This window comes from Nibribacter koreensis (assembly GCF_039541795.1).
Taxonomy (GTDB): domain Bacteria; phylum Bacteroidota; class Bacteroidia; order Cytophagales; family Hymenobacteraceae; genus Nibribacter; species Nibribacter koreensis.
The window spans coordinates 459,251-574,593 of the sequence record NZ_BAABGX010000001.1; the positions used below are offsets into that span (position 1 = coordinate 459,251).

Below are 115,343 nucleotides of genomic sequence, written 5' to 3' on the forward strand. Positions count from 1 at the left end.
TCAATGTGAAGCTGGCCGTGCCAATTAAGTAACCACCAGAGTACAACTCAATGGTGTGCTTGCCAGGCTTGTAGGCGGCTCCTTTTGAATACAAGAAAGTCACCTGCTGTTGAGAGTTGTCAAACACGATGTCTCTTTTTGAGGTGTAAAACACTTCTTTGCCTTCGTGCTCAAACGTGCCAGATCCCATGGCCAGGTTGTAGAGGGGAGACCCATCTGGCTCAATCAAGCGCATCTGAATCTCTTTGCTTTCTTTGGGAGCCACCTCGTTCTTGGCTAGGTTGAACATGATTTTGATTTTGTCCACCTGCTTTGCCCTGAACTCCATGTCATCGTCCTCCTTCTCTTTGCCTCTGTCATTTAAGATGGTCACGCGCACGTTCTGGGCCTCTAGCTTGGAGGCCAGGTTCACCTTGTCTACCAGTGCCTGGTTATCAGTGGCTAAGGTAGTGATGGAGTCAGAAAGTTTATTCTGGGTGGTTCTTAAGTCTGTGTTTTGAACGTGCAGTTCCTCGTTGGCTACCTGCAGTTTGGCTATTTCCTCGTCCTTACGTTTAAGAGCGGTTTCTAGGCCGGCGGCGCGGTCTCTAAAGCGCTTCTGGTCTGCTAAGGAGAAGCTGCCGTTTCTGAACGAGCGCAGCTGCGCCAAGTCTGCGTTGATAGCGGCAATGCGGGTTTCCAGAGAGTCATTGGTCAGACCCATGGCTTTCAACTCGCTGTTCTGGCGTTCAAAGTCTGCCTTTAGGGTTTCATATACCTTGATCTGATTCTCAAGCTCAGTGCTTTTTACCTCAATAATCTCTTTCTGCTCCTCATTCTCTTGCGTCTTCTGCTGTTGCATGTAAATCAAGATGCCGTTGATACTCAGGAGTACAATGATTAAACCTACTACTAACAGTTTACGGTTGCTATCCTTTTCAGGGGTCTCAGTGGCCATAGGATGGGTATATGGGTTGGTAAATAGTAATGCACGGCGTACCGTATCCTTACAAAAATACGGTTCTCTCTATCCTTTGCAAATCTCCATAGAAAATACTTCCTTACGGGTATGCAAACTAAACCAGAATTAGACGCCAGCTATTGGTCCAATAGGTACCAGCAAAAGGAGACCGGATGGGATGCAGGTTTTATCACTACTCCCTTAGAAGCGTACATTAACCAACTGGCCAGTAAAGACATGGCCATCTTGATACCAGGCTGTGGCCATGGCCATGAGGCCGAGTATCTGCACAAGCAGGGCTTTACCAACGTCTATATCATGGATTTCGCGCCAGAGCCGCTGGAGCGCTTTAAAAGCCGAAACCCTAACTTTGAGGCAGAGCATTTGTTGCAGCAAGACTTTTTTGCAGAGACTCACTTCACGTTTGACTTAATTTTGGAGCAGACCTTTTTCTGCGCCTTGCCTAAGGAGATGAGACCCGACTATGCCAGAAGGATGTTTGAGCTCCTCAAACCCGGTGGGAAATTAGTAGGTGTTTTGTTTTCTGAAGAGTTTGAGACCCAGGGACCGCCCTTTGGAGGAACACCCCCGGAGTACCAAGCTTATTTTGAACCCTATTTTACGTTTAAGGTCTTTGAGCCCTGCCATAACTCCATTCCGCCACGCCAAGGCCGGGAATGGTTTATGATTCTGGAACGCCGCTCAAAGCCTCAGTTTATCGCCTAGAATATGTACTTTTGTGCTTAAGACCTAACTCAGCTCAAGTGCATCGTTTTTGGCCTGTTTTCCAGAAAATGAGCCAAAATCGGGAGGCAAAATCGTAAAGGTTGGCTTGCACTGTTTCCTTCATTACTGTTCATTGATTACTGCCCAACATGACTATCTCCATTCCTAAATTACAACATACAGATTCTGGCAACTTCTTCTTGATGGCCGGCCCTTGCGCCATTGAGGGCGAAGAAATGGCCCTGCAGATTGCCGAAGAACTGGTGCGCATCACCAACCGTTTGCGTATTCCGTTAATCTTCAAGGGTTCTTACCGCAAGGCCAACCGATCTCGCCTGGATTCCTTTACAGGCATTGGCGATGAGAAGGCTCTTAAGATTCTGGCCAAGGTGAGCGAGACGTTTGGCGTACCTACGGTCACGGACATTCATGAGAGTCATGAAGCCGCTATGGCTGCTGCTTATGTAGACGTGTTACAGATCCCAGCCTTCTTGTGCCGGCAGACAGATTTATTAGTGGCCGCCGCCCAAACCGGGAAAGTGGTGAACATCAAAAAAGGCCAGTTTCTGTCTGGGGAGTCCATGCGCTTTGCCGTAGACAAGGTGAAGGAGTCTGGTAACGCTAATGTCATTTTAACGGACCGTGGCAATACGTTCGGGTACTCAGACATGGTCGTGGATTTCAGGAACATTCCCGCCATGCAAGAAAACCAGGTGCCGGTGGTGATGGATGTGACGCATTCTCTACAACAGCCCAACCAAGCCTCAGGTGTGACCGGTGGCAAGCCTGCCTTGATTGAGACTATTGCCAAAGCGGCCATTGCCGTGGGCGCAGATGGACTCTTCATTGAAACCCATCCAACACCCGCCACTGCTAAATCTGATGGCGCCAACATGCTTCAATTGTCTAATTTAGAAGGACTTCTGGAGAAGCTGGTGAGAATTAGAGAAGCAGTTAAATAATGATTAATGATTAATGATTAATTGGTAAGAATCCAGAATTATAAATTAATCACTTACAGCAAAGTCCCCGTTTTTGGCCTGATTTTAAGAAATCAGGCCAAAAACGGGGACTTTGCTTTTTGCCTATTAATCATTCGTCATTAATCACTAATCATTAGTAGCGTAGCGTAAAATTTTGCTTGGGTTGGTTTTTCCGGAAGAAGACGAGGCCCATGTAGAACAGGTCTACCGTGATCATTACCTGCGGGTGGGCTTTGATTTGTTTCCAGGCCTGGGACATTTCACTGGACCAATAGATGTCATCAAAAATAAACACGCTGTCTTCATGGGCTTTCTGCAGACATTGCTCAAAGTAGGCAAGGGTAGGGGCCAGACGGTGGTTGCCGTCAAAAAACACGAAGTCCACTTTCTCCAGCGTGTCCAAGGTCTCAGGAAGGGTAGCGTCTAGATTTCCTTCCACCAGCTGCACGTTTTTGAGTCTCAGTTTAGCAAAGTTTTGACGAGCTTGTGCGGCAATGGCTGGGCAACCTTCAAAGGTATATACGTTAGCCTTCTGTCTAGCCAAAGCCAGATAAGCCGTGGTCAAGCCCAAAGACGTACCCAGTTCCAGGATGGTGTCTGGCTTAAAATGGTTGGCCAGCCTAAACAACAATTGGCCTAAGCGCGGCGGTTTGGCGGAAGTTTTGGCAATGTCTGAGATGCGCTTTTTTTTGGTTCTGCCAGAATGGGAGCCGGCGCCAAAGTCAGTGACTTCTAGCAAGGTTTTGTCTTCCAGCAGTTCATCGCGCAGGCTTTCTACCAGGTCATAGGCAGTATAGTGGCCCGTATGGTGAATGATGAAACAGTAGAGATTGAATACAAACGGGGAGTGCAACCCATGCGCATTCCCTGACCGCCACCAAAAGGAGGCGTATCGTAAAACTATGCCAGCGTGCTGCAAGAAAGAGGAGCGGTTAGTTGAGCTTATAGGGAACAATCAAGGTGAATTCTGGGATGGTGGCGTAGAACTGTCTGCCGTCTACCAGGCGCTCCATCAAGAAGGTGCCCGCCATTTTGCCAATGCCTGTCTTTAAGTTACAGCCAGAAACATACTGGTGACTCTCGCCGGGTTCTAAGACTGGTTGTTGGCCTACCACACCTTCGCCCTCTACCTCGCGTATTTCATTGTTAGAATCAAAGATGTGCCAGTGGCGGCGTAACAACTTTACTGTAAATTCGCTGTTGTTCTCAATGGTGATCTTGTAGGCGAAAACAAAGTGCTGCTGCGCCGGACTAGAATAGTCTGGGAGGTAGTTGGTGGTGACCACTACGTTTACTCCTTGGTTTGTTTTCGTATCCATGCGTGCCGTTGATTGGTAAGAAAGAAACAGCTATCCTGGTGGATTAGTTTAGCCAGCCGGATTCATACCCTAAAAATACGTGAAAATCCTTTAAAGATATAGAAATCTATGCAGGTAAAGATAGAATCAAGTTGGCAAGCCGTTTTGCAGGACGAGTTTACTAAGCCTTACTTCCAGAAAGTAACCCAGTTTGTCAAGGAAGAATACACCCGCACCGAGGTTTATCCCCCCGGCAGACTCATCTTTCATGCCTTTCAGGAATGCCCCTTTGACCAGGTGCGCGTGGTGATACTGGGCCAGGACCCATACCACGGCAAGGGACAGGCTAATGGTCTGGCGTTCTCTGTGGCAGACGGTATGCGTACACCGCCTTCTTTGCAAAACATCTTCAAAGAGATTCAGGCAGACCTGGGTAAGCCTATTCCGGCATCGGGTAACCTGGAGCGCTGGGCCGAACAGGGCGTACTGTTGTTGAACGCTACCTTAACGGTACGGGCGCATGAGGCAGGTTCGCACCAGAAGAAAGGCTGGGAGGAGTTTACGGACGCGGTCATCAAGAAAGTATCTGACGAGAAGGAGCACGTGGTCTTCATGCTCTGGGGCGCCTATGCCCAAAAGAAGGGCATGATCATAGATGAGCGAAAGCATTTGGTGTTGAAAGCCGCGCACCCGTCACCCTTCGCCGCCGACAAAGGCTTCTTCGGCACCCGCCACTTCAGTAAGGCCAATGCCTATTTGAAGGAGCATGGTCTGCGGGAGATTGATTGGTAAAATTAAATGGCATCAATAAAGCAAAGGGCACCTTACTAAAAAGCTGACCTTTGCTTTATGTACAGATCTCATTTTTGGCTTATTTCTTGGAAAATAGACTGAAAACGGAAAGATTGTTCAATGCCCTTATAAATGCAGCTCCGGCAAATTTTCATGGGCGGGGGCTATTCTGCTTGTTGGTGATTACATCACCAAGTGCAAGTGATTTGGAATCTCATCTATTTAGCAATACCATCATAAAGAAGAAGGCCACCTCAAATAAGGTGGCCTTCTTCTTTATATTCCAATTCGTTTTTAGCCTCATTTTTGAAAAACAGGTCAAAAACGATTGTTCTTTATTCAATGCCCTTGAAAATGCGGCTCCAGCGGATTTTGTTTAACAGGCCTTCATTCGGGTCGGCAGACATCCAGACCAGGACGGCTTTGCCTACCACGTGATCTTCTGGCACGAAGCCCCAGTAGCGGGAGTCCAGGGAGTCATGGCGATTGTCGCCCATCATCCAGTAGTAGTCCTGTTTAAAGGTATATTCCTTGATTTCTTTTCCGTCAATCAGGATGTTGTCAGAATTAACGATTACGTTTTGGTTGCCTTCATATCTTCTGATGACCATCTCATACAAAGGAATGGTTTGGGCGTTTATCTGCACCGTCATGCCTTCTTTGGGTACCACAAAAGGCCCGAAGTTGTCTTTGTTGTACGGGTACATGGACGGCTTGAACGGGAACACCTTGGCGTCTACCATGCCGGCCGTGTCACTCTGTAACTGTATGCGCTGAATGAAATCATAGCCAGCCAATTTCTTGGCAGTTGCCGCAGACGTGTTGATCTGGTAGCCTTGTACGCCGTAGGTTGGGTAAATGTCTGTGATGTTATGCTCCTTGAAGAACTTAGGCGTGATAGGGTCCTTGCTTAACAGTAAATAAGAATACTGCACCTGCTCAGGCTCTGGTAACAGCTTGCCATTGATGTAGGTCTGCATGTTGCGCATCTCAATCTTGTCACCGGCAATTGCAATGCAGCGTTTGATGTAGTTGGTGCGTAAATCTGCAGGGTGTTGCTCTTCGGGTGGATAGTTGAACACCACCACGTCATTGTTCTTAACAGAGGTAAAGCCCGGCAGGCGGTGTGATTTTAGTTGGATGGCGCTAGAATATGACGGGATGTCCGTTCCCCAAATGGTCTGGTGCGTTAACGGTACCTGCAAGGGCGTCATGGGCGTGCGCGGACCATAGTGCAACTTGCTCACAAAAAGGTAATCACCCACCAGCAAAGACTTCTCCATAGACGGAGTGGGGATGGTGTAGGCCTCAAAAGTGGCCCATCTAATAAGAGTGGCGGCCACCACGGCAAAGAGAATAGCATCTCCCCATTCGCGCAAAAAACCTTTGCGTTGCTTTGGCTTTGATTCTTTCTTAGTCCAGAAACGGGTGCTCATGTATTCTTATTTAAAGTTGCAATAAATCATTCATGCCAAACACGCCCTGCTTGCCTGGCAACCACTCAGCGGCCAAAATGGCACCGGCGGCAAACCCATCTCTGCTATGCGCAATATGATTCAGTTCCAGCGTGTCATTGGCAGAGGTGTACTGTACCATGTGGGTGCCTACTACTTCGCCTTCGCGCTCAGATTCAATTCCTAACAAGTCCTCTGAGGTGGTTTTGTCGTTTACCCAGCCTTGTTTGGTTGGGTACTGCTTCAGGATGCCTTCGGCAATGGAGAGGGCGGTACCGCTGGGCTGGTCTAGTTTGTGTACGTGGTGGATTTCCTTTACCTGCACGCCGTACTCTGGGTATTGCTGCATCTTCTTGGCCACGTACTCATTAAAGTGGAAGAACAGATTTACGCCCACGCTAAAGTTAGAAGCATATAACAAGGCGCCGTTGAGTTCCTGACACTTGGCCTCCACTCTAGGTAGATCCTGTAACCATCCTGTAGTGCCACATACCACCGGTATGCCTAGTTCAAAGCAAGTGAGGATGTTGTTGACCGCGGCCGCCGGGCTGGTAAATTCAATGGCCACGTCTACCTGGTCTTTGGTGTAGGAAGAAAGCTGGTGCGCATCCTCTACCGTCAGGGCCGCTACAATTTGATGTCCTTTGGCTAGGGCAAGACGTTCAATGGTATGACCCATTTTTCCGTAGCCAATAAGCAGAATGCGCATTTGTTACTTTTTAAGATTGAGTTGCAAGGTGAACATGGGGGCGTAGCTGGTATTGGCCATCCTTTGAAGACCAGGAGTAAACTGCAAGGAGAGGTCATCGCTTACATCAAAGCCCTTTAAATGCGCATCTACGTGTGCTTCCATCACATTTAAGCCATACGCCACCACTGCCAAGATAATATCTAAATCTCTATATTTCCTGAAAAAGTCTCTGGATCTGCGTAAGTTGTTGGTGCCTTGGTCATTAGCAAGGTCAATTTTATAATTGCCGTTGTCTACGTAAGCATCTACCGTGGCGGGGTCTCCATCTGTGCGGTACCGGTAAGCCGTGGCAAAGGTCTGGTACTTGCGATTGTTGTCATAGATAAAATACCCGATCACCGCGCCGGTGGCATATACCAATGGAATCTTCCAATAACTCTTGTTGTACGCCTGACCCAGGCCTGGCAGTACGGCAGAGTAAAAGGCGGCCTTGGCAGGCTTGCTCCAGTCCGTCAAGAACCGTTTCTTAGCCGCGGTGGTATCAATGGCTGCCGCGGCCGGTACTAGTACAGAGTCAGGGGTTGCTGTAATGACTTGTGCCTTTGCCTCTGGTAGAAAACCAAAAGCAAAGGCACAGAAGAAGATAAATACGGCTATACTAGACCGCATATTAGGCGTAGTTTAAGATTTCTAAAATTCGGTTTAGGTCATCTACAGAAACAAACGGGATCTTGATTTCGCCTTTGCCCTCTGCCGTTGACTTGACCTGGATGCGGGTGCCAAAATAGGTAGACAACCTGGATTCTACCCGCTTCACTTCATTTTCTAACGGATGTAGGTTGAGTTTGGTCTGCGGATCTGGCTTTTTGTTTTCCTGGTTGATCTTTCTAACCAACTCCTCCACCTTTCTAACCGACAATTCCTCATTCACGATCTTGCGGTACACCTCCAACTGCATCTCCACGTCTTCCATGTTGATGATGGCGCGGGCGTGGCCCATAGAAATCAAGTTGTCCCTGATGCCAATCTGGATGTCTGGCGGAAGCTTTAACAAACGCAGGTAGTTGGTCACCGTGGTGCGCTTCTTACCTACGCGGTCGCCTAGTTCCTCCTGCTTTAAGCTACACTCCGTTAAAAGACGTTGGTAGCTGAGGGCAATTTCTATGGCGTTGAGGTTTTCGCGCTGGATGTTCTCAATCAAGGCCATTTCCAGCATCTGCTGGTCATCTGCCTTTCTGATGTACGCAGGGATTGCCTCCAAACCGGCCAGTTTAGCGGCCTGGAAACGACGCTCACCAGAAATCAACTGATAGGCGTCTGCACTCAGCTGACGTACCGTGATGGGTTGAATGATGCCTTGTACTCTTATGGACTCGGCTAATTCCTCTAACGCAGTTTGGTCAAAGTGCGTGCGGGGCTGAAACGGGTTGGTTTCAATCTGGGTTAAAGCAATGTCCGCGATGGTATTGACGGCGTTAGGGGTGGAGGGAGTTTCCTTGCGGTCATAACTCCCCGATATAAGGGCATTGAGGCCTCTTCCAAGGCCTCCTGGTTTTTTCTTGGCTGAATTATCAGTCATGTAGGTTCTCTTCTAAAATTATTGGGCCACGGCTACGCCGTTTTTCTCCACAATCTCTTTGGCCAGGTTCAGGTAACTGATGGCGCCTTTGCTTTCTGCGTCATGCAAAATGGCCGGCACCCCAAAAGAAGGGGACTCACTCAACTTCACGTTTCTAGGAATGATGGTGTCAAACACCATCTGCTGGAAGTGCATTTTCACTTCTTCCACCACTTGGTTGGACAAGCGCAGACGCACGTCATACATGGTCAACAGCAAGCCTTCAATCTCCAGGTCCGGGTTCAGGCGGGACTGGATGATCTTGATGGTGTTGAGCAATTTGCCCAAGCCTTCTAGGGCGAAGTACTCGCACTGCACCGGGATGATCACCGAGTCTGCGGCCGTCAAGGAGTTCACCGTGATGAGACCCAGAGAAGGCGAGCAGTCAATGATGATGAAGTCATACTTGTCCTTAAACGGCACCAGCACTTCCTTCATCTTTTCCTCGCGGTTGGGCAGGTTAATCATCTCAACCTCAGCGCCTACCAGATCTATATGCGACGGAATCAAATCCAGGAAATCTATAGGCGAGGTCATGATGATGCTGTTGGCGTCAATGCCATCTACCATGCACTCATAGATGCTGTTCTCAATATCTTTGGGGTCGAAACCGATCCCAGAGGTGGCATTGGCCTGCGGGTCTGCATCTACCAGCAAGGTCTTAAATTCTAAAGCGGCTAAGCTTGCTGCCAGGTTAATGGCCGAAGTAGTTTTACCTACTCCGCCTTTCTGGTTGGCAACGGCAATTATTTTTCCCATTCTAAAGATTACAGTTCTATGGTTTGACCAATCTCCATCAATATCAACTCCTTCTGCTGGCGTCTGGCTAGTTCCAGAGAGGCCACATGATCAATTTCTATGTAAGGGAAGGTATCATAATGCATCCCTATTATTTTTTTCGTGTTCACGTAATTGGCGGCTACCAGGGCATCCTCCACGTCCATGGTGAAGTTGTCCCCAATGGGTAGCATGGCAAAATCTACCTTATAACGCTCACCAATCAATTTCATGTCTAGCGTCAGGGCAGTGTCACCGGCAAAGTAGAACGTCTTCTCAGCGCCTTCTACCACAAAGCCAGCGGCCGTGCCAGCATAAGTCCCGTCTGGCAAGGAACTGGAGTGAATGGCGTTCACCATTTTCACGGTTCCAAACGGCAGATGCACCTTGCCTCCAATGTTCATGGGGTGCACCTTGTCAATGCCCTTCTTTTGGTACCAAGTTACAATCTCAAAGATGGCCACCAGGGTAGCACCTGTTTTCTTGAGCAGGTACTCAGCGTCTGCCACATGGTCTGCATGCCCGTGTGACAGCAGTATGTAATCACACTCAATCTGATCCAACTCAATCTCAGAGGCCAAGGGGTTGGCCGAGATGAAGGGGTCAAAAAGCACTTTGGTTCCGCCCACTTCAAGCAGGAAACAAGATTGGCCGTAGTAAGTGATGTTCATGGTAGGAGACTTTCTAAGTTCGCGCTATACTAAACATTTCATGCTTTCACAAAGATACGGGAATTAAAAGATACTTTTTAGTGCAACTTATTAACACTTAGCAGGTATTTATCCCCATTTTTAGAAGATCTCTACCTTAAGTGGAGGTAATGATTGGATTGTCTAACGATTTGACAGCTAAGGCAGAAAGGAAATTTTAAGGGCAAGTTGCAGGTAAAAGAATCACTTTAGCCAAGCAAGACGCCAAGAATCCCAATTGGTACGATTCATAGAATCCTTAACCCGGAAATAACTCTTAAAAATTCTTCTGATAAACGATAGTTTGAAAGGTCAAGGAGTATCCAGCTGGGCTTATTTTCACTATACGTAAGCAGGCGTTTTTGGCCTCTTTTCCGATAAATAGCCCAAAAACGACCAATGCTTTCTGCATCCTAACGCCGGTATATGAAAGGCCGTGTATACATGTAGGAACAATCCGCCAAGTCACCTTTAGGCGTTCCTTGGGACGAAAAAGCCGTGCTTAAGTTAGAATATCAGTAAGAGTAGGAGGTAGTTCAGTTGCTTTAAGCGCTGAAAGTTGCTGCCGTCAAAAGTGCAATGCCTTAGAGGTTAGCGCGGCCTGCTCAGGTTTATGGTAATCCTTCTTACTCGCTTAAGGTCGTTTTTGACCTGATTCCTGGAAAAAAGCCCAAAAACGGTTTGGTGGAACGGGTGTCTACACATACTGCTTCCTAACGTCCTTAACTTACCACAAACGAAAAGAGCCCGACCATGTGGCCGGGCTCTTCTTATCTCAATAAAGCAAGATTACTTGGTCTTCTTGCGCTGGGCTTCTTTTTCAGCGGCCGCTTTCATAGCATCCTGAATCTTCTTCTGGAAACCACCCTTCGGTTCTTTGCCTTTGTTCTTGGCTTGGTATTCCTCCAGGTTCTGACGGATTTTGGCGTCATCTACAAACTTTCTAATCAAGGCCTGCTGCCCGAAGGTCACAATGTTTGACACAAAGTAGTAGAAGCTCAAACCGGCCGGGAAGCTGTTCAACACAAACATGAAGATGATGGGCATCAGGTACGAGTAGAACTTCATGGGGCCCTGGATGGAGCTTACCTGGTTGTTAGACCACGTGTACAAGATGGTAGAGGCGGTCATCAACAAGGTGAACATACTCACGTGGCTGCCATAGAATGGTATGGTGAACGGCAACTTGGCAAACACGTCATAGGTGCTCAAGTCATGTGCCCATAAGAACGGCTCCTGACGCAACTCAATGGAGTTTGGAAAGAAGTTGTACATGGCAAACAAGATAGGAATCTGCAAGAGCATAGGAATACAACCGCTCATGGGGTTCACACCCATCTTGGAATAGAGCGACATGGTTTCTGCCTGCGTCTTCTGCATGTCACCTTCATACTTCTCTTTGATGGCGTCTACCTCAGGCTTTAACACCTTCATCTTAGCCATGGAGATGTAAGACTTATAGGTAAGCGGGCTCAAGATCAATTTGATGTATAACACCAACAAGATGATGATGATACCATAGTTACCGAAGAAATCCTCTAAGAAGTCAAAGGCCGGTAAGATGAGGAGCTTGTTCACATACTTGAAGATACCCCAGCCCAGCTCAATGTTCTCGTCAAAGCCCTCAGTAGTGTTCTCCAGGATGTCATGATCATTGGGCCCGAAGTAATAGGTAAAATGCGCTTTGTTGGACAAGGCGTCTTGCACCGGAATGCCCAGAGTAGAGCGCAAGGTTTTAATGCCAACCGTATCAGTATCCGGCAGCACCTCCACGCGCATCTCGGCGCTTTCAAAGGCATTCTGCGCAATGATGGCAGCCGTGAAGAAGTTCTGCTTGTTGGCTACCCATTTCACAGGCTCCTCCAGTTTGACAGTCTCATTCTCAGTGGCGCTGGCCGAAATATTGTCAAAGTCGCCCTCTGCGGTATAGAAGTTAACGGTAGAGTGGGCGCGGTTTTGCTTCACGTCCTTCTCCAGGCGCTTCAGGTTGTCGGTCCAAGTGAGCATGATGGGCTTTTGGGCCACCATCTGCTCCATGCCTCTAAAGTTTAGCTGGTAACCAACCTCATAGGACTGGTCCACCAAGGTGTAGACCTGCTCAATGGTTTGGCCGGGGGCCACTTGCGCCGAGAATGTAATCACCTTGGCTGGCAATTTGTTGACCGTGGTGTTTTTAACGGCAGACGGCTGGAAGAACAAGTCGTTCAGCCTTACGGTGCGGCCAGAATTGGTCTGGAACGCAAATACCTGCTCACTGCTTCCTTTGTCAAAAAGCAAAAGCGCCTTCTGGTTCCAGGTCTTGTAGTTCTTAAGTTCTACCTGCTCGACGGCGCCGCCCTGGCTGCCCAGCGTAAGCTTAAGCACTTGGTTCTCTAGGGTGATGGTTTGGTTTTGACCGGTGGCCAGGGCGCTAAACTCACCTAACTGGGCCACGCGCTGCGCTGCCACTAAAGAATCGTTTACTTGCGTAGCAGGCGCAGTTGAGGCTGCCACCTGTGTTTCTGTCTTTTTGGGAGCAGGGGTGGCCGGCGTGGGCTCCTGCATGAAGAACATGCTATAGACTAGCATGATTACGGCAATCAGGCCCAAGCCTATTGCGGAATTCCTATCCATAAATAATGTTAAAAGGGTTACTTGTTTTTGTTTTTGGTGTAGGTGATGGCGGCCTTGATAAAGCGCACAAACAAAGGATGTGGGGTAAGTACCGTGCTTTTCAGTTCTGGATGGTACTGCGCGCCCACAAACCAAGGATGGTTCTGTAATTCAATGACTTCCACTAATCCTGTGTCTGGGTTAATGCCTGAAGCCACCATGCCGGCGGCTTCAAACGCGGCAAGATACTCATTATTGAACTCATAACGATGACGGTGGCGCTCCTGAATGTGTGAGCGGCCGTAAGCCTGGTGCGCTTTAGAGCCTTTCTTAAGGTCACAGGCATAAGAACCCAGGCGCATGGTACCGCCTTTTTGAGTAATGCTTTTCTGCTCTTCCATCATGTCAATGATAGGATGCGGCGTGGCCGGGTCCATCTCAGCGGAGTTGGCGCCTTGCAGACTGAGCACGTTGCGGGCAAACTCTACAGAGGCACACTGCATGCCCAGGCAAATCCCGAAGAACGGAATGTTGTTCTCGCGCACGTACCGGATGGCCTCAATCTTACCCTCAAAGCCACGCTCGCCAAAGCCAGGGGCTACCAATACGCCGTCCACGCCGTGCAAATGATGGTCTACGTTTTCAAAAGAGATAAACTCAGACTGGATGGTTTTCAAATGCACCTTACACTCATTGAAGGCGCCCGCGTGGATGAACGACTCAATGATAGACTTGTAAGCATCTGGCAGCTCCACGTATTTTCCCACCAAAGCAATAGTCACTTCCTCGGTTGGGTTTTTTAAGCGACCCAGGAATTCCTTCCAGGAGTCCAGGTTAGGCTCATGGCCGCCAGAGAGACGTAGTTTTTTCATGACGCGCTCATCCAACTTCTCCTTCTTCATGTGCAGGGGCACATCATAGATGGTTTCGGCGTCCAAGGACTCAATCACTGAGTTGGTGGCCACGTTGCAGAAAAGGGCAATTTTCTTGCGCATCTCTGCTGGGATAGGGTATTCTGAGCGGCACACCAAGATGTCTGGCTGTACGCCGGCCTCCGAAAGGGCCTTCACCGAGTGCTGGGTAGGCTTGGTCTTCAGCTCACCGGCCGCTTTTAAGTAAGGCAGTAAGGTCAGGTGGATGACTACAGAGTCATTGGGGTTGAGGTCCCAGCGCAATTGGCGCACGGCTTCAATAAAGGGCAGGGACTCAATGTCCCCCACGCAACCACCAATCTCAGTAATGACTACGTCAAACTCACCAGACTGGCCCAGCATGAGCATGCGGCGCTTGATCTCGTCGGTGATATGAGGAACTACCTGCACGGTCTTGCCTAAATAAGCACCTTGGCGCTCTTGGGTAATGACGTGGTTATAGATGCGGCCAGTGGTGACGTTGTTGGCTTGCGAAGTAGGCGTGTCTAAGAAGCGTTCGTAGTGGCCCAGATCCAGGTCAGTCTCGGCGCCGTCTTCAGTGACAAAGCATTCGCCGTGCTCATAAGGGTTGAGCGTACCGGGGTCAATGTTGATGTAGGGGTCAAATTTTTGGATTGTTACCCTAAAGCCTCTGGCCTGTAAGAGCTTAGCCAGTGAAGCAGAGATGATGCCTTTTCCAAGAGAGGAGGTGACACCCCCGGTAACAAAAACGTATTTCGCTGAAGCCATAAGTAGTGGTTGTCTTATGGACTGCAAAGTTACTTGAAAATCTTAGACCGGCCTGATAAATATTGAGATTGCCCGTAGAAATACGGACCGAGTGGGTAAGGAGGCCCCATTTTTGGTCTGTTTTCTGGAAAACAGACCAAAAACGAATCAATGGGCGAGTTCTATCCAAATAATGGAGTTGCCGGTCTGGTGCTCATTCTGTTCCCATAGTCTGTTGCCCGGGTCCAGGATCCATTTGCCGTCCACCACAAACTTGTACCGGTTTTTGCCCGCAGGCAGTCTTACAGGTAATTGCCAGGCATTGCCCACCTTGCGCATGGGCCGTGAGCTAGGGTTCCAGTCATTGAAGTCGCCGGCCACAAACACTTCCCTGGCATTGGCGTGCCCTTGTAATGTGAACGTGTGGTTGGGCTGTAAGATTAAATAAGAATTCCCGTCACGTGAATTGCCTGGTGCAGGATTGGCCGGGTCCATCATCCACTTGCCGTCTACAATAAACTTGTACTCATGGGCGCCAGGTCCTAAGGTGTAGGGCAGTTCCCAGCCCGTAGCCGTTTTCTGCATAAACAATTCCTGCTCTCGCCAATCATTGAACGTACCGGCCAAGACCACTCTCTGGGCTTCTTGAAAACCGGCTAGCTTGAAAACATAGGGTATTCCCAGTCTCACTACTGAGTTAAAGTCGCCGTGCTCATTGGGGAGTCGTTCTGGGTTGGCCGCGTCAAGGTACCATTTACCATCAATGATGAATTTGTAAAGATGAGTGCCTTGGTTCAGGTACACGGGGAACTGCCAGCCGGTGGCGGTCTTCGTCATCAGCAAATCACGCTCTCGCCAATTATTGAAGCTTCCTGCCAGGTACACCCTCTTCGCGCTTGGGTGGCCGCTTATCTTGAAGACATGGTTGGGGGCAAAGAAGACCGAGTTGGTGTTGCCCTGCCCGTCATCCTCTCTGGCCAGGTTGTCAGGGTCCAAGCCCCAATTGCCGTCTGTGATGAACTTGTACCAATGCTTGCCAGGCAGTAGTTTAACCTGGGTCACCCAGCCGCTGTCCGTTTTCTGCATTGGCAGGGAGGTAGGCGACCAGTTGTTGAAGGTGCCCGCCAGAAACGCTTTTTTTACCTGATGGCTATTGCGTAGGTAAAAGGTAACCACCGAGTCACGCACCATAAAGGGTGCCTTGTTTTTAAAACGATTGTACCCAAACTGCACATTGGCATTGATGGCCTCAAAGGTTGAATGTGCCTCTGCCTGCCGGCCTGTCATGCGCATTCTATCTGCCGGGTTATTAATGCTCCCGAAGCCCGCCAATCCCTTGCTGATCAAGAATACCTGCTTAGTGGCGTCTCTTTCCACTTGCCATCCCTGGGCTTTTAGTGAATCATCCTGTTGAGAAATAAATAAGCGCTTAAGGGCTACATCTGAAAGGTTGTACTGCACCATGAAACTATCCAAAGTAGCCAGGGGCAGGTTTTGGCTTAGCTCCATCAGCATTTTACCATCCCGCACAGAATACTTCTTCACGTGGGTCTGGGCATGGGCGCCTTGTGGGACTAAAAGGAATCCCAACAGCAGACACGTACCCCAGCGCACCAGTCTCAATAGCAAGGCATGGGTGAGTGTCATTTCCATATGTACATCTTTCTTGTCACAAAATTAAAGCCTATTTTATTCTTGTTGAAGGACAGGAAGTCAAATCCCAGCACGCCTTGAATACAGCCATTGTAAGAAAAGCAGGTGTTCCCCAAATTAGTAATCAGGACGGGCATGGCCCCGATAGCCGTACCACCAAGGGTCAGCTTGTTGGCACTGCCAGAGAGCGCCTCTATCTTTCTGGTGCCCGTTCCATTCACCAAAACACGACCGGTGATGATAACGTTCTCAAAGACCTTGTTGGGCAGGCGGCTGTCCAATAGATTGGTCTCTGCGCCGCAGTCAATGATAAAGTCCAGGTTCTTTCCATCCATCTCCAGCCGGGCCACAATGCGATTGTCATTTAAGCTGATGGGCACGGTCTGATAAGCGCTGGTGTCTGCCAGCAAACTGCTTTTATAGGTCTGGGCCTGCTTTTTGGCAATCTGGTGCACGTACAACAGACTGTTCTCATAGTCTATGATCACCTCGCACTGCCTAAACAGCTCCATTCCCAGCAATCCCAGAATCTTGATGCCCTTGGTGTTTTCAATGTGACCCAGGTCAATTAAATCAGCCTTGGGGCGCACAAATTTCATTTCGCCAAAAACGAAACTTTTGACAATGGTTTTGATGACGGGCGCAGACACACCGGCCACACTGGTTCTTTCAGCGCCTTTGACGGGTATCTTGGGGTAGTCCCGAAAGTAGATGATGTTCAAAACCAGGTGCTGGGCACCAGTGTCTAGGATGAAATTGCCTGCCGTAGTGTCAGCCTTGCCTTGCAGGATGATGAGGTTGCCAGCCCTGGTGAACGGAATGACGCTGGTCACAGAATCAATCCCAGACACCCAAGACGACAGCGTCTTGAAGGATAGGTTGCCTAACGTTATGGCGCCCTCACCGCCACTCACCGGCATAGCATTAGTGCTACCACCCAAGAGGCAGAGCCACCAAACCATCACCAAACTTTTAAGGAGTTTCACTAAGGGTAGAGCAGTATTTGAAAATCTTTGCGCTAAGAAACAAGAATTTCAGGACTTCCCTAAATGTAAGAAGACAAGGAAAAGTAGTAGGGGCAATCCCGTTTTTGGCCTGGTTTGAGTAAAATAGCCTAAAAACGAGTTAGGAAAGTAATAGAAACAAAGCAGTTAAATGAGTACAGACAGAGAAACGACGTCTCCCACGCTAAAATCAGTCTCTGCTACTTTCACGGTCACCAGGCTATGTGGTGTTTGAACCTGCACGTCAAAGTAACTACCATAGAACAGTATCTCAACAATTTTTCCTGTAACACCAGCCAGTTTGGATGACCTAAGCGATATTTTTTCTGGCCGAATGGGATGAGTCTTTTTTTCAGGAGAATCTGTGTCCTGGGCATATAGCTGCTGTAATTCCTGGGTGGTGAAAACATTGTACTCGCCAAACAAACCCGCTACATATTCATCTGTTGGGGTTTGGTAGATTTCTACTGGAGCCCCCTCTTGTACCAGATGTCCATCCTTTAAAACCAAAATCTGATCAGCCCAGGAAAGCGTGTCCAAAGGGTCATGCGACACCAAAATGCAGGTAATTTCCAACTCTTCGCTGATGTTCTGGATGACGGTTTTGAGCGTGTTTTTGTGAATCTTGTCCAGGTTAGAGTAGGGCTCATCCAGCAACAATAGACCGGGTGAGGAGGTAAGCAGTCTGGCTAAGGCAATGCGCTGGCGCTCACCACCCGAGAGCTCATCTGTACGGCGGGCAAGTAAATGCTCAATCTGGCAGATTTCAAACAGCTTGCGGGCCTCTTGTTCACCAATTACGTTGGCGTACCTCAACACTTGCTCCACCCTCAGAAAAGCAGGCAGTTCATACTGCTGAGAGAGGTACGCGATGCCCTCATGACCGGCCACCAGTTTCTCATGCGGACCCAGCACGCGGTCTCCCTCAAAATGCACCATGCCCGTATCCGGTTGGATGAGCCCAGCAATGATTTTTAGCAGCGTGCTTTTTCCGGCGCCCGTCTCTCCGGCAATGGCTATCTTCTGTTTGGGCTGTTGGGTAAAGCTAATATCCCGCAACACCGTGCCCCGCGCATCTACTTTGCCTATGCCGGTTACTTTTAAAAAGGTCATGTAGTTAAATGAGATATTGATTTAGACCCAGTCAAAGCAGGGGCTAGGGTTTTTATTTGGTTACAGCCAGGTTGCTTTTCTGATTTGATTTCTTTTGTAAGGCTTCCAGCTTTTTAATCCTTGCTTTTGTGCTGGCTATGTACTTTTTGCTCTTGGCTAGGTGTTTCTTCTTCTTAGATTTTCTTAAATGGCTTAAGGAGGATGCGTAATAAGAATGAGCCAAGACAGTTCCGCTTAATTTAGCTTCTATGAAAGTGTAAGAGTTTGATAGGTTTAGGAAGTAGGTACCGTGGTTTAAATAGCCTAAGCCCATAGCTAAATGGTTTCTGTCGTTAAACCGAAAGGCATCTGTCGCCATTTTATAATTTCTATGGGCGTCACTCAGTTTAGAATCAGCTGAAATGCTGTCATTAAAAGATTGACAAAAGGTGTCTTTTTTAAGAAGGACTTTAATTTCTTCTTCTGGTTTTTTGAATTCTTTTAGAGAAATAGGGCAGGAGAGTAGTTGCCAGTAAGGCACTGCCGGTAAGTGGTCCAAAATAAACTCTTTGGGGTCTGTGAGGAAGTAGTTGTACCCAATGGTGGTTCCTTTTTGCCGCTTTTCTTTTCTTTCCCAAGTGGCATCTAGGGGGTACCAGACACTATCAATTTTAACAGCATTCCAGCCATGGTCAGACCAGGTAAAGCTTTTCCGTCTCTTAACCTTTTCATTATATTCTCTGGAATAGCCAATTACAATTTCACATTCTAAGCCTGCAATGTCGCACATGGCCTTAAAGAGAGCACTATAGCCTGAACAAATGGCCTTTCTAGTCCTTAGGATGTGTTTGATGGAAGGGCTTGGAATGTTTTTGCGTTTGGCCAGGGCATGGTCATAGCTAAGGTTCTTAACAATCCAGGCGTAAATGCTTCTGGCCTTTTCATGATCAGAAGCATAGGGCTTTACCAGATAATTAGTCAGGCTTATGATGGACTTTCGGTGACTGTCTGGCGTAGCTGCGGCATATTCATCAATATCATAATAGATGATTCTGTCTATGGATTGCGCTTTGCTCTCATGCGCAAAACACCATGCCAGCAAGAAAAGGAATAAGCCGAAAGCTAGTTTCAAAGGAAGTTCAATGGAGGATTGTTATAGAAATGTACTGCCAAATTATGACATCTGCTACCTGAAACTTCCGTTTTTGGCCTGTTTGCCAGAAAACAGGCCAAAAACGGAAGGTGGTATGTAAAAACTTATGCCTGAAAACCGTCCAACACCTCAAACAGCGTCTGCATCATGTCCTCAGAGATATCCAGGTGGGTGACAAACCTGATCAATTGCGGCCCGAAGGAGGTAGCCAGTACTCCGTTCTCCTTCAAATACTCCAGGTATTGGTCCATGTCCACCTCGTCTGCCAGCCTAAAGATGACAATGTTGGTTTCTACGGGAATTACTTCGGCCACGTAGCTGGAGAGAGCCAACTCCTGGGCAATCTGCTTGGCACGGGCATGGTCTTCCTGTAGGCGGTCAAGATTGTTTTGCAGGGCATACAGTCCGGCCGCGGCCAGGTAACCAGCCTGACGCCAGCCACCGCCCAAGGCCTTGCGCACGCGTTTGGCCTTTTCAATAAAGTTTTTCTTGCCTAACAAGACAGACCCTACCGGCGCGCCTAAGCCTTTAGAAAGACAAACTGAGATAGAGTCAAAGTACTTGCCATACTCCAAGGCGCTGTCACCAGAGGCGGCAAGGGCATTGAACACGCGGGCACCGTCCAGGTGCAGGGGAATCCCGTTTTGCTGGCAAACTTCAGCAATTGCCGCAATCTCAGCCAAGGTGTAGTAAGAGCCGCCGCCTTTGTTGCAGGTGTTCTCCAGAGAAACTAAGCTGGTAACCGGGTAGTGGACGTTGTCTGGGTTGATGCCCGCTAAAACCTGTTGCGGCGTAATTTTGCCGCGCACGCCGTCTACCAGATGCACCGAGGCCGCCGAGTGAAACGCAATGCCGCCCACTTCATAGAGGTAGATGTGGCTGGTTTTCTCGCAGATCACCTCAGACAAAGGTTGGGTGTGCATCTTGATGGCAATCTGGTTGGTCATGGTGCCGGTGGGGCAGAAGAGAGCGGCCTCCATGCCAAACAAGCTGGCGCAATAGTCCTGCAGTTCATGGACGGTAGGGTCTTCATTGTACACGTCATCACCCACGGGGGCGCTGAACATGGCCTGCAACATGCCGGGGCTAGGTTTGGTGACCGTGTCGCTTCTTAGGTCTATGGGGTTCATGCGTTTTAATTCAAGTAAGTATTGAGAATGTAAAATTAATGACTTACTTTTGCGATTCAATTTTAAATATTGACCGATGGCAGTTACTAGATTAAAAAGAAAAGACCGTAAGAATAAGGCAAGACAAAACAACAAGCAACGCGTGATCAAGCAGTTGTTGATGGTCCCTGTAATTAAGAATGTTGATATTGAGGAGCTGAAGTCTCGCTTTACCAACGCTCCAGCCCAAACGGCTGCTGCTGAGTAATTTCGCGTTTTTTCGTTCGCCTGCTGCCTTTCGGCAAACACCATAAACAACGCGATTTTTCTGTTCAAGAAATTTAAAGTGTAACCTACCCGGTTACACTTTTTTTATGCCCGCTTGCCCAGCTCTATGGCCTGTAGCTTCTGCACCTTGCCAGCCTCCACCTCAAACCGGAGCATGGTCCTGATTTTATGAAAGCCGTGCTTGCCTGCTGCGCCAGGGTTTAAATGCAACAGATTTCCGTGCTTGGGATCATGCATCACCTTGAGAATGTGCGAGTGCCCGCAGATAAAAAGCCCCGGCGGGTTGGTTTGAATCATAGCCCGTACCTCTGGCGCGTACCTTCCCGGATAACCACCTATATGGGTCATGAGCACGTCCAGTTCGTTGCAATCAAAACGAATATTTTTAGGATGCAAGTGCCTGATGTTTGGGTCGTCAATGTTCCCGTAGACGCCGCGCAAGGGCGCTACCTGAGCCAACCGCTCAGAAACGTCCACACTCCCAAAATCCCCCGCGTGCCAAATCTCATCACACCCTTCCAGCAAAGCAAGAATGCGGTCATCCAGGTAACTATGCGTGTCTGAGAGCAAACCAATCTTCATTGTAATTAATAATTAAGAATAGTGGAATACGCGGAAAGGCGAAGCAATAGCTAATAGGAGATCCGTTTTTGGCCTGTTTTCTAGAAAACAGGCCAAAAACGGCCTAGCATAAAGCTCCAATTATTAATTCTTAATTATTAATTACTTCCACATTTCCGGGGCTTGGCGCCATTGGTTCAAAGTCTCAATGGAGTCTGAGGAGATGTAGTCCTGCTCAGCGGCAATCTTCACCAGGGTGTTGTAGTCACTCAGGCAGAGGGTGGGGATGTTGGCTTGCTGAAAATTCTGCTCGGCTTGCGGAAAGCCGTAAGTAAAGATGGCGGCCATGCCAATGACCTCGCCACCGGCTGTTTGGACGGCTTTGGCGGCTTTTAAAGAGCTTCCGCCGGTAGAGATAAGGTCTTCAATGAGCACTATTTTTTGGCCTTGCTCTAATTTTCCTTCAATTTGATTGCCCATGCCATGGCTTTTTGGTTCGGGGCGTACGTATAAGTACGGCAACTCCAAAAGGTCTGCTACCAGGGCGCCCTGCGCAATACCGGCCGTAGCAACGCCGGCAATGGCCTGCACCTGCGGGAAGCGCTGCTGAATGGCTTGCGCCAAAGCATTTTTTATATAACTGCGTATATGCGGAAAGGAGAGCGTGACGCGATTGTCGCAGTAAATTGGCGAGTTCCAGCCGGAGCTCCACTTAAAAGGTTGCTCTGGGCGCAGGCGTACGGCCTGTGACTCTAGAAGATAGGTGGCTATCTGGGCGGCGGTGTCTGTATGTGGCATGGGCGAAAATAAGCAAAAGGCTTCAGCTTTTCCCCTTGAATGTGCCTTGTACAATGCAAATTTTCTTTCTTATTTTGTGAGCTATCACGCTCTGTCTATAAGCGAACTTACATGAATGTCTTTATCAACGACATCCCACTGATTATTAAAAAGACCAGTGAAAAAATATTTAAGCACCAGTATGATCTGGTGTTGGATAAGGACGATCAATTTACCTCCAAGGACTTGGTAGGCGACGTGCTCTTTAGAGACGTGGACGCTGTGCTCATTGACCGTTTGGTGCGCCTCATGGAGGTGAAGAAGCTCAAGAAGCTGGATTCTATCACGCTGGTCACAGACAAAAAGAAAAAGCTGATTGAGCACCTAAAGGACCAGTTCAAAATCATCAAAGCCGCGGGCGGCTTGGTGGTGAAGGACGGTAAGATTCTCATGATCCACCGCTTAGGCGTGTGGGACCTACCCAAAGGCAAGCTGGACAAAGGCGAGGAAGAGCAATTGGGCGCCCTGCGCGAAGTAGAAGAGGAGTGCAACATTAAAGTGGCCATCACCGGCGAGCTCCCCAATACCTGGCACTCTTACGCGTTCAAAGGCAAGAAAATCCTGAAGAAGACCAGTTGGTTCACCATGCAATGCCTGGACGACACGCTCATGCGTCCGCAAGCAGAAGAATCCATTGAAGAAGTGCGCTTTATGACTCCAGACGAAGTAAAAGCCTTACTCCCAGAGGCTTATACCTCAGTTGAGTTTGTGATCAGGCATTATTTGGCTTCAATGAAGAAAGCTGGAAAGGAATAAAATCCTGCACGTTGCCGCCAAAACGGTGGATCTCCCTGATAATGGAAGAGTTAATGGCCGCCAGGCTAGGCGAGGTGATTAAAAACACCGTCTCCAGTTCTGGGTTCACGTGCCGGTTGGCCTGCGCAATGGTATTCTCATACTCAAAGTCAGTGGTGTTGCGCAAGCCTCTTAACAGGAACTTAGCGCCCACTTCCTTAGCGAAGTCTGCCGTCAATCCTTTATAAGCCTGTACCCACACCTTCGGGTTATCTTTGAAGACGTCCTCAATGATCTGCACCATGTCCTCTACCGGAAAATAGCGGCTCTTGCTGCTGTTATTGCCAATGGAAATGATGATGTTGTCAAACAACTCACAGCCCCGCTGTACCACATCATAATGTCCGTTGGTGAATGGGTCAAAAGAACCAGGGAAGAGGGCGATGCGTTTCATAAAAGGTGCGTGAGTGTAAGTAGGATTGCGAAGATGGCAAATAATTTCTTTGCCGCTTTAGGTTAGAGTGCAGAATATTCTCTGAGATTCGTTTTTGGCTTGTTTTCTGGAAAATAGCCTAAAAATGGAAGCCGTCGCCTAGTTCAATAACTAAAAGCTTTTCACCCCTCTTTGTCATCCTGAAAGGATCTTGTGGGCAAGCTAGATAGACAGTTAATCATCAGTGAAAAGTGGTTAATTACTCTTGGAGAAAAAGAGCGCTATTAGCAATGCTGTTAATTATCTACTTTATACTTGGCCTCCTACACCTTTAAATTTTTCCACGAATGAAGCAATCTTTTGAAAAACGCTCTGCTTCTTTGTCAAATACTGTGGGTTTAAAGGACTCATTTTTGGTAAAAGAGCATTGAGCTCTGTACCATTTTCACTGGCAAATTCACGTTTTAGGGAGGCAGCTATATAGCGTTTGGCTTCCTGCTCATTTAAATTCTCATCTTCAATTAATTCTGTTGCCTCAGTCTTCAATTTGCCTTGTGCATACGCATAGAATGAGTCTAGAATATTCGCTTTATCGTTAATACTATCTAGATTTGTTTCATTGATAAAGTCAACCACTAGACTCTCTTTTGCCCGGTTGCCTATGCTCGCTCTAATAACCCGACGGACTTCTTCTACTAACTCAGCTTTATTCTTTGTCTTCTTATTGTGCTCAAATATTAGTTCAAGAATATAGTCTAGGTTTATTTCCTGTGACTTGAGAAGGTCTATCTCAAAGACTACGTCATCCCAATCAATCTTTGACTTTTCTAACTCTCCTCCTCTTTTCTCTTGTCTTAGCCATTCCCTGATGTCATTGTATGTGGAGCGGTAATCTTGTACGGTTCTCTCCGGTAGCAATTGTATCTCCAGCATAGCCGCTAGTTCGGCATCTGTTTTAAAAGTAGCCTTTTTAAAGACTTCAAGTGCGTTGGGATCTTCTAGTTTTGTCTCTTGAAGAGCTTTAAGCTGGGTAAACTCATCATAGTTCTGGAGGATGTTCTCTACCCGCAGGTACTCACCAAATAGCTTGGCAAACTCTTTCTTGTCTTTTTCCTTTTCAATCTCATCTGGGTTGGGGAATTTTTCCTTCAGTTCGTTTACCACCTCTATGTAGCCTCTGCGGGCTTCGCCGGTGGCCACGTCCGTAAAACCTTCTAGGTATTCTTTGTAGCTCTTTTCAAGGACTACATTCTTCGTGTTACTATCGCCAAAAAGGGTAATGGCTTCTATAGTGGCGGCTTCTAAATCTCTGAAGGTAACCACGTTGCCAAACGTTTTGGTGGCATCATAAATGCGGTTGGTGCGCGAGAAAGCCTGCATTAAACCGTGGTACCGCAGGTTCTTATCTACAAATAGCGTATTGAGGGTAGGGGCATCAAAGCCGGTTAGAAACATGCCCACCACAATTAAGAGGTCTACTTCTTTGCTCTTAACACGTTTGGCAAGGTCACGGTAGTAATTCTGAAACTCTTTGCTATCCACGCCATAGCTGGTTTTAAAATGGGCATTATAGTCGTTAATGGCATTAGTCAAAAATTCTTTGGCACTACTGTCAAGGGCAGATGGTTCAAAAGTTTCATCTAAAATCTCCCCTATTGCATTTTGCTCTTCATTGGCGGCAAAGGAGAAGATGGTTGCAATCTTTAAAGGGTTTTCATTACCTTTCTGTAACCGGTTTAATTCTTCATAATAACATTTGGCAGCATCTACACTGCTCACCGCAAACATGGCGTTAAACCCTTTATTACCGCTTTGGTTCCTATGCGTTTTAAACTTAAAGTTCTGTAAAATGTAGGTAGAAATTTCTTTAATACGAGCAGGGTGAAGCAAAGCGGTTTTATTTTCCGCTGCGCTTAACTTTTGTTCATCTTGCTCTGTTTCTATACCCTTGAACTGAGGCCGTACATCATTATAGTCTACTTTAAATTTTAGAACTTTCTCATCTCTAATTGCATCTGTAATGACATAGGAGTGCAATTCTCGGCCGAAAACACTTGCCGTAGTTTCTGCTCCTAAGGCATTTTGAGGGAATATAGGTGTACCAGTAAAACCGAATTGATAGAACTTTTTAAACTTCTTGTTCAGATTTTTCTGCGCCTCGCCAAACTGGGAACGGTGCGCCTCATCAAAAATGAAGACTACTTGCTTTTGATAAATGGAGAGGTCACTCTCCGTTTTCATGAGGTTATTGAGTTTCTGGATGGTGGTGACAATAATCTTATTATCATCTTTCTCAATATTACGCTTTAACCCCGCGGTGTTTTCTGAGCCGTTCACGCTGTCTGGCGTAAACCGTTGGTATTCTTTCATGGTTTGAAAGTCAAGGTCTTTACGATCTACTACAAAGAATACCTTGTCAATGAAACCAAGTTGGGTGGCTAAGCGGGCAGCCTTAAAACTAGTAAGCGTTTTACCGGACCCGGTGGTGTGCCAAATGAATCCGCCACTTTCTTGGCTTGACCATTTTTTTGATTGGTAAGAACTTTCAATTTTCCATAAGATTCTTTCAGTTGCGGCAATTTGATAGGGCCTCATGATGAGGAGTGTATCACTGATGTCAAATACCGAATAGGTAAGCAGTATTTGCAAGAGGGTGTTCTTCTGGAAAAAAGTGGCTGTAAAGTCTTTCAGGTCTTTGATCAACTTATTATCAGCCTTGGCCCAGTTCATTGTAAAGTCAAAGCTGTTTTTGTTTCGCTCAACGGTGTTGGCAAAATAACGGCTGTCTGTGCCGTTTGAGATAACAAAAATCTGTATGTATTTAAAAAGCGAATCAGAACTATTAAAACTCTCTTTGGTATAGCGGTGCACCTGATTAAACGCCTCTCTAATGGCAACGCCCCGTTTTTTTAGTTCTACCTGCACTAATGGCAAACCGTTTACTAAGATGGTGACATCATACCGGTTAGCGTGCGTGCCCTTTTGTTCAAACTGTGAGATAACTTGTACCTTGTTACGGGTAATGTTCTTCTTGTCAACTAAGTAGATGTTTTGGATATGCCCATCATCAAAGACAAAATCATAAATATAGTTGTCATGTATTTTCCTAGTTTTCTCTAACAGGTTATCACTAGGTTTGTCTAGGTACTCCTCCACATAACGCGCCCATTCACCGTCTGTAAAGGCTACATTATTAAGGTTTTGAAGCTGTGTTCTGGCATTAGCCAGCATGGCCTGGCCAGTAGTTAGGTTGGTTGGGTTTTCATACCCTTGGTTTATTAAATCCTGAATAAACTCCCGTTCCAATGCCGCCTCTGTCTGATAGACAGCCGGCGCCTCATTCACCATTGATTGCTTGGTATATTGGTCAAGAACAATAAAGTTATTTGATTCGGCTATGGGTTTATACAGCTTCATTTTGTTCTATTAATTCTGAGAATTTATAATAACTCTCTAAATAATTTACTAATTCAATTAGCTTATCTCTGTCGTTTTCTTGTACTTCACCATTTTCATCACCTGCATGTGCAGAATGACTTGAAAGGTTCAAAATACGATTAGCAAAAGGGTCTGGTTCACCATTTACAATTGGTAATAATTTTTCCCAATTAGAATACCCCAAAAAAGTAGCAGTTTTCTCTAAAATATTTCTAATAAAATTAAAATGATATTTTTTTATTAGAATAGGATTGTTTTTAGCTTTTTGAATTTCTCTAAAAAGTTGCAAATGATATGAAAAAGGTGTTTTTCTACCTAGCGGATCAAGGCTAAAATTACCATCCGCAAATTTAACAAAACGATACTTTATAGAATTGTCAGAGTGATAAATCCATTTTCCTATACCATTATTTTGTTCACCTCTTATATGTAAAGGATTTTGGATATTGTTATTGAGTTCATTTGAAATGACATTATAAAACAACGGGTTGTGCGTTGTTATTATAAATTTAAGTTCTGATTTGCTGTTTTTTATTAATCTTGAAATGTTAACAGCTAACTCAATAAGATGATTATCATCCAATGAACTTACTGGGTCATCTATGAAAATATATTCTAAATTGTTAAATTGGTTTGTTGCTCGATTAGTTAAATCTGTTTCGTTTAATGTTTCAATCGCCTCTTCTAATAAACTATAAAATACACACCAAATAAAATTACTTTCTTCTGCTTTAGAAATTTTAATATTTGGTAAGCCTTGGTCATCTCCGCTTGTTATTGAAAATGTTACCTCTGAAAATGCTTTAACAACAATATCATTCCCATTTCCATCTTGAAAAGCATACTCTTCATTAAAAACTGGAGTAATTGAATCGTTAGTATAATGCTGAAAATTGGTGACAATTCTATTGTCTAAACCTTGGTCTTTTAAATATTTTAAGGCAAACCCAGTAAAATTGTTAGGTCTTATGATTAACTTTCTAATAGTGTCAGCATCTAAATCATTGTCCCAGTAAAAAAGGTCTTCCGTAAATGCGTTGTAGTAAAGAACTTTTATTCCTGCTTCTTCTCCAACTTCTTCATCTTTTGGAGCAACTAAAAGTCTAAACTCTCGTGAAAGCCTAGTTTTACCAGTGCCATTAAAGGCATAGATTAGCTGTACTTTTTTATCAGTATCTTTAAGTGTTTGTGCTATTTCTGTTAACGACTGTCCCACTTTATGATTCTATATTATTCTTAGGAAAGGTTAGTAATAAGTCACGGTAATATTCATACTGCTTTTTTCGCAACTTTATCTCCTTAGGTATGCCTTCACTAATTGACTTAGTGAGAATACTAAATTTGTCTAAGATTGAAACAATACGTTCTTGTTCTTCAGGCAAAGGGATAGGAATTTTAATTTTTGCTAAATCATCTGCATTTACGCGTCTTACTTTTGAACCTGTTATAAAAGGCCTTTTTTGTTTTTGAAACTGCTCTGTTTGGAAGAAATAAGCGACGTATTTTGGATTTAGATTATGAGTATAAAAACAAGCATCACTGCTAACTGCTATTCCTTCCGCCCCTAACCACGCTACTGATTTACATACATCTTCATCATTTTCACTTGTGGTCGCTATGATTAAATCTCCATATTTAGCCATTCGTGCTTTCTTAGCAAATTCAGCAGAAACAAATGTTTTGGTTTTATCTGTATAAGTGCCATAGTAGGTGTAGATTTGACCGTAATGGATACATCCAACTCCTGTTTCGGTAAAGTCTTTTTTCTGTAATCCACCACCTCGAATAAACTTGCCTAGACTTTCATGCCCCATAGGTAAATACTCTACTTCACCTTCATTAAAGTTCAACAATTGTTCCCTATAGTAATTATACTGCTTTTTGCGAGCTGTAAGCTCTGCTGATAGCTCTGTTATCAGTAAAGCTGTAAGCTCTGTAAAAGCGCTTAGAATACGAACTATTTCTTTTTGTATATGGAGTGGTGGAATTGGGATTAGTTTGTTGCAGTAATTGCTGATCCATTGTCTTTTGTGATCACCATCAACTAATCCACTAGGCAAAGCACTTAACCAATAATAAATATATTTTAACAATGCTTTAGATTCATCTTTTGATGTAATCATTTTCATTGCCGATGATTTAGCTTTAAAGTCAAAGTCTACCCATTTATTGGCAGTAGTAAAATCATCAAAGATTATTACAGGTTTTTCCGATGCTTTATATATGCCATCCGTTTCATCTGTGTATCCGAGAATAAAAGTTTTACCAGCAGTCAAAACGGGAGTTTGGAAATCGGCATTATAGTTTTTTGATGTTACTAAATATTTAGTAGGTTGTTCATAATCGGTAATTTCTCCCAGTGGTTGCCAATCAACCTCAACTCCCTCTAACAATTTCTCTAAATACTTCATACCTCTATATCCTTTATTATCGCATCAATATCAGCACGAAGTACATTTATTTTTTCCACCGTTTTTAAAACCTCATCTTTCAATTCTCCAATATCAAACTTCTCACGGTTATCCTTCGGTTTCACATAGGAGCTAACAGAAAGGTTGTAATCGTTTTGTGCAATTTCATTATTTCCAATAGATTGAGCTACATGCGGCACCTCCGCCTTGCTGTCAAAAATTCCTATGATTTTTTCAATGTGCACATCAGTCAACACATTATTATTAGTGGCTTTTCTGAAAAAATCCTCCCCACTGGCATCAATAAATTGGGTTTTGTTATCAAGCTTATGTTTTGAGAGAACCAAAATTGTCACAGCTATAGAGGTGCCATAAAATAAATTGGGAGGTAAAGAAATGATGGTCTCTACAAAGTTGTTGTCTATCAGATATTTTCTAATTTTTTGTTCGGCACCACCCCGGTAAAAAATACCCGGAAAACATACAATTGCAGCCCGTCCTTTACCAGATAGGTAGCTCAAGGCGTGCAGTACAAAGGCAAAATCTGCTTTTGATTTAGGCGCTAAAACACCAGCAGGTGCAAAACGGTCATCATTGATCAGCGTAGGGTCATCAGAACCAATCCAGTTCACTGAATATGGAGGATTGGACACAATGGCGTCAAAAGGTTTATCATCACCAAAGTGCGGATCTGTAAGTGTATTCCCCAGCGCAATGTTAAACTTGTCATAGTTAATATTATGCAAGAACATGTTCATGCGGGCCAGGTTGTAGGTGGTATGGTTTATCTCCTGCCCAAAGAAACCTTCTTCAATAATATTGTTATCAAAATGCTTTTTGGCTTGCAATAGTAAAGAACCTGATCCTGCAGCTGGATCATAAATTTTGTTGACTGTGATCTGCTTATGCATAGCCAACTGGGCAATGAGCTTAGATACCTGTTGCGGGGTAAAAAACTCACCACCAGACTTGCCCGCATTTGCGGCATAGTTAGAGATAAGGAACTCATACGCATCACCAAAAAGGTCAATCTGGCTGTCTTCAAAATTTCCGAAACTCAATTCTGCCACCCCTTTTAAAACAGACGCTAAACGGCTGTTCTTATTTTCAACCGTATTGCCCAGACGTGTGCTTGTGGTGTCAAAATCTGCGAACAGTCCTTTTATATCTGGTTCAGAAGGATAACCGTTTGCGGAACTCTCAATGGCGTCAAAAATGGTTTTTAAATCTGTGTTAAGATTGGGATTATTATTAGCAGTTTTGGTGACGTTTACAAAGAGTTGGCTAGGGTAGATAAAATACCCTTTAGTTTTAATAGCATCCTCTTTTATTTCTGGAGTAACGACATTATCAGGTAGACTGGCGTAATCAATGCTGTCATCACCACCTTCAATGTAAATAGTAAAGTTTTCACTAATGAACCGGTAGAACAGGGTTCCCAATACAAATTGTTTAAAATCCCACCCGTCTACAGAGCCACGTACATCGTTGGCTATTTTCCATATTTTAGCTTGTAATTCAGCTCGTTGTTGTATGCTGGTCATGTAAAATCTTAATAGCAGTTATTGATTTAATTGTCTGGCAAAATTAGTGCTAGCCAATGGCAAAGGTTTAATTACGCCTATTTTGTAAACCGAGTAAATTGTTCCGGTTAATTGAACTATGGTTTGAAGTGGAGCTGACTGGTTTTTAATAAAAATTGACTTTACCTACTCACAAAAATGCAGGCTGTACATGTCAAAGTTGCGGTGCTCAAACAAGGCGTCAAAGCGGTAGCTGTAACCTACGCCCGTAGGTTTCTTCCCGAACTGCACATGGCGTATGTACTTGCGCAGCACATCAAACAATTCAGAGTGCACTAGCAGTTCTCCCCAGACATAGATGTTGTCTTGGTCAGGGTTCATCTTCTTTTCTTGCAAAACAAACAAAATGTAGTAGATGAAATCTTCCTGTGAGGAGAAGTAGAAGGAATTGCAAAACTCCAGACGGGATTCATGCAATACCACCAGCGTCACGTAGTTTTTATCTACGTACACATACAACTGCGGACGCGTATTGCGCTCGGCCACGTGCAGGAAACCTTCCATGAGGCTGGAGGTCTGGTGCACAAATTCCAGTTCTGAGGTTTGAAAATGACCTTCGGCCCATGCCTGTAGTTTGGTGGGTACGGTAAACACATTGATCAGCTCTAGTCTGGGGTGCGCGTAATCATGGACAATTTCTGTAGAGGTATCCAGTTCAGCGTTGAGTTGTAAGTATTCTTCGCGGGCGTTGACGTCAAAGAGGGTGGCGGGCAGAAGCGTGAACTGCTGGCTTTTGATGGCTATGCGCACCGCCTTCCAAGCCTTCTGTTGCAGAATGGGGCTGGTGGCCGTCAAGGACTCTAAATAGGAGATGGCGCCGTCTACGCTCACCGGTCTACTGGACTCGTAATCCTCCAATGCCACAAACTTGTTGCGTTCTGTGTCCAGCACGCCTAAACGCAGCCGGTGCGCCCCGAAGCAAAAATAAAGGTGGGCGTTGGCAGAGGCAGACACGTCAAAGGCGTCATCTACCACGCGTTGCGATTGCTTGAAAGCGGCGGCGAAGCTATCCAAAAGAAAGGGTGTAGAAGTAATACAAAATAGGAACCGTTCACCGGTTGCCCAAGAAGTACAATAATACAGATTTTACGCCAACCATGCACACCTCTTGGTCAGGGCTCCTCCAATTCTGGATAGCTTTGGAATTAGAGAAGCCTGATTTACAGAGTGAAATTTATGGAGAGACTATTTAGCAAATTCAAACCGAGGGATGTAGAGGTCGTCAATGTTGACCAAGCCGTGCAGGACGGGGTGCAGTTCTTCGGGGTGCATTTTGTACATGTCGCGCACGCTTATGAACCTCACCTCTTCCAACAACTGGGCATCCTGACCGTGCTCAGGGTCATGGCCCAGTTTTAATTCCCCCGAAACCTGTTTTACCTCAAAGAAGAGCTCAATGGCATGGAGGGGAGGTCTCAGGAATTCATGCAGGTATAGAAATCTGCCCACTTCAATGGCGAGACCGGTTTCCTCCTCAAACTCGCGCGTGAGACAGTCTTTCACCTTTTCGCCGTAGTCCAGACCTCCGCCCGGCGGAATCCAAAAGGAGCCCGCGCCAAAGGCGGCCGTATGACGGGCCAGCAATAAAGTGTTGTCTTGTACCAGCAGTCCGCAGACCCTTACGCGCGTTTTATGACTATATGATTCAGCAAGCGGATGAATGTTCTCCATAGGTTGTAGGGCAGTTCCTTTGGCCGTACTTTTGCCAAATGATACAGACGTATAATCCTCAGTACAGAGATACGGTAAAAGAAAAACTTCAGCGGCAATTTTACATGCATTTGTTGGGTTTTGAAATAGACGCTATTGAAGTGGGCAGGGTAGAAGGTACTTTAGCGCTGGAGGAGAAACATAAGCAACATAAAGGCTTTGCGCATGGCGGCGTCACAGCTACGCTGGCAGATATTGTGATGGGCTTTGCCGCGGTGACGCTAGTGCCGGCAGATAACCATGTGGTGACGGTAGACCTGCGCGTATCCTATTTAAACCCCGGTTTAGGCACCAAATTGATAGCCAAGGGATGGGTGATTAAACAAGGCCGCAAGTTGAACTTTTGTGAGGCCGAAATCTTTTCAGAAGGGGAGCAGGGCCAGCAGGTTCTCATTGCCAAAGCCTCGGCCACCATGGCTACCTTGCACCCCGAAGACGCCAAACCACAAAACCCCGCATGACCCCCGCAGAAGCCTTACGCAAGAGCTTTCCCTTTGAACCCACCGCTGACCAGGTGGCCCTATTCCAGAAGCTGGAGCAGTTCATTCTGCGCAAAACCGGCCTCAAGGAAGTCTTCATGCTCAAAGGATTTGCCGGTACGGGTAAAACCACCGTGGTAAGCGCCCTGGTTAAAATCCTGAACAAGTTTGGCTACAAGTACGTGCTGTTGGCGCCCACCGGTAGAGCCGCCAAAGTAATGGCTACTTACACGGGCAAACAGGCTTCCACCATCCACAAGAAGATATACAAGCAGACGGCTAACGCCTATTCAGACGGGTTGTCGTTCACCCGCCAACCCAACAAGCAGGAGAATGTGCTCTACATAGTAGATGAGGCTTCTATGATCTCAGATGAGAAAGCCTTCGGGGACAACGGCCTCTTGCAGGATTTGATGGCCTACATCTTTGAGCACACCAACAATAAACTGCTCTTGATAGGCGACACCGCCCAGTTACCGCCGGTGAACCAGACCATCAGCCCGTCGCTGGATCCTGCCTACCTGCAAAATAACTTCCAGGTACACGTGCACCAGATGGAAATGCGCCAGGTGATGCGCCAGGCTGAGGAATCTGGCATCTTAATGAACGCCACCCGAATGCGGAACGAGCTCATCAAGGAACAGCCCGAACTGAGCTTCAGGACCAAAGGCTACCGCGACATCTTTGCCATGACCGGCGAGAAGTTGGAGGACGGCTTGCGCTATGCTTATGAGAAGTTCGGGATTGAGAACACCACCGTCATCTGTCGTTCCAACAAAACCGCCAACCTTTACAACCAGCACATACGCCGTCAGATCTTCTTCCATGAAGACGAAATTAGCGCCGGCGACTACCTCATGATTGTGCGCAACAACTACGGCTGGTTGCCCAAAGACTCCAGCATAGGCTTCATGGCCAACGGCGATTTCGTGGAGATTACCAAAATCATCCGGTATGAGGAGATGTACAACATGCGCTTTGCCGATGTGCAGATAAAGTTTGTGGACTATCCGCAGGAAGAGGAGCTTGAAATAAAAATCATGCTAGACACCCTGCACTCAGAGACGCCCGCCCTTCCCGCCGACAAGAACAAGCAACTTTACGCCGAGGTTCTGCTTGATTACCAGCATATCAAAAGCAAACGCCAGCGCACGATAGAGATGAAGCAGGACAAGTATCTAAACGCTCTGCAGGTAAAGTTTGCCTACGCCTTGACCTGCCACAAAGCGCAGGGTGGCCAATGGCAGGCAGTATTTGTGGATCACGGGTACCTGAAAGAGGACTTGGTGAACCAGGAATTCGCGCGCTGGCTCTACACGGCCACCACCCGTGCCTCAGAGCAGTTGTTTCTGGTGAACTTTAACTCTAAATTGCTGGAAGGCGCTCCTATTGAGGTGGAGGAATAATAATTGCCGTTTTAGAGCAGTTTGTAAAAAGTAAAAAATGTACATATGAAAAAGATATTATTTGGGATTCTATTCTTGTTTTTAGGAAGCACTGCGGCCATGGCTCAGACTACGCAAGACAGTACATTCATAGAAGTTATTGCACCAGCTCCACCTATTCCTGCTGGGCCCTCCATCTTGTTTGCAGAGGAGAAGCATGATTTTGGGACCATCAAGCAAGGCGAAGTAGTGGAATACACCTTCAAGTTCACCAACAACGGGTCTAAGCCTTTGATGATTTCTAATGTGCGCACCACCTGTGGCTGTACCGTTCCTACCTGGCCAAAAGCGCCAATTCAGCCGGGTCAGTCCGCTGATATTACTGCGCGATTTAACAGCGCTGGTAAGATGGGCAAGCAAAATAAGGTCATCACCATTGACTCCAACGCTCTGCAGGGCACTACGCAGGTAATCATTGCTACCACTATTGTAGCCGCTCAGTAATCCGTTTTCGGGCTAATTCCCAGAAAATAACGTAAAAACGCCTCTCTTGCTCAAAGCAGGAGAGGCGTTTTTGCGTTGGTAAGGTTGATTACAGAAGTTTGATTGATTCTTTCCTTATGGCGCAAGCGTCCGCTTGTGTCCGCATGCATATGTGATTCCTTTTTTCCGCAAGTTTTTAATCTGCGGGTAGCATGATTGAGGATTATAACTTCCGGCTTTTTTGGTTTTAATTAAATCCTGGCCGGTGTATTATAGCTCTTTCTGATTAACTGGCTCTTTCGGATTTATCAATCCGAAAGTTATTTGTCGGGGATTTACCAATCCCCGGTTCCCTGTTTTCTCATACGTTCACAAAGGGGATTGATAAATCCCCGACAGAGAGATTCGGGATTGATAAATCCCGAATAGCAGGGTATTAGGTGGTAATTAAAAGTAGAAACCTTAATGGAATCGCGTGCTTCAAACCAACCCATTTTTTGGGGTAGAGACAATGGCACTGCCTTGTCTCCACGCGCATATAGGATCACCAACGCGGGCGGACACAAGCGGACGCTTGCGCCATGGTAGCCAGTTTTTACATTTATCACAACCTAGGATTAATGATTTGGCACACGTAGTTGGTCTGTAACGAGCCGTGCGTTTTTGGCTTGTTTTATGGAAATCAAGCCAAAAACGAAGTTCTTTCTAAGCTCAACAATCAACCATCACTATCAGCTACCTACACCAAGCCATCAGCAATCAACAACCAGCAATTATAGATTCTTTGCCAGAACCCACACTAGATTTACCCAGCCGATGATGAAAAACAGGCCACCGATGGGGGTGATGGCGCCCAGCCACGTGATGCCCGTGAGGCTGAGAACATACAGGCTGCCAGAGAAAATGAGGATGCCAACTAAAAAGCAGATGCCCGTCAATTTCAGACCCGTGATAGCTGGGAATTGCGCCATGAGAAGTCCAACCAGTAACAAGCCCAGGGCATGGTACATCTGGTACTTGACGGCGGTCTCAAAGGTATCGGCGCGGTTGGTGGCGGCTAGAACGGCTTTTAAACCGTGCGCGCCAAAGGCCCCAATCATGACGCCCAAGCCACTGATCAAAGCGCCCAGTATAAGGATGATTTTAGGTGACATAATTTATTGGTTAGAAGGAGATGGATAATTTCTTTGGCCAAAGATGGCACTGCCTACGCGTACCATGGTACTGCCTTCAGCAATAGCCAATTGGTAGTCAGAGCTCATGCCCATGGAGATTTCTTTGAAGTAGTCAGCATCTTTAAAAAACTCCTGATGCAAAGTGTCAAAGATGCGCTTAAGTAACCTGAATTCCTTCTGCAGTTCCTCGTCAGAATCTGTGTTGGTGGCCACGCCCATCACCCCGCAAATGCGCACATTCTGCAAGGCTTTAAATTCAGGGGACCGCAACATCTGCTGGGCTTCTTCTAAGGACAAGCCGTACTTGGTTTCCTCTTCGGCTATGTAAAACTGCAAAAGACAGTCTAACACGCGGTCATATTTGAGCGCCTGCTTGTTGATTTCCTGCAAGAGCTTAAAGCTGTCCACTGACTGTATCAAGTGCACGAAGGGCGCGATGTACTTGACCTTGTTGGTTTGCAGGTGACCAATCATGTGCCACTGGATATCTTCTGGCAAGGAAGGCTGCTTCTCCATCATTTCCTGTACCTTGTTCTCCCCAAAGGCCCGCTGCCCGGCGGCATAGGCCTCCCTGATCAAGGCTACCGGATGCGTCTTAGAAACGGCTATCAATTGACAGTTTGATCCGGTCAGTCTATTGTTAAATTCCTGAATGCTTTCTTGGATGGACATTTTTATGAGATGTTAGATATTAGACGTTAAATACTAGATTATAAAATCGAGTTATAAATCATTTTTTAGGCTAATTAGAAAAGTCTTATTTCTAATATCTAGCGTCTAATGTCTTATAAAACTAGTCTTCTAACGCGTTGGTGAAAAAGGTGTTTTTGAGCAGGAGCCAGACCAGAAAGAGTAGAATGGCCCAGCGCAAATATACCTGGTAAAAATCTTTGGTGTCTCTGTAGCGGGTTTCCTTTAATTCGGTCTTTTCTAGCGCGTTGATTTTCTTGAAAATGCTGGTGAGCGTGTTGGCGTCCTGCGCTCTGTAGAACTGCCCTTCAGACAAGGAAGCCAATTGCCGCAGGGTCTTCTCTTCTAGTCCAGTCTGCACGGTCACCACTTGCCCCGTAGAGTCTGGCGGTAGCTGGATGGTGCCTTCGCGGCCAATGCCTACGGTGTACAGTTTTACCTGGAAGGCATGCGCCAGTTGGGCGGCTAGCTCGGGGTCAAGGCTGCCGGCGGTGTTTTCACCGTCACTAATCAAGATGCAGACTTTAGACTTGGCAGTTGACTCGCGCAAGCGGTTGAGAGCCACGGCCAAGGCACTGCCAATGGCGGTACCATCTTCCGGAATCATGTTCAATTCTATCCCTTTGATGCTTTCCTGCACCAAAGAATAGTCAGTGGTGAGCGGAACGAGAGAGAAGGCTTGCCCGGCAAACACCACCACGCCAATGCGGTCTTGCACGCGGCCGTTCACAAACTGCAGGGCTACTTTTTTGGCGGCCTCCAGACGGTTGGGTTTAAAGTCGGTGAGCTCCATGGAGCCAGACACGTCCAGAACCAGGACAATGTCTATCCCTTCGGCAAACTGTTCAATGGTCTCATCTGTTTTCTGGGGTCTGGCCAAGGCCACCAACACCAGCATTAAAAATAAGCCAAACACCACGTCTGGCACGTACCGCAGGGTGCTGGTCCAATGCCATTTGGCTTTGCCCTCAAACAAGGCCACGTCCAGCTTCTTTCTAAACCTTAAGTGCAGCAGCCAGCGCAAGACAAACAACAGCGGCACGGCCAGCAGGCCATATAGAAACCCGGGGTTCTCCCAGTCAAAAGACTGCCAGGTGTGCCAGCTAAACCAGTTGACGTTGAGCCAGGTAAAATCAGAGGGTGTTTGCCACATTGCGCAGGGAGTCTCTAATGATGGTAAACCGATAAGCGGCGAAGTCTGAAAGCTGATGCAAGGCGTCTGTCACCTCAGAGATGTCGTCAGAGATGATGTTTCCGTAAATGGCCCGGTCACAGACCTTTAAGGCATTGCCCACCCGTTCATCTTCCTCATAAAAAGTAGTGATTTCTTTGGTGGTGAAAGAGCTGATCTCCTGTTCTTCTAGCCTGGTCAGGTAGTTTTTCCAGAGGGTAGTGCCGCGTTCCAACTGCTCCAGCGTTCTGGTTCTTTGAAAGCGGTCAATGGTGTTCTGGAACCTGCTCTGGAACTGGGTCTGGTATTTTTGCAGAACATATAGTCTGTAACGCGTGACGATGCTTCGGCCAAACAAGCCCCAGATGCCGCCAATCAAGATGAGGCCCGCTAGTATTCCCAAACCCCAGTACAGATAGTTGAACATCTCCGGTACCGGCGTGAGCTTAGTGTCAGACCGCAGAGGCAGAGGGTCTGTCACGGTGGTCACCAATTGCCGCAACACCACTGAGTCTGGCAGGGTGTTCAACTGGAGCGTGTCTCCCTGGAAAAAAAGGCGCGCATAGACCTGCAACTTCTGAACGGGACTTAGGCTGAAGGTGCGCAACACATAGATGGTGCTGTCAATGCTCTTGGTGCCTTGCGTACGGGTAGGGTAAAATTCTTTCTTGACCAGCTCAAAGGGCGTGAATTTGAAGGTGCTGTCCGGGAACACCAATTCGGCTTCTGGGGCATGGACAGAGCGCAATACGTACCGTACGGTCTGGCCTACTTCAACCGTGTCTTTTAAGAAATAGCCTTGCAACTGGACCGTAGGAATCTGGGCTAGCCCCGTAAAGGGAAGCAACCACAACAATACCCACCAGCCTTTTTTTAAATCAGACACAAGACGCAAGATACAAGACACAAGAGTTTTTTTTCTCGTTTTTGGGCTATTTTCCAGAAAACAACCCAAAAACGGACGGTATATCTTTTAATTAAATGGAAGTTACTTTAATTGAAATTCCTTCATACCTCCATCTCCAGATCTGCACATTTCCATATTTGCCCATCTCCACATTTTTAAATTAAAAAGAAGTAGCACATCAGCACATTAACTCATTAGCACATTGTTTAAGAACTGCGCTTCATGATTCTGTTACGGGCCCTGAAGAGGTTGACGAGTTGCGGCGCGTAGTCCTGGTCCACGTAAATGGGCAGGAAGTCTGCCTGGTACTTGCGGCAAATCTTGGTGAGCTTCTCCTGGTTCTCGGCATATGGCAGCAGATAGCGCTCCTTGAATGCTTTGGAGGACGTGTTGATCCAGATGGTTTTGCCAGATTCTTTATCCAGCAGCGGCACAATGCCCAGGCTGGGGAAGGCGGTCTCGCGGCGGTCCATAAGTTGGAGCACAATGAGGTCGTGTTTCTTGGCCAGCATGATAAGTTCACGCTCATAGCTCAGGTCAATAAAGTCTGAGATGAGGATCATGATGCTCTTGCGTTTGACCACGTTCAGGGCTAGCCGAATTCCCTCGCCGATGTTGGTTTTCTTGGAGGCCGGCTGCAGCTCTGCCAGGGTCTTGATGATGGAGTAGGCGTGCTCGTTGCCTTTGCCGGGCTTCAGGTATTTCTCCTTGGTGTCACTGAAACAAATCATGCCCAGCTGACTGCCCTGTTTGATGGCGGCCAGCGCCAGAATACCACTGATCTCCTTGCCGATATCCATTTTCTGCAGACCGGGCACGCCCAGCGCCTGTGAGCCAGACACGTCCAGGAGAATGAACACGTTCTGCTCTTTTTCTTCGCGGTAGGTCTTGACAAATGTACCATGGCCCTTGGCACTTACGTTCCAGTCTATGGAGCGCACGTCATCTCCGTACTGATAAGCCCGCACGTCGTCAAATTCCAGCCCAGAACTTTTGAACACAGATTTGAAGTCGCCCTGGAGTTGTGCGTCAATTGCCTTTCTTATCTGTATCTCGTACTTTCGTAGCTTCCTGACCAAGTCTTTCATGCCGAATGAGGTTTGTGCAGCGTCCTAAATTTACCGAATCTTACCGACAACCGCGTGAAAAAACGTCTGAGCCTATTCTTGCTGTCATTGGTTGTGTATGCCTGCGCGCCCAAGTCCACTGCCCCCGCAGACCTGGTCCCCGAAGACAAAATGACCAGCGTCCTCTTAGACATTCACCTAGCCGAGGCGCGCATTGGCCGAACCATCACGCAGTATGACACTTCCAAGATGGTGTTTAAGAACGTGCAGAAGGATATTTTTAAGAAGCATGGCATCACAGACAGCTCCTTCAGGCATAGTTATGACTACTATCTTATGAATCCTGCGCTGTTAGACAAAATCTACGAGAAAGTGCTGGACAGTCTAAGCCTGCAAGAAGCCAAGCTCACCCCCAAAACAGGCTAGGTCATTCAAGATCCTAAACCGGTAGTGGAGTCAGCTGGCGCGAAAGAAGAAGTGCCCGTCCAACAATAGCGCTCCTTCGTTTTTGGCCTGTTTTACAGAAAGCAAGCCAAAAACGGATCAATTTTCTGCATTAAATTTAGGTGCATACCATGGCGCAAGCGTCCGCTTTTGTCCGCACGTTTAGTAGAACTTACCATGGGCCTGAACGCAAATGGAGCTCCTTGTATAGTTTTGATTTTTCCAGTCAGATTTAGGGTTCAAACAAGTTAATCAAATCCATCTACTAAGGATTAACCTATCCTCAACAAGCACTTAAATCAACCTCTTGCCATTGGGTACGGCTTGCTGGGGTTGCGCCAGGACAATGTGCTTGTTCTCATCCTCAAATCCCGTCACCAAGACCTCAGACATCCAGGGGCCAATCTGCTTTGGCGCGAAATTGACCACGCACAGCACCTGCCGGCCTACCAGTTCCTCTGCCGTATAATGATGCGTAATCTGCGCGCTGGATTTCTTTATGCCTAGTTCGCCTAAGTCTACTCGCAGTTTGTAAGCGGGTTTGCGGGCTTCTGGGAAAGGTTCTGCCTGAATGATGGTACCTACTCTAAGGTCTACGGCCATGAACTGATCCCATGTAATGTGCTGGTCCATCTCTGTGTTTTTTCCTGAAAGATAAGCGGTGATGGGCAGTTAGCAAGGGCAGGTACAGGGCAAGAACTCTCCTTGCACGGACTTCGTACGTTAAGAAAGCTTAGCCACAAGGTTTTAGCAAATCACTTCAAACCTGCAAACTATGAGAAATAACACGGGTACCACTTTGTCTGTCTGGCAACCGGGCGTCACCATGCCGGCCACTTCTTCACTGTCAGAAAATCTCACCACTGATGTCTGCGTGGTAGGCGCTGGTATTGCGGGCCTTACCACGGCCTACCTTTTAGCCAAGGCTGGCAAGAAAGTAATAGTGCTGGATGCCGGCGACATTTGCGGCGGCGAAACCAGCCGTACCACTGCCCACCTGTCCTGGGCCCTGGACGACCGGTTCAGTAAAATCAAAAGCGTTCTAGGTGATGCCAATGCCAGACTGGCCTATGAAAGTCACCGCGACGCCATCAACAAGATTGAACAGATCATCAAAGACGAGAAAATAGACTGCGACTTTACCCGCCTACCCGGCTACTTGTTCCTGGGGGCCACTGACACTGAAGACCAACTGGACGAAGAAATGCAGGCCTGCCACCAGCTGGGCATAAAAGAGGTAGTGAAGCTCAAGCGCTGTCCGGTGCAGAGCGTGAGCGACGGTCCTTGCCTGGAGTTCCCCAACCAAGCACAGTTCCATCCCATCAAATACCTCTGGAAACTGGCGCAGTACATCATTGACCATGACGGCCTCATCTTCACGCATAGCCATGTCAAGCAATTTGAGAGCGGCAACGTGACCAGAGTCACCACAGATGCCGGCTTCTCTGTGAGTGCCAATCACCTGGTAGTCTGCACCAACACGCCGGTCAATGATTTTGTGACCATGCACACCAAGCAGGCGCCGTACCGTACCTACGTGGTGGGCATGCGCGTGCCTAAAAACAGTGTTCCTGCCGCCCTCTACTGGGACGACTCTGACCCTTACCACTATGTGCGCCTGGGCTCTGTAGCCGGTGAAGAGAAAGAAGCGCATGATGTCTTGATTGTAGGCGGCGAAGACCACAAGACCGGCCAGTCAGACACCGATGAAAACGAACGTTTTGCTTGTCTGGAAGACTGGACCCGCAAGAAATTCCCAATGGTGACGGACACCGTCTTCAGGTGGTCTGGCCAGGTGCTGGAACCGGTAGATTTCATGGCCTACATTGGCCGTAATCCCGGCGACACCAAGAACGTGTACATTGCTACTGGTGACTCAGGTCATGGCATGACGCACGGCACCATTGCCGGGATGCTCATTTCAGACTTGATCCAAGGCAAGACCAACCCATGGGAGAAACTCTACGATCCAGGCAGAGTGACCATTTCCCTGGAGACGGCCAAAGAGTACCTGAAAGAGAACCTCAACGTGGCCGCGCAATACGTGGATTGGGTAAAACCGGGCGCAGATGAGGAAGAGGTGATTGCCCCGGGCACCGGCAAAGTGGTACAGCGAGGCGTGAGCAAAGTGGCCGTGTACTGTGACGAAGACGGAAAGCGCACTGAATGCTCAGCGGTCTGCACCCACTTGGGCTGTATAGTAGACTGGAACCACTCAGAAATGTCCTGGGACTGCCCTTGCCACGGCTCCAGATTTGACCCCCATGGCAAAGTGATAGCCGGGCCTGCCGTGAGGGACTTGGACAAACCATAAATTGACTTAATGCTAAAAAAAGCCTGCTACACGTAGCAGGCTTTTTTTATTTGTAGGCTTCCAGGGCTTTCAGGCGTTCTGCCACAGAATCTTGCCAGGCTTGTTGCTGGGCTTTGTCCAGGCCATGGCGGCTTTCCTTATCATACTGGTCTTCTTCTTTGTGCCAGGCCTCAAAAGCTAGGTTGGCATACTTGTTCAAGTCTGCGGCGCCTCTGGTGCAGGGGTTGGGCAAAGAGGCCAAACGCTTGCGCAACTGGCGGGCGTGCAGTTCTGTGATGTCAAAGTGTAATTGCTCATGGGCCAGCAACGCATGCGACTCGCGGTTGCGGGTCCAGGACTCCTTAGGGTTGAAAACGGCCTCTACCTTGAATTTGAGCTGGTTGTTCTCGCACTTCACCTTCATCTCCATGTTGGTAGAAGTAAGGGCGTGGTGGCTGTTGTTGGGCGCGGGCTCGCCGGCAAAATCATCCCAGGAGAGGCGCTTCTGCGTGGCCCACGGAATGTCTGAGGCGGCTTTAGTTACATTGGGTATAGTATCTGCGGAAGGGCCTAGAAACAGGGCGCTTAACCACAGCGATAGTATGGATATTGGCATAGATGTGACCGTAACAAGAACCGTACCTTCGCAAGTTTCAAATGAAGCAAGAAACTTACGCCGGACTGAATTTACGGAAACGGAAGAACAAAAGCACCGCCGCGATAGACAAACCCGTTAATAAGCCCGTCCAAACGCCCATGGCCCCCAAGTCAAACACAAAACCCAGCGTATAACCCACCGGCAAGGCAATAAGCCAATAGGAGAACAAGGAGATCATGCTGGGCACTTTCACGTCTTCTAAGCCACGCAAGGCACCCAAGGCCACCACCTGTACGCCGTCAGAGATCTGGAACAGGGCGGCCACAATCAACAGCTTAGAGGCCAGGGCCTGCACGGCCACGTCCTTCACGTAAAACGCAGGTATCAATTCTTTGGCCAGGATGATCAGCACGCCGGTGCCCGCCATGAACAAGGCGCCCATGATCATACTGCTGTAACCCGCCGTGTGAACGCCGTGCCCGTCGCCGGAGCCGCGTAGGTTGCCCACCCTAATGGTGGCCGCCGCTGATATTCCGCTGGCCATCATGTACGTGACAGAAGCCACATTCAAGGCAATCTGGTGGGCGGCCAACTGCGTTGCGCCTACCCAGCCAATCATGACCGCCGAGAAACTAAACGCGCCCATCTCAAAGATCATCTGCAAAGAGATAGGGAAGCCAATCTTAAGCATGGTGAGCATGTGCGCCCAGGAAAGGTGCTGTTTCTTAAGGTATTTGCGGTACTTGGCAAATCTTGGAAAGAGGAGCACGTAGCCGCCCATCATCACCGCCATCACCACCCTAGAGATAAGCGTAGCCCAAGCCGCGCCGTTCAATCCCAGCGCCGGAAAGCCCAACTTGCCATATATCAGGATGTAGTTCAAACCCACGTTCAATACATTCGCAAAAATGGAGATGTACATGGACTGCTTGGTGAGCGAAAGCCCCTCGGCAAACTGTTTAAACCCTTGGAACACCATTAACGGGACCATGGACAAGAACAGGATGTTGACGTACGGAATGGTCAGTTTTACCACATCCAAGGGCTGTTGCAGGTAATGGATAAGCGGCGAGAGGCCGTAGAATACCAGAAACAAAAAGACGCCAATCAAGGTGTTGAGCACTAAGCCATTTAATAGCACCAGGGCAATGCGCAGATGGTTTTTGCGGCCATCGGCGCGGGCAATGAGCGGCGTGATGCTGTATGAGATGCCCAAGCCAAAAACCAGCACGATGGTAAAGATGCTATTGCCCAAAGAGGCGGCGGCCAGTTGCGGCGTACCAATGCGCCCGGCCATGATGCTATCCGCCACGGACACCAGAATATGGCCCAACTGGCTTAACACCACCGGAAACGCTAATAGAAAAGTGGCTTTGTAATGTTGCCTATAAGAAGGAGAAAAAATCACGATGCTGGTAGAATGGAATAGACTGCAAAACTACAGCTATTTCCCTAAGCCGCCCCAGACATTTGTCCATTGTGAGTGAGTGAGTGAGTGAGTGAGTGAGTGAGTGAGTGAGTGAGTGAGTGAGTGAGTGAGTGAGTGAGTGAGTGAGTGAGTGAGTGAGTGAGTGAGTGAGTGAGTGAGTGAGTGAGTGCCGTTTTTAGCCTATTTTCTGGAAAAGAGGCCAAAAAAAGGAAGGTGGCTATTGTTCTAGAAAAGTCTTTAGGCGCAGCAAGGCGCTTTCTAAGACATGGTCGGGTAAGGCGAAGGACATTCTAACGGCGCAGGGCATGCCCATGTTGGTGCCGGGCAACACTTCCAGACCCACTTGGGCCTTCAACGCTGCCGCCCAGTCCTCTGCGGTTTGGTAAGGAGAAGCAAGCTTAGCGGGCCGCAGGAAATTGGTGACATCCAAAGCATAATAATACCCCGCATCCGGGACGAAAAACTGAAGGCCAGGTATGCTTTGCAAGACGTTTTGCACACGCTCTCGTTTTGGAGCCAGGTCTTCTTTAAACGATTTCCATATCTCCTGGCGGTGCTCCATGGCTTGAGCCGCCGCGGCCTGGTTTAAAGGCGACACGCCAGAAATGGTTTTCAATTGCAGGTCAGTGGCTTTCTCTAATACCTCCAACGGTGCTATCAAATACCCCACTCGCCAACCCGACATGGCAAAGGACTTGGAAAAGCCATTCACCACCGCCACGCGGTCGCGCAAATGTTCAAACCGAAGGAAACTGTAAGGGGCCGCCGCATACTGCAAACCGTCATAAATCTCATCTGAGAGGATATGCAGGAGAGGATGCTCAACTGCCAAATCTGCCATGGCCTGCAATTCTTTCTGGGTGTAAACCTTGCCCGTAGGGTTGCCGGGATTGGAAAGGATGAGCAGTTTGGTATTGGGGGTAACGGCTTTCTTTATCGCTTCCAGGGGCAAGGCATAGTTCTCTTCTGGATTGGCCTCAATAGAAACCAACGTGCCGCCGTTCAAGCGTATCAAATCTGGAAAAGCAAACCAGTAGGGCGCCAGCATGATCACTTCATCACTGGGCAGCAATAGGCTTTGCAGGTATAAATGAATGGCGTGCTTGCACCCGTGCGTAATTAGAATTTGACTTTCGGGCAATGGAATGCCATCTTCCTCTAAATGCCGTTTGGCAATGGCCTGGCGAAGACTCAAGGTCCCTTTTGTAGGGCCATAAAACGTGTCGTTTTGTAAAAGCGCCTCCTGCAAGCCTTCTACCGCCACCTTAGGCGTGGTAAAGTGCGAAACACCCAAATGCATTGGAATCTGGTCCATTTAGTTAATTGTTGGTTGTTGATTGCTGATTGTTTTTGGTGCTAAAAGCAGGAAAACGTTCATGGCTTAAATCACTGGCAAAGTACAAGAGAGCGTTTACATTTCCATCTAAAAAGAAGAATCCGTTTTTGGCCTGATTTCCGGAAATCAGGCCAAAAACGGATTTGAGGAGTAATTAACAATCAGCAATTACAAAGGCTTCAAGAGGACGTTGGCAAAGCCGTGGCTGGCATCCGTGAAGATGTCGTCAATGCCAAGGCCGCAACCAAGCGCCATCTCTTTTAACTGCCGAAGCGAGTATTTGTAAGAATTCTCGGTGTGGATGGTTTCCCAGGCCTCAAAGCTGAAGGTCTGGTCCAGCGCGCCCACGTACACTTCCTGGGCCTGCTTGCTGATGAGGTAGCTGCGCATGGTGCCTTCCACGGGGTCATACTCAGCAAAGTGCTGGAACTGGTCCACGTCAAAATTAGCCTGCAGTTCTTTGTTGATGCGGTGTAGCAAGTTCAGGTTAAAGGCCGCGGTCACCCCGGCCGCGTCATCATAGGCCTGGCGTATTTTCTCGGGGTCCTTCTTTAAATCAATGCCCAGTAGAAATCGATCTTTGGATTGCAGGTTTTTCCTGATTCGGCAAAGGAATTCCTTGGCATCATCTTGATTAAAATTGCCCAGGTTAGAACCTAAAAATAGAATGAGTTTGCGTTCGGTGTGGTTTTCCTGGAGCCATTCCAGGCCCGGGAAATATTCGGCGGCCAGCGCAGTCACCTGCAAGTCCGCGAAGCGCAAGGCCAAGTCCTCCAACAGCTCCTTCAGTTGCTCTGGCGAGATATCTAAGGGCACAAACGTCACGTCTGCCTTCTGGCTCACCAGTTCCTGCAACAACAGCTTGGTTTTGTAGGCATCGCCGGCGCCCAGGTCCACCAACTGGAAAGGCTCCTGCGTCCCGAAGGCATACAGAATCTCTTTGCGTTGCTGTTTAAGAATCTGGAATTCCAGCTTAGTGAGGTAATACTCGGGCAGTTTCATGATCTGCTGAAACAGCTGACTGCCTTTAGCGTCATAGAAAAACCTGGAGGAGAGGTGCTTGGGGTAGTCGGCCAGCCCTTGGGCCACGTCCTGTCCCAGGCCAGTATCTGCCGTGACGGTTTCTGGAAGCAGGTTGATGAGGGGCATGGTGGCGTTGGAGGAAATCTGTGTCATAAAGAAGGTCTATTTCTGGGCCAGACGAATACCGGTAAACTGCCAGCGTTTGTCTGCGTGAAAGAAATTACGATAGGTGGTCCTGATGTGGCTTTGCGGCGTGGCGCAGGAGCCGCCGCGTAAGACCATCTGGTTGATCATGAACTTGCCGTTGTACTCGCCAATGGCGCCAGGCGCGGTCTCAAACCCTGGATACGGCAAATAGGCACTGTACGTCCATTCCCAGGCATCGCCTAAGAGTTGGACGGCGGCCACGTTCTCATCTGCCTGAAAAGCCGGTTTTGGTTGCAAAGACTGTGACTCCAGAAAGTTACCTGCGGCGGGACTGCCCGCGTGTTTTTGGGCCAGGGCCTCCCACTCAAACTCGGTTAACAGACGGTTGCCGCTCCAATTGGCATACGCCAGCGCCTCATAAAAACTGATGTGCGTGACGGGGGCCTCCAAGTCTAGCTTCTGCAAGCCGTGCAACGTGTAATAGTACCACTCGTTTTCCTGCTGGAGCCAGTACAAAGGAGCCTGCCATTGTTGCTGCTGCACCAGATCCCAGCCTTCGCCCAGCCAGTACACAAAGTTCTGGTAGCCGCCGTCCTCTATAAACCGCAGGTATTCTTGATTGGTCACCAACCAGGCACGGGCCTTGAATTCGGCTAGATATACTTGGTGCGGGTTTAATTCATTGTCAAAGCAGAAGCCTTCACCTTGGTGGCCTATCTGGTACATGCCGGCCGATACGGTGACCCATTCGTTTTTGGGCTGTTTTCCGGATTTCGGGCCAAAAACGGTGGAGTCTTCTGGTAGGTAAGCATGCAATAATGGATTGCAGGAGAGAATATATTTGATGTCTGTGACCAGTAGTTCCTGATGCTGCTGCTCATGTTGCAACCCCAGTTCAAACAAAGGCGCCTGGTTAGGATTCTGGCTAAGGAAATCACTTTGCAAGAGCGTCTCCATGGCGTGGTTGACGTGCGCGCGGTACGCCAGAATATCGGCCATAGGCGGCCGTGACAAAGTGCCCCTTTCGGCGCGGTTTACCCTACTGCCCAGCGTGTTGTAGTATGAGTTGAACAGAAACGCGTACTGCGGATGAAACTCCTGGTAGTTACGTGCGTGCGGTTTTAAAATGAAGGTCTCAAAAAACCAGGTGGTATGCCCCAGGTGCCATTTGGGCGGGCTCACGTCCACCATGGGTTGCATGACCGTATCTTCTGGCGTAAGGGGTGCGCAGAGGGATTCGGTTTGCGTTCTGAAGCTCTGGAAACGGGCCAGCAACGTAGCAGATGGACTTTGAGAGGACGTAGACATGGTTTTTAAATGTTCTAGTCTTCTCTAAACTAGATTTTGCCTGAAAGGTTATAACTTCAGGCCTCCGTATTTCTACTAGCTCCATGCCGTACGTCTTGACGCCTTTTCATAGAACGCTGCAATTCGCCTTTGATGCCCGAACCTCGCGCGGCGCCATGCAGGTACACCAGGCGCATTACGTGCGCGTGCACCACACAGATTTGCCAGAAAAGGTAGGTTGGGGGGAATGCTCTCCCTTACCTGGTCTCAGCCCAGACTACTCGCCAGATTTCTTTGCGCTCCTGACCAGGTTATGCCACCAATACAATGCCTTAGAAAGTGATTCTTTTGAGGACGAGGCCGGCTTTGCCTTCTGGAAGAACTTAGAGCAGTGGCCGTCCATCAACTTCGCGTTTGAGACGGCTTTTGTAGACTACATGCGGGGAGCCAATTTTCAACTATATCCTAGTGCGTTTTCCAAGTCTGAGGAAGGGATAAGAATTAACGGCCTGATCTGGATGGGCGCTCCCGCGTTCATGCGTAAGCAGATTGAGAAGAAACTGGCTCAGGGCTTTACTTGTCTTAAACTGAAGATTGGAGGCCTTGATTTTAGCCAGGAACTAGGTATTCTGGAAGAAATAAGAAAGATGGCCACCCCGCGTGAACTGGAATTGCGCCTGGACGCCAACGGTGCCTTTAGCCCATCAGACGCACTTGGTAAACTGGACCAGCTTTCCAAGTTTGACATCCATTCCATCGAGCAACCCATCAAGGCGGGCCAGGAGAAGGAAATGAAAGAGCTTTGTTTGCGGTCGCCTATTCCCATTGCTTTGGATGAAGAGTTGATTGGCGTGAACCAAAAGGAAAACCGATGGAAGTTGCTAGACGCTATAAAACCTGCCTATGTCATTTTAAAACCCACTTTACTGGGCGGCCTCACCGGTAGCCGCGAATGGATTCAAGTGGCCCAGTCATTGGGGATTGACTGGTGGATGACCTCGGCGCTGGAGTCTAACATAGGACTCAATGCCATTGCGCAGTTTGCGGCCAGTTTTAACAATCCCTTGCCCCAGGGTTTGGGAACGGGTCAGTTATACCACAACAACCTGGCCTCGCCGCTGGAGATACGGGGAGAAGAACTTTGGTACAGCAAAACCGCTGCATGGGAGTTGCCAGTGAGTGAGTGAGTGAGTGAGTGAGTGAGTGAGTGAGTGAGTGAGTGAGTGAGTGAGTGAGTGAGTGAGTGAGTGAGTGAGTGAGTGAGTGCCGTTTTTGCCTTGATTTCCTGAAAATAGGCCAAAAACGGCTTTACCCTCGCTTTGCAAGCACAAGTTGAACCAAGCCCGACTTAAAAGATTCTGTAGATACCAGGGTAAATTTAGTAGGGTGGGTTTGATCCGTAAAGAGAGGAATACCTCGGCCTAGTATCTCGGGCACATAGGACAGGATGATTTCATCTATCAAGCCGGCATTCAAAAGTATGGCGTTTATCTGACCACCACCAATAAGCCAAATGTCCTTGCCCGGCGTGGTCTTTAACTGCGTGACAAACTGTACCGGGTCTTGTGAGATGTAGTCTACATGCGGCGCTGGCGGTATTGTGGTTTGCCTGGAGAAGACGTAGTTGGTTTTACCTATGTAGGGAAATGGGTCAAAATTCTGAATTACCTTATAAGTGCCATTGCCCATAAGGGTGGTATCTACACCCGCATAGAACGCATTATAGCCATAATCAGAGCTGCCATCCATGTAGGCGTTCAACCAATCAATCTCATCATTGGGTCCGGCAATGAAACCATCTAAACTGGCGGCTATATACAATTTTACTTTTCTTTCCATTGGTAAATTCTATTGGTGAATTCCGTTTTGCGGAGGGCATTCTTTAGGCTTCTTCCAGCAACTGCTTCACTATTTTAGGGACGCCCTCGGTGGCTTTTTCTTTGAGGATGGTAAGGTTTCTTCTATGGGACACGGCGGGCGTATTGGGGTCAACCAGATAGATGGGCGTGTCATGCGGAGCGTAGGAGAGAAGCCCAGCGGCGGGGTATACCTGCAAGGACGTGCCAATCACCAGCAGGTAATCAGCGGTCATGGTTTCTTCTATGGCCTGTTCAATCAAGGGCACCGGCTCCCCGAACCAGACAATGTTAGGCCGTAGCTGAGAGCCTTTCTCGCAGAGGTTGCCTAGTTTCAATTCCCAGCCATTTACCGGATAGATGAGTGACGGATCCTGGGTGCTTCTGTTTTCAAATAGTTTGCCGTGCAGGTGGAGGATATGGGAGGAACCGGCGCGTTCGTGCAGGTCGTCTACGTTCTGGGTGATGATGCGCACGTCAAACTTTTCTTCCAGCTTTACCAAGGCCAGATGCGCGACATTAGGTTTCACATCCAAGGCGCTTTTACGGCGCTGGTTGTAGAATTCCAGCACCAGTTCCGGGTTTTTGCGCCAACCTTCCGGCGAGGCTACTTCCATTACGTCATGCCCTTCCCAAAGCCCGTCTGCGTCTCTGAACGTCGCTAGCCCACTTTCGGCACTGATACCGGCCCCGGTTAAGACTACTACTTTCTTTTTTTTTGAAGACATAAGACGCATTTTTTTAAGACACAAGACACAAGACACAAGATTCAAGGCATAAGATTATTCTACAAGTAGAGTAAAATACGCAAATATCTACAAAAGGAAGAAGTCCGTTTTTGGCTTGTTTTCTGGAAAACAAGCCAAAAACGGACTTAATTAAGATTCAAGTCTTGTGTCTTGAATCTTACGTCCTGTGTCTGTTTAAAACTAGCTGGCTTTCTTTTTAGGAGCTGCCTTTTTAGCCGTTGTGCCGGTGGCCTTTTTAGCAGGCGCTTTCTTGGCGGCCGGCTTTTTGGTGGCGGTTTTCTTAGGAGCGTCTGCTTTTTCGGCGGGTTCTGCTTTTTTCTTGAAGCCGCCGCGGGCTGGTTTGTCTGGGGTGTTGGCCGCCAGTTCTAGGCACTGCTCTAAAGTCAACTCTGCTGGTTCCTGTCCCTTCGGGATTTTGACGTTCTTCTTGCCTACCACAATGTACGGCCCGAAACGTCCGTTCAATACCGTTACCTCTGGGTTTTCCGGGAAGGTCTTGATCATCTTCTCGGCGTCTGCCTTGCGTTTGGCGTCAATGAGTTCAACGGCCTCGGCCTCAGAAATCAAGAGCGGATCCATGGTTTTTGGCAGAGAATAGAACTTGCTGTTGTGCTGAATGTAAGGTCCAAACCTCCCAATGGCAGCCTTCATGTCCTTCTCTTCATAAGTGCCTACTACGCGTGGTAATTTGAACAATTCCTGGGCTTGCTCTACGGTGATAGACTCCAGGAACATGCCTTTTCTCAAGCTGGCATACACGGGTTTCTCCCCGGTCTCTTCGTTCTCCTCACCCAACTGCACATACGGCCCGAAGCGTCCCAATTTGGCAATCATCATCTTGCCAGAAATTGGGTCAAGGCCCAGCTCACGGGCACCGCTTACGCTGGCGCGCTCAATGTCTGCAGAGGCTTCAATGGTTCCATGGAAACTTGAGTAGAAAACGTCTAACATCTTGTCCCACTCTTTGTTACCCAAGGCAATCTGGTCAAACTCTTCTTCTACCTTGGCGGTGAAGGAATAGTCAATGATGCTGGGGAAGTGGGCCACCAAAAAGTCAGTCACCACCATGGCAATGTCCGTGGGGAAGAGCTTGGCTTTCTCGGCGCCGGCCATCTCGGTTTTGGTCATAGCGCTGATTTTACCGTTCTCCAAAGACAGGATTTGGTAGGGTCTTTCCTTCCCTTCTCTATTGTCTTTTTCTACGTAGCCTCGTTTCTGGATGGTAGAGATAGTAGGTGCATACGTAGATGGTCTACCAATGCCCATTTCCTCTAGTTTCTTTACCAAGCTGGCCTCTGTATAACGCGGGGCTGGACGGCTGTAGCGCTCCGTGGCCTGTAAGCGTTGAAGGTTCAAAGTTTGACCTTCTTTCAAAGGAGGAAGCATGCCCTGGGTTTCTTCATCGCTTAGTTCCTCGTCGTCCGTAGACTCGGCGTAGACTTTCAAGAAGCCTTCAAACTTCACCACCTCACCGGTAGCTACCAGCTTCTCAGGCTGACCAGAGATGGAGATAACGGCGGTGGTTTTCTCAATCTCGGCATCTGCCATTTGGGAGGCGATGGCACGTTTTCTGATCAAGTCGTACAGACGCTGCTCATTGCGGTCATCGCTGGCTTTGAGCGCGGCAAAATCCGTAGGCCTGATGGATTCGTGGGCCTCTTGGGCTGATTTTGACTTGGTTTTGTATTGTCTGGTTTTAACGAAGTTGTCACCAAAGCTGCGGGAAATCTCTGCGGCGGCGGCGGCCATGGCGTCCTGTGACAGGTTCACGGAGTCGGTACGCATGTAGGAGATCTTACCAGCTTCGTACAGACGCTGGGCCACTTGCATGGTTTGAGCTACTGAGAAATACAGCTTTCGGCTGGCCTCCTGTTGCAAGGTAGACGTGGTAAACGGCGCGGCCGGGCTGCGCTTGGTTGGTTTTTTCTCCAGGCTGTCAATGGTGTAAGAAGCGCCAATGTTGCGGTTCAAGAAGTCTTCGGCCTGCTCACGGGTTTTAAAGCGCGTGTTCAATTCGGCCTCAAGGCGTTTGCCAGCCACGTCAAAAATAGCCACCACTTTAAACGCCGACTCAGATTTGAAGCGTTCAATCTCGCGCTCGCGCTCTACTACAAAGCGCACCGCCACGGACTGAACGCGCCCAGCCGATAGGCCGGTTTTTATCTTTTTCCAAAGCACCGGTGACAGCTCAAAACCTACCAGACGGTCCAGCACACGTCTTGCCTGCTGGGCGTTCACCAGGTTAATGTCAATGGTGCGCGGGTTGTCAATGGCGTTTAAGATGGCGTTCTTGGTAATCTCCCGGAATACGATGCGGCGCGTCTTGGCCTCGTTCAGGTTTAGGGCCTCGGCCAAGTGCCAAGAGATGGCTTCTCCCTCACGGTCCTCATCTGATGCCAGCCACACCGTCTCGGCCTCCTTTGCTAGTTTCTTAAGGCTGCTAATCACCTCACGCTTGTCTGGAGACACCACGTAGGTGGGCTTAAAGCCGTTTTTAATATCTATGGCATTGTTGTCCTTGGGGAGGTCCCGCACGTGCCCGAAGCTAGATTTCACGATAAAATCCTTGCCCAGGTACCCTTCAATGGTCTTGGCTTTGGCCGGGGACTCCACAATTACTAAGTTCTTTATCATATATATAAGGAGGTGGGCGGCGCCCAAAAATTTTTCAAAGATGACGTAAAATTTTGAGACAATGCAAGCCCAAGGTGGTAAGTGGCTTGTAAGAAGAGCGCAAAACCATATACCTTAGGGCAGTAAAAAAGTTTTAAAGCTAGAGTTTGGCGCTATGAAACATCTTTTGTTAATGAGGCACGCAACCGCCCTAGAAAAAGTTCCGGGGCAGACAGACCTGGACCGCGACCTTAGCCCTCTTGGGCATGGGCAAGCCTTGACCGCGGGCCTGTGGCTGAAAGAAAAAAACCTGGTGCCTGACTTGATTTTCTGCAGCCCAGCGGTACGTACGCAGTCTACCTTGGCCGGGGTTTTAGCAGGCCTGGGCGTGTCTGTGCCTGTGCAGACGGAGCGCGACATTTACCATGGAGATGAAGAGGATATGAAACATCTTCTGGATACCATTGACCCAGCCGTGGAGACTCTATTACTTATAGGTCACAATCCCACCATCGGGTACTTAGCCCAAGCGTTGACCGGCAGAAGGCTGTTGTTTTCACCGGCCACCATCCTCTCTTTAACCCACAAGGTCAAAGAAGAGGGAGATAATAATGCAATAGACTTTATGGTGCAGGATAGATTTATAGCACCGGCAGATTCATTTTTGGGCTAATTTCCAGAAAACAGGCCAAAAACGCATTTTAACGCCTTTTAAATTTGTAGCTTTAACCCGTTTCAACGGCAGAAAAATAAATTTCAGTTTTCGTGTAACCTATGGCAGCAACTATCGTATCGGTCATCAACCAAAAAGGGGGGACAGGTAAAACCACTACCACCATTAACCTGGGAAGCGCGCTCCAAAAGCTGGGAAAGCGGGTGCTGTTGATCGATTTAGACCCACAAGCCAACTTATCTTATTCTTTAGGAATCACTGAGCCAGAACATACGCTGGCAGACGTCTTTACCGGACAGCAAAATCTGGTGGATATTCTGCAAGATTGCAACGGTTTGAAGGTAGCCCCTGGAACCAATGATCTGGTGGATGTGGAGATATCTTTGGTGGGGCAGGCAAGTCGTGAGGAGTTTTTGCAAAGCATGTTACAGGAGATTAAGGGGTTTGACTATGTCTTGATTGACTGTCCGCCGTCCTTATCCTTGTTGACGGTGAATGCGCTCACCGCCTCTCAGGAGGTGATCATCCCCTTGCAGATGGAAGTACTGACATTGCAAGGTCTGGGGCAGATTTTGAATACCGTCAAGCAGATTAAAGATACGCTTAACCCTAAATTAAGGGTGAAGGGCATTGTGGTGGTCATGTATGACAAGCGCCGCAAGCTTAGCCTAGAGATTGAGGAATACCTGCAGGAGAACGTGGAGGAGCATATCTTTGACCAACGCATACGGTTAAACGTGAAGCTGGCAGAAGCACCTTCTTTTGGTAAGAGCGTGATAGAATATGACCCAGCCTCTAATGGTGCCAAGGACTACCTGGCATTGGCTAAAGAATTTCTAGCCACCAAATAAGGGGTTCTTCTTAACCCTATTTATAGTATATTGCATAGCCTATTTTTTTAAGGCGAACAAACCATGGCGTGGCAAGACCATTGCCTAAGCATGTAAAAACGCTCTACAATCACATATACAATGGCTTTAGGTAAAAACTTAAAACTCAATAAAGACAAGTTGATTGGGAAGTCAGAAGCTGAGAAACCTGTGGCCCAGCCGGCAGAGACCCCAGCCGAAGCTACTGTGGAAGAGACGCCCACGCCAGTAGAGGAGACCGCTCCTGTGGCTACTGACACCAGCGCTCCCCTGGATGCCACTACTGACGCTTCCCCTGCTGATTCTGATGCTAGTGCTGGAGAAACTGAGACGGATAGAACGGAAGAATCCCCTTTATTGGCAGTGCCGTTAGTACAGGCTGACCAAGCCAGACGGAGCAACACGCCTCGTTTGCAGTACCAGTTGCAAGACAATGACTATATCAATGAGCAGTTGAACCGCGTGCTCTACGCGTTAGATGCTTTTAAGAAAGGAGACGTTTCCGTTCGCTTAACCAAGCAGAACAATGACATCTTCTCTGAGATAGCCGAAGCCTACAACTCCATGGTGGAGATGATTGGTGGGGTAGGAGGCGAGGTATCCCGTATCTCTAAGGTAGCCGGGGTGGAGGGTAACCTGAAAGCCCGTGCCTCTGCTGAGAACGCCTCTGGTTTCTGGAAGGACATGATCAACAATATCAACGGCCTGGTGGATTCCATTGCCGTTCCGGTATTGGAAGTGGGCAAGGTATTGAAGAACATCTCTAGGGGTAACCTGGATGAGACGTTCCAGATTCCGGTGTCTGGTGACTTCAAGGTCATGGCCGAAACCATCAACCGTACCATTGACAACCTAAACCTATTTGCCGGTGAGGTAACGCGTGTGGCACTAGAGGTAGGTACTGAAGGTAGACTGGGTGGACAAGCATCCGTACCAAACGTTGCCGGTATCTGGAAAGAGCTCACCGACAATGTAAACGCGATGGCGTCTAACCTTACCTCTCAGGTACGGGACATTGCAAAAGTAACTACCGCGGTAGCACAAGGTAACCTGACCCAGAAAGTGACTGTTGACCTGAAAGGGGAAATGTTGCAGATGAAGGAGAACATCAACCAAATGGTGGACTCTTTAAACATTTTCGGGGATGAAGTAACCAGAGTGGCCCGTGAAGTGGGTACTGAGGGTAAACTAGGTGGCCAGGCCCGTGTACCAAACGTGGGCGGTACCTGGAAAGAACTTACTGACAATGTAAACACCATGGCTAGTAATCTGACTAGCCAGTTGCGTGACATCGCCAACGTTGCTACCGCTGTGGCGAAGGGTGACTTGAGCCAGAAGATTACGGTTAACGTACGTGGTGAGATTGCTGACTTGAAAGACATCATCAACCAGATGGTGGATTCACTCAATATCTTCGCGGACGAGGTAACCCGCGTTGCTCGTGAAGTAGGTACTGAAGGTAAACTGGGCGGACAAGCAAGCGTGCCAAACGTAGGTGGTACCTGGAAGGAGTTGACGGACAACGTGAACACCATGGCAGGTAACCTGACCCTTCAGGTACGTGACATCGCCAACGTAGCAACCGCGGTAGCGAAAGGTGACTTGAGCCAGAAAATCACCGTGAATGTACGCGGTGAGTTAGCCGAGCTGAAGGACAACTTGAACCAGATGGTGGACAGCCTTAACATCTTCGCAGATGAGGTAACCCGTGTGGCAAGAGAAGTAGGCACCGAAGGTATTCTAGGTGGTCAGGCGAACGTGCCAAACGTAGCCGGTACCTGGAAGGCCCTAACAGATAATGTAAACTACATGGCGTCTAACCTGACGCTACAAGTACGTGATATAGCCAACGTAGCAACTGCGGTGGCAAAAGGAGATTTGGGCCAGAAGATGACGGTTGAGGTAAAAGGAGAGATCCTTGAGCTGAAAGACAACTTGAATCAGATGGTGGACAGCCTTAACATCTTCGCAGATGAAGTAACCCGTGTTGCCCGTGAAGTGGGTACTGAGGGTATCTTGGGTGGCCAGGCAAATGTACCTAATGTGGGCGGGGTTTGGAAAGACCTCACTGACAATGTGAACTCCATGGCCTCCAACCTGACGCTGCAAGTGCGTGACATCGCCAACGTGGCGACTGCGGTAGCGAAAGGGGATTTGAGCCAGAAGATGACGGTGAACGTGCAGGGTGAAATTCTTCAACTGAAGGATATCCTGAACCAGATGGTGGATTCCCTGAATACTTTTGCTGGTGAGGTAACTCGTGTGGCACTTGAGGTAGGAACCGAAGGAATCTTGGGTGGACAGGCCAACGTGCCAAACGTGGCTGGTACCTGGAAAGCGTTGACGGACAACGTAAACTCCATGGCCTCCAACCTCACGCTTCAGGTACGTGACATCGCCAACGTGGCGACCGCGGTGGCGAAGGGTGACCTTAGCCAGAAGATGACGGTGAACGTGAAGGGAGAAATCCTGGAGCTGAAGAACATCCTGAACCAGATGGTGGACAGCCTCAACATCTTCGCCGGGGAGGTAACCCGCGTGGCGCTTGAGGTAGGCACAGAGGGTAAACTAGGCGGACAAGCATCAGTGCCGAATGTGGGCGGGGTTTGGAAAGACCTGACGGACAATGTGAACTACATGGCGTCTAACTTGACCCATCAGGTACGTGACATAGCCGCCGTAGCAACCGCCGTAGCAAAAGGAGATTTGGGTCAGAAAATGACCGTAGAGGTAAGAGGCGAAATCCTTGAACTGAAAAATATATTAAACCAAATGGTGGATTCACTCAACGTGTTTGCCGGGGAAGTAACCCGCGTGGCGTTGGAAGTGGGTACCGAAGGGAAATTGGGTGGCCAGGCATCAGTACCGAATGTGGGTGGTGTTTGGAAAGACCTGACGGACAACGTGAACTACATGGCCTCCAACCTGACGCTTCAGGTACGTGACATCGCCAACGTAGCGACTGCGGTGGCGAAAGGTGACCTGAGCCAGAAGATGACCGTGAACGTGAAGGGTGAAATCCTGGAGCTGAAGAACATCCTGAACCAGATGGTGGACTCCCTCAACATCTTCGGGGATGAGGTAACCAGAGTAGCCCGTGAAGTGGGTACCGAAGGTAAACTGGGAGCGCAAGCTTCTGTGCCAAACGTAGGTGGAACCTGGAAAGAATTAACAGAGAACGTAAACTACATGGCAAGTCAGTTGACGAGCCAGGTACGTGATATTGCCAAAGTAGCTACCGCGGTAGCCCGTGGTGACTTGAGCCAGAAAGTGACGGTAGATGTGAAAGGTGAAATCCTGGAACTGAAAGAAAACCTGAACCAGATGGTGGATTCCCTGAACATCTTCGCCGACGAGGTGACCCGTGTGGCAAGAGAAGTGGGTACCGAAGGTAAGCTAGGTGGTCAGGCGAATGTTCCGAAAGTACGTGGTACCTGGAAGGAACTGACCGACAATGTGAACACCATGGCCGCCAACTTAACCTCGCAGGTACGTGACATTGCAAAAGTTGCGATTGGCGTGGCGAAAGGTGACTTGAGCCAGAAGGTGACGGTAGATGTAAAAGGAGAGCTCTTAGAGCTGAAAGAGAACATCAACAGAATGGTGGACTCCCTGAACATCTTCGCGGGTGAGGTTACCAGAGTGGCGCTTGAAGTGGGTACCGAGGGTAAACTAGGAGGACAAGCCAAAGTGCCTAACATTGGCGGGGTATGGAAAGACCTGACCGATAATGTAAACGTGATGGCTTCTAATCTGACTACGCAGGTACGCGGTATTGTGAAAGTAGTAACCGCGGTATCTAAGGGTGACTTGACGCAGAAACTGACCTTGCAAGCCAAAGGCGAACTAGCCGACCTGGCAGACACCATCAACAGCATGGTTGAAGACTTGAATCGCTTAGCGGGTGAAGTTAGCCGCGTGGCAAGAGTAGCGGGTGTTGAAGGTAAACTGACCGAACGCGCTACGGTAAGTGGTGTGTCTGGAAGCTGGAAAGAACTAGTAGATACCTTGAATGACCTGTTAGAGTCCATCGTAACGCCGGTTCTGGAAGTGTCACGCGTAGTACGCGCCATCTCTGAAGGTGATTTAACACAAAAAGTAGAAATTCATACCGCTGGTGACATCCTGGCCATGTCTAATGCCTTGAACCTGGCGGTAGATAACTTAAATGCCCTATTAGGTGAAATCAATGAAAGCTCACTGATTGTGGGAAGCTCTTCAGAAGATATGGCCGCCAAAGGGTTAGAGATGAACAGAGTAACGGTAGATGTGGCTCTCTCAATGCAACAAATGGCAGAGGGTGCGCAGAACCAAGCTCTCAAAACAGACCAAGCCTTCAAACTGATTGAAGAAATCATGAAGGCCACCAAAGAAACCGCCAACAAGGCAGACGTGGTGAACCGTTCAGCGGTAATGGGTGAGGAAACTTCCCAATTAGGTCTGAAGACGGTGGCTGAGGTGGTGAAAAACATGGAAGAGATTTCTTCTTCTGCGGCGCTTACTGCTAAAACCATTGAAGTACTAAGCACGCGTAGCCAGGAGATTTCCAAGTCATTGGGTGTGATCACAGACATTGCGGCACAAACCAACTTGCTGGCCTTGAACGCGGCCATTGAGGCAGCCAGAGCCGGTGAAGCAGGTAGAGGTTTTGCGGTAGTAGCCGAGGAGATCAGAAAACTAGCCGAGGGATCACGCAAGTCTGCGAGTGAGATTGCCATTCTGGTAGAAGACGTGAAGAAAGATACCTCTTCTGCAGCAGCGGCGATCGCGACCATGGAAGGCCGTGTATTGAAAGGTAAGAACGCTACATTTGAAGCGTCCGGCGCCTTTAAGAACATTGCGACTTCCAGCGGTGAAACGCTCCGCTCTGCCCAGGACATCTTGGTGTCTACCGAGGTGCAGAAGTCATCCATTGGGGACGTTGTGAAGTATGTGGAAGAAGTGGTAGCCATTGCCGAACAAACGGCTTCTGGTACGCAGCAAGTGGCAAGTACGGCTAAGCAACTGTCGGCGTCCATGCAAGAACTGACTACGTCCAGCCAGCGCCTGAATGACATTGCGGATGACTTGCAATTGGGTATTTCTGCCTTCAAGCTGATCAATGGAAACCTGGTTTTCCCTAACCGCAACCAGCGCAAGTTGAGCGCGGTGCCTGGTAGAAAGCGCAGCTTTACAACAGACAGCGAAGAAGAGGAGGAACTACTGAAAAAGGCTACCAGAAAAGCAGGAAAAAGTAGAGGACAAGAGTAATGGAGGTACAAAACGCCCGCGAGAAGAAGGACTCCGTGGTTGAACCAATGGTCCACCTGATTGTCTTCAAGCTAGGTATTGAGGAATTCGGGATTCGTATTGAGCAGGTAAAGGAAGTGACCATTACCCCAGAAATAACCCGTATGCCCAAGACCCCTTCTTTTATTAAAGGAGTGGCCAACATTAGAGGTGACATTCTAGCTATCATGGATTTAGAGGAGCGCTTCCAGGTGGAGCGCTCCGCATCCGTTGATCGTCATACCTATACACTGGTGATTGAGGCCAAAGATTATACGCTGGGGTTCATTGTGAAAGAAGTGCCGCAGTCGTTGACCTTGCCGGTTTCTAGCATTGACAAAGCACCTTCGTTCATCCAAGACATCAACATCAATGAAAACTTCATTGAGGGCATTGGAAAGATAGATAACCGCCTCATCATTGTGCTGGATATCTTTAAGATCCTTACCTCAGATGAGATTATGGAATTGAGGGGTTAACCATTTAAAAACACCGTTATGGAAATCACTGAGAAAAAAAGAATACTGATTGTAGATGATTCATTCTACATGCGCACCATGTTGAAAAACATGTTGCTAGATGCAGGATATGACGTGGTGGGTGAAGCCCCAGACGGAAAAACAGCCATAGAAATGGCCAAAGACAAGATTCCTGATTTGGTGACCTTAGACGTCATCCTTCCTGATAACACAGGTTTGGATGTGTTAAAAGCCATCAAGCAGAACAATGCAGACATCAAGGTGATCATTGTGAGCGCCGTAGGGCAGGAGGTAATTGTAAACGAGGCCACGGAGCATGGTGCCTTGACGTACATTGTGAAACCGTTCTCAGAAGACAAAGTATTGGAGGCCTTAAACCAGGCTTTCCAGGAATAGAATAATCTCGCTTCACTCGTCTCTTACCACGTGCTACACGCGCCTAATACAAAAATCAAGGTTTTAATAGGGGATACCTCTGTCCGGTCTAGACTGGTGCTCTCTGGCATGATCAATGCCGAGCCCCATCTGGAGGTGGTGGATACTGCCCAAACCAAAGATGAATTGTTAAGCAAGGCGTTTGATCTGCAACCAGATGTGATTGTGGCCCAACCGGGATTGACGGTAAGCGGCAAGCTTCCGCTGTTCAGATCTGTTTACAAAGACCAGTCACCATTGCTGTTAATGGTGTCACAGAAAATGGAATTGTATTCTGAGCCTAATTTAACAGACCAGGAAAGCGCGTACGTGTTGCAGTCTGACAGTAGCCTTGCAGCCGGAAAACTGGTGGGGGTTAAGGTAGAGTTGATGAATAAACTGCGCGCTCTGGTGAAAGGATATGGTGGCACGTTCACCTGGCGAGGCATGCAGCCAGAAGTTGAGGTTCTAAAGGTAAAATACCATCCAACTCCTGTAATTAACCCCGCTCAGAAACCCTTATGCCTGGTAGTCTTGGGCGCCTCTACTGGTGGTTCAACGGCGGTAGAATATGTGTTGCGTGATTTAGAGGTGCAACAACCCACGGTGGTGCTGGTGGCCATCCATATGCCAGAGAAGTTTACCAAGCGTCTAGCCAGACGTCTGCAAAAGGTGACCAAGTGGCAGGTGGAAGAGGGGCGCAAAGGAATGGCCTTGCAAGCCAATACGGTCATCATTGCCCCAGGTGGACATGATATGTTCATTAGGCGCAATGCCTTGAAGCCAGACTTGCTGACACTTGACCTGGTACCAGCTACTTCTGCAGTATTAGACTCTCCGTCTGTGGATACTTTGATGCAGTCTGCCGCCTATTGTGCCGGTGAACATGTCATGGGCATCATCATGACGGGCATGGGGCAGGATGGTACCAAGGGTGCACAAGAAATTAGAAACATGGGCGGTGTGATCATCGCTCAAAACGCAGAGACCTCCTCTATTTTTGGAATGGCCAAGTCGGCTATTGAGAATGGGGTAGTGAACGGAGTGGTGGCCTTAGGCCAGATCCATTCCATGATTAGCCGTTTTGCGGCAGAAAGACACCTGAGCCACACGCTCCAAAGGGACCTTAGTAGATGAAGGCGAGAGAGCAGGAATACAAGGAGATATTTATAGCCGAAGCGCTGGAGTACTATGACGCGCTCAGCCGGCACATCAGTGATCTTGAAAAGAACCCTGACAACGAGCAGGTGCTTGCCGAGATTTTCAGGCTACTCCATAACCTTAAGGCCAATGCCAAGGCGATTGGGTACCTCAATATTTCTGACGTTGCCCATAAGTTAGAGACGGCCTTTGGGTTGATCAGAAACAGAGAGCTTAACTTTAGTGACGAGGTAGTTACCGTTCTTTTTGACGGAATTGACATGCTGGGCGAATTGATTGCCGGGATTGACAATCCAAATTCGCCGGAGCCAAGCGCTGCTTTGCTCCGCAACCTGGACATTATTGCCAATTCTGTCTCTGAGAATACTGGTGAGGAGCTGTCTAAGGTACAGAAGTACTATACTTCTAAAAACCTTTCGCTCTCTGACCTCATTTACATTCAGATTAAAAAGCTGGATCACCTGCTGAACCTAGTGGGCGAGTTGATCATTGACCGGGACCGTATCCTTTCCATCAGCAAAGAGCTGGACCACGACGACCTGAAAAGCGTCAGCTCCCACCTCTATCGCATTACCGAGGAATTGCAGTTTAGTGTGATGGATGCCCGTCTGGTAAATGTGGGCTCGCTGTTTAACAAATTCCCGCGTATTGTGCGGGATATTGCCGTTGCAGAGAAGAAAGAAATAAACCTGGAGATTGTAGGACAGGACATCCAGATTGACCGGAACATCCTGCAGATTATCACAGACTCTTTGTTGCATTTAATGCGCAATGCCATTTCGCATGGCATTGAAAAGGCAGACGTCCGTAAGAAGCAGAAAAAATCGCCTCAAGGAAATATTATTCTGTCAGCACAGAATGACAGAGACACGGTGATCCTTAGATTGATAGATGATGGCAAGGGCATTGACCAGGCAGAAGTACGGAAGGCGATTGTGAACCGAGGGTTCTTGCCGGCAGATGCAGTGGAGGATCTTAGAGACACAGAAGTGCTGTCCTACCTGTTTGAGCCGGGGTTCTCCCTAGCCAAAGAAGTAACTGAGTTCTCTGGGCGCGGCGTTGGCTTGGATGTGGTGAAGAATGCCATTGATTCTATTGGCGGACGTATTAGAGTAGATTCCCAGAAGGGGATAGGCACTACGTTTACCATGTACATGCCAACGTCCATTGCGGTAAAAGGCGCTTTGTTGTGTCAGGTTGAGGAGAACTACTATGCCATTCCGCTTATGCACACAGACTCTGTGGTGTCTTTGCCATCCACAGAATTGCATGAGGTGGGTGACTTGTTGGTGGCAGACATTAAGGGGGAGACAATTACCATTGTGTATTTGCGAGAGCTATTCAATGTAGACTTGCACGAATACAGCGGTAGAAAATCAAAATTGCAGGGAGATGTACAGAATGTCATCATTGTCACGTACAACAACCGGAAACTAGGTCTCATTGTGGACAGTCTTCTGCGGCAGCAGGACATTGTGATCAAGGCCCTAAGCAAACCGGTGAACACGATTGAGATTTATGCGGGCGTGACGTTATTAGGCTCAGGAAAAGTATGCCTGGTGCTGGACGTGGCCGCTATTACAAGATATTTTATTGCCAGAAGGTAAGATTGTTGGAGGGGTACTAAAAATTTAAAGCCTGATTCATGGAGCTTCAAGTAAATGAACTAGAACGGGATATTATCAAAGAAATCCTGAACATAGGGTTGGCCCGGGCTGCAGATTCGTTTGCAGCTATTGCAAAAGACCGCGTTTTGCTCAAAGTGCCCGACCTGCAGTTAATGGAGGCCAATGAACTGATTGAAATTGTGCGCGCCTATGAAAAATCGCACACCATTATTCAGTCAGATATTAAAGGTGACCTAAACGGGTCCACGCTCATGCTGTTCTCAGAGCTGCACATTGAGCAGTTGTCTGCGGTTTGTTTGGGAATGACCGTAGATCCAAAAGCTCCCCTTACAGAGATGCAGGAGTCTCTTTTGTTAGAGATTAGCAATATTATTACCGGCGCTTTGGTAACGCAGTTGGCCAACATTCTTAAGGCCAGTATCTATGGATCTCCGCCGGTGGCCCCCAAGAATGACATTGCTGAATCCTTGAAGAGTATTTTCACGGAGCATCCCTTGTTTCAGCCCTTGGTGTTTACCGTCATCACGCAGTTTACCAATAATACCCAGATGGTAGAACTGCCTTTGCTCTTGTTTTTTGACACAACCACCTTCGTCAAAATCTTAGAGATTATCAGGTCATACAACTTCCTGGCAAAGTAAACCTGGTGTTAAAAATATAGTCTGTAAAAGAGCCGCCTTGTGCGGCTCTTTGCATGTGGGGTTAGCCATTTCCGTTTTTTGCTCGTTTTATGGAAAACAGGCCAAAAACGGAGAAGCCGCCGGAATCTTTCCATTCCCGTATCTTTTTCGTTGCTTTGCGCTTTCAACACATTAATTAAAAATACAAGTATGGCGATGGACGCGTTAGGAAGACACATATTGGTGGAGTTTTACAATTGCTCCCCAGAATTGATGAATGATGTAGTGCACATTGAGAACAGCATGGTAGAAGCCGCCGAAACGGCCGGTGCCACCGTCATCAACAGCACCTTCCATCATTTTTCTCCTTATGGCGTCTCTGGGGTAGTGGTGATTCAGGAAAGCCACTTGGCCATTCATACCTGGCCAGAGTATGGCTACGCGGCGGTAGACTTGTTTACCTGCGGCGAGACCGTAGACCCATGGGTTTCTTATGATTTTCTGCAGAAGGCGTTCAAAGCCAGCCACGGTTCTTCCATGGAGTGCCGCAGAGGCCAGCAGAGCTTATTGCAGCGCACCGACTTTACCGTGGAGGCCCGCGATTCTGGCCAGCAGATTACGCCTATTCCTAAAATCACGCGAGACGTTTGGTTTACAGAGCGTGACGAGAACATTGCCCTTTCTTTAAAGCACACTGGCAACCAACTCTATAAAAAGCAATCGCCTTACCAGAAAGTAGAGGTATTTGAGACCCTAGCGTATGGAAATATGCTAACGCTGGACGGTATGGTGATGTGCACCCAGAAGGACGAGTATGTGTACCACGAGATGATCACCCACGTACCGGTTTTGAGCCATGGCAACGTAAAGCGTGCCTTGGTGATTGGCGGCGGCGACGGCGGAACGGTTCGCGAACTTTTGCGCCATGAAAACATTGAGGAAGTGGTGCTGGTAGAGATTGATGAACTGGTGATTGAGGCCTGCAAAGAGCATTTGCCAGAAACGGCCAGCGCCTTTGACCATCCTAAATTGAAATTGTTGGTAGCGGATGGCATCAAGTATATTCAGGAATGCGCTAATGAGGCTTTTGATTTAATCATTGTGGACTCTGCAGATCCAGTGGGTCCGGGAGAAGGCCTGTTCACGGCAGAATTTTACCAGGAAGTGTACCGCTGCCTGACGGCTAACGGCATCATGATCACCCAAAGCGAATCGCCTAGGTTCAACACCAAGGTGTTTGTAGAGATTTATGATACGTACAAAGGCATCTTTGGACAGGAGAAGGTGCATTGCTACCTGGCAGCCATTCCAACCTATCCTACCGGTACCTGGAGCTTCTCCTTTAGCTCCAAAGGCAATGCGCACCCTAAAGATGTAGACATGGCCAAGGCGGCGGCGTTCTCCAGAGAGCATAACCTGCGCTATTACAATGAAGACATACATCATGCGGCGTTTGCTCTGCCAAACTTCGTGAAAGACCTTTTAAAGAAATAACCCAACGCCAGCTATATGAAGTTGACCTCCATGTGTGAATCTAAGCGCGCTAAAATCTCTGCTTTTGACCCTAACGGGGTGGGTGAGATTGGAAGCGGCTTGTTTGGCTTACCCTTTAATGAAGAAGAATCTGAAGTTGTCATTTTCCCAATTCCCTGGGAAGTAACGGTTTCTTACAACGCTGGTACCGCCGAGGGGCCAGCCGCCGTAAGAGACGCGTCGCCGCAATTGGATTTGTTTGATCCAGAGCTGCCTAACGTTTGGCAATTAGGTGTGCACATGCCAGAAATACCAGCGGAGTGGGCCCAGGAAAGCAAGCGACTGCGGGAGAAAACCGAAGAGTATATTCAATGGCTAGAGAACGGCCAGCCAGACGGCAATCATACGCATGACCAGACGGTGGCAGAAGTTAACCAGAAGGGTGAAGAACTGTTGCAATGGTCTAAGCAAGCAACTCTGGATTACCTGAACCAAAACAAACTGGTAGGAGTATTGGGTGGTGACCACAGCACGCCGCTAGGCTTCATGCATGCCTTAGCCGAAAAGCATGAAGAATATGGCATTTTGCAAGTAGACGCGCACGCAGATTTGCGGAACGCCTATGAAGGCTTCACCTACTCGCATGCCTCTATCATGTTCAATGCGTTGAAGATACCCCAGGTTAAGAAATTGGTGCAAGTGGGCATCAGAGACCTTTGTCAAGGCGAAGCAGAATTAGTAGAGCAAAGCAACGGCCGTGTGATTACCTTTTATGACAGCGCGCTCAAAACCAAAATGTACGCCGGTAGCTCCTGGAAGAAGCAATGCAAGAAAATCATAGCCCAGCTTCCGCAGAAAGTGTACATCAGTTTTGACATTGATGGGCTTGATCCTAAACTGTGTCCAGGTACGGGTACACCGGTGCCCGGCGGGTTTGAGTTTGAGGAAGCTGTGTATTTGATAAAGGCACTGGTAAAATCTGGCCGGCAGATCATTGGGTTTGACTTATGCGAAGTGGCTCCCGGTGATACGGAGTGGAATGGCAATGTGGGCGCACGCCTTTTGTATAAGTTGTGCAACTGGATGGCGGTTTCACAGGGCAAGATTGAGTCTATTTAATAACCATTTATAAAGAAAGGCTTTTACTATGGGATTCATCATTAAGATCATCTTGACAGGCATTGCCGCCTTTTTCCTGGCGCAGTTCATTCCAGACATCTACCTGGATGGCATAGGGAGCGCTATTATTTTGGCGCTTGTGCTGGCACTCTTAAATGCCATCGTGCGGCCCATTTTGGTATTCCTAACCATTCCCATCACGTTTATGACGTTAGGGTTGTTCCTGCTGGTCATCAACGTGATAATCCTGTACCTGGCAGACTACCTGATTGACGGCTTTGAGCTGCGAAGCATTTTAGGTGCTTTGTTGTTCAGTTTGGCCATGTCTGTGATAACCACCATCATTGATTTTGTAAGAAAATAGAAGGAACTACCTATTTCTAAAAAGCCCGGGGCGTCTGCTCCGGGCTTTTTGTTTTATCTGGTACAGAGTCACTTGAATAAGGGCCGTTTTTGAGGTATTTTTGTGAAAAGAGCAGAAAAATGGACGTGAGGGAAGCGCAAGAAGTACTAAAGCTATATTTTGGGTATGACAAGTTCAGGCCGGGTCAGGAGGATATCATCTCCAATGTCTTAGCTAAGCGCGATACCATAGTGCTTATGCCCACGGGCGGTGGTAAGTCTGTCTGCTACCAGGTACCCGGTTTGGTGATGCCTGGCTTGTGCGTGGTGGTATCACCCCTCATCGCCCTCATGAAAGACCAGGTAGAAGCGCTGTTAGGCAATGGCGTAAATGCAGGTTACCTTAACAGTTCACAATCCTCTAAAGAACAGCAGCTCATAGAGCAGCAGTGCTTTGACGGAAGGCTCAAAATGCTGTATGTCTCGCCAGAGAAATTGCTGTCTGCCGGGTTCTTTTCTTTTTTAAAACGACTAGAAGTAAACCTTTTCGCGATTGATGAGGCGCACTGTATCTCTGCCTGGGGGCATGACTTCCGGCCGGAGTACCTTCAACTGAAAAACCTTAAGATACAGTTTCCTGAGGTTCCCGTCATTGCCTTGACGGCTACGGCTGACAAACTCACCCAGCGCGACATTCAAACCCAGCTGTACCTACAAAATCCTACGGTCTATAGCTCATCCTTTGACCGTCCCAATATTTATTTGCAGGTACAGCCCGGCCAAAAGCGAATGGAGGCTATCCTTGATTTTTTGGAGGACCGTCCATTTCAGCCAGGCATCATATACTGCCTTAGCCGCAAAGCCACAGAATCCCTGGCGCAAAAGCTCAAAGAGAAGGGCTACAACGCCGAATACTACCACGCTGGTTTGTCTGCTAAAGACAGAGACAAAGTACAGGAGCGCTTTCTGCAAGACAACTTGCAGATCATGTGCGCGACTATCGCTTTCGGGATGGGGATTGATAAGTCTAACGTGCGGTGGGTGATTCATTACAACCTGCCAAAAAACCTGGAAAGCTATTATCAGGAGATTGGCAGAGCGGGCCGGGACGGTGCCGCTGCCGAAGCCTTGTTGTTTCATAGCCTGGCCGACGTTATGACGCTCAGGGACATTATCACGCAAGGAGACAACAAAAAAGATCAAGCGCTGTCTCTGGCCAAGCTAGACCGCATGCAGCAGTACGCCGAGAGTACCAGCTGTCGGCGTAAGACGCTCATGCATTACTTTGGCGAGGAGTACCCGAAAGATTGCGGACATTGCGATGTATGTGATCATCCGCCGGTGTCTTTTAACGGCACAGAACTAGCCCAGAAGATATTGTCTGCCGTGGCCCGTACCAAAGAAACCATTGCGCCAGCGCAGGTGGTGGATATTTTAAGAGGCTCTAGAAACCAGATGTCTCTGGCCAAAGGGTATGATAAGTTAAAGACGTTTGGAGTGGGGAAAGATCTGCCGCCTCTTGAGTGGCAACGGTACATACATCAACTCATTAACCAGGGCATGTTAGAGGTGGCCTATGATGAGCACGGCGCTTTAAAATTGACCAAAGGAAGCCAGGACATTCTCTTTAACGGCAAGTCAGTGGAGCTGGTGAAGTTTCAAGCGGCAAGCCCTAAGGAGGAGAAGGAGAGAGCCACCAGAGGCAAGAACAGAAACCCGCTGGCCACTGCCTTGTTTGAGCATCTGCGGCAGCTACGCAAGGACCTGGCGCAGGAGAGGGGCATTGCTCCGTACCTAGTCTTTAATGACAATACCTTGCAAGAGATAGCAGAAGAACGCCCAACCAGCAAACCGGCCTTCCTCTCCATCTCTGGAGTGGCGCAGGCCAAGTATGAGCAGTACGGTGAGATCTTCATCAACTCCATTCTCTCTTTCTTGTCTAAGCAGTCTAAGGTGGAACAGGTAAAACTAAAGGGTGCTACCCATCTGCTCACTTATGAGGCCTTGCAGCAAGGAAAATCCCCTGAAGAAATCTCGGTTGACCGGCAACTACAGTTAGTGACAGTCTTTTCTCATATTGCCACTTTGTACCAGCAGGGCTATGAGGTAGACTTAAAGCCTTTCATTTCAGAGAGTGAGTACACAAGAGTACATCAGGCTATTTTAGAGACCGGTTGCCGTTCTGCCATGAAACCCATCTTTGAGCATCTGGACGGGCAGATAGACTATTTTAAAATACGGTTGGCCTTGGCTAGATTTAACAAGGAGAGCGCCACTGTCTAGGCCCTATAGACACAAAAGCTATTACATAGAAAAGGCCCGGTTTATAACAGGGCCTTTTCTATGGGTATTTATTGATTACCTATTTCAAGATGATTGGATCTGGCTTGCCGTCTGGGTCACCTACCACCAAACCTTGGTTATTGATGGCGGTTCCTTTAAGGGCTAGCAAACCTGCCAAGTGCGGTGCTGCAAAAGAAGTACCAGTGCTACCACCTAAATATCTTCCGCCTGTACCAGTAGAAGTGATGTTAGTACCTGGTGCACTAAAATCAACAGAGGCTCCAAAGTTAGAAGAAGGATTGAATTTGCCGTAGGTGTCCATGTTAGACACGGTGTACACATTAGGAGCGTTTACACGAGCCGGAGAATCCAGCATGCAGTCAACGCCGCTGTTACCAGAAGCAATGGCAATGAAGATACCACGGGCGGCAGTTTTCTTAACCAGGTCATCTAACAAGGTAGAACCGTTTACACGAAGGCTCATGTTTACTACGTCACCAGCCTTACCATATTTGTACACGTGGTTCAAAGCAGAGTAAATGCGGGTTAGCGTACCATATCCTGTGTTGTCAAATACTCTAAGGGCTACAAGAGAAGCATTAGCCGCAACTCCTACCACACCTACTGTATTGTTCTTGGCGCCAATGATACCAGCCACCGCAGTACCGTGGCCGTAACCATCTTGTACAGAGGTTACACCAGAGATGAAGGAAAGGCTGCGAGCCACATCAACATTTAAATCTGGGTGGTTAATGTCAATACCAGAGTCAATGATCCAAACTGTTTTACCGGTTCCGTCACCGTAACCTACGCGGGCAACGCCCCAAGGAACAACCTGGGTTGAGGTGGTAGATGTAGAAGTAGTAGTGGTAGTTGAAAGAGGAGTAGTAGTGGTTGAAGTGGTTGTCTGTTTAGAAGGTTTACCTAACATTACCGCTTGTTCAGGCTCAATGTAAGCTACATTTTCGTCCTGTCTTAATAAATCAACTTCTGCCTTGCTTAAAGAGCCAGAGAAGCCTTCAAAAGCACCATCTGATAAGTTTTGAATTCGCTCAGAAGCTGAACGGTGAGTACCTAGCACTCTTTCACGTAAGCTTTGAGCTTTAACGCCATTCTTTAGAATAACAATGAATTTTCCATCTATGGCATTGGAAGTGGCAGCAGGCTCTTGCGGAGCGGTGGCTGTTTCTTCTAAAACTTCATCTTTCTGACAGCCCGCCATGGTAAATACTGAGGCTAAGGCAAAGAAAGAGACTGCTTTCTTAAACGTTCCTGACTTCATACGCATTCAATTTAAAGTGTTAAAGAAAAAGCATCAAAAAGAGAAAAATTAGTGAAACCTCATTTTGATATTGTCGTAACCAACTTCCTTTTGAAGTGGTTCAAATATAGAGATAAATTCTATACCGGAGCGCAAAATAAAAATATAAGCTATTGATATATAATAACTTATATATAGTAAAATTAAGCTTATTAAAATGGTGATTTAAACAAATTCTAACGGTTATTTAACCGTAATTGTTTTTATTTCAATACTTTAATAGGAAACAATTAAGAACCGTTAAAATAAGTTTGCCAAAATCATTAGTTCTCTGCTAATAAAAACGTATTTTTACTAACAGAATACCTAATGGCCACTAGCATGCTTAGCACTAACTTAAAATACCTGAGAAAAAGAGAGAATTTGACGCAAGTGCAGCTTGCCGAAAAACTACAGATCAAGCGCTCCTTGATTGGAGCCTATGAAGAGGGAAGGGCTGAGCCTAAGCTGGTTACGCTGGTAAAAATGGCACAGGTATTTAACATGTCAGTAGATGAGCTGATTAACCCAGAGCTTCCTAATCTTGCTAAAAGCGGCAGCGGGCATGCTTCTAACGTGCGGGTCTTATCTATTACAGTAGACGCCCAGGACCGTGAGAACATTGAACTAGTGCCTTATAAAGCCAGTGCTGGTTATTTGAATGGGTACGCAGACCCAGAGTTTATGGAAGAACTCCCTAAATTCAGGCTGCCTATGATTCAAGGGCCAGGTACGTACAGAGCCTTTGAAATCAAAGGAGACTCCATGCTGCCCATCCCCTCTGGCACCGTCATAGTGGGCCGTTACATTGAACGTTGGCAAGACGTAAAAGACGGCACTCCTTGTATTGTGGTGAGTTTGCAAGAGGGCATCGTGTTTAAGCGCATCTACCAGAAAGCTAATGCCTCTGCCTTGCGGTTGCACTCAGACAATCCCACTTACCAGCCGTATGAGGTAGCTCTGGCAGACGTGGTAGAGCTTTGGGAAGCGAAGGCCTACATCAGCACTTCTTTCCCAATGGCTGAGATTTCTCTGGACCGCCTAACATCCCTGGTCTTAGACTTGCAACAAGAAGTGCAAAAACTGAAGACCGTTAACTAGAATAGAAGATACCTTTGTTGACTGCCGTTTTTGGCCTGATTTCTTGAAATCAGGCCAAAAACGGCAGTTTGCGTTTACAGAAAAGGCAAAAGGAACTCCTTTTAATCCTGTACGTATGGAGTGACTGTACACCAAACACTACCAACATGATCAAAGTGATCTCTGCCGCAGATAGGCACCATGCCTCCCATGGATGGCTCAATTCCTATTTCCTTTTCTCCTTTTCAGACTATTATGATGCCAATAACCTGCAATGGGGACCCTTGCGTGTCTTCAATGATGACTATATAAAGGGCAAAAACGGTTTTCCGGAGCATGCCCATTCAGAGATGGAGATTGTCACCATTGTGTTAGAAGGGGAGATTACGCACAAAGATAGCTTAGGAAATGAGACGGTGATCAGTGCCGGACAAGTACAGCGCATGACGGCCGGAACCGGTATTACGCATTCAGAGAAAAACGACAAAGACGAAGAGGTACATCTGCTCCAGCTCTGGTTTATGTCTAATAAGAAAGGCGCTAGTCCTAGCTATGAGCAGAAATCTATTGATTTTTTAAAGGAGAAAAACGAACTGATTCCTCTGGTGACGGGGCAGAAGGTGCTGGAAGACGTGGTGTACATGAATTCTAATTCCTCCGTGTTCTACGGCCATCTGGAGAAGGACAAGGAAATCAACTTTAAGACCTTTCAGATTAGAAAAGGATTGATCTACGTGATGACCGGAGAGCTGTTTGTGAACGGCATTCAGGTAGAGAAGAATGACCAGGTACGGTCCATGGACGTAGATGCGCTCAGAATCAAAGCCTCTGCAGACAGTACGTTCATCTTGATAGATGTGCCTGCGGTAGAAGCCAATTATTAAGCCATTTAGCTAATAGAATGAAGGAAGCAGACGGGGCCATGCCTTGTCTGCTTTTTTTATGTAGCTGCTGAAGTACTTCTTTACGTATATATACGCATATTGACTTATTTCCCAACTCCCCATAACGCCTTCTTATGAAGCCAAGCCTTCTGTTGTTTGCCTGCGTGGTGCTTCTTCAACTGGTTTTCCCCATGAAAGCGAAGAGTTACGGCGTTTTAACCCACCAGGCCATTATTGATGTGGCCTGGCAACCTTCCATTATCCCCATCCTGAAGAAAAAATACCCGAATGCCACTGAGGAGCAGTTGCGCAAGGCGCATGCCCATGCCTACGGCGGGGCCATCATTCAGGACATGGGCTATTACCCCTTCGGGAATGTGTTTTTCACGGACTTAACGCACTATTCTAGAAGCGGCGACTTTGTGGAAGCCTTGTTGCAGGAGGCTACCACCATTGAGGAATATGCTTTTGCCTTGGGAGCATTGGCCCACTATTACGCAGACAACTACGGTCATCCCATTGGCACCAACCGCGCCGTGGCCATGGTCTACCCCGAGGTAAAAGCCCAACACGGGAATGAAGTGACGTATGAAGAAGATCCGGCGGCTCACATAAAAACCGAGTTTGGGTTTGACGTGCTGCAGGTGGCCAGAGGCAATTACGCGCCCAAGGCCTACCATGATTTTATTGGGTTTGAGGTAAGCAAGGAGCACTTAGAACGGGCTTTCCAGAAAACGTACGGCCTGGAACTTAAGAGCTTGTTTGTGAGCCTGGATCTGACCATTAGCACCTTCCGGAGGTCTGTGAGTACCTTGATTCCTAGCCTCACCAAAGCCGCCTGGAATTTAAAAGCTAAAGACATACAAGCCTCCAAACCCGGACTTACCAAACGTAAATTTCAGTACCGAATCAGCAAGACAGATTACCATAAGGAATGGGGAAGGGAGTACCAGCGGCCAAACTTCTTCCAGCGGACCTTGAGTTGGCTGTTGAAGGTGTTACCTAAAATTGGCCCTAATAAGGCGCTTGCCTTTAAGCCGCCCACGCCCGCCGCCGAGAAGGTGTTCATGGAGAGCTTCAACGTGACGTCAGATAAGTATGCGGCCAAACTGAAAACTATCACCCAGACGGATGTCACCTTACTCAACACTGACCTGGACACCGGCGATAAAAGCCAGATTGGGACCTACGGTAAGGCAGATAAGACATATGCCGAGCTTCTGGATAAACTGGCCAAAGACGATTTTAAAAACTTACCCCCAGAACTGAAGGTGAATCTGCTCAATTTTTACGCTTCGGCCAAAGCACCTGCGCCCTCTGACCAGGAGGCTCAAAAAGACTGGGAGAAGGTGCAGGAGAACCTAACCAAACTGAAAGCCACCAACCTATAAGGCCAACCTTCCTTTTAGCAAATCTGCCATCTCCGTTTTTGGCCTGTTTTTCAGAAAACAAGCCAAAAACGGAAGGCTTCAGGTTTTGTCTATAATTATGGCAGAGAAACGTTAGAGGTTTATGCTTCCTCTAAGTCCTCGCTGGGCTCTTCCACCTCTTTGGGCAAGGCCGCCGAGATAACCGGGGCGTTGAGGAGCCACTGGGTCTCCATGGTCTTGCTAGTTCGGGCACCCAGTTTCTTTAGTAGCTCCACTTTCTTGAGCAGGTTGCCGTTTCCTTCTGAGAGCTTGTTCATGGCCAAATGGTACTTCTGCTGGCTGCGGTCCAAGTTCACGCCAATGTCTTTAAGGTCTTCCAGGAAGTTGGCAAACTTATCATAGAGCTTACCGCTTTCCTCGGCTATGCGCAACACGTTGCGCTTCTGGCTTTCCTGTTTCCAGACGCTAGCCACGGTTCTTAACGTTGCAAGGAGGGTAGAGGTAGTCACAAACACGATGTTACGGTCCAGCGCTTCTAAGAACAAATCACGGTCCTGTTGAATGGCCAGGTTAAAGGCTGGCTCAATGGGTATGTACATCAAGACAAAGTCAGGGGAGTTGACGCCGTGCAGGTGCTGATAGTTCTTGCGGCTCAGGTCCAGGAAGTGCGTCCTGATGGACTGGATGTGGCTCTTTAAATGGATTTGCTGTTGCACCTCATCCTCGCAGTTACAGTACGCATCATACGCCACCAGGCTCACTTTAGAGTCAATAATCAAATGCTTATTATCTGGTAGGTCAATGATGACGTCTGGCCTAAATATTTTAGAATCGTCGTGCTGCAAAACCTGCTCGCGGCGGTAGTGCACGTCCCGTTCCAGTCCAGATTTTTCCAGCAGGTTCTCCAGCAGGTACTCGCCCCAGTTTCCTTGGGCTTTTTTCTCGCCGCGCAGGGCCCTGGTTAGGTTCAGGGCGTCCTGGCTCATCTGCTGGTTCAAAGAAGCCATGTAGGTAATCTGCTCTTTCAAAGAAGTAGTATCCTTCAGGGTCTTCTCATAGGTCTGCTCCACCTTGCTCTCAAATTCCTTGATGCGCTCCTTCAAGGGAGACAGGACCTGCTCCAGGTTCTCCGCCGATGTTTTCCGGAAATGCTCGGCGTTGTTGACCAGCACTTGGTTGGACACCTGGGTGAACTGCTGCAGGAAATTCTCCCGCAGTTGGGACAGCTCGGCGCGCTCGTCCGAGAGTTTTTGCTTGAGGTGGTAGATGTCGTTTTCGGCGCGGGTGACCTCAGCGTGCAGTTCCATCACCTTGGCCTGCTCGCGGCGTACCTGCTCCTGTAGTTTCTGGGCATCTGCTATGGCGGCTTCCTGTTGCTTAACCGCAAAGGCTTTGGCCAGCTCATGCTCCTGCACTGTTTTTCTTAACGAGGCCAGTTTGCCTTGCAGCAGAAAGTATACCAGAACGGCACCAACCAGAAATGCGAGCAGCGTGAGCGTGATGTCCATAAGAGAAAACAGGTGTTTAGCGGAGAGAACAGTTAAAGATACGGGTTTAGTGCCTGAGTTCTAAAAATATTCGCAATAGTAATAGGGTTAGCAATGGTTTTGGCTGTCATAGTAGGGACAGCTGATTATCTGACGAAAAGAAGCTGAAATAGAGTGGTTACTTCTGGCCTCTCTGGGTATTAACAGAGAGGCCAGAATTTCTTTCCTTAAAAAGGGAATTCCCTCCAACTTTTAGCGTTGTCTACTACGTACGCTTTCCTGAGCTACAAGAGACCCAGACACCATGACCATGATTTTAAGAGCCAATGCGGTAATAATGCGGTTTGTGCGGCGAAAGCTGTGGGACCCCATCATGGCCTTGGCAAAACAGGGATTCACCCCTCACCAGTTAGCACTCACCATTACCTTGGGCTCCGGCTTCGGGATGATTCCGTTTATTGGCCTCACTACCATACTGTGTACCTTCTGGGCGCTTAGGTTGCGCCTGAACGTGGCTTTCACCATCTTGATAGGCTACCTGATGCAACCGTTCCAACTGGCGTTGTATGTGCCGTTTGTGGACTTGGGCCAGACCATTTTTCCGGTTACGCCCATTCCGTTCTCCTTAGAGAAGTTGATGGCTATGTTTCAAATAGACTGGGTGAACGCGTTGCAACAGGTGTGGTTTGCCAACCTGCTGGGGATTTTTGCCTGGATGCTGTGCTTCGTGCCGTTTGGATTAGCGGTGTATTTTTCCAGCAGAAAAGTCTTGCACAGGGTTTTGCCTGTCCCAGAAGTGGCGTAGTCCGTTTTTGGCTTGTTTTCTCAGAAATAGCCCAAAAACGAGCTGCGATTTATACGGAGTAAATTCTGATACTTTATAAGATTCCTTTTATCTTTGAGCACCAGAAAGAAAAGAGAATGAATTACTTATCTGGTTTTACGGTTTACCCAGTACTCACACTTTTACAAATAAAATTATGATGAAAGCAGTTCTTCCTTTCGCGCTTGTCCTTTGCCTTTCTGCTTCTGCATTCGCGCAAGATAATGTGCGCCCCGCCAAACCTGGAGTGACCTACGGCAAAAAAGTAACCGCCAAGAAAGCTATTGCCATGACTGACCTGTCTTCTAAGCTAGAGACGGCCCCTGAGTACAAAGGCAAGATTGAAGGCACCGTGGTAGAGGTGTGCAAGAAGAAAGGCTGTTTCATGAAATTAGAGAGACCCAACGGCGAGGCGGTGATGGTGAAGTTCACGGACTATGCCTTCTTCATGCCGATGGACATTGTAGGCAAGACCGTAGTGGTGGACGGTACCGCTAAAGTGACTGAAACCACGGTAGAGCGTTTACAGCACTTCGCGAAAGACGCCGGTAAAAGCGCCGAAGAAATTGCCATGATTACCAAGCCCAAGAAAGACATTGAGATTGTAGCCGACGGCGTTTTGGTCGTGAAATAACAGTACAACCGTTTTCCTTATAAAGCGAAAGGCATCCCAGATTTTGGGATGCCTTTCATTTTTGGTCTGGTTTCTGGGAATTAGGCTAAAAACGGAACAGGTGATGTAGAGACTAGGCACTGCCTTGTCTTTGACGCAATCCTGAACATTGCCTGCTGATGTAAACACCCCCCGTCGCCCCTCTCGAGGGGGGATTCAATACTTGGTAATTTACTTAACTATCCTCTGGCGCAGATGCTTTTGTAGGCGCAGTATTGGCAAGTTTCTAGGTCATTGGTTTTTTTAATTGGCTCTGCGGGGTCTAGCATACGTACCACCAATTCCCTTAACAGCCGCTCAGAGGTTTCCATAAAGTCTGCAGGGTTTCCTTGGGCATCCACGAAAGGCAGTTCTGAAGTTAAGACGCCTGCGCCCAAGTTCCGGAAGGAGATGATGCCGGCTTCGTATTCATATTGGCTTTTAGGCAGGTTGAGTACTTTGCTTTCCAGCAAACTTCCTTTCTGTATCTCTTTGGCTAGAATGTAGCGATATAGCCACAACTGCCGAACCTTGTCCAGATGGCGGTCATGCAGCAGGGTGGCTTCCAGGTCTTCGGGTTTTACTTTCAAGCTTGGCGCCAGCACTTTACCAGTTTTGTAGTCAATCACGCGCAGGGTACGGCCGCTTAAGTCAATCCGGTCAGCTTTACCAGAAATCTGCACCGTTACCTTTTCGCCGGATGGTAGTTTGACTTCCAACTCTGTCTGGAGTTTGTCCTCCAGGGAAAGGATATACAACGGCAGTTCTTCTGAGGTTTGCAGTCCTTCTAAATAGCGGGTGAGCAGTTGCACGGCCACCTTGTAGAGGATGAGGTTCATGCCTTGCTCAGGCAGGTTACCCAAGGTGCCACGCTTGAATTCCTCTTTCACTTTCTCAGACAAACCGGCCAGCATCTGGTCAATGTCAGCGTGCTCAATGGGTTTGGCTTCCTCAGCGAACGGCCTGAAATAGTCTTCCAGCACCTGGTGCACAATCGTCCCGAAGGTGTCTGCGCCCACGAGCTCATCAATCTCTTCTACTTCCTGCAGCTTGGCAATGCGCGAGAAATAGTACTGGAGCGAGCAGTTCACGTACTGGTTCAGGTGCGAAGGGAAAAGGCCGCGCTGTAACTCGTTTTTAAGTTTGCCTAAGACCTCTTCGTCCTTCTGGATAACAATGTCTGGCTCATACTCCTTGGTGTCCAGTTGCTCCACCACAGCCGTTAATTCCCGGAAGGTGATGTTGGGGTTTCTTGGGGCCAGGTCATGCTGTAACTGCAAAATAAACCGGGACTTCTCCCCGGAGCCATAGGTGTCTGAAGGCAAGACGTACAGCAGGTTCACTCGCTTGGCGCGTTGCAACAAACGGTAGAAGTAATAGGATGTAATACTCTCTTGTTCAGCATAGGTAGGCAACCCGAAGGTTCGCAATACGTCATACGGGAACAGCGAGTTTTGCTTCTTAGGTTGAGGCAACATGTTCTCGTTTACGCTCAGGATGATGAGGTTCTCAAAGTCCAGGGCGCGGGTCTCCAACATCCCCATGACCTGCGTGGGTGAGATGGGCTCGCCGCTGAACGGCAACTTGGTGTTGTTGATTTGCTCGTACAAAAACTTCTTGAAACTGCGCACCGATATCTTATGCTCGCGGCAGTCAAAGAGCGAGTCCAGGCGCTTAACAATGGTGTAGAGAATGTAAAGGTACTCGGTCTCAATGGGGTTCTCTTTCTCCAGCCGGTAAATTCTGCTGAGCGCGTCCACCAGTTGGTAGAGGGTGTCAATGAGGTCGGTGCAGTCGTTCCAAGTCCTGAAGAGCGTGATGAACATGGGATGCTCGCGACCCAGCTTAATAATTTCTTCGGCGGTGAGCAGCACGCTGTTTTTGGCTACCATCTCATCCAACACGTGCTGGAACAAGTCCAGGTCGGCCTCGCGCTCGGCTAGCCCGTTCAGGTACTGTTCATAGCGGCGCAGGAACGGATGTTGCAAGAGCTTGGTAACGGCCAGGTGGTGGTACTTGTTAATCCGGTAACCAGTATCAGTGGGTTGTACCACGCCCGTCAAATGCACGTCAAAGAGCAAGTCAATGAGGTTGAACAGGGGAGTGCCTTTAAACGACAGACCCATAGTCACGTTGTAGTCAGAGACTTCGTCTGAAATGGAGTGCAGGACCGGCAGGAGCAGGGTCTCATCTGGCAGGACAATGGCAATTTCTGCGTTGGGATCTTCTTCCCGAATCTCGCGCAGCAACTGCCCGGCAATCTTGCCTTGCATGCTGGCGTTGGCCACGCCAATGGCGTTGATTTCTTTGGTGTCTGTCAGGAGCAGATTCTGTTGCCAGTTCCATTCGGGTAGGGGCCATTTGGCTTTGTAGCGCTTCAAGAAATGCCCCGCGCGCTTGTCTGACTCCAGGTTCATGTAGAAGTCATCTGAGTCAAAGAATACTTCGGCTTTGCCCGCCGACAGTAAGGTCTGGATGATTTTTTGCTCAGCCCGAGACAAGGCATTCAAACCGATGAAAATATATTTATAGCAACCGGCGGTGCTTTGCGTAATGTCTTTGATGCGGTCGGCTACCATCCTAAAGGCCATGCCGGTATACGCCTGCTTGTCTTTCTTAAGTTTGGCTTGCAGGGCGTTGTAGGTGCGTTCCAGGTTGGTCCAGAGCTGGAAGTACTGCTTCACGTTCTCAGTGGGCGTACTACTGCCGGGTTTGCCCGGGTCCCAACGCTCCAGCGCCTTGGCTTCGCTCACGTACTCAAACACCGCCGCCGGGTCCACCAACTCCATGTCCATGCGGGAGAAGTCTTCCAGCAAGGTGGAACTCCAGCCCACAAACTGGTCAAAATCCAGTTTCGGGTCAAAGGTGAGCATGATGTCATACAGGTCCAGTTGCAGATGCAAGGGCTCCAGCACGTCTACGTTGGCCATGTTGCAGACAAACTCTTCCATGGAGTAAATCTGCGGCGACCAAATACCCGTGGGCGCGGCCTCTGCCAAAGCATTCTTGAAGTACAAGGTAGCGCGGCGAGTAGGCAACACAATGCACAAGTCACTGAGCTGGTCTGTGTAGGTCTGGTAAATATGGTCAGCGGCTTGCCGAAGGAAGGATTGCATGCGGGTGTAGTATCTGTGAAAGGGGCGGTGAAAGTAAAGATACTACGTTTTTGGGCTGTTTTGGAGAAAGTAGGCAAAAATCGAATTGGGGTCACGGGTTGTAATTACAAGAAGTTGGCGGATAAGAAACAGAAAATTTAAATATCTTCTGAACCGCCAATTCCTAGTAGCTAAGTTAGTTTCTCTGTGTTTTTAAAATATCCTTAATGACATTATTTCTCACAAAGCTCTTTTAATTTATCTAGTGCCTTTGGGTAAGACTGGTTCATGTAGTCTACAAAATCTTCCATAGTGTCTAAGTCAACTGTAACGGTTGTTGCACCATTGTTTTCCTCGAAAGTATAGTTCTCAAATCCGTTTGCCCATTTCTCCACTTCATGACCTTCTGTGATTTCCTTATCAGCTTGTAGTAGGCCGTAATGCTGAATGGATACAAATTGGTTGGGAATGTTTTCAACTATTCTAGAAACCATACCCCCCTTTTCGCCTTGTTCATCTACGCCAACAAATAGAATTTTACTTCCCTTGTCCCAGTTTCCTTCATAGGTAGATGTAGGGTTAAACAAAGAAGTCCATTGCTCATAGGTTGATTTACTGTTGATGCCAAGCATAACATCATACACCTTAGTTACAGGTGCATTTATAGTTACAGTGTATTGTAGCTTTTCCATACTATCATTTTTGAAGTATATTAATTTTTAGATCTGTTTTTATGTTTATAAATAGTACCCAACAGTTCTGCTAAAAACCGTTGCCAACCAGCAAGGTATATATGGTTTTTAGCAGAACTGTTGGCGTGTCGTTATGTTATTTTTTAATATACATTACTTGAGAAGTATTGGAAGTAATTTTCTCCTAAATTCCATCGTTTCGAAAATTCCTTTATGTATAACTGCAAATCCTTTTCAGAGTTATATAACACTTTGTTTTTGGCATTCTCAAATTCTACAACTGTATATCGCCGTGGGTTTGGGTGACCTGTTCCAAAGGTGGACTGAGCTTCTTGGAAAAGTATATAAAATAATGCCTTAAATCGATATTGACTTGATTTTAATATATCTAAATCTTGTTCCGAAATACCGAACTCAAAGGTTAAGTCAGCATGACCTGATGAAACAGGAAAACAATATATAAGACCGGTTTCACTTTTATAAATAGATGGGCCATAACCTTTGCTCAAACTATAAACCTCGCTATTAGTTTTCATGCCTAGTAAAATAAAATGATCGCCAACGTTTGAGTTGATGCTGGCTGATTATTGATAAGTCGTTTCTCAGGAATTAAGCTTTTCATGTAGCGGAACTCGACAAATGACTAGAACCCATAAACCCAGCTTTCATTTATTTTTATTAGGTCAATTGATTTTATAGCATTTTGACTTTTTTCGTATCGTTGCTACGTGTCATAATACATTCAATCAAAAACAAATAACTATTTTTTTCTTGTAAAGAGTTGGATTGAGGTCTTGTCTTTATAATATATCTCAAGTCTTTCATTGTCGAATTTATTAATCTCACGTATCCAATTGCTATTCTTATTTATTCCTTTGATGAATAATTTACCTTCTTTCTGCTCAAACTCTACCTTTAAAGTGTCATATTTATTGCTTGACCTTACTAAGGTTTTGCTTTCAGAGTTAATGTTAAAAAGCATTTCAGGGGCATCTTCTCCTAATAATGTGCATACTTGCTCCCCTTTGTATTCTCCCACAAGTACCGAGTCGCACAAATTCACCCAAGTACCATTTAATACATTGTAATTTGTTTGGGTTGGTGTAATAGCTGTTTTGCAAGAAATAACAAGTATTGATATGATTATTGTTGTAAACAAATTTTTTCTAAAGAAAAAGGTAATCATTTGTGTGTAATAACCATTTGTTTTCTCTGATCTTCTGTTTTTGTTGTTCATTTTTTGGTTTTAATAATTTTAAACTGTATGCGATCCAAATTATTAAGTTGTATAGCTTTTATTGTTGTTGATATTACAGTTGTAAACTAACAAGCCATTTTGAGTGGATTTTAAATTTTCGTTCGAAAAAGATTTAGCAACAATTATTGCTGTTCTTTTAACTTATTGCACTACAGAATAAAGGACCCAAAACCCTAAATATTATAGATTGCTTAGCTACAATCTTACTCCCATTTTTAAATTTCATTTTCACATGCAGAGCATTTTAAGAACCATTTTTATATTTTTATTTCATTTGCCCTAACTTCTGTATAAACGCAAACATACGCTTATCTGCCCTATGTACGGAGGTAAACATACGGTTTATTTTATATTCAGACAGATAACAGTAATTACTCTAGCGAATATACTATATAGTCGTCGTCTAATAAAAAAAATCCATTTTTGGCCAGTTTCCTTGAAAACAGGCCAAAAACGGATTTCATAAATTGCTACAGCTTCGCTTTTAGCGCTGAACCAACTGGCCTTCTTTCAATTGAAGTACTTCGGCGGTGTAGGCACGCATCTCCTGGCAGAGTTGTGGGTCGTCAGACAAAGATATGCCTAGCGATGGAATCATTTCCTTGAACTTGGCCTGCCATTCTGGGCTCTTGGCTTGCACCGGGAAGCATCTTTGAATCAAGTCCACCATAATGGATACGGCGGTAGAAGCACCCGGTGAGGCGCCCAGCAAGGCCGCAATGGAACCGTCGGCCGAAGCCACCACTTCTGTCCCGAACTCCAGCACGCCGCCTTTGTCTTTGTCTTTTTTGATGACCTGTACCCGTTGACCGGCCATCTCCAGTTCCCAGTCCTCGGGCCTGGCAGTGGGTACGTATTCGCGCAAGGCGGCCACCCGGTCCTCTGGAGACTGCATCACCTGCCCAATGAGGTATTTGGTCAAAGGTATATTGGTATAGCCGGCCGCTAGCATGGGTCTTAGGTTATTGACTTTGATGGAGAACGGCAAGTCGAAGAAAGAGCCCTTCTTCAGGAATTTAGTTGTAAAGCCGGCATAGGGTCCAAACAGCAAAGCCCGCTTGCCGTTTATCATGCGCGTGTCCAGGTGCGGCACGCTCATGGGCGGCGAGCCCACGCTGGCCTTGCCGTACACCTTGGCCGAGTGCATGGCAATGATTTCGGGGTTGGTGCATTTGAGCCATTGGCCGCTCACCGGGAAGCCACCAAAACCATCGGCCTCTGGAATGCCCGAGGCCAACAGCAAGGGCAAGGACCCGCCGCCCGCGCCAATGAAGACAAACTTAGCCCGTACCCGTTTCTTCTCCTCTGTGTTGATGTCTTTGACCCGTATGCGCCAGCGTTTGTCTGACTCAGTGTCCTTCTGCCGAAGCTTGCGCACCTCATGGTTCAAGTACAAGGTGACGCCCTCCATGGCCTGCAGTTCTTTGAACATGAAACGCGTCAAGCACCCGAAGTTCACATCGGTGCCCGCGTCCATTTTAGTGGCGGCCACTTTCTCATTTTGCGCACGTCCCGCCATAATCAAGGGCATCCATTGCGCCAACTGCTGTGGGTCTTCTGAGTATTGCATGCCCTGGAACAGGGGCGAGGTAATCATGGCCTCATAGCGGGTGCGCAGGAAGTTCACGTTGTCCTGCCCCCATACAAAGCTCATGTGCGGCACGGAGTTGATGAAGTCTCTGGGCGGAGATTTGATGATGCCGCTCTTCACCAGAAAGGCCCAGAACTGGCGCGACTGCTCAAACCATTCGGCAATGACGTCTGCCTTGGTGATGTCCACAGAGCCGTCTGGCTTCTGCGGCGTATAGTTGAGCTCACAGAACGCCGAGTGGCCTGTGCCCGCATTGTTCCAGGCATCAGAGCTTTCGGCGGCTACTTCGCCCAGGCGTTCATATATTTCAATGGTAAGGTTGGGTTGCAGTTGCTTAAGCATAATGCCCAGCGTGGCGCTCATGATGCCCGCCCCAATCAGCACTACATCTGGCTCGGTAACCGGAATGTCTTTCTTGTCTCTAAACATAGTCTTCTTTCTAACTCCCTCAGAATACGAGGAAACTAGTATAAAGTGTTTTGAGACGGATTAGCTGGGTAGAGACGTTAAGTCTGTATTGATAACGCAATAAGGGAATCACGCACAGTATCTTGCCACTGCATGTCATTTTCGGCGACTATAATGGTCTTAAACCCAAACCGCTGGCCTTCCATCTCTACACCAATAGAGTCATCTATGTGCACATCAATCCCGAAAGCGGGTGGGTACTTTGAATATAGTTTACCATCCGTTAACAAAATCAACTCATGACGTCGTTGGTTGATGATGCCATCTAGCCAAATACCATAAGAAAAAAACAGCCATCTTATATAGCTAGCAGACCTGTAGGAGGTGGTATACACAAGTATTTGATGACCCTCAGATTTTAGGTCTTTTAGCAGTTGTACAGTGCCCTCTCTAATTTTCTCCAATCCAAATCCCCGCTGTATCAAGTTTTGCCTCTCAGTTGGAAAGCGCTTGGTGCCTGGAATAATGGTGTCATCCAAGTCAAAGGATATGGTCATATGGAGAACCGTTTTTGGGTTGTTTTCTGGAAAAGAGGCAAAAAGCGATAATCAGCATAAGCGTCTTAATATTCTGCTGCTGATTTACTTACAGTTTTTATACTTTATGTAAGCTGGTTGTGATTGACGAATTAGGCTAAAGTCTAAATCTTCATCATCAGATAGCAATTCCTCTAATCTGACTTTTAAACCGAAATCTTCAGTAATTGGATTAGAGTTCACTGTTTCTAAAACTGCCTGTAATTCTCCCTGCAAGGCTTTGTTAGCCTTGTTATCGTAAACATTGCTACAATAAAATTTAGATGGGGCAACTACATGCGCAAACGTTTTAAGGTCTAATTCTTTATTCCTATAAAGTGTATGCGCTTCATTTATTACCATAATATACTCCTCTATGCAAATAGGATAAAGGAGCTTCACAATATCAAAATTGAATCCTTCATCTTTGGTAATGTCTGTTGCTTTTAGGATTTGGAGAAGGGAGGAAGAGTAGTTTTCAGGTTTGGCAAGCAATGAAGGTGCCTCCTGACTGAAAGATTTCTTCCAGATTAAAAAGTCTGTCTCTGGATCTGTTTTGAAGTTCCTTGCTGACTTTCTTATTCTCATCACTTTCTTTTCAGCTTTTAAAAAGAGCGCCAACGTTTCTTTATAGCCAATTTGGGCTTCTGAATTTGAAGAGCCTACATTGCCAGTTCCTTGTGCAGAACTAGAACTACTCAGAGTAAGTAAACAAATAATGAAAACCCAGAAATGTGATTTCATGTTTAGAAGCGTCAATTTCATATTGTTAAATGTAGCCCGTTTTTGCCTGTTTTCTGGAAAAGAAGCAAAAAACGATTACTCCACTACTTCCCCTAAATACTCCCATTCGTCCACGCGCTCTTCTTCAAAATAATAAACCACGCAGGAGATTTTGCTGAAGACCAATTCCCGGAACAGGGCCGCGTAAGAGTTAAGGTTGTCCACGTATTCTTGCTTGGCTGGCGGTAGCTTGTAGTCAATGAGCGTCACGTCCCCGGACTCCCCGAACACGATGCGGTCGGGTTTGTAGCGGTTGGTGCGCACGTCCAGCACTTCGCGCTCGTTCTCCACGCTCATGCTCCGGCTGAAGTAGCGTTCCATCTGTGGGTGGTGGAGCACGTGGTCTACCAGTTGGGTAAGCGTAGTTAATTCGCGCTGGGAGATAATGCCTTGTTTTACTAACTGCCTTAGGGCCTTGGGTGCTTCATCTGCATAGGAAATCAAGGCTAGGGCGTAGTGCAGTTTGCGGTTCCAGCGGCGGTGTTCCTGCTGGGTCTCAAAGTCGAAGACGTTGTTGGCATGCTGTTTCAGTTTCAGGTTCTGAGCCCAGTCCGCGGAGGTAAATTTGTCCAGCACGTACACGTCTTCTGAGATGGGGATGTGGTGCACCGCCTGTTGCGCTCCTCTGGACAACTGGTAGCAGTATTGGCCGTCCTGCCATAGGTCTTTGTTTTGCAGGAACTTGTGTAGCCAATAGCTTACGTTCTTTTGGTTTCCGCCTTTGGTAAAATCCTGGGCCTTGGCAATGAGGTACAAGCGGTCCACGGGCCGGGTGAGGGCCACGTAGAGCATGTTCAGGTTCTCAATAAAAGTCTTCTCCAGCTTTTGGGCGTACTGTTCCTGCAAAGCAGTCTGCTCTAATTTCTTGTTCAGGGTCACCACGGCGGTTCGCAGTTTGCTGTCGCCGGCTACGCTGGCCGGGAGCGTGCCCCAGAGCAGGGAAGAGGTCTGCGGCTCAAGGCTCCAGTCACAGAACGGTACTATCACCACGGGGTAATCCAGACCCTTGGCCTTGTGGATGCTGGTGATGGTGATGGCATCGCGGTCTTTGGGCGTGTTGATGCTTAGGTGCTCTTTGTGCAGGTCCCAGTACTCCAGAAAGTTGTTAAGGTTGTTGCTGTTCTTGAGCGTGTACTCCAAGACCAAATCCAGGAACCGGAACAGGTACTCGCACTCGTTATTCTTGCCTAGTAGGTCAAAAACGCGGATCAGCTTTTCGGTGAGCTCATAGATGGACAGGTTGCCGGCGTCGCGGTAGGCAATGTCAAAGCCCTGCTCTTGTAAAAACTGGAAGAACGGGTCAATGCTGGGGTGCGTGGCCAGCCAGGCAATTTTGTTGGTGGTCACGTTGTTGGGCAGTTCCTGGTGCACTACTTTGTAGACCAAGTACAGTGCTTGCGAACGCGCCAATCCGTTGGCCGGTTGGTTGAGCAACCTGAAGAAGGAAATAATCAAATTGATGACCTCGGCGAACTGCAAGGACAGCGAATCTTGGGAGATAATGTCATATTTCTTCTGCTTCAGGAAGTTGGCCACCAGCTTGCTGTTGCGGTTGGTACGGCTTAAGATGGCAATGTCCCGCGGCGCATAACCTTCCGCTTGGGCCTGTCGCACCATTTGCAACACCAGCTGCAAGGTGCTTTCCTGGTAGGAGAGGAGGTCCTCTGGCGCGTAGCCATCATAGATTTCCTCGGTTTGCCGGCAGGCTTCTAAATCAAATTGCAAAGGCTGAACGTCATCTTTAGTGAACAACACCTGCAAATGCGCCTGGCCCGTAGTTTTTCCCGCTGGTAATTCCTGTTTAAAGCTTTCGTCATAGATGGCCTGCAATAATTGGAATTGCGGATTGGCCTGGCTAATAAACCAGAACAGCTCATTGTTGAAGGTGATGATTTCGGGGGCACTGCGGTAGTTGATAGCCAATCGCTCCGGAGAAATGGTCCAGTTGAGGGTGTCATAGCGCGGGGCCACGTTCTCCTCAAATCGGGAGTTCTCATACAGGTGGTGCGTCTGTTTGCGGTGCAGGTGCAGAATCTGCTCCATTTCGCCGCCGCGCCAACCGTAAATGGCCTGCTTGGCGTCACCCACCACCATGTTAAACCCGCCGCCGCTCAAGGCATTCTCCACCAAAGGCAACAGGTTGTTCCATTGCAACACCGAAGTGTCCTGAAACTCATCAATCAAGATGTGCTGGTACCGTTCACCCAACCGCTCATAGATGAAAGGAATAGGCTCCTGCAGGACAATCTCTGTGATACGCTTGTTAAACTCTGAGATGTGCACCAGGTTCTTGTCTAGCTTAATCTCCTGAATGCAACGCTCCAGCTCACTCAACACGCTCAGCTTGTATAAGTGGGGGAGCATGGAAGAGATGAGGATATGGTTTTGCGTTTCGCGCTCCTTCAGTTCCTCTATGCCGCGGTACAGTTCAGACAGTCTGCCTTTAATTTGGTCCAGGCTGACCTTAGCGCCGGTGCTGGCCTTACCGCTGGTCCATTTGTCTTCGTTGACGGTTTTGGTAGCGTTGCTGTTAGATGAAGTGATATCAAAAGCTACGTTCCATTTCCTGAAGTAGGAGAAGATGCCATTCTTGCCATAGGACATTTCCTCGGGCTGAATGTTATGGGTCTGAATGAGGTCAGTGGCTTCCTGGGCCAAGGCCTGAATCTGCTTTTCTACGCCTTGTTTCTGGGTGTATAAGTCACTGCGTATCTTCTTGAAATCCTGAAGAGTAAGCGTACCTATGTCAAGTAGATGTTCATAGGTCTGCTCATTCAGCAAATGTCGGGCAAACTCGGCTAATTCTTCCGGCAAGTTATTCCAGCTTTTACCTTCTTCGGCTTTCTCCAGGGCGTATTGTTGGAGGGTTTCGGCGAGAAGCTTATTGTCCTGATGGGTGTTTACTTTGTTCAGGAGCAGGCTCACGGCGGTGCTCAGAAGCGTCTGCGCGTCCATGTCCACTTCAAAGTTGTGGGGTAGTTTAAGCTCAGTGGTAAAGGCACTCACCACCCGGTTCACGAAGGAGTCAATGGTGCTCACGGCAAACTCTGAGTAATGGAACAGCAAATGGTCAAACACCTGCGCCGCCCGGCTTCGCAGCGTCTCTTCGGTTAAAGTAGGCTGGTCGTATTCTTTCTGTATATCACGTAATATGTCAAGTAGAAGTGCATCACTTTTTGCTTTGTCTTTTTCAGATAGGGTGGCATCATTGAAACTGCGCAGGGCGCCCAAGATGCGGGTCTTCATTTCTTGGGCCGCGTCATTGGTGAACGTGATGGCCAGGATGTTCTTATAGTAAGAAACGTCCTCACTCTGTAAGGCCAACTTCAAATATTCCTTGGTGAGCTGGTAGGTCTTGCCAGAGCCGGCAGAAGAAGAGTATATTTTAAAAGTGGCAGGCACGGATTTAATTAAGAATTAATAATTAGGAATTAAGAATTGGTGGGGCTCAAAAGCAAATGAACAAGAAGCAATCAGCAATTGACGATCAGCAATGAATAACATTCACTCATACTCTCAATCATTCAGTCACTCATTTTCTGGCTGTTTTAGCGAAAATAGGCAAAAAACGGATAGGGCGGGTTGAGTTAATTATAACTTTCAGGAAATGAACAGGGTAGGGGAGGGGGCAATAGGAAAAGGCCAGGTGGTGGATGCCTAAACATCTTTACCCCTGGCCTTTGTAATAGCCTGGAATGGCTATTGTCCGTCCTTTTTAAATGCAGCTGCAGTGACCAGCTAAATCCACAAGAGTACAATAGGATATGGATTCATAGAAGGGAAATTAACGAGTCATTAAAAAGAACGGTAGAGAGACAATTTATTTACATTAAAATCTTTACAGCTTGCCAGCTAGTGGTTTACCACCATTAAGAGATAGATTAGACGGCCTTTCTTAAGCTTTCTGTCATGCCAAACTCAGAATGACCCAGCGTGACCACAATCCGGGCCAACTGTTTGGTGAGTTTACAACTCAAGAAGGTTTGCTTTTCAATAGGATGCAGTTCGGCAGAGTCTACCACCAAAAAATCATTGAGCTCAATGAGTTCATCAAAAGAATTCTTGAGCCGGGTTACAGAGCGGTCATAGTTAGGGTCATCGTCCAGGGCCATAACTTCGCCAATAACATAACTGTACCGTAACCGGGCTTCCATGATGTAGCGGCACAGCTTGCCAATGTTACCGGGTTCCAGGTCAGAGACCAAGGCCAGGAACAGTTGCTTTTTGTGAGAGAAATCGTCCACAAAAGAATTGGATGCACTAAAAGGCATCGTTTTTAGGTGACACCCCTGCACCATCTTGTCCCGCAAAATCTGGGAGTACGCCTTGAACGCCAGAGAGCCATACGCAATGAGATGGACCTCTCTATCATTCTTTGAGATAGAAGTGAAGTGGAACATTAGTCCGTTAGAAATGTTTCTGCAGCCGCTCTTAATTCAGCCTCAATGCGGGTCGTTGCTACGCGTGAGCAAGACAAGTGGGTTTTGTTGTCTGCTGTGGAATGCTCCTTAAGGGTTATGTATAGATACGATTCTAAATATTCAAAGTCAAGTAAAGTCTATAAAATTCTTTAAATTATACCATAAAAATTTTAAATTCTTGTTTATGTATAAAAATGTATACCTCTTGTCTCAAGTGCAGGGACCAAGTCCCTGAATAGAAGTATATTAGGAACTGGCTATTTTTTTGCGTACCTTTGCCCCACAATACACGCCGAGACTCCGTTTGGTCTCATTTTTTGGCAGAACGCACTTCTCAAGCACTCCTCTATGCGGTTTCTCCGCAACGAAATCTTGATAAATGACGAATACCCTAGGGCAGGTGTATTGTCTTTATATATCACACTATCAATAATTAATGGAAAGAATTAAATTCCAGGAGCTTTCGCTATCGGAAGAGATGCAACGTGCTATCGTTGACTTAGGCTATGAAGAAGCCTCTCCTATTCAAACTGCCGCCATCCCTGTGTTGCTGGAAGGCCGCGACGTGATTGGCCAGGCGCAGACTGGTACCGGCAAAACCGCCGCTTTCGCCATCCCTACCATTGAAGGCATTGACCCTAACAACCGCGAGGTACAGGCGTTGATTCTTTGCCCAACGCGTGAGTTGGCTATTCAGGTGGCTGAAGAGATTCTAAAACTTTGTAAATACAAAAAAGGCATCAGCGTAGTGCCTATCTATGGTGGTCAGCCCTATGACCGTCAGTTACGCGCCCTTAAGCAAGGGGTACAGATCGTGATCGGGACGCCTGGTCGTGTGATGGATCACATTGAAAGAGGAACCCTTAGACTAGAGACCACCAAAACCATCATCCTAGATGAGGCTGATGAGATGTTGGACATGGGCTTTAGAGAAGATATTGAGTTTGTTCTAACCAAGATGCCAGAAACCCGCCAGACGGTGTTCTTCTCGGCAACCATGAGCAAGCCTATCATGGAGCTTACGCGCAAGTACCAGACCAATCCAGAGATTGTAAAGGTGACGCACAAAGAGCTGACCGTGACCAACATTGAGCAGGTTTATTTTGAAGTGCGCAGCAGCGGTAAGATGGAGGTAACCACTCGTCTTATTGACATGTACAACTTCAAGGTGGTGATCATCTTCTGTAACACCAAGCGTATGGTGGACGAGTTGGTGAGCAACCTACAGGCCCGCGGCTATTTTGCCGATGGTTTGCACGGTGACTTGAACCAGAACCAGCGTACCAACGTGATGAACAAGTTCAAAGCGGGTACTTTGGAGATTCTAGTAGCCACAGACGTTGCCGCCCGCGGTATTGACGTGGACAACGTAGAAGCGGTAATTAATTATGACTTGCCACAAGACGAAGAAAACTATGTTCACCGTATTGGCCGTACAGGCCGTGCCGGTAAATCTGGTAAGGCTTTCTCTTACGTAGCAGGACGTGACCTTTATAAGCTGCGTGACATTGAGCGCTTCACCAAAGCCAAGATTGTTCGTCAGCCGGTGCCTACGTATGAAGACGTAGCCGAAGTACGTACTACCTTGGTTTTGGACCAGGTGAAAGAAGTAATTGAGAAAGGCGGCCTTGCTAAGCATGTTGTGAAGGTAGAGCGCCTCATTGCCCAAGACTTCAACACCCTTGACATTGCAGCTGCTTTGTTGAAGCTGTTAATGAAAGACACCAAAACCAAAGAGAAAGGCGCCGAAGCCAATGAAACCAAAGGCGGCCCTAAACCAGGTTTTGACCGTCTGTTCATCACCTTGGGCAAGAAAGACCGTCTGCACCCTAAGGACTTGGTAGACATCATGACCGACAATACCAGCATCCCTGGTAACAAGGTAGGTGATATTGACCTGTATGACCGTTTCTCTTTTGTAGAAGTGCCTTCTGAGTACACGCAAGAGATCTTGGAAAGACTGGGCATGACGGAGATCAACGGCATGACCGTTAAATTCCAGAAGGCTGAGAAGAAAACCATGGACCCTGCTGAAGGCGGCCGTGAGTTGCAAGAGCTAGAGGATCGTCCTAGAAAATTCTATGACAAGCCTTTTGGTGGCGGCGGCGGTGACCGTGGCGGCAGCAGAGGTGGCTTTGGTGGAGACCGCGGTGGTTACGGCGGTGGAAACAGAGGCGGTGGAGATCGTGGAGGCAGCAGAGGCGGCTTCGGCGGTGGAGACCGTGACCGTGGCGGCGATAGAGGTGGCTCACGTGGTGGCGACAGAGGTGGAAGCCGCTTTGGTGGTGGAGACCGTGATCGTGACCGCGGTGGAAACAGCGGCGGAGGCTTCCGTGAAAGGAAAAGAAGAGATTTCTAAAATATTTTCATAAATACTGTAACCCTAGCCTAAAGCCTTCCGTTTAAATGAGGGACAGAGCTTAAAAGTTAATAAAGGGTTTAGTATCTGTTTTAAAATAATGGCCGCACCTAGAATGCGGCCATTATTTTTTTGTCCCTACCTAAGCGTTTTTTGCATGATTTCTGAGAAATAGCGTGAAAACGGTTTCAGTTTTATTTAATAGTTTATGTACCAGGTTAGCTTCTGACTCCTGCTTGAGCTTTAATCAAGATCAAAGACTACCGTTCAAATTACAAGTTTTTTAATGCGAGATTCCGAACTCGTTTGTGAAGGGGGATGACCGAATAGTACTGAATCTTGTGTCAATTAGGCTCAATGCCATTGATCTAGCCCGTAGTTATAGAGGTTATCATCAACGATCCAGTCTACGGTTTAAGTTGCTCTGTCCCCCTTTGAAGGGGGTAGGGGGATGACTACTATAGCTGATTAATAAAGGTTTAGATTTTACCTCCCAACGCCGTTCTTCCAAGTTCCCTCTGTTATTACTTTCTGCCCGCGTTTGTCACTTTTCTCCTTGATGAGAAAAGTAATCAAAAGAATCAAGAAGAAAAGAAACTCGCTTCCGATCAGACAGTCTTTTCTTCAGACTCAGCACCTGGCTGAAGCTATCTGTTTAAAAGTCCGCTTACGCCTCTGCCATATGCCAAGTTTAACTCGGTCCCTTCTCATGCTCCGGGCGCACAGCCAAGGCTGCCCTGCGAAAGGTCGGTCGGCGGGCCTTAAGGTGGAAGATGCGTTGCAATGCCTTAATTGCCCTGCGGGCGGGAAAGACAAGGTTGAGGTTCAAATAGTTGATTTATTGAAGAACTTCCCTTATTAGGGATTAGTACACATTAACTCTTAACTCTTAACTCTTAACTCTTAACTCTTAACTCTTTCCGCCATAGCCTTACCAGCCAGATAACCACCGGTCCAGGCTGCCTGGAAGTTGAATCCTCCGGTAATGCCGTCAATGTCTACTATTTCGCCGGCGAAGTGCAGTCCAGGGTGTAGTCTGCTTTCCATTCGTTCTAGGTGCAGTTCCTCTAGCTTAATGCCGCCGCAGGTTACAAATTCTTCTTTGAAGGTGGTTTTGCCTTTTACGGAAAATGGAGTGCGCACCAGGAGCTCAATCAACTTGCTTTGGGCCTTGCCAGGCAGCTCTGCCCACTTGACGTCTTCAGGCACTTCAGCTAGTTCACAGAGCCGCTGCCAAAGCCTGGAAGGCAAGGCAAACAAGGCATTGGTGCTAACCGTTTTGCGGGGCGATAGCGTTCTTTGCTGTTGCACAAGTTGGCGTACTTGTTCTTCAGGGCTGTCAGGGACCCAATTCACCAAGGCAGTGCCAGCATAGTGCAATCCAAACAATACTTTAGCGCCCCACGCCGAGAACCGTAACACGGCGGGACCACTCAAGCCCCAATGCGTGATGAGCAAAGGACCTTCGGTTTCCAGCTTTTGACCGGTCAGCTTCACTTTGGCTTTTGGTACAGCAACGCCTTGCAAGTCTTTAAAGGGAGAGCCGGGAACATTAAGCGTGAACAAAGAGGGGATGGGGGGCTCTATGGAATGACCCAAGTCCTGCAGCCACTGGTAACTCTCGGGCTTAGGACTGCCACCGGTAGACACCAAAACCTTGGCGGCTGACATTGTCTCGCCATTGGTTAATTGTAACGTAAAGCGTTCTGCACCAGTAGTGTTTTCGTTTATTTGGAGGGAGGAGACGCCAAGCCCGGTCCTAATTTCTACCCCGGCCTTGCGCGCCGCCGCCAAAAGGCAGTCTATGATGGTTTCAGAAGAATTGGACTCAGGAAACATGCGTCCATCTTGCTCCGTCTTCAAGGCCACCCCGCGTTGAGCAAACCATTGAATGGTGTCGGTGGCACTGAAAAGCGGCAATAATTTCTTTAAGGCCTTGTGCCCTCTGGGGTAGTGCTGGGCAAACTGCGAAGGCTGGAAACAGGCATGCGTCACGTTGCATCTTCCGCCTCCCGAAACCCTGACCTTTGAAAGCAGCTTGGTGGTTTTCTCAAGCAGAATAACATGCACGTCTGGATTGGCCTCTGCGCAGGTTATCGCTCCAAAAAAACCGGCGGCCCCGCCCCCAATCACTACTACTTTCTCACGCATCTGTTTTTGGCCTGTTTCTACAAAAATAGGCAAAAAACGACAGTGAACCGGGGCAGACTTTACCAGTGCCGTTAAAACTCCGAAGACCTAAGGCATTCTAAAAGATTTGGGAAGACAAAGAAATAGCCAAGCTCACGACCAAGTAAATCGCTATTGATGACCTTATACTGGCTGAGATCTTCCTCCAAGAATTGCGGCGGAGCCAGGTCTAACTGTTGAGTGGCCAGCGTGTAAAATTCTTCCCGGGTAGGATGGGTAGGGGCGCAGGCATTAAACGTAAATCCCCATTTCTCTTGATGGATTATCGCTTTTAAAAGCCCAATGCAATCCTGTAAGTGAATCATGTTGACGGGACCATTGGGCTGGGGAAGGTTCTGTCTGCCGGCCAGGAACTTGCCTGGGTGTCTGGACCCACCCATTAATCCGCCAAAGCGCACGATAGTCGCCTGCTGCGACTTGGCTTTCTGCACCCAATACTCGCAGCGCAACAGTTGTGCATCTGATGTAGGAGACGGTAGTGCGTCCTGTTCTATTACTTCCCGGTTAAGCTCTGCATACACGGATGTGGAGGACACGAATAGGAGGTTGGAGGTAGGGTTAGGCAACGAATCTATTAATAGCCGAATGGTCTTTTCATAATCCCCGGCTTCTGGGGCAGTGCGCCTGGGAGGCAGGTTAATGATTATTATCTCTGCGTCAAGCAAATCTTCTAAAATCGTTTTTGGGCTGTTTTCTGGAAAAGACACCAAAAACGGTTCAATGCCGGCTTGCTGCAAAAGCTCCAGTTTGTCCGGAGTGGTGGTAGAGCCTTTCACCGAATAACCTTCCTGGACCAAGGCTTTCGCCAAGGGTAATCCCAGCCAGCCGCAGCCTATGACACTTATCTTTTTCTTAGCCATGCTGCAAAGTACGCAGACAGCAGAGAGGTTCGCAACAAAATGGAGTGGTTCCTGTTCCTAGCAGATATGGAAAAGGTACAAGTGGCCGTGGTAGGGTCTGGATTTGGGGCGTTGACGGCGGCGGCGCTCCTGGCCAAGGCAGGGTTGCAGGTAAGCGTGCTGGAGATGAACAAATACCCGGGCGGCTGTGCCTCTACGTACAAGCGCAAAGGCTATTGGTTTGAAACCGGGGCCACCACCTTGGTAGGTTTGGATGAAGACATGCCTTTAAAGTATCTGTTGGACGTAACCGGTATAGACGTATCTCCTCTAAGATTGAAGGTCCCTATGCAGGTACGCCTAACAGATGGCACGTACATTACACGTTACAATGATTTGGAGGACTGGATTCAAGAAGCTGAGCGGGTCTTTGGTCAACAAGGACAGCGGCCTTTCTGGGAAACCTGTTTTGCCATCAGTCAAAAAGTTTGGCGCACGTCTCTGCGGCAATTGAGTTTTCCCTTCAGTTCCTTCTCTGATTTGGGTTCGGCTATCAAGAATTTTAAGTGGGAGCAATTGGGCCTCATTCCCTTGGCGTTTCAGTCCCTGACACGCCTGTTAGCTAAGCATAACTTAATAGAAAATCATCGGTTTATAGAGTTCCTAGATCAGCAGTTGCTCATCACGGCACAGAACAAGCACCAAGACGTGAATGTATTGTTTGGAGCCACGGCCCTTTGCTACACGCTCTATGGCAACTACTACGTGCCAGGCGGATTGCGGCAATTGGCTCTGGCCACCGTGCGCAGTTTAGAGCAAAATGGAGCGCGGCTGCTCTACAAGCACCAGGTAAATTCCATTCAGAGTCAGCAAAATGGCACGTACTTGTTATCTACTTCAAAGGGAGATATGGAAGCAGAGTTTGTAGTGGCGGGCTTGCCCTTAAATAATGTGGCGCGTCTTTTTAAGGACCAAAGCATACAGCAATCGGTACAAAACTATGTCATGCAATCTGACAAAGTGAATAGCGCCTTAACCTGGAGCATCGCGTTTGAGCGGACAGGTTCAGAGAAGCAGGTGCTGCACCATCAGGTACATGTGCCAGGAGGGGTGCCGTTTGTAGGGAGTGAAAGCATCTTCATCAGTCTTAGCCATCCTTTAGATGACCAGCGGGCCCCAGCAGGTATCTGCCTGGCGGCGGTAAGCACGCACGTTCCGCATCCGGCGGCAAATTATATTGACAAGAAAGAAGAGTTAGAACAGTGGGTGGTACAGTTTCTGGCCCAACAAGGATTTCTGATGCCTGACAAGGTGCTGTATGTCCAGGCCGCCACGCCAGGAGCCTGGATTAAATGGACTGGCCGGGAATGGGGTCAGGTGGGGGGGTATCCGCAGTATTTGTCCATCAAGCCTTGGCAGATGAAAGACGCCCGGCTGGACGGTAAAAAAGCCTATGTCTGCGGAGACACCGTCTACCCGGGCCAGGGAATTCCGGGCGTTTGCCTGGGCGGTATTATAGCAGCGCAGAAACTCTTAAGGGACCACTTTCCGGCTAAGGTCAGCTTGTTACGCCAGCGCTAGTCTTTTGCTTTTAGGAGTAGCCTCTGTTTCTAAGACCTCTGTTCTTAAGGGGATGGTGAAATGGAACTGACTGCCTTGACCTACCTGGCTTTCTACCCAGATGGTGCCGCCGTTCTTTTCAATAAACTCTTTGCAGAGCATCAGGCCCAGGCCATTCCCTTTCTCATTGGCCGTTCCCGACTCTTTGTAATGGTTAGGGCCAAACAATTTCAGTTGGTTTTCTGGGCTTATGCCTTTGCCCGTGTCTTTGACCGACACTTGCACCAGGTCTTGCCCAGTGACCGTGGCCGTCACTTCCACCAGGTCTTCTTCCTGGCAGAACTTGATGGCATTGGATATCAAGTTTCTAAACACCAGCTTGAGGGTCTCTGTGTCTGCCTGCGCCCAAACCTCTCCTGAGATATTGTTTTCTAGTTGAATGCCTTTCTTAGCCGCTTGCGGCATTAAGAGCTTAAGGTTCTGGTCTACCAACTGCTGCAAGTGCACAGGTTTGTTTTCTAGCTGCATGCCCTTCATTTGTATTTTAGCCCACATGAGTAGGTTGTCTAGCAGGCCAAGGGTATTTTGTTGTTGGACGTTTAAGTCTTGTATAAAGCGGTCCATCTTCTCTGGGGGCAGGTTACCCATGGAGATGATCTGCAAAAGCGATTGAAGCGAAATCAAAGGACCTCTCAGGTCATGCGCTACAATAGAAAAGAGGCGGTCTTTTACCTGGTTCAGGTTTTCTAGTTGTTCTTTCTGGCTCTGCAGTAAACCAGATTGCACCACCAGAGCATTGGCCTGCTCCTGAATACTGGCATTCTTCTCCAGAATCAATTGATTGTAAGAAGATAGCTGTTTGTTGATTTTATGCACCCGGTTGCGGCCTCTAAAGAATACCACCGCCAAAGAACCAATCAGAAACAGGAGGATGCCAATAGTGTACTGCGTTTTAGACTTCTGGGCCAGCTTCTCTGAGTGTAGCTCATGCTCCACCTTTAAACGTTTAATTTCAATGGCGCTTTTATCTGTTTCATATTTAGCGTTCACCTCTGCTAGCGCCTGGGCTTGAATCTGAGATCTTAAAGAATCCTGGGTGCTGGTGTACAGGGTTAGGTACTCATGGGCCTTCTGGTACTCTTTCTTGGCCATGAATATTTTATTTAACAGGTGCGCACTTTCTTTAATCCCTTCTGGCGAAGGGATTTTTTTAGAGATGGCCAGCGCCTGTAAGGCATACGCCTGCGCCTCTCTGAGCTTTCCCTTTTTCAAATGCAGGTTGGCCAGAGAACGTACCACGTACATCTCATTTACCTTGTTGCGGGTCTGGATGCTGTAGGCTAAGGCTTTGTTCAGATGGAAAAAAGATTGGGACTCGTTCTCCATGGCCAGGTACACATTGCCTATGTTGAAGTGGTCAATGGCCAGTTCATAAGGATCGTTGGCTGCCTGGTTCATGGCATTGACCTGTATGTAATAGACCAGCGCCGTGTCATATTTCTTCTCCAGCTCGTAAACGGTCCCCAGATTACTGAGCGTGGTGCTGATGACGTTCTTTTTACCCGTCTTTTCCCCAATGCTCAACGCCTTCCGGAAATACGTCCTTGCCAGGTCAAATTGATTCTGATCCCTGAGCAGATTGCCCAGGTTGTTGTAGCTGCTGCCCAGCCCAATGGAGTCTTTCAGGTTTTCGCGCAGCTTAAGTGATTTTCTGGCAAACTCAGTGGCTTTAGGAAGGTTGTTGAGCCAGTAATAGGCCACGCTGGTGTTGTTATAGGCGGTGGCCAGCAACTTCTGAAAGCCCTGGTCTTTGCAGAAGGCCGCCGCCTTAAGCCCATACGCTACCGAGAGGGATGGATCAATCTCCCAGTAGTGTTGGGTAATGGTGTTTAGAAGTTCAGCTTTCTCTTGGGGGGCAGAGACGTTCTTCAAATCCTGGAGCAATTGCTGGGTATCTCTCCCTTTTGCCAGGCCAATGGTAGTGTACAATAAGAGCACTACCACCAAAAGAAAGTTTCTCATATGTGGTAATAACACTGGTAAAGTTAGGAGATAATTTCAATTTTCAATAGTATGCAAGCGGATTACCACTGCCATTTTAAATTATATTTTTCTTAAAACAGAAAGAGCCGGCCATGCTGGTATTTTTGACGCTTTTTGAAAGAGGCTAGGGCTATTAGAAAGTTAAAATCTTGATCACCAGCTAGACACCAACATGTAAGATGGCAGAATAGTCTATTATAAGGAGTAAGAGCATAAAGAAGATTCGTTACTAGTTTGTATTAACAAAACCATATCTATGAGCCAATACACAGAACCAATGCTGCGCGACGGCGCCTTGCAGGGAAAAACAATAATTGTCACCGGTGGCGGTACAGGCTTGGGCCGCTCCATGGGGACTTATTTCTTAAAGCTAGGCACCAACCTGGTCATCACCAGTCGTAAGTTAGAAGTGCTGGAGAAAACTGCGGCAGAGATGATGCAGGAAACCGGCGGGCAGGTGCTGGCCGTGGCCTGTGACGTACGCAAGCCGCTAGAAGTAGAAGCCATGCTCCAAGCCACCCTAGACCGGTTTGGGGGTGTGCATGGCTTGCTCAACAATGCGGCTGGTAATTTCATAAGCCCCACTGAACGCCTCAGCCCCAAAGCCTTTGACGTGATTGTGGACATTGTTTTAAAAGGAAGCTACAACTGTACGCTCACGCTGGGCAAGCACTGGATAGGGCAGAAGCAAGCCGGTACCATCTTAAACATAGTCACCACCTATGCCTGGACGGGCTCTGGCTACGTAGTACCCTCTGCCACAGCAAAGGCTGGCGTACTGGCCATGACGCGCTCACTGGCCTCTGAATGGGCTAAATACGGCATTAGGTCCAACGCCATAGCGCCGGGCCCGTTCCCCACCGAGGGGGCCTGGAGCCGGTTGTTCCCAGACGCGCTGGCAGAGAAACTGGATCCTTTAAAGCGCATTCCTCTCAAACGCTACGGTGAGCACCAGGAACTAGCCAACCTGGCCGCCTACCTTATGTCAGACTATTCGGCGTACGTGAACGGGGAGGTGATTACAATTGATGGCGGCGAATGGCTGTACGGTGGCGGGGAGTTCAATAATCTAGACCAGGTGCCGCAAGAGATGTGGGATGTGGTAGAGCAGATGGTTAGGGGCAAGAAGCCTTCAGAGGGAAAAGAGTAAGGCCATGCCCACCCTAGAAGATTCCATTGTCATAAAGGCAACGCAAGAGGAGCTGTTTTGGCTTTCTCAGGATTACAGCAAGCGGCTGGCTTGGGATAAGTACCTGCGCGTGGCTGAATTAAAGCACGGTCTCTGCAAAGCGGGAAAAGGAGTGGAGGCCTATTGTGAAAGCAAGAAGGGCATTGGCATGACCGTGCGCTATGTAAGCTTTAATCCTCCGCAGCAGGTGGCCATGGAAATGACGGAGGGGCCCTGGGTGTTTAAGAAGTTCTCAGGCAGTTGGCGGTTCAAAGAAGAGGCAGAAGGCCAGACCAGGGTGTTCTTCAGGTACAACTACCAGGCAAAGGCCGGAGCCTTGGCTGGCTTGGTCCTCAACCCCGTATTGACCTGGCTCCTGCGCACTGACATCAAAAACCGGCTGCACTATTTTAAAGCAGCAGCAGAAGGCAAAATGCCGTAAATGAAAAAAGCCCGAAGCGTTTCCGGGCTTTTTTCATGAAAAGAGGCCAAAATCGGCTTTATTCCTCCTGCTTGGTTTTTTTCTTGGTTTTGAAGATGTTGTCTTTGTGACGGGCCTCTACAGGTTCCTTCCTGGGGACGGGCGCGGCATCCGCCTTAGGATAGATCACGTTCATTTCTTGCACCAAATGACCTGCGCCGGCAAACTTGTCAATAATGAACAGCAGGTAGTTCATGTTGAGCGAGATGTTGCGCACGCGTTCTGGGTCATACATGATGTCAGACATGGTGCCCTCCCAGTTGCGGTCAAAGTTAAGCCCTATCAGTTCACCGCGACCGTTGATCACCGGAGACCCGGAGTTGCCGCCGGTGGTATGGTTGGAGGCAATGAAAGCCACTGGCATCTTGCCGTTCAAGGCATACAGGCCATAGTCTCTGGTTACATGCAGCTCGCGCAGACGCTTAGGAATCTTGTAGTCCGGCACCTCAGTCATGTCAGCTTTTTCAATAAGCCCCTCTAGCGTGGTATAGTAGTCATAGGTCACGTCCTCGGTGGGTTTGTAGCCTTCTACCTGGCCGTAAGAGATGCGCAGGGTGGAGTTGGCGTCTGGGTAGAACTTCTTGTCTTTCTGCATCTCACGCAGGCCTTGCAGGTACAGGCGGTTCAACAAGGTGTTCTGCTCCGTGAGTTGGTTGAAAACCGGCAGAATGTCTGTGTAATAGACCGTGTTAAAGCTCTGCAATAAATTGATGGCTGGGTCTGCCAATAGCTTGGTTTTAATGGCATTGGGCGACATTTTGAGCAAGGCGGTCACTTTCTCCAGAGACACCAGGTTAGAGGGTCCGTACACTTTGTCCGCATAGCCGGCCCAGGTAAACTTCTTGCCTTCCATGGCCTTGGTCAGGGCCACGGGCTGGTACTTGTCTGCAATGTCTATGGCGTACATCTCTAGCAAAGAGGCAAACACTTTCTTGTCGGTGGCTTGGCTGTAGTTCTTGAAGTAGGCAGGTGCCGCTTCTAATAATGCCTGGATATAGGCCTGAATGTCTGCCTTCTGCTGCTCTGTCTGGTTGCCTTTCTGGATGAGCTCTGCCAGGTCAAGGTAAGACTGGGCGTAGCTTAACAATTCAATGCCCAGCGCGGCTTCCTGGTAATAATCACGGGTAAGGGTAATGTCATTGGCCAGGATGGTGTAATTCTGGTCAAAGTGGGGCAGAACGTGGCCATAGGTGCTCTTGCGCCCGGTTTCTTGAGATACCCACTGCGCAAACTGCTTTTCAAGGTCTTTCTTCTTGGCCACGGCGTCCAGTTTCTTGAGCCCGCGCATCTCACCAATCCACTTCTTATGTGAATTGCTTACGCTGGCATATTTAGCCGCGTACTGGATTCTGATCTTAGGGTCAGCCAGCATTTCTTGCTCCAACAGGTGCAGGCGCATGGTTCTGATCTTGATTTTGGCAGGGTCTGAGATGTCTACTATCTCACTCACCGCCTGTGACGGCAGGTATTCTGTGGTACGCCCCGGAAACCCGAACACCAAGGTAAAATCACCCGGCTTGATGCCCGCCAAAGAAATAGGCAAATGGTGCTTGGGTGTGTAGGGCTTGTTGTTGGGAGAGTAGTCAGCGGGCTTGTTGTCTGGTCCTGCGTATATCCTGAAGATGGAGAAGTCGCCGGTATGGCGGGGCCACATCCAGTTGTCCGTGTCTCCGCCAAACTTGCCAATGCTTTCAGGCGGGGCACCTACCAGCCTGATGTCCCTGAACGTCTCCGTGATGTACATGTAATACTCCGTGCCATAGAAAAACGGACGAATGATGGCCCCATAGTGCGTGCCATTGGTGGCGCCATACTGCACTTTTTTGATGTTGGCTGTTACGCGCTGTTCCCGCTCGGCCTCTGTTAGGTTGCCCGGAATATCGCCTAAGATCAGTTTGGTCACGTCTTCCATGCGCACAATGAACGTGGCGGTAAGGCCTGGATTGGGTTTTTCCTGATCTTTGCTCATGGCCCAGAAGCCGTTGGTGAGGTAGTCGTTCTCAACGGTGCTGTGGGACTGTATCTGGCCGTAGCCGCAGTGGTGGTTGGTCAACAGCAGGCCTTGGTTAGAGATGACTTCACCTGTGCAACCGCTGCCAAACTGTACTACCGCGTCTTTTAAACTAGATTTATTGATAGAGTAGATATCCTCCGCTGAAAGGCGCATACCCTTCTTCTGCATGTCAGACTCATTGAGTTGCTTGAGCAACATAGGCAGCCACATCCCCTCATCTGGCCGCGCCCAGGCGCTAAGAGAACTCAGCCCCAGCAGCAAGGCCAAGGCTAGTTGTTTGCAATTAGTCATTTTAAGGTGTTTTGTCTCTGCAAAGGTACTAATAATGATGCGTTAGCCTGTAGATATTAGCGGGTTTTAGCATCTGAACGGCAAATGAAATGCAATTTGTATGCCACCAAACGCATAAAAGCCGTTTTTGCCCTGTTTTCTGAAAAACAGGGCAAAAACGGCTTTGTTTAAGTAGGCGCACCCTTAAAGAAGGCAGCCTGTTGTAAGGTAATTAAACAAGGATTACGAGTGCCCGATGGCCACAGAGCCTTCTTCCCAGACCTGGAATTTTTGCAGCTCCTCCTGAAACGCAGTGATAAACCAGGCCATTAAGCTCAAGTCATCTGCAAAGCCCAGGATGGGAATGAAATCTGGGATGATGTCCAATGGCGTCACCACGTACAGCAACACGGCCACGCCTAACAACAGGGACTTGGTGTTGATGTCGCGGTAGGTGCCGTTCATGTACGCTTTGACCAACCGCATGAAGCGCATCATGATGCCTTTAATCTGCTCAAAGCCGCTTTCATTGCTCTTAGCCGTAGTCAGTTTCTCATATGCAGAGGTGAGCAGAATGCCTATTTTAACGGGCTTGCCCATTAATCCGGTGGCTTTGCCTAGTATGTACTTAAAGAAAACGTTTTTAGATAATTTAAATCCTTTATCGGCTAGAGTGCTCATATGGCTAGGGTTATTAGTTCAACAAATAATCTGCGTGATATACGGGCAAGGGAGAGGCTTGGATATCACGCAGCCTTCGTTTTTGCCCTGGTTCCGGTAAAACAAGGCAAAAACGAACATGCTTGGCTCTTTCCCAGATTCCTTGTACCTTTCTTTAGTCTACCCATTATCCGAATGTAAAACCAAGGATTTATGAAACGTCTAAGTATTCTTATGGGATGTATGCTATTCGCGTTAACAGGCTTTTCTCAGGAGATTGGGGAATCTCCAACAGGAGTTGGGCAGGCAATGCACCAAGACGATGGAATAAAGCTGGGTGGTTTCCAGAAAGCTGCGCCTGCAGTGAGTGTGCAGCCACTTGTTTTGGGTGTGGTGATGCAGGACCAGCCTGCAGATGTCTCACAACTGCTTACTATGCCTGTCTTAAAACCTGACCTTGCCATCCAATACCAGCTGCTGGTACATGTGCCAGATACTACGGTGCTCCACCAATTGCGTGTAAAGAAGCCTTAAAGCCAATCCTTGAATTCTTGCACAGCTCCTTCTATTCTACCTCAATCTTTAGTACTCATGAAAAACTCTTACGCGCTAGTTTTCTTTACCTTATGCGTTTTAACGTTCATTTCTATATTCTTCATTTACAGAAGTAATGACCACTTGGAATGTGAGACGAAGATTACCAAGACAGTCACTGGCCTGGGCAATGAAGTTACGACCAACCAACACATCTGCAAAGAGCGGTATGCGTTTTAAGGACATCCTTTGACCGAATAACAAAGAGCGAAAAAGTGCCTCCTAGATTTCATTTTTAAATTTACCTATATGAAAAGTCATGCAGTATTGGTTCTGACGTGTTGCTTGATTTTTGTTTCTTCAGGCACTCAGGCACAAATAAAAACCTGGCCCTTGCTTAACCTGTTTTTCAAAAATCAGTTTGATAAAAATGGCAATCACCACGGGCGTTGGGTTTTTACCACCGATGCAGTAGGGGATAATGAAAGCATGGTATCCAAAGGCCGATATAAGCATGGTTTAATGATAGGGCAATGGAAAACATTTGACGCTAACAGAAAGCTTAGAAAGGTGGAAAAGAGCCTGCTAGTGGATAGCACTAGCCTCATAGAAACCTCTGAGTTTTTTCAAAATGGCCAGTTGAAGAAGCAAGGTATTGCCGTGTTGGATAAGTCCGGGCCCTCCCCAAGATTTTACTTAAAGGGAGAATGGACCTATTTCTTGGAAAATGGGACGCCAGACAAGAAGGTGCTGTATGAAAACGGTTGGGGCGTTATGACAACTTATGCTGACGGTAAGGTGATCAAATCCCCAGCTCCTCCTGTCGTTCTTCCCAAAAAACCTCAAAATCAAAGCAATACTAGGAGTGGAGTAAAAATGATCAGAAAGGGTAATGAGATCATCACCATCCAGTACAAGGAGAATGGTGATAGCACAGTGCAGATTACGCCTGTTAAACCATTGAACTGAGCCTATTTTACAAAGGAATTTGATTGAATTTGTGAAAAACGTTTACTCTTACGTACTTTCCATCATCTTATAATATACCCATGATCCCCAAGCCACAGCCTACAGAGTACCCTGCGTACTATGAAAAATACATCAATGCCATTTCTGACCAAACCAATGTTTTGGATTTGTTGAAGGCCCAACAGCAAGAGGTGGTACAGTTATTTGCCCGCGTGAGCGAGAGCGAAGCGAACTTTGCCTATGAGCCAGGCAAATGGTCCATCAAAGAACTGCTGGGCCATATGAATGATACAGAGCGCATCATGGCTTACCGGGCCTTGTGCTTTGCCAGAGGCGAGCAACAGCCGCTACCGGGCTTTGATGAGAACGACTATGTGGTACATGCTAACTTCTCAGAGCGCACCTTGAATGATCTGGTAGACGAGCATTTTACCATCAGAGCAGCCTCTGTGTCTCTTTTCAAGTCGCTTACTCCAGAGGCTTTGGCAAGAATAGGCAACGCCAACGGCAATCCCATGACCGTGGCTGCCCTTGCCTTTATCATTGCCGGTCATGAGCGCCACCACCTCAACATCTTAAAAGAACGCTATCTGGCTAAGTTGTAATTGATTGCTAATTGTTAATTGCTAATTGTTTTAAGGAATTAGCTGATTTTTATTAGATGCAGAAGTCCGTTTTTTAGCTGTTTTCTAGAAAACAGCTAAAAAACGGACTTCTTTATTTTAAATGAACAATAAGCAATCAATATTAAGCAATCGGCAATTACAATAACTCATTAGCCAGGTTGGCTAGTTCTGAGCGTTCGCCGCGCTGTAGGGTGATGTGGGCGTAGAGTTTGTGGTTCTTGGCTTTGTCTATCAAATAAGAGAGGCCGTTGCTTTGGGTGTCCAAGTAGGGGGTGTCAATCTGGTAGATGTCTCCTGTGAAGATGATTTTAGTGTTTTCGCCGGCGCGAGAGATGATGGTCTTGATTTCATGCGGCGTCAGGTTCTGGGCCTCGTCCACAATGAAGATGATGTTGGAGAGACTCCTGCCCCTAATATAAGCCAGCGGCGTGATGACTAGGCGGTCATCATCCACCATCTGTTTGATGCGGTTGGCTTCTTTGCTATGATCCGGGAACTGGTTTTGGATGAATTTGAGGTTGTCCCAGAGCGGTTCCATGTAAGGGCCAATCTTGGAGTTGGCATCGCCGGGTAAAAAGCCCAGGTCCCGGTTGCCCAGCGGCACGATGGGGCGTGCCAGGTAAATCTGGTTGTACGTTTGGCGCTGTTCCAGGGCCCCGGCCAGGGCTAGTAAGGTCTTACCCGTGCCCGCCACGCCTTGTATGGTGATGAGCTTGATGTCTGGGTGCAGGATGGCGTGCAGCGCGAAGGTCTGCTCCGCGTTCCGGGGTTTAATTCCTACGGCCACCTGCTTGTCTACCCGTTCCAAAACTCTTTCTTCTGGATTGTAATAAGCTAAGGCAGATGATTTTAGGCTGCGTAATATAAAGTAATGGTTGTCTGAGGGTGGGTTGGGCATGGCGTCCTCAATAGGGCACATGCCTTCATCGTATAATTTAGAAATAACCGTCTGCGAGATGTTCTCCACCAAGTCATTGCCGCGGTATAGATTGGTGACGTTCTGAATTTTGCCGGTCTCATAATCCTCAGCGGCCAGGTTCAGGGCCCGGGCTTTCAAGCGCAGATTGATGTCCTTGGTCACCAGTGCCACCTTGTAATCGGGCATCTCATGCTGAAGCAGGAGCGTGGCGTTGAGGATCTTGTGGTCGGCTTTGTTGTCGTTAAAGATCTTTTCAGCGTCCAGCGGCGAGCCATGGCTCATGAGCACTTTGAACCGGCCCTTGTTGGACCCGTTCAGCGGTATCCAGGTCTGCAGCATGTGCTCATTGGAGAGTTCGTCAATGAACCTAATGAACTCGCGGGCCTCAAAGTTTTTGATGTCGTTGCCTTTTTTGAAGTTGTCCAGCTCCTCTAGCACCGTGATGGGTATGGCCACGTCATGTTCGCCAAAATGCTCCACGGCGCTGTGGTCATATAAAATCACTGAGGTGTCTAACACAAACACCTTCTTTACCTTATGCGGAATACCCTCAACGGGGGCACTGGCACGCTTGCGGGGACTGGCAGGTTTCTTCATGACGAATGGGTTAGTGGCTCATACCTTTAAGGTACAAACAATTATGACAGAAGTTACCGTTTACAGGTTAAGATTTGGTAAAGGTTAGCGACTTGGGGACTGGCGCAAATCGTTCCCGATTCTTACCTTAGACCCTTAAATGCAAAGACCCTAGCTTTATGCGCATGAATAAATCCTTGGCTTTGGTTCTGATCTTGGTTACGGCCATGGCGCTGATAGGCCAACCCTTGACGCAGGCGCAGGTATGGCCCTGGAAATGGAACCAGGTAGACAAGGACGGAAACCGGCACGGCCGCTGGCGGGTGTTTTATGAGCACAAGCCCACCCAGGTCATGTCGCAGGGGCGGTACCAGCACGGCAAAGACCATGGCACCTGGAAGACCTTTGCCGAGACGGGTAAGCTGGAACGGTTAGAGAAATATGAGCGCCAGGGGCAGCGCATCCAAACTACCTTCTACTATCCCAACGGGAAAATATCGCACAGAGGAACGGCCTACTTGTTTGAACAGGACAGCCTGCTCATGTACAAATGGCACGGCGACTGGCAGTACTATGACTCTACGGGCGCCTGGGTAGGGTGGAAGGCCTTTCACCGCGGCAAGGCGCTGTCAGAAAAACCCATCAAGACCAAGATGAACCTCAACCCATCCAGGTTATAAGCAGCCGTTTTTTGCATCTTTTCTAGAAAACAGCCCGAAAACGAGCAAGTGGCATGAATTAGCTTAAGGTAAAGTAGGGCACTTTCTCTTTGTCATGCATGCGTACTTTGCCTTGCAGCGTAAGGTCTACCAGAATGCGCTGCACGCGCCGCCGGGACAGGTTGGCCATTTGGGTGAACTGCTTGATGGTGAGTTTGCGGTGCTTGGCCAGCAACTCTAACACCTTTGACTCCTGGTAATTCAACACCTCGGCAATGCTTTCCTGTAAAGGTTCTAACTGCATGGACTTCTCTACCAGTTGGCTGGTCTGCACGCTCTCATCGCCCACGCGCACGTAGCCGCGCCAGTCGTCTTCCTTGACTTTGGCCAGATGGGGTTTCTGTTGGCTTTCTGGGATGATGACCTTTAGGACGGTGCCCTGTTCCATCTCAATCTCTTGATAGCGCACGTGCACCGGTGGTTGGCAGTAAAAATGGATGGCTTCCTCCAGGGTGTGTTTCTCTTCTTCGGGGTCTACGCCGCAGACGGTGCCATCATCTTGCACGCCTACCAGAATCTGCCCGCCATGCGCATTGGCGAAGGACACAAGGGTGCGGGCAATGCGGTTGGCGTGGGTGATGGTCTTTTTAAATTCCAGCGTCTCGCCCTCGCCCTGAAATATGAGAAGATACAGATCATGCATGCAAGCGGCTTTTTGCGTTTTTGGCCTCTTTTCTGGAAAACAGGCTAAAAACCGGTTTGTTCCTCGCTCAGCTCCCAAAGCCGGCGGGCGGTGTGCGCGTTGTAGGTGCCCATGGCAGACTTAATCTGCTTTTTGTCTTTATAGTACTTGCCGCTAACCTTCTCTACTAAAGGCGAGGTGGCCAGGAAAACGGGCGTCTCTGCGCCTTTCTGGCTGGAGCGCATAAACAACCTGCCCATCCACAGCATGGCGCGCACAAACCTGCTGCTAGACTTGCCAAAGTTGGTAGCCACCACGCCCGGGTGCACGCAGTTGACAGACAGGTTGGTGAATTCTGTGCGCTTGGCCAGCTCATAGGTAAACAAGATATTAGCCAACTTAGAGTCTGCGTAAGCGGTAATGGCACTGTAATGCTTGGGATTGCCCAACTGCCCAAAGTCAATCTGCCCCAGGCGGTGCGCCTCTGAAGTGAGGTTGATGATGCGGGCCTGCGGGGCGGCCAGCAGGTTGTCCATGAGCAGGTTGGTGAGCAGGAACGGCGCCAGGTGGTTGGTAACCCAGGCTAGTTCCAGTCCTTCCTTAGACGTACTCATGAGCCCTGGTATGATGCCCGCGTTGTTGATGAGCACGTCAATGGCCGGGTAATGTTCCTTGAGCTCCTGGGCCAGGGACCGCACCATCTCCAATTCAGACAAATCTGCCAGGTGCAGCTTGAGCCGGGCATTGGGCACGGTGGCCGTAATGGCGTCCATGGCTTGCTGGGCGCGGCCCTCATGGCGGCACACCATCACCACCGTGGCGCCGGTCTGGGCCAGGGCCTCTGCGGTGGCCTTGCCTATGCCTGAGCTGGCGCCCGTCACCACCATCACTTTCCCTGAATTGTCTTGCTGTGTCATGTTGTTGAACCTTGCCCGCTTGGGCAGAATACTGCCACTACGTAAATTATTGGAGGCTGGCTGTAATTATTTACGAAATAGGAGGATTTCTGATGGTAAACAAAAAATGCGGCCTTTATGGGGCCGCATTCTGTTATTGAAAAGGACTTTCCTTAGAAAGGAAGGTCGTTGTCCATGTCATCGCTGATGAATGAGTTGGCTTTGGCTGGCTCTTGTGCGAAAGCCGGGCGTCCGCCACCGCCGTTCTGCGCTGGGGCTGGGGCACCTGCGTGCTCAACTCTCCAGGCCTGCAAGTTGGTGAAGTACATGGTGGTCCCGTTTTTGGTGAACGGCTTGCCGCTTAGGTTAAACGCCACTTTCACTTCGTCGCCGGTTTTATAGTTGTCTAGAATGGAGCACTTGTCTTGGGTAAGCTGAAACTTAGCATATTGCGTGTAAGAGCCATCCGGAATTTCAAGAACGAATTCACGCTTACGGAATTTTTCGCTCACTTGGGTTTCGTCAAAGATCTCGTGTAATCTTCCTTGAACATCAAAAGACATAGGTGATAATTTTATAAGATTAGTAAAGTAACTCAGTTACAAATATACAAAGATTAGAGGGTTAAGATTCCACCTAAGACATATAAATTTGCGAGTCCGTCAAGACCATTTAACCCGTTTTTAGACCTTTTGCGATTGTATTTGCGTAAGCCTTACAGACTTAAAAACACTGCGCTTCTTTTATGGAGAATACCTTTGCCCTAGCCCTGCACGGCGGTGCCGGCACCATTACCCGTGAACTGCTTACCCCTGAGCTGGATACTGCCTACAGAACTGCCCTACAAGATGCCTTGACGGTGGGTCACCGGTTGCTCAGTCAGGGCTGCTCTGCCCTGGAAGCCGTGGAGGCCACCGTGGTTTCTTTGGAGGACCATGCCTTGTTTAATGCCGGTAGAGGGTCTGTCTTTAATAAGCGCGGCCGCCATGAGATGGACGCGTCCATCATGTGCGGCAAGACCCTGGCGGCCGGAGCCGTGGCGGGGGTAAGGAACGTGCGAAATCCCATTCAGCTGGCTACGCAGGTGCTGCGCCACTCAGACCACGTGTTTTTGTGCATGCAGGGCGCTGAGGAGTTTGCCCGCAAGCAAGGGCTGGCCTTTGAGCCAGATGAGTACTTTTACACCCAGCACCGGTATGAGCAATGGCAGCAGTTACGCGACTCAGACGTGTACATGCTGGACCATACCGAAGACTTCAAAGACAAGAAATTTGGGACCGTGGGCGCCGTGGCCCTGGACAAAGCCGGCAACCTGGCCGCTGCCACCTCAACTGGCGGCATGACCAACAAGAACTTCAACCGCATAGGGGACACCCCCGTGATAGGCGCCGGTACCTATGCCAACAACAACACCTGCGCCATTTCCTGCACCGGCCACGGCGAGTTCTTTATAAGAGCCGTGGTAGCCTATGACATTTCCTGCCTCATGGAATACAAAGGCCTCAGCCTTACGCAAGCCGCAGACATTGTGGTGCATGACAAACTGGTGCGCTTGGGCGGCGAAGGCGGCTTGATAGGCGTCTCGGCGAGTGGAGAAATCACCATGCCTTTCAACTCAGAAGGGATGTACCGGGCATCTTGGGTAAGTGGCAAAGCGCCGGTGGTGGCCATTTACAAGGACTAATTCGTTTTTGGCCTCTTTTCCAGAAATCAGGCCAAAAACGGTTTCTTGTCATCCCGGAAAGGGGACATGGGAGAACTTGCGCTCCTTGATATCATAGAAGTTGCCGTATGCCAGCACGTGTACCAAGAGGTGTTCTATGGACAAGGGGATGCCCGGCTCAGCGTAAGGCGTATTGTTGTGCTTGATGTGGTGGCCGTCTACTATGATGACCAGGTTGGAGCCAATGGTCTCAATGATGTTGCCATGCCGGATGAGGACGCCCGTATCCTCTCCCAAACCAATTCCTATTTTATATGGGTGGGTGGCCACGGCTTCCATTAATCTACCAAAGCGCCCCCGTTTCACGAAATGCGAGTCAAAGATTACGTTTTTCTGAAAAGCCAAGCCCGTGTCCAGCCTCACAGATCCTTTCAATAGCGAACTGGGGGAGCTTCCGCCCTTGATCATGATATCTGACATGGCCATGGCGCCTGCACTGGTACCGGCAATCACAAAATCAGCCTCGTGCAGGTACCGGTCGCGCATGATCTGGTGAAAGGCCGTACCGCCAAAGATGTTTGACAGCCTTGATTGGTCGCCGCCGCTCATCATGACCCCGTTGGCCGTGCGCAGGCGGTCCAGGTATTCTGGTTTATGGGCATCGTCCTCGTTCCTAATGTCCAGCCAACCTACATTTTTACAACCCAGCACCAGAAAAGCCCGCAAGTACAGCTCGCCCACCTCTTCGGGGATCATGGACGCCGTGGTGATGACCTCTATGCGGGCCTCTGGACCGCCCATGGTGTCTATGATTTTGCGCAAGATGCCTAACTCAAAGAAATTGAGGTGGAAACGCTTTTTCTTAAGCGGGTACGTGCCTTTGTCTTCATTGCCGCCTACCGCAATTAAAATGCCTTTAGGGGTTTGGTCTAATGTAATCATGCAGGGATCTGGGTGCTTTCTTTGAGCGCTTATACGCAACATTGGGCCCAAAGACGCACATATCTGCCAAGGATTTTAAAAGCGCATTTACAAGGAATCTTTTAACCTCCCAGATAGGGTGTCGTATAGCTAAATACCAACTCAACATTCAATTTAAATTCCATAGCTATGAAGTTAACATCATTAAGTGACCTGTTTGTCCATCAATTAAAAGACTTGTACAACGCTGAGCAGCAATTGTTGAAAGCCATGCCAGACATGATGGAGAAGGCCACCAACAGAGACCTCAAAACGGCCATGCTCAACCACATGAAAGAAACCGAAATCCAGATTCAGCGCCTGCAGCAGTGTTTTCAAGTGCTGGGCGTAAACGGTGACGGCGAGAAGTGCAAAGCCATGGAAGGTCTTTTGAAAGAAGCCAAGGAGTTCATGGAGCATGACGCAGACGCAGAGGTGATGGACGCAGGCCTTATTGCCAGCGCCCAGCGCGTAGAGCACTATGAGATTGCCGGATATGGTACCGCCTGCACCTACGCCAAGTTCTTGGGTCATACAGAGGTGTTAAACCTGCTACAGGAAACCCTGAGCGAAGAAAAGAAAACAGATGAGAAGCTGACGTTCATTGCCGAGACCGCGGTCAACAAAAAAGCAGAGAATCATTAATCAGCTCCAACTTATACAAACGAAAAAGGCCAGCCGGGAAATCTCGGCTGGCCTTTTTGTTTGAAGGCTAGTCACTTTCAAACGCCTACCATGTCATCAAAGGTGCTGGTGGCCACGGCGTGGTAATTGGGTCTTGCCTTTCGGTAAAGTTCTAGGGCTCTTGCTTTGCCGTCTGGCTGCTCTAGCAGGGCCTTGTACAAGGGCACCAGAAACTTGCGCCTACCCACGTGGGTCAGAAACTCTTCCAGACGGGCGTTGGCTGGCTCATACTGGTGGTTGATGGCGTGTTGCAACCAGACGGCCACTAGCTCTGAATTGCCAGACTGGGTAAAGGAGAAGGCTTGGTCCAGGGACTCCATCTTCTCCTGATTAAGGTTTTTGGCCAGACCTCTCAAGAAGAAAAGCCATTCATGCGTACTCCATTCCTGGGTTTTTAGGTCTGCTGGAGAGGTGCCGCTTTCCCATAGCTGCAGTTGTTCCTGTACCTGGTCAAACTTACGCGCATGCGGCACTTCTATGCCAGCGGGGATGCCGGGTTCGTAAATCCAGGCCTTCGCGTTGATCTGGTCGCGCAGGGTGGCGTCTCCGTTTATGAGTTCTTTTTCCAGAATCTCTTCAAAACGGGTAGTATCCATGGACTGGAATTGATAAGTGCCGAAGTAGTTCTTCACAAACTGGTCAAAGCGTTCTTGGCCAACTTGCCGCTCTATGTGCCGCAGAAAGTAGTTTCCCTTCTCATAGGCAATCTCAGTGAGGCCTTCGTCTGGATCACGGCCTTGTAAGTCTAATTTTAAACAAGTGTCTTTAGGTTGACCGGCCAGATCATCTTGCAAGGCGTGCTGTAAGTCTTGGTAACCCAGCGTGTGTAGCATTTCTGAATAGTCATGTCCATACAGCACTTCCATGATGCGACGTTCAAAATAGACGGTAAAGCCTTCATTCAGCCAAAAGTCATTCCAGGTGGCGTTGGTGACCAGATTTCCCGACCAGGAGTGCGCCAGTTCATGCGCAATTAAGCTGGTAAGCGAGCGGTCCTTGGCAATGATGGTGGGCGTGGCAAAGGTGAGCTTGGGGTTTTCCATGCCACCAAACGGGAAGCTGGGTGGCAAGACCAGCAAGTCATAGCGTCCCCATAGATAAGGACCGTAGAGGGCTTCGGCGGCCTCCAGCATCTTCTCGGTGTCGGCAAACTCATAGGTGGCGTCCTGGATGGTCTCTGGCTCTGCGTACACGCCGCATCGGCTACCCACCGGCCTGAACTCCAGATTGCCCACTGCCAAAGACAGGAGATAGGATGGTATGGGCTGATCCATCTTGAAAAGGTATTCGCCCTCTGGGTTCTTCTCCTGCGGATTGTCGGCGCTCATTAGCGGAAGCAGGTGCGAGGGGACTTTTACGCGCGCCGTATAGGTGAACCGTACACCCGGACTGTCCTGGCATGGGAGCCAGGTGCGTGCCAGAATGGCCTGTGACTGCGTAAAGAGGAAGGGGTGTTCCTTGCCAGCCGTCTGTGCCGGACTTAGCCACTGTAGGGCAGCGGCCTGCGGCGTGGTCTCAAAGGCAATGGTCACCTTGTTGGTTTCTTTCTGCAAGGGAATGCGCAAAGCTTGTCCCAAGTATTTGACAGGCGCAGAAACACTGAATGCCTGTTCTGCCGCAGCATCATCTAACCGCACGGAGAGGATGTTCAGGTCGCGCACGTCCAGGACAATCTCAGAGGAGTGTTGGTGCTTTATCTGGTAAATCCCATGCCCCTTTATTTGCTTTTGGGCAAAATCTACCACCAACTGCCAGTCTACGTGTTGAATGATGGCGTCCTGGGGTTTTGAGAAACTATGCGGGTCATGCGGAAGGACCACCGCCTTGGAAGAATCTTGGTTCATGGTTCTAATTGTAAGGTGAGTGGCAAGGCCAGTGCATTATCGAAGGCTGTGGCTGCCCGGGTTCAATATACATAGTACTGATCATACTTAACCAGCCGCCTAAGGTTTTTAGGCGGGTCAAGGCAAGGCAATGTCTTTATGGAAACATGGCTTGGGAGAAGAATATATAAGATTGCTAATTATATTTTTTGTCCAATTTAGAACTTGCGCGGTTTTCTAACTTTTTAGGCCGCCGTTCAGTATAAGTACCACATTCCAAATAAGATGAAAGCTCCTATGAAGTTTCCGAATATGTATTTCCGCCTGATGCTCTGCCTTTTGGTTGGAATTCTTGTGTTTAGTGCATGCGCTAAGTCAAATGACAAAAAATCACAATCCAAAGCCAAGGCTGCGGCTCCACTGCCCCAGCAGACAGACAGCGTGTTTGTAACGCAGTACACCTTGGCTAAGCCCGCTTTTAAAGAGCACCTACCTTTAATGAAGTTGTTCTACCGGGAGCGTGGCTACAAGTTTGCCTGGTTTAAAAACGGCGAACTCATTCCGCAGGCGGCCAAGCTGCAGGAGGTCTTGAAAGGCGCCCATGAGGAAGGCCTGAACCCACGCGACTACCAGGTAGTAGACATTGCCTCACTATTCAAGAACTATGAGGCCGCCAAGGAT

100 protein-coding genes (2 of these 100 running past the window's edge) are annotated in these 115,343 nt (G+C 48.3%); 39 read left to right on the forward strand and 61 right to left on the reverse strand.

The window, feature by feature from the left end:
* A protein-coding gene (locus tag ABD880_RS01940; RefSeq protein WP_345161774.1) for a hypothetical protein crosses the window boundary here: on the reverse strand, window positions 1-937 show its 5' portion. 5 nt of this gene lie to the left of the window's left edge; only the first 937 of its 942 coding nucleotides appear in the window; its start codon is at window positions 935-937; the stop codon falls past the left edge of the window.
* Between the two features lie 111 nt (window positions 938-1,048).
* Here ABD880_RS01940 and ABD880_RS01945 point away from each other — a divergent pair, with 111 nt between their 5' ends.
* Together ABD880_RS01945 and kdsA are read left to right on the forward strand one after the other, a co-directional pair.
* Entirely contained in the window at window positions 1,049-1,666 is a 618-nt protein-coding gene (locus ABD880_RS01945) for a methyltransferase (protein WP_345161776.1), read from the forward strand.
* 149 nt (window positions 1,667-1,815) lie between these two features.
* The gene (gene kdsA, locus ABD880_RS01950; RefSeq protein ID WP_345161778.1) at window positions 1,816-2,628 is read left to right on the forward strand and encodes a 3-deoxy-8-phosphooctulonate synthase; all 813 of its coding nucleotides are present in this window, start codon (window positions 1,816-1,818) and stop codon (window positions 2,626-2,628) included.
* A 154-nt stretch (window positions 2,629-2,782) separates the two neighbouring features.
* On the opposite strand, the gene ABD880_RS01955 is transcribed toward kdsA, so the two are convergent.
* Window positions 2,783-3,502 (reverse strand): O-methyltransferase, encoded by a 720-nt coding sequence (locus tag ABD880_RS01955; protein WP_345161780.1) that lies wholly within the window; start codon window positions 3,500-3,502, stop codon window positions 2,783-2,785.
* 79 nt (window positions 3,503-3,581) lie between these two features.
* The gene (gene apaG, locus ABD880_RS01960) at window positions 3,582-3,968 is read right to left on the reverse strand and encodes a Co2+/Mg2+ efflux protein ApaG (protein ID WP_345161782.1); all 387 of its coding nucleotides are present in this window, start codon (window positions 3,966-3,968) and stop codon (window positions 3,582-3,584) included.
* A 108-nt stretch (window positions 3,969-4,076) separates the two neighbouring features.
* Between apaG and ung the strand changes: the two genes are divergently transcribed.
* Window positions 4,077-4,739, forward strand: coding sequence for a uracil-DNA glycosylase (gene ung, locus ABD880_RS01965; RefSeq protein WP_345161784.1), 663 nt, complete (start codon window positions 4,077-4,079; stop codon window positions 4,737-4,739).
* Between the two features lie 335 nt (window positions 4,740-5,074).
* Here the strand turns inward: ung and lepB are convergent, their stop codons facing one another.
* The 13 genes from lepB to ABD880_RS02030 form a co-directional block, all read right to left on the reverse strand.
* On the reverse strand, window positions 5,075-6,175 hold the full coding sequence (gene lepB, locus ABD880_RS01970) for a signal peptidase I (protein ID WP_345161786.1): 1,101 nt from the start codon (window positions 6,173-6,175) through the stop codon (window positions 5,075-5,077).
* A 10-nt stretch (window positions 6,176-6,185) separates the two neighbouring features.
* Window positions 6,186-6,902 carry a 4-hydroxy-tetrahydrodipicolinate reductase gene (gene dapB / locus ABD880_RS01975; protein ID WP_345161788.1) on the reverse strand — a complete coding sequence of 239 codons (717 nt, stop codon included), beginning with the start codon at window positions 6,900-6,902 and terminating at the stop codon, window positions 6,186-6,188.
* A gap of 3 nt (window positions 6,903-6,905) precedes the next feature.
* Complete coding sequence (locus ABD880_RS01980) at window positions 6,906-7,553, reverse strand: DUF5683 domain-containing protein (RefSeq protein WP_345161790.1); 648 nt, start codon at window positions 7,551-7,553, stop codon at window positions 6,906-6,908.
* A gap of 1 nt (window position 7,554) precedes the next feature.
* A complete protein-coding gene (locus ABD880_RS01985) occupies window positions 7,555-8,463 on the reverse strand; it encodes a ParB/RepB/Spo0J family partition protein (protein WP_345161792.1) in 909 nt (302 codons plus the stop codon).
* 18 nt (window positions 8,464-8,481) lie between these two features.
* Window positions 8,482-9,261, reverse strand: coding sequence for a ParA family protein (locus ABD880_RS01990; RefSeq protein ID WP_345161794.1), 780 nt, complete (start codon window positions 9,259-9,261; stop codon window positions 8,482-8,484).
* A gap of 8 nt (window positions 9,262-9,269) precedes the next feature.
* Entirely contained in the window at window positions 9,270-9,950 is a 681-nt protein-coding gene (locus tag ABD880_RS01995; protein WP_345161796.1) for a metal-dependent hydrolase, read from the reverse strand.
* An 807-nt stretch (window positions 9,951-10,757) separates the two neighbouring features.
* Window positions 10,758-12,581: a membrane protein insertase YidC gene (yidC, locus tag ABD880_RS02000; protein WP_345161798.1), complete on the reverse strand. Its 1,824-nt coding sequence runs from the start codon at window positions 12,579-12,581 to the stop codon at window positions 10,758-10,760.
* Window positions 12,582-12,598: 17 nt separating this feature from the next.
* Entirely contained in the window at window positions 12,599-14,221 is a 1,623-nt protein-coding gene (gene pyrG, locus ABD880_RS02005) for a CTP synthase (RefSeq protein WP_345161800.1), read from the reverse strand.
* 147 nt (window positions 14,222-14,368) lie between these two features.
* Window positions 14,369-15,853 (reverse strand): early set domain-containing protein, encoded by a 1,485-nt coding sequence (locus tag ABD880_RS02010; RefSeq protein WP_345161802.1) that lies wholly within the window; start codon window positions 15,851-15,853, stop codon window positions 14,369-14,371.
* A complete protein-coding gene (locus ABD880_RS02015) occupies window positions 15,844-16,839 on the reverse strand; it encodes a pepsin/retropepsin-like aspartic protease family protein (protein ID WP_345161804.1) in 996 nt (331 codons plus the stop codon). Before ABD880_RS02015 ends, ABD880_RS02010 begins: the two co-directional genes overlap by 10 nt.
* Window positions 16,840-17,004: 165 nt before the next feature.
* Window positions 17,005-17,970 carry an ABC transporter ATP-binding protein gene (locus ABD880_RS02020; protein ID WP_345161806.1) on the reverse strand — a complete coding sequence of 322 codons (966 nt, stop codon included), beginning with the start codon at window positions 17,968-17,970 and terminating at the stop codon, window positions 17,005-17,007.
* A gap of 52 nt (window positions 17,971-18,022) precedes the next feature.
* A complete protein-coding gene (locus ABD880_RS02025; RefSeq protein WP_345161808.1) occupies window positions 18,023-19,081 on the reverse strand; it encodes a transglutaminase domain-containing protein in 1,059 nt (352 codons plus the stop codon).
* Between the two features lie 125 nt (window positions 19,082-19,206).
* Window positions 19,207-20,232 carry a threonine aldolase family protein gene (locus tag ABD880_RS02030; protein WP_345161810.1) on the reverse strand — a complete coding sequence of 342 codons (1,026 nt, stop codon included), beginning with the start codon at window positions 20,230-20,232 and terminating at the stop codon, window positions 19,207-19,209.
* 76 nt (window positions 20,233-20,308) lie between these two features.
* Here ABD880_RS02030 and ABD880_RS02035 point away from each other — a divergent pair, with 76 nt between their 5' ends.
* On the forward strand, window positions 20,309-20,479 hold the full coding sequence (locus ABD880_RS02035; protein WP_197464041.1) for a hypothetical protein: 171 nt from the start codon (window positions 20,309-20,311) through the stop codon (window positions 20,477-20,479).
* Window positions 20,480-20,583: 104 nt separating this feature from the next.
* Here ABD880_RS02035 and ABD880_RS02040 read toward each other — a convergent pair whose 3' ends face one another.
* Together ABD880_RS02040 and pyrE are read right to left on the reverse strand one after the other, a co-directional pair.
* Complete coding sequence (locus ABD880_RS02040) at window positions 20,584-21,081, reverse strand: metallophosphoesterase family protein (RefSeq protein WP_345161814.1); 498 nt, start codon at window positions 21,079-21,081, stop codon at window positions 20,584-20,586.
* A 141-nt stretch (window positions 21,082-21,222) separates the two neighbouring features.
* Window positions 21,223-21,858, reverse strand: a complete 636-nt coding sequence (gene pyrE / locus ABD880_RS02045; protein ID WP_345161816.1) for an orotate phosphoribosyltransferase — start codon at window positions 21,856-21,858, stop codon at window positions 21,223-21,225.
* A 111-nt stretch (window positions 21,859-21,969) separates the two neighbouring features.
* Between pyrE and ABD880_RS02050 the strand changes: the two genes are divergently transcribed.
* Window positions 21,970-22,653, forward strand: a complete 684-nt coding sequence (locus ABD880_RS02050) for an NUDIX hydrolase (protein ID WP_345161818.1) — start codon at window positions 21,970-21,972, stop codon at window positions 22,651-22,653.
* On the opposite strand, the gene coaD is transcribed toward ABD880_RS02050, so the two are convergent.
* The 7 genes from coaD to ABD880_RS02085 form a co-directional block, all read right to left on the reverse strand.
* Window positions 22,610-23,086: a pantetheine-phosphate adenylyltransferase gene (coaD, locus tag ABD880_RS02055; RefSeq protein ID WP_066510625.1), complete on the reverse strand. Its 477-nt coding sequence runs from the start codon at window positions 23,084-23,086 to the stop codon at window positions 22,610-22,612. The genes ABD880_RS02050 and coaD overlap by 44 nt on opposite strands.
* A gap of 288 nt (window positions 23,087-23,374) precedes the next feature.
* On the reverse strand, window positions 23,375-26,482 hold the full coding sequence (locus ABD880_RS02060; RefSeq protein WP_345161821.1) for a type I restriction endonuclease subunit R, EcoR124 family: 3,108 nt from the start codon (window positions 26,480-26,482) through the stop codon (window positions 23,375-23,377).
* The gene (locus ABD880_RS02065; protein ID WP_345161823.1) at window positions 26,469-27,719 is read right to left on the reverse strand and encodes an AAA family ATPase; all 1,251 of its coding nucleotides are present in this window, start codon (window positions 27,717-27,719) and stop codon (window positions 26,469-26,471) included. The genes ABD880_RS02060 and ABD880_RS02065 overlap by 14 nt, the downstream gene beginning before the upstream one ends.
* A gap of 1 nt (window position 27,720) precedes the next feature.
* A complete protein-coding gene (locus ABD880_RS02070; protein WP_345161825.1) occupies window positions 27,721-28,914 on the reverse strand; it encodes a restriction endonuclease subunit S in 1,194 nt (397 codons plus the stop codon).
* Window positions 28,911-30,458: a type I restriction-modification system subunit M gene (locus ABD880_RS02075; protein WP_345161827.1), complete on the reverse strand. Its 1,548-nt coding sequence runs from the start codon at window positions 30,456-30,458 to the stop codon at window positions 28,911-28,913. The genes ABD880_RS02070 and ABD880_RS02075 overlap by 4 nt, the downstream gene beginning before the upstream one ends.
* A gap of 165 nt (window positions 30,459-30,623) precedes the next feature.
* Window positions 30,624-31,511 carry a DUF3822 family protein gene (locus tag ABD880_RS02080; protein ID WP_345161829.1) on the reverse strand — a complete coding sequence of 296 codons (888 nt, stop codon included), beginning with the start codon at window positions 31,509-31,511 and terminating at the stop codon, window positions 30,624-30,626.
* A 171-nt stretch (window positions 31,512-31,682) separates the two neighbouring features.
* Window positions 31,683-32,168, reverse strand: a complete 486-nt coding sequence (locus tag ABD880_RS02085) for an NUDIX domain-containing protein (RefSeq protein ID WP_345161830.1) — start codon at window positions 32,166-32,168, stop codon at window positions 31,683-31,685.
* Between the two features lie 38 nt (window positions 32,169-32,206).
* Between ABD880_RS02085 and ABD880_RS02090 the strand changes: the two genes are divergently transcribed.
* The 3 genes from ABD880_RS02090 to ABD880_RS02100 are packed head-to-tail and all read left to right on the forward strand — an operon-like array spanning window position 32,207 to window position 34,575.
* Window positions 32,207-32,668 carry a PaaI family thioesterase gene (locus ABD880_RS02090; RefSeq protein ID WP_345161832.1) on the forward strand — a complete coding sequence of 154 codons (462 nt, stop codon included), beginning with the start codon at window positions 32,207-32,209 and terminating at the stop codon, window positions 32,666-32,668.
* Window positions 32,665-34,092 carry an ATP-dependent DNA helicase gene (locus ABD880_RS02095; RefSeq protein WP_345161834.1) on the forward strand — a complete coding sequence of 476 codons (1,428 nt, stop codon included), beginning with the start codon at window positions 32,665-32,667 and terminating at the stop codon, window positions 34,090-34,092. The genes ABD880_RS02090 and ABD880_RS02095 overlap by 4 nt, the downstream gene beginning before the upstream one ends.
* Window positions 34,093-34,137: 45 nt before the next feature.
* On the forward strand, window positions 34,138-34,575 hold the full coding sequence (locus ABD880_RS02100) for a DUF1573 domain-containing protein (protein WP_345161836.1): 438 nt from the start codon (window positions 34,138-34,140) through the stop codon (window positions 34,573-34,575).
* 752 nt (window positions 34,576-35,327) lie between these two features.
* On the opposite strand, the gene ABD880_RS02105 is transcribed toward ABD880_RS02100, so the two are convergent.
* The 5 genes from ABD880_RS02105 to ABD880_RS02125 form a co-directional block, all read right to left on the reverse strand.
* Window positions 35,328-35,708 (reverse strand): DUF423 domain-containing protein, encoded by a 381-nt coding sequence (locus tag ABD880_RS02105; RefSeq protein ID WP_345161838.1) that lies wholly within the window; start codon window positions 35,706-35,708, stop codon window positions 35,328-35,330.
* Window positions 35,709-35,711: 3 nt separating this feature from the next.
* The gene (locus ABD880_RS02110; RefSeq protein WP_345161840.1) at window positions 35,712-36,401 is read right to left on the reverse strand and encodes a YggS family pyridoxal phosphate-dependent enzyme; all 690 of its coding nucleotides are present in this window, start codon (window positions 36,399-36,401) and stop codon (window positions 35,712-35,714) included.
* A gap of 121 nt (window positions 36,402-36,522) precedes the next feature.
* Window positions 36,523-37,572, reverse strand: a complete 1,050-nt coding sequence (locus ABD880_RS02115) for a vWA domain-containing protein (RefSeq protein ID WP_345161842.1) — start codon at window positions 37,570-37,572, stop codon at window positions 36,523-36,525.
* On the reverse strand, window positions 37,553-38,476 hold the full coding sequence (locus ABD880_RS02120; protein ID WP_345161844.1) for a hypothetical protein: 924 nt from the start codon (window positions 38,474-38,476) through the stop codon (window positions 37,553-37,555). The genes ABD880_RS02115 and ABD880_RS02120 overlap by 20 nt, the downstream gene beginning before the upstream one ends.
* Before the next feature lie 227 nt (window positions 38,477-38,703).
* Window positions 38,704-39,585 carry a DUF58 domain-containing protein gene (locus tag ABD880_RS02125; RefSeq protein ID WP_345161845.1) on the reverse strand — a complete coding sequence of 294 codons (882 nt, stop codon included), beginning with the start codon at window positions 39,583-39,585 and terminating at the stop codon, window positions 38,704-38,706.
* Window positions 39,586-39,639: 54 nt separating this feature from the next.
* On the opposite strand from ABD880_RS02125, the gene ABD880_RS02130 reads away from it, so the two are divergent.
* Window positions 39,640-39,990 (forward strand): DUF4296 domain-containing protein, encoded by a 351-nt coding sequence (locus ABD880_RS02130; RefSeq protein ID WP_345161847.1) that lies wholly within the window; start codon window positions 39,640-39,642, stop codon window positions 39,988-39,990.
* 312 nt (window positions 39,991-40,302) lie between these two features.
* On the opposite strand, the gene ABD880_RS02135 is transcribed toward ABD880_RS02130, so the two are convergent.
* Window positions 40,303-40,641 carry a tRNA-binding protein gene (locus ABD880_RS02135; RefSeq protein ID WP_345161849.1) on the reverse strand — a complete coding sequence of 113 codons (339 nt, stop codon included), beginning with the start codon at window positions 40,639-40,641 and terminating at the stop codon, window positions 40,303-40,305.
* A 142-nt stretch (window positions 40,642-40,783) separates the two neighbouring features.
* On the opposite strand from ABD880_RS02135, the gene ABD880_RS02140 reads away from it, so the two are divergent.
* Window positions 40,784-42,322 (forward strand): FAD-dependent oxidoreductase, encoded by a 1,539-nt coding sequence (locus ABD880_RS02140; protein ID WP_345161851.1) that lies wholly within the window; start codon window positions 40,784-40,786, stop codon window positions 42,320-42,322.
* A gap of 46 nt (window positions 42,323-42,368) precedes the next feature.
* Here the strand turns inward: ABD880_RS02140 and ABD880_RS02145 are convergent, their stop codons facing one another.
* The 5 genes from ABD880_RS02145 to egtB all read right to left on the reverse strand — a co-directional run bounded on the left by ABD880_RS02145 (window position 42,369) and on the right by egtB (window position 48,142).
* Window positions 42,369-42,917 carry a DUF922 domain-containing protein gene (locus tag ABD880_RS02145; protein WP_345161853.1) on the reverse strand — a complete coding sequence of 183 codons (549 nt, stop codon included), beginning with the start codon at window positions 42,915-42,917 and terminating at the stop codon, window positions 42,369-42,371.
* A 55-nt stretch (window positions 42,918-42,972) separates the two neighbouring features.
* The gene (locus ABD880_RS02150; protein ID WP_345161855.1) at window positions 42,973-44,307 is read right to left on the reverse strand and encodes an MATE family efflux transporter; all 1,335 of its coding nucleotides are present in this window, start codon (window positions 44,305-44,307) and stop codon (window positions 42,973-42,975) included.
* 238 nt (window positions 44,308-44,545) lie between these two features.
* Window positions 44,546-45,643, reverse strand: a complete 1,098-nt coding sequence (locus ABD880_RS02155) for a pyridoxal phosphate-dependent aminotransferase (RefSeq protein ID WP_345161857.1) — start codon at window positions 45,641-45,643, stop codon at window positions 44,546-44,548.
* Between the two features lie 189 nt (window positions 45,644-45,832).
* On the reverse strand, window positions 45,833-46,840 hold the full coding sequence (egtD, locus tag ABD880_RS02160) for an L-histidine N(alpha)-methyltransferase (RefSeq protein ID WP_345161859.1): 1,008 nt from the start codon (window positions 46,838-46,840) through the stop codon (window positions 45,833-45,835).
* A gap of 9 nt (window positions 46,841-46,849) precedes the next feature.
* Window positions 46,850-48,142, reverse strand: a complete 1,293-nt coding sequence (gene egtB / locus ABD880_RS02165) for an ergothioneine biosynthesis protein EgtB (protein WP_345161862.1) — start codon at window positions 48,140-48,142, stop codon at window positions 46,850-46,852.
* 83 nt (window positions 48,143-48,225) lie between these two features.
* On the opposite strand from egtB, the gene ABD880_RS02170 reads away from it, so the two are divergent.
* Window positions 48,226-49,308 carry an o-succinylbenzoate synthase gene (locus tag ABD880_RS02170; RefSeq protein ID WP_345161864.1) on the forward strand — a complete coding sequence of 361 codons (1,083 nt, stop codon included), beginning with the start codon at window positions 48,226-48,228 and terminating at the stop codon, window positions 49,306-49,308.
* A gap of 121 nt (window positions 49,309-49,429) precedes the next feature.
* On the opposite strand, the gene ABD880_RS02175 is transcribed toward ABD880_RS02170, so the two are convergent.
* From ABD880_RS02175 to topA, 3 genes are all read right to left on the reverse strand, one after another.
* A complete protein-coding gene (locus ABD880_RS02175) occupies window positions 49,430-49,960 on the reverse strand; it encodes a dihydrofolate reductase family protein (RefSeq protein ID WP_345161866.1) in 531 nt (176 codons plus the stop codon).
* Between the two features lie 43 nt (window positions 49,961-50,003).
* Complete coding sequence (locus ABD880_RS02180) at window positions 50,004-50,705, reverse strand: SIR2 family NAD-dependent protein deacylase (RefSeq protein WP_345161868.1); 702 nt, start codon at window positions 50,703-50,705, stop codon at window positions 50,004-50,006.
* 201 nt (window positions 50,706-50,906) lie between these two features.
* Window positions 50,907-53,360 (reverse strand): type I DNA topoisomerase, encoded by a 2,454-nt coding sequence (topA, locus tag ABD880_RS02185; protein ID WP_345161870.1) that lies wholly within the window; start codon window positions 53,358-53,360, stop codon window positions 50,907-50,909.
* Window positions 53,361-53,514: 154 nt separating this feature from the next.
* Here topA and ABD880_RS02190 point away from each other — a divergent pair, with 154 nt between their 5' ends.
* The 12 genes from ABD880_RS02190 (at window position 53,515) to recQ (ending at window position 69,668) form a co-directional block, all read left to right on the forward strand.
* Complete coding sequence (locus tag ABD880_RS02190; RefSeq protein ID WP_345161872.1) at window positions 53,515-54,012, forward strand: SixA phosphatase family protein; 498 nt, start codon at window positions 53,515-53,517, stop codon at window positions 54,010-54,012.
* 101 nt (window positions 54,013-54,113) lie between these two features.
* A complete protein-coding gene (locus ABD880_RS02195; protein WP_345161875.1) occupies window positions 54,114-54,863 on the forward strand; it encodes a ParA family protein in 750 nt (249 codons plus the stop codon).
* A 120-nt stretch (window positions 54,864-54,983) separates the two neighbouring features.
* Complete coding sequence (locus ABD880_RS02200; protein ID WP_345161877.1) at window positions 54,984-60,131, forward strand: HAMP domain-containing protein; 5,148 nt, start codon at window positions 54,984-54,986, stop codon at window positions 60,129-60,131.
* Window positions 60,131-60,628 carry a chemotaxis protein CheW gene (locus tag ABD880_RS02205; protein WP_345161879.1) on the forward strand — a complete coding sequence of 166 codons (498 nt, stop codon included), beginning with the start codon at window positions 60,131-60,133 and terminating at the stop codon, window positions 60,626-60,628. The genes ABD880_RS02200 and ABD880_RS02205 overlap by 1 nt, the downstream gene beginning before the upstream one ends.
* An 18-nt stretch (window positions 60,629-60,646) precedes the next feature.
* Window positions 60,647-61,024, forward strand: coding sequence for a response regulator (locus ABD880_RS02210; protein ID WP_345161881.1), 378 nt, complete (start codon window positions 60,647-60,649; stop codon window positions 61,022-61,024).
* 30 nt (window positions 61,025-61,054) lie between these two features.
* A complete protein-coding gene (locus tag ABD880_RS02215) occupies window positions 61,055-62,179 on the forward strand; it encodes a chemotaxis protein CheB (protein WP_345161883.1) in 1,125 nt (374 codons plus the stop codon).
* Window positions 62,176-63,810 (forward strand): chemotaxis protein CheA, encoded by a 1,635-nt coding sequence (locus ABD880_RS02220; protein WP_345161885.1) that lies wholly within the window; start codon window positions 62,176-62,178, stop codon window positions 63,808-63,810. The genes ABD880_RS02215 and ABD880_RS02220 overlap by 4 nt, the downstream gene beginning before the upstream one ends.
* A 38-nt stretch (window positions 63,811-63,848) precedes the next feature.
* On the forward strand, window positions 63,849-64,472 hold the full coding sequence (locus ABD880_RS02225) for a chemotaxis protein CheC (RefSeq protein ID WP_345161886.1): 624 nt from the start codon (window positions 63,849-63,851) through the stop codon (window positions 64,470-64,472).
* A gap of 195 nt (window positions 64,473-64,667) precedes the next feature.
* On the forward strand, window positions 64,668-65,945 hold the full coding sequence (gene speE, locus ABD880_RS02230; protein WP_345161888.1) for a polyamine aminopropyltransferase: 1,278 nt from the start codon (window positions 64,668-64,670) through the stop codon (window positions 65,943-65,945).
* Between the two features lie 15 nt (window positions 65,946-65,960).
* Complete coding sequence (locus ABD880_RS02235; protein WP_345161890.1) at window positions 65,961-67,043, forward strand: agmatinase family protein; 1,083 nt, start codon at window positions 65,961-65,963, stop codon at window positions 67,041-67,043.
* A 28-nt stretch (window positions 67,044-67,071) separates the two neighbouring features.
* Window positions 67,072-67,407 carry a phage holin family protein gene (locus ABD880_RS02240; RefSeq protein WP_345161892.1) on the forward strand — a complete coding sequence of 112 codons (336 nt, stop codon included), beginning with the start codon at window positions 67,072-67,074 and terminating at the stop codon, window positions 67,405-67,407.
* Window positions 67,408-67,526: 119 nt separating this feature from the next.
* Window positions 67,527-69,668: a DNA helicase RecQ gene (gene recQ / locus ABD880_RS02245; protein ID WP_345161894.1), complete on the forward strand. Its 2,142-nt coding sequence runs from the start codon at window positions 67,527-67,529 to the stop codon at window positions 69,666-69,668.
* A gap of 79 nt (window positions 69,669-69,747) precedes the next feature.
* On the opposite strand, the gene ABD880_RS02250 is transcribed toward recQ, so the two are convergent.
* Entirely contained in the window at window positions 69,748-70,950 is a 1,203-nt protein-coding gene (locus tag ABD880_RS02250) for a S8 family peptidase (RefSeq protein ID WP_345161896.1), read from the reverse strand.
* A gap of 360 nt (window positions 70,951-71,310) precedes the next feature.
* Here ABD880_RS02250 and ABD880_RS02255 point away from each other — a divergent pair, with 360 nt between their 5' ends.
* From ABD880_RS02255 to ABD880_RS02265, 3 genes are all read left to right on the forward strand, one after another.
* Window positions 71,311-72,069, forward strand: a complete 759-nt coding sequence (locus tag ABD880_RS02255) for a helix-turn-helix domain-containing protein (protein WP_345161898.1) — start codon at window positions 71,311-71,313, stop codon at window positions 72,067-72,069.
* Window positions 72,070-72,215: 146 nt separating this feature from the next.
* Window positions 72,216-72,932: a pirin family protein gene (locus ABD880_RS02260; RefSeq protein WP_345161900.1), complete on the forward strand. Its 717-nt coding sequence runs from the start codon at window positions 72,216-72,218 to the stop codon at window positions 72,930-72,932.
* Between the two features lie 134 nt (window positions 72,933-73,066).
* Window positions 73,067-74,323 carry a zinc dependent phospholipase C family protein gene (locus tag ABD880_RS02265; protein WP_345161902.1) on the forward strand — a complete coding sequence of 419 codons (1,257 nt, stop codon included), beginning with the start codon at window positions 73,067-73,069 and terminating at the stop codon, window positions 74,321-74,323.
* A gap of 119 nt (window positions 74,324-74,442) precedes the next feature.
* Here the strand turns inward: ABD880_RS02265 and ABD880_RS02270 are convergent, their stop codons facing one another.
* On the reverse strand, window positions 74,443-75,810 hold the full coding sequence (locus tag ABD880_RS02270; protein ID WP_345161904.1) for a DNA recombination protein RmuC: 1,368 nt from the start codon (window positions 75,808-75,810) through the stop codon (window positions 74,443-74,445).
* Window positions 75,811-76,093: 283 nt separating this feature from the next.
* On the opposite strand from ABD880_RS02270, the gene ABD880_RS02275 reads away from it, so the two are divergent.
* Both ABD880_RS02275 and ABD880_RS02280 read left to right on the forward strand, forming a co-directional pair.
* A complete protein-coding gene (locus ABD880_RS02275; RefSeq protein WP_345161906.1) occupies window positions 76,094-76,594 on the forward strand; it encodes a DUF2062 domain-containing protein in 501 nt (166 codons plus the stop codon).
* Window positions 76,595-76,769: 175 nt separating this feature from the next.
* Window positions 76,770-77,246 (forward strand): DUF4920 domain-containing protein, encoded by a 477-nt coding sequence (locus ABD880_RS02280; RefSeq protein WP_345161908.1) that lies wholly within the window; start codon window positions 76,770-76,772, stop codon window positions 77,244-77,246.
* A gap of 218 nt (window positions 77,247-77,464) precedes the next feature.
* Here the strand turns inward: ABD880_RS02280 and ABD880_RS02285 are convergent, their stop codons facing one another.
* The 9 genes from ABD880_RS02285 to ABD880_RS02325 form a co-directional block, all read right to left on the reverse strand.
* Window positions 77,465-80,380: a PD-(D/E)XK nuclease family protein gene (locus tag ABD880_RS02285; protein ID WP_345161910.1), complete on the reverse strand. Its 2,916-nt coding sequence runs from the start codon at window positions 80,378-80,380 to the stop codon at window positions 77,465-77,467.
* 212 nt (window positions 80,381-80,592) lie between these two features.
* Window positions 80,593-81,051, reverse strand: coding sequence for an SRPBCC family protein (locus ABD880_RS02290; protein ID WP_345161912.1), 459 nt, complete (start codon window positions 81,049-81,051; stop codon window positions 80,593-80,595).
* Window positions 81,052-81,194: 143 nt separating this feature from the next.
* On the reverse strand, window positions 81,195-81,587 hold the full coding sequence (locus ABD880_RS02295; protein WP_345161914.1) for a hypothetical protein: 393 nt from the start codon (window positions 81,585-81,587) through the stop codon (window positions 81,195-81,197).
* 224 nt (window positions 81,588-81,811) lie between these two features.
* Window positions 81,812-82,288: a hypothetical protein gene (locus ABD880_RS02300; protein WP_345161915.1), complete on the reverse strand. Its 477-nt coding sequence runs from the start codon at window positions 82,286-82,288 to the stop codon at window positions 81,812-81,814.
* 505 nt (window positions 82,289-82,793) lie between these two features.
* Window positions 82,794-84,329, reverse strand: coding sequence for a malate:quinone oxidoreductase (locus ABD880_RS02305; RefSeq protein WP_425575819.1), 1,536 nt, complete (start codon window positions 84,327-84,329; stop codon window positions 82,794-82,796).
* Between the two features lie 77 nt (window positions 84,330-84,406).
* Window positions 84,407-84,865, reverse strand: coding sequence for an HAD family hydrolase (locus tag ABD880_RS02310; protein WP_345161917.1), 459 nt, complete (start codon window positions 84,863-84,865; stop codon window positions 84,407-84,409).
* Window positions 84,866-84,949: 84 nt separating this feature from the next.
* Window positions 84,950-85,627 (reverse strand): hypothetical protein, encoded by a 678-nt coding sequence (locus ABD880_RS02315; protein WP_345161919.1) that lies wholly within the window; start codon window positions 85,625-85,627, stop codon window positions 84,950-84,952.
* A 75-nt stretch (window positions 85,628-85,702) separates the two neighbouring features.
* A complete protein-coding gene (locus ABD880_RS02320) occupies window positions 85,703-89,068 on the reverse strand; it encodes a UvrD-helicase domain-containing protein (RefSeq protein ID WP_345161921.1) in 3,366 nt (1,121 codons plus the stop codon).
* A 479-nt stretch (window positions 89,069-89,547) separates the two neighbouring features.
* A complete protein-coding gene (locus ABD880_RS02325; protein WP_345161923.1) occupies window positions 89,548-90,066 on the reverse strand; it encodes a hypothetical protein in 519 nt (172 codons plus the stop codon).
* A 457-nt stretch (window positions 90,067-90,523) separates the two neighbouring features.
* On the opposite strand from ABD880_RS02325, the gene ABD880_RS02330 reads away from it, so the two are divergent.
* Window positions 90,524-92,446 (forward strand): DEAD/DEAH box helicase, encoded by a 1,923-nt coding sequence (locus ABD880_RS02330; protein WP_345161925.1) that lies wholly within the window; start codon window positions 90,524-90,526, stop codon window positions 92,444-92,446.
* 903 nt (window positions 92,447-93,349) lie between these two features.
* Here the strand turns inward: ABD880_RS02330 and ABD880_RS02335 are convergent.
* The gene (locus ABD880_RS02335) at window positions 93,350-94,597 is read right to left on the reverse strand and encodes a BaiN/RdsA family NAD(P)/FAD-dependent oxidoreductase (protein WP_345161927.1); all 1,248 of its coding nucleotides are present in this window, start codon (window positions 94,595-94,597) and stop codon (window positions 93,350-93,352) included.
* A gap of 71 nt (window positions 94,598-94,668) precedes the next feature.
* Complete coding sequence (locus ABD880_RS02340; RefSeq protein WP_345161929.1) at window positions 94,669-95,496, reverse strand: SDR family oxidoreductase; 828 nt, start codon at window positions 95,494-95,496, stop codon at window positions 94,669-94,671.
* A gap of 66 nt (window positions 95,497-95,562) precedes the next feature.
* On the opposite strand from ABD880_RS02340, the gene ABD880_RS02345 reads away from it, so the two are divergent.
* Window positions 95,563-97,056 (forward strand): phytoene desaturase family protein, encoded by a 1,494-nt coding sequence (locus ABD880_RS02345; RefSeq protein WP_345161931.1) that lies wholly within the window; start codon window positions 95,563-95,565, stop codon window positions 97,054-97,056.
* On the opposite strand, the gene ABD880_RS02350 is transcribed toward ABD880_RS02345, so the two are convergent.
* Complete coding sequence (locus ABD880_RS02350) at window positions 97,042-99,057, reverse strand: tetratricopeptide repeat-containing sensor histidine kinase (RefSeq protein ID WP_345161933.1); 2,016 nt, start codon at window positions 99,055-99,057, stop codon at window positions 97,042-97,044. The two genes, ABD880_RS02345 and ABD880_RS02350, sit on opposite strands and share 15 nt — an antisense overlap.
* A gap of 277 nt (window positions 99,058-99,334) precedes the next feature.
* On the opposite strand from ABD880_RS02350, the gene ABD880_RS02355 reads away from it, so the two are divergent.
* Together ABD880_RS02355 and ABD880_RS02360 are read left to right on the forward strand one after the other, a co-directional pair.
* Window positions 99,335-100,228, forward strand: a complete 894-nt coding sequence (locus ABD880_RS02355; RefSeq protein ID WP_345161935.1) for an SDR family oxidoreductase — start codon at window positions 99,335-99,337, stop codon at window positions 100,226-100,228.
* A 4-nt stretch (window positions 100,229-100,232) separates the two neighbouring features.
* Window positions 100,233-100,688, forward strand: coding sequence for a type II toxin-antitoxin system RatA family toxin (locus ABD880_RS02360; RefSeq protein WP_345161937.1), 456 nt, complete (start codon window positions 100,233-100,235; stop codon window positions 100,686-100,688).
* 58 nt (window positions 100,689-100,746) lie between these two features.
* On the opposite strand, the gene ABD880_RS02365 is transcribed toward ABD880_RS02360, so the two are convergent.
* Window positions 100,747-103,032 (reverse strand): S46 family peptidase, encoded by a 2,286-nt coding sequence (locus ABD880_RS02365; protein WP_345161939.1) that lies wholly within the window; start codon window positions 103,030-103,032, stop codon window positions 100,747-100,749.
* 222 nt (window positions 103,033-103,254) lie between these two features.
* A complete protein-coding gene (locus tag ABD880_RS02370; protein ID WP_345161941.1) occupies window positions 103,255-103,692 on the reverse strand; it encodes a YkvA family protein in 438 nt (145 codons plus the stop codon).
* A 192-nt stretch (window positions 103,693-103,884) separates the two neighbouring features.
* Here ABD880_RS02370 and ABD880_RS02375 point away from each other — a divergent pair, with 192 nt between their 5' ends.
* The 3 genes from ABD880_RS02375 to ABD880_RS02385 all read left to right on the forward strand — a co-directional run bounded on the left by ABD880_RS02375 (window position 103,885) and on the right by ABD880_RS02385 (window position 105,779).
* Entirely contained in the window at window positions 103,885-104,205 is a 321-nt protein-coding gene (locus ABD880_RS02375) for a hypothetical protein (protein ID WP_345161943.1), read from the forward strand.
* Window positions 104,206-104,514: 309 nt separating this feature from the next.
* Window positions 104,515-105,174, forward strand: a complete 660-nt coding sequence (locus ABD880_RS02380) for a toxin-antitoxin system YwqK family antitoxin (protein ID WP_345161945.1) — start codon at window positions 104,515-104,517, stop codon at window positions 105,172-105,174.
* An 80-nt stretch (window positions 105,175-105,254) separates the two neighbouring features.
* Entirely contained in the window at window positions 105,255-105,779 is a 525-nt protein-coding gene (locus ABD880_RS02385) for a DinB family protein (RefSeq protein WP_345161947.1), read from the forward strand.
* A gap of 157 nt (window positions 105,780-105,936) precedes the next feature.
* Here the strand turns inward: ABD880_RS02385 and ABD880_RS02390 are convergent, their stop codons facing one another.
* Entirely contained in the window at window positions 105,937-107,316 is a 1,380-nt protein-coding gene (locus ABD880_RS02390) for a PhoH family protein (RefSeq protein WP_345161949.1), read from the reverse strand.
* A 158-nt stretch (window positions 107,317-107,474) separates the two neighbouring features.
* Here ABD880_RS02390 and ABD880_RS02395 point away from each other — a divergent pair, with 158 nt between their 5' ends.
* Window positions 107,475-107,975, forward strand: a complete 501-nt coding sequence (locus ABD880_RS02395; protein WP_345161951.1) for a toxin-antitoxin system YwqK family antitoxin — start codon at window positions 107,475-107,477, stop codon at window positions 107,973-107,975.
* A 58-nt stretch (window positions 107,976-108,033) separates the two neighbouring features.
* Here ABD880_RS02395 and ABD880_RS02400 read toward each other — a convergent pair whose 3' ends face one another.
* From ABD880_RS02400 to ABD880_RS02410, 3 genes are all read right to left on the reverse strand, one after another.
* Entirely contained in the window at window positions 108,034-108,657 is a 624-nt protein-coding gene (locus ABD880_RS02400) for an AlbA family DNA-binding domain-containing protein (RefSeq protein WP_345161953.1), read from the reverse strand.
* A 44-nt stretch (window positions 108,658-108,701) separates the two neighbouring features.
* On the reverse strand, window positions 108,702-109,553 hold the full coding sequence (locus tag ABD880_RS02405) for an SDR family oxidoreductase (protein WP_345161955.1): 852 nt from the start codon (window positions 109,551-109,553) through the stop codon (window positions 108,702-108,704).
* A 152-nt stretch (window positions 109,554-109,705) separates the two neighbouring features.
* Window positions 109,706-110,095, reverse strand: coding sequence for a DUF3127 domain-containing protein (locus ABD880_RS02410; protein ID WP_345161957.1), 390 nt, complete (start codon window positions 110,093-110,095; stop codon window positions 109,706-109,708).
* 182 nt (window positions 110,096-110,277) lie between these two features.
* Here ABD880_RS02410 and ABD880_RS02415 point away from each other — a divergent pair, with 182 nt between their 5' ends.
* On the forward strand, window positions 110,278-111,216 hold the full coding sequence (locus ABD880_RS02415; RefSeq protein ID WP_345161959.1) for an isoaspartyl peptidase/L-asparaginase family protein: 939 nt from the start codon (window positions 110,278-110,280) through the stop codon (window positions 111,214-111,216).
* 48 nt (window positions 111,217-111,264) lie between these two features.
* On the opposite strand, the gene ABD880_RS02420 is transcribed toward ABD880_RS02415, so the two are convergent.
* A complete protein-coding gene (locus ABD880_RS02420) occupies window positions 111,265-112,137 on the reverse strand; it encodes a cyanophycinase (protein WP_345161961.1) in 873 nt (290 codons plus the stop codon).
* Between the two features lie 168 nt (window positions 112,138-112,305).
* Here ABD880_RS02420 and ABD880_RS02425 point away from each other — a divergent pair, with 168 nt between their 5' ends.
* Entirely contained in the window at window positions 112,306-112,800 is a 495-nt protein-coding gene (locus tag ABD880_RS02425) for a YciE/YciF ferroxidase family protein (protein ID WP_345161963.1), read from the forward strand.
* A 77-nt stretch (window positions 112,801-112,877) separates the two neighbouring features.
* Here ABD880_RS02425 and ABD880_RS02430 read toward each other — a convergent pair whose 3' ends face one another.
* On the reverse strand, window positions 112,878-114,683 hold the full coding sequence (locus ABD880_RS02430; protein ID WP_345161965.1) for a M1 family metallopeptidase: 1,806 nt from the start codon (window positions 114,681-114,683) through the stop codon (window positions 112,878-112,880).
* A 318-nt stretch (window positions 114,684-115,001) separates the two neighbouring features.
* Here ABD880_RS02430 and ABD880_RS02435 point away from each other — a divergent pair, with 318 nt between their 5' ends.
* Window positions 115,002-115,343: the 5' end (the start) of a L,D-transpeptidase family protein gene (locus tag ABD880_RS02435; RefSeq protein ID WP_345161967.1), read on the forward strand. It continues 1,287 nt past the right edge of the window; 342 of the gene's 1,629 nt are visible here — the first part of the coding sequence; its start codon is at window positions 115,002-115,004; the stop codon falls past the right edge of the window.

Excerpts from the sequence above, each read along its gene's own strand:
- ABD880_RS01945 (WP_345161776.1), top strand. The coding sequence starts at position 1,049 with ATGCAAACTAAACCAGAATTAGACGCCAGCTATTGGTCCAATAGGTAC.
- kdsA (WP_345161778.1), top strand. The coding sequence starts at position 1,816 with ATGACTATCTCCATTCCTAAATTACAACATACAGATTCTGGCAACTTC.
- apaG (WP_345161782.1), bottom strand. The coding sequence starts at position 3,968 with ATGGATACGAAAACAAACCAAGGAGTAAACGTAGTGGTCACCACCAAC.
- ung (WP_345161784.1), top strand. The coding sequence starts at position 4,077 with ATGCAGGTAAAGATAGAATCAAGTTGGCAAGCCGTTTTGCAGGACGAG.
- lepB (WP_345161786.1), bottom strand. The coding sequence starts at position 6,175 with ATGAGCACCCGTTTCTGGACTAAGAAAGAATCAAAGCCAAAGCAACGC.
- dapB (WP_345161788.1), bottom strand. The coding sequence starts at position 6,902 with ATGCGCATTCTGCTTATTGGCTACGGAAAAATGGGTCATACCATTGAA.
- ABD880_RS01980 (WP_345161790.1), bottom strand. The coding sequence starts at position 7,553 with ATGCGGTCTAGTATAGCCGTATTTATCTTCTTCTGTGCCTTTGCTTTT.
- ABD880_RS01985 (WP_345161792.1), bottom strand. The coding sequence starts at position 8,463 with ATGACTGATAATTCAGCCAAGAAAAAACCAGGAGGCCTTGGAAGAGGC.
- ABD880_RS01990 (WP_345161794.1), bottom strand. The coding sequence starts at position 9,261 with ATGGGAAAAATAATTGCCGTTGCCAACCAGAAAGGCGGAGTAGGTAAA.
- ABD880_RS01995 (WP_345161796.1), bottom strand. The coding sequence starts at position 9,950 with ATGAACATCACTTACTACGGCCAATCTTGTTTCCTGCTTGAAGTGGGC.
- yidC (WP_345161798.1), bottom strand. The coding sequence starts at position 12,581 with ATGGATAGGAATTCCGCAATAGGCTTGGGCCTGATTGCCGTAATCATG.
- pyrG (WP_345161800.1), bottom strand. The coding sequence starts at position 14,221 with ATGGCTTCAGCGAAATACGTTTTTGTTACCGGGGGTGTCACCTCCTCT.
- ABD880_RS02010 (WP_345161802.1), bottom strand. The coding sequence starts at position 15,853 with ATGGAAATGACACTCACCCATGCCTTGCTATTGAGACTGGTGCGCTGG.
- ABD880_RS02020 (WP_345161806.1), bottom strand. The coding sequence starts at position 17,970 with ATGACCTTTTTAAAAGTAACCGGCATAGGCAAAGTAGATGCGCGGGGC.
- ABD880_RS02030 (WP_345161810.1), bottom strand. The coding sequence starts at position 20,232 with ATGAACCCCATAGACCTAAGAAGCGACACGGTCACCAAACCTAGCCCC.
- ABD880_RS02035 (WP_197464041.1), top strand. The coding sequence starts at position 20,309 with ATGGCAGTTACTAGATTAAAAAGAAAAGACCGTAAGAATAAGGCAAGA.
- ABD880_RS02040 (WP_345161814.1), bottom strand. The coding sequence starts at position 21,081 with ATGAAGATTGGTTTGCTCTCAGACACGCATAGTTACCTGGATGACCGC.
- pyrE (WP_345161816.1), bottom strand. The coding sequence starts at position 21,858 with ATGCCACATACAGACACCGCCGCCCAGATAGCCACCTATCTTCTAGAG.
- ABD880_RS02050 (WP_345161818.1), top strand. The coding sequence starts at position 21,970 with ATGAATGTCTTTATCAACGACATCCCACTGATTATTAAAAAGACCAGT.
- coaD (WP_066510625.1), bottom strand. The coding sequence starts at position 23,086 with ATGAAACGCATCGCCCTCTTCCCTGGTTCTTTTGACCCATTCACCAAC.
- ABD880_RS02060 (WP_345161821.1), bottom strand. The coding sequence starts at position 26,482 with ATGAAGCTGTATAAACCCATAGCCGAATCAAATAACTTTATTGTTCTT.
- ABD880_RS02070 (WP_345161825.1), bottom strand. The coding sequence starts at position 28,914 with ATGAAGTATTTAGAGAAATTGTTAGAGGGAGTTGAGGTTGATTGGCAA.
- ABD880_RS02075 (WP_345161827.1), bottom strand. The coding sequence starts at position 30,458 with ATGACCAGCATACAACAACGAGCTGAATTACAAGCTAAAATATGGAAA.
- ABD880_RS02085 (WP_345161830.1), bottom strand. The coding sequence starts at position 32,168 with ATGGAGAACATTCATCCGCTTGCTGAATCATATAGTCATAAAACGCGC.
- ABD880_RS02090 (WP_345161832.1), top strand. The coding sequence starts at position 32,207 with ATGATACAGACGTATAATCCTCAGTACAGAGATACGGTAAAAGAAAAA.
- ABD880_RS02095 (WP_345161834.1), top strand. The coding sequence starts at position 32,665 with ATGACCCCCGCAGAAGCCTTACGCAAGAGCTTTCCCTTTGAACCCACC.
- ABD880_RS02100 (WP_345161836.1), top strand. The coding sequence starts at position 34,138 with ATGAAAAAGATATTATTTGGGATTCTATTCTTGTTTTTAGGAAGCACT.
- ABD880_RS02105 (WP_345161838.1), bottom strand. The coding sequence starts at position 35,708 with ATGTCACCTAAAATCATCCTTATACTGGGCGCTTTGATCAGTGGCTTG.
- ABD880_RS02110 (WP_345161840.1), bottom strand. The coding sequence starts at position 36,401 with ATGTCCATCCAAGAAAGCATTCAGGAATTTAACAATAGACTGACCGGA.
- ABD880_RS02115 (WP_345161842.1), bottom strand. The coding sequence starts at position 37,572 with ATGTGGCAAACACCCTCTGATTTTACCTGGCTCAACGTCAACTGGTTT.
- ABD880_RS02125 (WP_345161845.1), bottom strand. The coding sequence starts at position 39,585 with ATGAAAGACTTGGTCAGGAAGCTACGAAAGTACGAGATACAGATAAGA.
- ABD880_RS02135 (WP_345161849.1), bottom strand. The coding sequence starts at position 40,641 with ATGGACCAGCACATTACATGGGATCAGTTCATGGCCGTAGACCTTAGA.
- ABD880_RS02140 (WP_345161851.1), top strand. The coding sequence starts at position 40,784 with ATGAGAAATAACACGGGTACCACTTTGTCTGTCTGGCAACCGGGCGTC.
- ABD880_RS02145 (WP_345161853.1), bottom strand. The coding sequence starts at position 42,917 with ATGCCAATATCCATACTATCGCTGTGGTTAAGCGCCCTGTTTCTAGGC.
- ABD880_RS02155 (WP_345161857.1), bottom strand. The coding sequence starts at position 45,643 with ATGGACCAGATTCCAATGCATTTGGGTGTTTCGCACTTTACCACGCCT.
- egtD (WP_345161859.1), bottom strand. The coding sequence starts at position 46,840 with ATGACACAGATTTCCTCCAACGCCACCATGCCCCTCATCAACCTGCTT.
- egtB (WP_345161862.1), bottom strand. The coding sequence starts at position 48,142 with ATGTCTACGTCCTCTCAAAGTCCATCTGCTACGTTGCTGGCCCGTTTC.
- ABD880_RS02170 (WP_345161864.1), top strand. The coding sequence starts at position 48,226 with ATGCCGTACGTCTTGACGCCTTTTCATAGAACGCTGCAATTCGCCTTT.
- ABD880_RS02175 (WP_345161866.1), bottom strand. The coding sequence starts at position 49,960 with ATGGAAAGAAAAGTAAAATTGTATATAGCCGCCAGTTTAGATGGTTTC.
- ABD880_RS02180 (WP_345161868.1), bottom strand. The coding sequence starts at position 50,705 with ATGTCTTCAAAAAAAAAGAAAGTAGTAGTCTTAACCGGGGCCGGTATC.
- topA (WP_345161870.1), bottom strand. The coding sequence starts at position 53,360 with ATGATAAAGAACTTAGTAATTGTGGAGTCCCCGGCCAAAGCCAAGACC.
- ABD880_RS02190 (WP_345161872.1), top strand. The coding sequence starts at position 53,515 with ATGAAACATCTTTTGTTAATGAGGCACGCAACCGCCCTAGAAAAAGTT.
- ABD880_RS02195 (WP_345161875.1), top strand. The coding sequence starts at position 54,114 with ATGGCAGCAACTATCGTATCGGTCATCAACCAAAAAGGGGGGACAGGT.
- ABD880_RS02200 (WP_345161877.1), top strand. The coding sequence starts at position 54,984 with ATGGCTTTAGGTAAAAACTTAAAACTCAATAAAGACAAGTTGATTGGG.
- ABD880_RS02205 (WP_345161879.1), top strand. The coding sequence starts at position 60,131 with ATGGAGGTACAAAACGCCCGCGAGAAGAAGGACTCCGTGGTTGAACCA.
- ABD880_RS02210 (WP_345161881.1), top strand. The coding sequence starts at position 60,647 with ATGGAAATCACTGAGAAAAAAAGAATACTGATTGTAGATGATTCATTC.
- ABD880_RS02220 (WP_345161885.1), top strand. The coding sequence starts at position 62,176 with ATGAAGGCGAGAGAGCAGGAATACAAGGAGATATTTATAGCCGAAGCG.
- ABD880_RS02225 (WP_345161886.1), top strand. The coding sequence starts at position 63,849 with ATGGAGCTTCAAGTAAATGAACTAGAACGGGATATTATCAAAGAAATC.
- speE (WP_345161888.1), top strand. The coding sequence starts at position 64,668 with ATGGACGCGTTAGGAAGACACATATTGGTGGAGTTTTACAATTGCTCC.
- ABD880_RS02235 (WP_345161890.1), top strand. The coding sequence starts at position 65,961 with ATGAAGTTGACCTCCATGTGTGAATCTAAGCGCGCTAAAATCTCTGCT.
- ABD880_RS02240 (WP_345161892.1), top strand. The coding sequence starts at position 67,072 with ATGGGATTCATCATTAAGATCATCTTGACAGGCATTGCCGCCTTTTTC.
- recQ (WP_345161894.1), top strand. The coding sequence starts at position 67,527 with ATGGACGTGAGGGAAGCGCAAGAAGTACTAAAGCTATATTTTGGGTAT.
- ABD880_RS02250 (WP_345161896.1), bottom strand. The coding sequence starts at position 70,950 with ATGAAGTCAGGAACGTTTAAGAAAGCAGTCTCTTTCTTTGCCTTAGCC.
- ABD880_RS02255 (WP_345161898.1), top strand. The coding sequence starts at position 71,311 with ATGCTTAGCACTAACTTAAAATACCTGAGAAAAAGAGAGAATTTGACG.
- ABD880_RS02260 (WP_345161900.1), top strand. The coding sequence starts at position 72,216 with ATGATCAAAGTGATCTCTGCCGCAGATAGGCACCATGCCTCCCATGGA.
- ABD880_RS02265 (WP_345161902.1), top strand. The coding sequence starts at position 73,067 with ATGAAGCCAAGCCTTCTGTTGTTTGCCTGCGTGGTGCTTCTTCAACTG.
- ABD880_RS02270 (WP_345161904.1), bottom strand. The coding sequence starts at position 75,810 with ATGGACATCACGCTCACGCTGCTCGCATTTCTGGTTGGTGCCGTTCTG.
- ABD880_RS02275 (WP_345161906.1), top strand. The coding sequence starts at position 76,094 with ATGACCATGATTTTAAGAGCCAATGCGGTAATAATGCGGTTTGTGCGG.
- ABD880_RS02280 (WP_345161908.1), top strand. The coding sequence starts at position 76,770 with ATGATGAAAGCAGTTCTTCCTTTCGCGCTTGTCCTTTGCCTTTCTGCT.
- ABD880_RS02285 (WP_345161910.1), bottom strand. The coding sequence starts at position 80,380 with ATGCAATCCTTCCTTCGGCAAGCCGCTGACCATATTTACCAGACCTAC.
- ABD880_RS02290 (WP_345161912.1), bottom strand. The coding sequence starts at position 81,051 with ATGGAAAAGCTACAATACACTGTAACTATAAATGCACCTGTAACTAAG.
- ABD880_RS02295 (WP_345161914.1), bottom strand. The coding sequence starts at position 81,587 with ATGAAAACTAATAGCGAGGTTTATAGTTTGAGCAAAGGTTATGGCCCA.
- ABD880_RS02300 (WP_345161915.1), bottom strand. The coding sequence starts at position 82,288 with ATGAACAACAAAAACAGAAGATCAGAGAAAACAAATGGTTATTACACA.
- ABD880_RS02305 (WP_425575819.1), bottom strand. The coding sequence starts at position 84,329 with ATGTTTAGAGACAAGAAAGACATTCCGGTTACCGAGCCAGATGTAGTG.
- ABD880_RS02310 (WP_345161917.1), bottom strand. The coding sequence starts at position 84,865 with ATGACCATATCCTTTGACTTGGATGACACCATTATTCCAGGCACCAAG.
- ABD880_RS02315 (WP_345161919.1), bottom strand. The coding sequence starts at position 85,627 with ATGAAATCACATTTCTGGGTTTTCATTATTTGTTTACTTACTCTGAGT.
- ABD880_RS02325 (WP_345161923.1), bottom strand. The coding sequence starts at position 90,066 with ATGTTCCACTTCACTTCTATCTCAAAGAATGATAGAGAGGTCCATCTC.
- ABD880_RS02330 (WP_345161925.1), top strand. The coding sequence starts at position 90,524 with ATGGAAAGAATTAAATTCCAGGAGCTTTCGCTATCGGAAGAGATGCAA.
- ABD880_RS02335 (WP_345161927.1), bottom strand. The coding sequence starts at position 94,597 with ATGCGTGAGAAAGTAGTAGTGATTGGGGGCGGGGCCGCCGGTTTTTTT.
- ABD880_RS02340 (WP_345161929.1), bottom strand. The coding sequence starts at position 95,496 with ATGGCTAAGAAAAAGATAAGTGTCATAGGCTGCGGCTGGCTGGGATTA.
- ABD880_RS02345 (WP_345161931.1), top strand. The coding sequence starts at position 95,563 with ATGGAAAAGGTACAAGTGGCCGTGGTAGGGTCTGGATTTGGGGCGTTG.
- ABD880_RS02350 (WP_345161933.1), bottom strand. The coding sequence starts at position 99,057 with ATGAGAAACTTTCTTTTGGTGGTAGTGCTCTTATTGTACACTACCATT.
- ABD880_RS02355 (WP_345161935.1), top strand. The coding sequence starts at position 99,335 with ATGAGCCAATACACAGAACCAATGCTGCGCGACGGCGCCTTGCAGGGA.
- ABD880_RS02360 (WP_345161937.1), top strand. The coding sequence starts at position 100,233 with ATGCCCACCCTAGAAGATTCCATTGTCATAAAGGCAACGCAAGAGGAG.
- ABD880_RS02365 (WP_345161939.1), bottom strand. The coding sequence starts at position 103,032 with ATGACTAATTGCAAACAACTAGCCTTGGCCTTGCTGCTGGGGCTGAGT.
- ABD880_RS02370 (WP_345161941.1), bottom strand. The coding sequence starts at position 103,692 with ATGAGCACTCTAGCCGATAAAGGATTTAAATTATCTAAAAACGTTTTC.
- ABD880_RS02375 (WP_345161943.1), top strand. The coding sequence starts at position 103,885 with ATGAAACGTCTAAGTATTCTTATGGGATGTATGCTATTCGCGTTAACA.
- ABD880_RS02380 (WP_345161945.1), top strand. The coding sequence starts at position 104,515 with ATGAAAAGTCATGCAGTATTGGTTCTGACGTGTTGCTTGATTTTTGTT.
- ABD880_RS02385 (WP_345161947.1), top strand. The coding sequence starts at position 105,255 with ATGATCCCCAAGCCACAGCCTACAGAGTACCCTGCGTACTATGAAAAA.
- ABD880_RS02390 (WP_345161949.1), bottom strand. The coding sequence starts at position 107,316 with ATGAAGAAACCTGCCAGTCCCCGCAAGCGTGCCAGTGCCCCCGTTGAG.
- ABD880_RS02395 (WP_345161951.1), top strand. The coding sequence starts at position 107,475 with ATGCGCATGAATAAATCCTTGGCTTTGGTTCTGATCTTGGTTACGGCC.
- ABD880_RS02400 (WP_345161953.1), bottom strand. The coding sequence starts at position 108,657 with ATGCATGATCTGTATCTTCTCATATTTCAGGGCGAGGGCGAGACGCTG.
- ABD880_RS02405 (WP_345161955.1), bottom strand. The coding sequence starts at position 109,553 with ATGACACAGCAAGACAATTCAGGGAAAGTGATGGTGGTGACGGGCGCC.
- ABD880_RS02410 (WP_345161957.1), bottom strand. The coding sequence starts at position 110,095 with ATGTCTTTTGATGTTCAAGGAAGATTACACGAGATCTTTGACGAAACC.
- ABD880_RS02415 (WP_345161959.1), top strand. The coding sequence starts at position 110,278 with ATGGAGAATACCTTTGCCCTAGCCCTGCACGGCGGTGCCGGCACCATT.
- ABD880_RS02420 (WP_345161961.1), bottom strand. The coding sequence starts at position 112,137 with ATGATTACATTAGACCAAACCCCTAAAGGCATTTTAATTGCGGTAGGC.
- ABD880_RS02425 (WP_345161963.1), top strand. The coding sequence starts at position 112,306 with ATGAAGTTAACATCATTAAGTGACCTGTTTGTCCATCAATTAAAAGAC.
- ABD880_RS02430 (WP_345161965.1), bottom strand. The coding sequence starts at position 114,683 with ATGAACCAAGATTCTTCCAAGGCGGTGGTCCTTCCGCATGACCCGCAT.